The sequence below is a fragment of the Streptomyces sp. EDA2-14 genome (assembly GCF_054963755.1).
This window is the reverse complement of the sequence record NZ_JBUEGE010000001.1, coordinates 1,136,002-1,247,912: the sequence shown is the minus strand read 5'-3', so window position 1 is coordinate 1,247,912 and position 111,911 is coordinate 1,136,002. Positions and strand designations below refer to the sequence as shown.

The window sequence follows — 111,911 nt, the reverse complement described above, 5'->3', positions numbered from 1 at the left end:
CCTCGGACGCGTACGCGGAGCTGTGGGTCACGGTGAAGCCGCACGAGAACCCCACCAGGCGGGGCGGCACCCGCTACGGCTCGTACGAGGACCAGAACAGCGGGCGCCTCCAGATCCAGTCGCTCGGGGCGGTCGCCGACTTCCCCGCGGCCGACGTCGGGGACGTCCTGTCCGGCACCACCGAGGGCCCGCTCGACTTCAACCAGTACGGCGGATACACGCTGGTGGCGCGGGAGTTGGGGGGCCTGAAGCAGTCCGGGGTCAAGCGCGAGACGACGCGGGCGCAGAAGTCGGGCGAGCTGGCCGTGGCGACGTACAACGTCGAGAACCTCGACCCGTCGGACAGCACCTTCGACGCGCACGCGGCCGCGATCGTCGACCACCTGCGCTCGCCCGACATCGTGTCCCTGGAGGAGATCCAGGACAACAACGGCGCGAAGAACGACGGGACGGTCGCCGCCGACGCGACGATGGGCAGGCTGATCGACGCGATCGCAGCCGCGGGCGGGCCGCGCTACGAGTGGCGCTCGATCGACCCGGTGAACAACAAGGACGGCGGCGAGCCGGGCGGCAACATCCGCCAGGTCTTCCTGTTCAACCCGGACCGGGTGTCGTTCACCGACCGGCCCGGCGGCGACGCCACGACGCCCGTGGGCGTGACCGGCGAGCACGGCAAGGCGGCGCTGACCGCGTCCCCCGGCCGCGTCGACCCGGCGAACACGGCCTGGGACAACAGCCGCAAGCCGCTGGCCGGCGAGTTCACGTTCCGCGGCAAGCCCGTCTTCGTGATCGCCAACCACTTCGCGTCCAAGGGCGGCGACCAGGGCCTGACCTCCCAGTACCAGCCGCCCGCGCGCTCCTCGGAGACGCAGCGGCACGCGCAGGCGACGGTGGTGAACACCTTCGTGAAGGACATCCTGAAGGCGCAGCGGGACGCCGATGTCGTCACGCTCGGCGACATCAACGACTTCGAGTTCTCCGGCACGGCGCAGCGCCTGGAGGCCGGCGGCGCGCTCTGGTCGGCGATCAAGTCGCTTCCGAAGAAGGAGCGTTACACGTACGACTACCAGGGCAACAGCCAGGTCCTGGACCAGATCCTGATCAGCCCGTCGATCAGGGCGAAGGGCGCGTTCGCGTACGACAGCGTGCACATCAACAGCGAGTTCCACGACCAGATCAGCGACCACGACCCGCAGGTGCTGCGCTTCAGGCCGTAGCGGGGACCGGCTACGCGAAGATCCGGGCCAGCCAGTCCGCCCACTCGGTCTCGATCCGCCCGGCATCGGCGTCCGGCGCGAAGTCGTGGACGCTGATGCCGACGGGGGCGCCCCAGTGGCCGCGACCGAAGAAGCGGTACAGGGCGTTCTCGGTGCGCAGCCCCAGGAAGTGGGCGTCGCGGTAGTCGAGCACGGTGTCCAGGGCCTGGTGGGCCGGGCCCTGGAGGCGGACGCGCGCGCCGTCCGTCGCGTCGCAGGGCAGTCCGAGCGCGCGGGCGACGGCGGTGAGCGCTTCCCGGTTCGCGGATCTGCCGGGCCCCTCGCACGTGGCGAAGGCGACCGGGAGGCCCGCGAAGTACGTCACGTACTGGCGCAGCGTGTGCAGGTAGAAGTCGGTGTGCTTGTCGGCGGCGTCGTGGAGGGTGTCCCAGTCCGCGGTGAAGATGCCGCTGTGCACGTAGCGGACGCGGGCCCTGCTGCCGCCGTCGCGCGGCTCGATGGTCCAGTCGAGCTGGTTCAGCGGCTGGCCGGGCGGCAGGGCGGTCGGGTCGTCGGAGCGGGCGGTGAGCCGGCGCGGCGGGTCCCACACGGTCAGCACGGAGCGGAAGGGGCCCGTGCCGCCCTCCTTGGGCTGGTACTCCATGGGCCACAGCCAGCCGCCGGACCCCGTGGTGACGGCGTCCCACATCTGCTGGGGACGGGCTCCGACCTCGAACTCGCGGGGGATCTCGAACGGCTTCCCGCCGTCGCGGGACCCGCTCATGACCGCCGACTTCGTCGCATGAACTCACGGTCCCACAGGTCGACCGGACCCGCCCCCGCGCGGCTACTCCTCCCCGCCCTTCGCCCGCCCCAGGCGCGCCAACTGCCCCTGGAACCAGTCGAGTCGGGCCTGCAGCAGGGCCGCCTCCGCCGCCAGTTCGGGCATTCCGGGGTCCGAGCCGTGCGGCTGTGCGCCCGGTGCGGCGCGCACCCGCAGCCCGTCGCCCGCGAGCCGGGCGAACGTCTCCAGGCTCCAGTTCGCCCTCCCGCCCCCGCAGCCCGCGCACGCCGCCTCCAGCACGAACCGGCCCGCGCGGCCCCATCCGGCATCGGTGAGCACTGCGGCCTCGGCGCCGCACGCGCACGGACCGACGGTGGCGCTGCGCACCCGCTGGCGCCCGTAGCGGTATCCGCGCTCGAAGCGGATGTACGGACCGAGGACGGAGACCTCGAGCAGTACCGCCCTGCGGTGGCTCGCCAGCATTCCCTGCGCCCACCGGCGTTCGCCGACGCAGTGGAATCCGCAGTCGCAGCGCCGGTGCGGCGCGCGGTGGCGTCTGCCGTACACGCAGCGCGCCTCGTCGAGCACCTGGTAGGGCGCGGCGGCGCCGAGCGAGACGCCCAGGAAGCCGGCCCGCCCACCGTCCGCGTCGAGCACGGGGTGGGCGATCTTGTAACCGGTGGGCGGCTCCGTCGGACGCTCCTGCGGGAGCCGCAGCCTCATCGCGCGGCCGGGACCCCGACGGGTTCCGCGGCGTCTTCGTCCTGCACGGCGATCTCGGTCGCCAACTCCGCTGCCCGGTCTTCCCCTTCGGGCCGTACGACGTCCTGCGGCGCTTCTTCGGCGATTCCGGTGGCGAGTGCCTTACCGAGCCTCATGGTGCCTCCCCTGGACGGCCTTCGGCGACGCGGTCGCCGGTCACCGGGCTCTCATGGTGACGCATCCCACCGGTTTTGGCACCGGTTCGTTCCGCGCCCTGCATGAGCAGGGCGTGCTCGTCGGCCACGAGCGCCTCGGCCACGGCGACCGCCCGCTCCCCCGCGAGTTGCAGCCCCGCGCGGGACCAGGGTTCGGGTGCCGGATGCCGGCGCCGCCACCACACGGCACACGCGGCGTAGATCCCACTCGCACACATCACCGCGGGCGCGGCAAGCGCCACCACCACGTCTCGCACCACACACACCTCGCGAACGGACCAGCGTCTTCACTGGTGTTCATCGGTTTCCGGCCGTACCAGCTGAAGCGCACATCTCAGCCAAACCGCGCACCGACCGACGCATTCAAGCCGCGTACCCACCATCTCCCGCCACACCGGTCAGCAGCACTTAACAGCACCTCGTAGCAGAATTAAGTGGAGCTACACCACGCACGGCCCGACACTCCAGTCATGACCGACGCGATCCCCCGCCACGCCCCCTTCGGCCGCGCCCTGTGCGCCATGATCACGCCCTTCACCGAGACCGGCTCGCTCGACCTGGACGCCGCCCAGAAGCTGGCCGACCACCTTGTCGCCGAGGGCTGCGAGGGCCTGGTCCTGTCCGGCACCACCGGGGAGTCGCCGACCACGACGGATACGGAGAAGGCGGAGCTCGTACGGGCGGTGCGCGCGGCGGTCGACGGCCGCGCGACGGTCGTCGCCGGCATCGGAACCCCCGACACCGCCCACACGATCGCCCTCGCCGAACAGGCCCAACGGGCTGGCGCGGACGGCCTGTTGGTGGTCGCCCCGTACTACAGTCGCCCGCCCCAGGATGCGGTCGAGGCCCACTTCCGCGCCGTCGCCGACGCCACGGAGCTGCCGCTGATGCTGTACGACATCCCCGGCCGCACCGGCACCCGCATCGAACCGGCCACCATGGTCCGCCTCGCCGACCACCCCCGCGTCGTCGCCGTGAAGGACTGCGCGTACGACCTCCTGGGCACGCAGACGGTCATGTCCGAGACGGACTTGGCGTACTACACCGGCTGCGACGAGTACGTCCTCGCGCTGTACGCCCTGGGCGGCGCGGGCTACGTCTCGACGGTGGCGAACGTGGCCCCGGCGGCGTTCCGCGCCGTCATCGACGCGTACGACGCGGGCGACACGGCGGAGGCGGCCCACCGCCAGCGGCTCACCGTCCCCCTCACGGAGCTGATGATGAACGCGGGCCTGCCGGGAACGGTCACCGCGAAGGCCCTGCTCGGCGGCCCGGTCCGGGCACCGCTGCGCCCCGCCGACGAAGGAGCGGTCGACGCGCTGCGGGCGGCGCACACGGCGCTGCTCAGCGCGCCGCCCCGACGGACTCCCTGCGCTGCCGGGCCACGACACTCATGACGACGGCCACAAGACCGGCGGCCGCCACGCTCCCCACCAGGACGAGCCCGACGCCGACCGCGTAGAGCCCACTGGAGTCGTCCGACCAGTCGTACGCGGCCGCCCCGGTCAGCCCGGCGCCGATGCCGACGACGGCGGGGACGGCCCGCCGCTTCGCCACGGCCAGCCACAGCACCAGGAGCAGCGTCACCACGAGGCCGAGCACCTGCCACGCCTCGTAGGGACCGCTCTCCGTGCCGTCGGCTGCCACGTCCCGCCGCTGGTCCCATCCCAGCCAGGCGGCCCAGGCCCCGGCGGCCACCAACGCCACCACCAGCCCCCACACCACCCGCTCGGCCATGCCTGCAACTCGTCGTTCCATACCTCCAGCGTCCCCCGCACACCACGTCCCCGACCACCGCGCACGTACTCAGACCGAACCGAGTACGACCGCCCGAGTCCCGAACCGGGTACGCGTACTCATGACGCCACCACGGTCCGGCACAACCATGGCGGGAGAGAGCAGCACGACCACTCACGGGGAGACGAGACCCATGAATGCCCGCACCCTCTTACGGCTGACCGTCACCAACCCGGCGTCGGCGGTCTATCTCGGCATCGTCGGCGCGACGGCCCTGTTCGAGACGGCCACCCTGTTCACGTCCGCCGATCCGGGCTTCGTCGGCGTCTGGAGCCTTTTCGCCACGGCCCCCACGTCCCTGCTCGCGATCTCGTTCGTCCACGAGGAGGCCCCGACAGGCGTCTTCCCCGCCGTGGTGGCCGCGAGCGCCCTGCTCCAGTCACTGGCCCTCGGGGCGACCTACGACGGCCTGCGCGGCCGGCGCCGCCCCGGCAGGACGGTCTGACGCGCGCCCGCACAGACGAACGAGCGCCCTCCCGTGTGGCACGGGAGGGCGCTCGTTGTTCCGCTCAGCCTCAGTTGTGGCTGTGCAGGACCTCGTTGAGGCCGCCCCAGACCGCGTTGTTCGGGCGGGCCTCGACGGTGCCGGTCACCGAGTTGCGGCGGAAGAGGATGTTGGAGGCGCCGGAGAGGTCGCGGGCCTTGACGACCTCGCCGTCGGGCATCGTGACGCGGGTGCCGGCCGTGACGTACAGGCCCGCCTCGACGACGCACTCGTCGCCGAGCGCGATGCCGACACCGGCCTCGGCGCCGACGAGGCAGCGCTCGCCGATGACGATGCGGACGTTGCCGCCGCCGGAGAGGGTGCCCATCGTGGAGGCGCCGCCACCGATGTCCGAGCCGTTGCCGACGACGACACCGGCGGAGATGCGGCCCTCGATCATCGACGTGCCGAGCGTGCCGGCGTTGAAGTTCACGAAGCCCTCGTGCATGACCGTGGTGCCCTCGGCGAGGTGCGCACCCAGGCGGACGCGGTCGGCGTCGGCGATGCGGACGCCCTTGGGGGCCACGTAGTCCGTCATGCGCGGGAACTTGTCCACGGACGTCACCTGGAGGTGCAGGCCCTCCGCGCGGGCGTTCAGCCGGGCGGTCTCCAGGTTGTCGACGGCGACGGGGCCGAGCGAGGTCCAGGCGACGTTGGCGAGGAAGCCGAACATGCCGTCGAGGTTCTGGCCGTGCGGCTTCACCAGGCGGTGCGAGAGCAGGTGCAGCCGCAGGTACACGTCGTGCGCGTCGAGCGGCTTGTCGTCGAGGGACGCGATGACCGTGCGGACGGCCACGGTCTCCACGCCGCGGCGGGCGTCGGGACCGATCGCCTTCGCCGCGCCCTCGCCGAGCAGCTCGACGGCCTTCTCGGCGGAGAGCTTCTCGGTCCCGGCCGGGCCGGGCTCGGCGACGAGCTCGGGGGCGGGGAACCAGGTGTCGAGCACGGTGCCGTCGGTCGTGATGGTGGCGAGACCGGCGGCGACGGCGCCGGTGGAGCGGGGAGCAGTGGTGTCGGTCATGGCCCCAAACCTAATCGGCGCGGGCCCGCGGAGGCTAACCGGTGCCCGCTCCCGTCTCACCTGCCGGGCGCCCGCCCCGGCCCCCCGCGCTCACGGGACCAGCCGCGCCAGCATCTCCCGCGTGTACTCGGCGTCGTACTGGCCGCCCGTCAGCAGCACTTGGAGCGAGATCCCGTCCATCAGCGCGACCAGCGCCCGCGCGGTGACGGGATCGGTGCGCCGGGCCACGACCTCGGCCAGCTCCTCGCACCACTCGGCGGCGACGGGCCGCAGCGACGGCCTGCGCAGCGCGGCCAGGTACAGCTCGTACTCCAGCTCCACGCCGTCCCGGTCCCCGGCCAGCCACTCGCCGAGCACCGCGGCCAGCTCGGCGGGCAGGTCGCTGTGCGGGTCCTCGATGGCGTGGTGCGCGGCGAGGACCTTCGCGAACCCCTCGTTGGCCTGCCGCAGCGCGGCCACCATCAGCTCGTCGAGGGTCTTGAAGTGGTACGTGGTCGAGCCCAGCGGCACGTCGGCCTCGCGGGCGACGGAGCGGTGGCTGAGCCCGGCGATGCCCTTCGAACCGACGACCCGGATCGCCGCGTCGATGATCCGCTGGCGGCGCTCGGGGTCGTAGCGACGGGTCGGCATCAGTGCGCCGCCCCGCCCAGATTGAGCAGCACGACCCCGCCGATGACGAGGAGGATCCCCGCGACCTTGGCGGGCGTCAGGCCCTCCCCCAGGAACAGCATGCCGATCGCGGCGATGACGGCGGTGCCGGTGCCCGCCCAGATCGCGTAGGCGGTGCCGATCTGCACGGTCTTCAGCGTCTGCGCGAGCAGCGCGAACGCGACGATGTAGCCGGCGACGGTGAGCAGCGAGGGCCAGAGCCTGCTGAACCCCTCGCTGTACTTCATGGCGGTGGTGGCGCCCACCTCGGCGGCTATGGCGCCGGCCAGCAGCACGTATCCCATGTGTACGAGTGTACACAACGTTGCGTACACCCGTACACAAACGAGGTCGTGAAAAAGCCCCTCCGGCAGTCGTTCACCGGAGGGGCTTGATCGGCTCACACGTTGAAGCCGAGCGCCCTCAGCTGCTCGCGGCCGTCGTCCGTGATCTTGTCCGGGCCCCACGGCGGCATCCAGACCCAGTTGATCCGCAGCTCGTTGACGATGCCGTCGGTGGCGGACTTCGCCTGGTCCTCGATGACGTCGGTGAGCGGGCACGCCGCCGACGTCAGCGTCATGTCGATCGTCGCGATGTTCGCGTCGTCGATGTGGATGCCGTAGATCAGGCCCAGGTTGACGACGTCGATGCCCAGCTCGGGGTCGACGACGTCGTACAGCGCCTCGCGGACCTCGTCCTCGGAGGCCGGCTTCATCTCCACTGCCGTGTTTTCACTCATGCGGTCTTCGCCTCCTCCGCGAAAGCCTGCGCCGTCGCGTCCTTCCACGCCATCCAGCTCAGGAGGGCGCACTTGACTCGGGCCGGGTACTTGGAGACCCCGGCGAACGCGACCGCGTCCTCCAGGAGCTCCTCCATCGAGTCGTCCGGCTCGATCTGCCCCTTCGACTGCATCAGGTCCAGGAAGGTCTCCTGGATCTTCCGCGCGTCGGAGAGTTCCTTGCCGACCAGCAGATCGTTGAGGACGGACGCCGAGGCCTGGCTGATGGAGCAGCCCTGACCCTCGTACGACACGTCCGCGATCTTCTCGCCGTCGTACTTCACGCGCAGCGTGATCTCGTCACCGCACGTCGGGTTGACGTGGTGCACCTCGGCGTCGCCATCCCGCAAGCCCCGACCGTGCGGGTGCTTGTAGTGGTCCAGGATGACTTCCTGGTACATCGAATCCAGCTTCATGCGATTCCTCGCCAACCCCTCAGCCGCTGTGCTGGCATCTAACCGAAAAAGTTCCGTACGTGCTCCAGGCCCTCGACGAGAGCGTCGATCTCGCCGGGCGTGGAGTACAGATAGAACGACGCTCGCGTGGTCGCAGGAATTCCGTACCGGAGGCACACGGGGCGCGCACAGTGGTGGCCGACCCGGACCGCGATGCCCTGCTCGTCGAGAACCTGGCCCACGTCGTGCGGGTGGATGTCGCCGAGCGTGAAGGAGATCGCCGCGCCCCGGTCCTCGGCCGTGGTGGGGCCGATGATCTTCAGGTCGGGGACCTCCTGCAGCCGCTTCACCGCGTACTCGGTGAGCGCCTGCTCGTGCCGGAGGATGTTCTCCATGCCGATCGAGTTCAGGTAGTCGATCGCCGCGCCGAGGGCCACGGCCTCCGCGATCGGCGGCGTACCGGCCTCGAACTTGTGCGGGGCGGGGGCGTACGTCGAGGAGTGCATGGACACCGTCTCGATCATCTCGCCGCCGCCGAGGAAGGGCGGAAGGTCCTCGAGCAGCTCCTGGCGGCCCCACAGGACACCGATGCCGGTCGGGCCGCACATCTTGTGGCCGGTGAAGGCCACGAAGTCGGCCTGCAGCGCCTGCACGTCGACCGGCATGTGCGGCGCGGCCTGCGAGGCGTCGATGCAGACCAGGGCGCCGACCTCCTGGGCGCGGCGCACGATGGCCTCGACCGGGTTGTGGGTGCCGAGGATGTTCGACACGAGCACGAAGGAGACGATCTTCGTCTTCTCCGTGATGACCTCGTCGATGTTGCTGAGGTCGAGACGGCCGTCGTCCGTCAGACCGAACCACTTCAGCTTCGCGCCGGTGCGCTGCGCGAGCAGCTGCCACGGAACGATGTTGGAGTGGTGCTCCATCTCCGTGATCACGATCTCGGTCTCGTGATCGACCTTGTACGGCTCGTCGGCCCAACCGAGCATGTTGGCCACGAGGTTGAGCGACTCCGAGGCGTTCTTCGTGAAGACGACCTCGTCGCGGCTCGGCGCGTTGATGAACGCGGCGACCTTGTCGCGCGCGCCCTCGTACAGCGCCGTGGCCTCCTCGGCCAGCACGTGCACGCCGCGGTGGACGTTGGCGTTGTGCTGCTCGTAGTACTCCGTGATGACGTCGAGAACCTGGCGCGGCGTCTGCGAGGTCGCCGCGTTGTCCAGGTACACGAGCTTCTTGTCGTCGTGCAGCACCCGGTCGAGGATCGGGAAGTCCTTGCGGATCGCCTCGGTGTCGAGGAGGCCCGGCAGCTGTGTCACGCGGATGCGCCACCCTTCACGTACTTGTCGTAGCCCTCGGCCTCGAGCTGGTCGGCGAGCTCGGCGCCGCCGGACTCGACGATGCGGCCGCCCGCGAAGACGTGCACGTGGTCGGGCTTGATGTAGCGCAGGATGCGCGTGTAGTGGGTCACCAGGAGGGTGCCGACCTCGCCGTTCTCACGGACGCGGTTGATGCCCTCGGAGACGATGCGCAGGGCGTCGACGTCGAGGCCGGAGTCGGTCTCGTCGAGCACCGCGATCTTCGGCTTGAGGAGCTCCAGCTGGAGGATCTCGTGGCGCTTCTTCTCACCGCCGGAGAAGCCCTCGTTCACGTTGCGCTCGGCGAAGGACGGGTCCATGGAGAGCTTCTCCATGGCCTCCTTGACCTCCTTCACCCAGGTGCGCAGCTTGGGGGCCTCGCCGCGCACGGCCGTGGCCGAGGTGCGCAGGAAGTTCGACACGGAGACACCCGGAACCTCGACCGGGTACTGCATGGCGAGGAAGAGGCCGGCGCGGGCGCGCTCGTCGACGGACATCTCCAGGACGTCCTCGCCGTCGAGCGTGACGGTGCCGCTGGTGATCGTGTACTTGGGGTGACCCGCGAGGGAGTAGGCGAGGGTCGACTTGCCGGAGCCGTTCGGACCCATGATCGCGTGGGTCTCGCCCTGCTTCACGGTCAGGTCGACGCCCTTGAGGATCTCCTTCGTGGCGTTGTCCGCCTCGACGGTGACGTGCAGGTCCTTGATTTCAAGCGTTGCCATGGGGACTTCAGTTCTCCTGGGTGAGGGAGACGAGAACGTCGTCCCCTTCGATCTTCACGGGGTATACGGGCACGGGGCGGGTGGCCGGGAGGCCGGAGGGCTTGCCGGTGCGCAGGTCGAACGCGGAGCCGTGCAGCCAGCACTCGATCTGGCAGTCCTCGACTTCGCCCTCGGAGAGCGAGACGTTCGCGTGCGAGCAGATGTCGTTGATCGCGAACACCTCGCCCTCGGTGCTCACGATGGACACGGGCGTGCCGTCGATCTCCACCCGCTTCGGGGTGTCGGTCTCCAGCTCGGCGAGTCCACAGGCACGGACGAATGCGGGGGTCATCAGACCGACGCCTCCAGCTCGACCTCGATCTTCTCGAGCAGGCGCTCCTCGATGTCCGGGACACCGATCTGCTGGACCAGCTCGGCGAAGAAGCCGCGCACGACGAGGCGGCGGGCCTCCTCGGCGGGGATGCCGCGGGACATCAGGTAGAAGAGCTGCTCGTCGTCGAAGCGGCCGGTGGCGGAGGCGTGACCGGCGCCGACGATCTCGCCGGTCTCGATCTCCAGGTTCGGCACCGAGTCGACGCGGGCACCGTCGGTCAGAACCAGGTTCCGGTTCATCTCGTAGGTGTCCGTGCCCTCGGCCGCGGCCTCGATGAGGACGTCACCGATCCACACGGCGTGCGCGTCGTCGCCCTGGAGCGCGCCCTTGTAGACGACGTTCGACTTGCAGTGCGGGGTGTTGTGGTCGACCAGGAGGCGGTGCTCCTGGTGCTGGCCCGCGTCGGTGAAGTACAGGCCGAACAGCTCGGCCTCGCCGCCGGTGCCCGCGTAGTTGACGCGCGGGTTGAGGCGGACGACGTCGCCGCCGAAGGTCACCACGACCGACTTGAAGGAGGCGTCGCGGCCGACGAGCGCGTTGTGCTGCGCCACGTGCACGGCCTTGTCGTCCCAGTCCTGCACGGAGACGACGGTCAGCTTCGCGCCGTCGCCCAGCAGGTAGTCGACGTTGGCGGCGAGCACCGCGTCGCCGGTGTGGTCGATGACGACGACGGCCTCGGCGAAGGCACCCAGCTCGATGACCTGGTGGCCGTAGGCGACGCCGCCCTCGCCGTGCACGGCGATCCGGATCGGCTCGGTGAGCACCGTCTCCTTGGGCACGGAGACGACGGACGCCTTCTCGAACGCCGAGTACGCCTGCGCGGCGATCCGGTCGACGGGCTTGCCGGCCTTGCCGACGCGGGCGTCGTCGCGGCCGACGAGCTCGACGTTGACGCCCTCGGGGGCCTCGACGTCGACCTTCACGCCGTCACCGGTCGCGGTGGCGGTGCCGTCGTGCAGACCGCGCAGCCGCTCCAGCGGCGTGAACCGCCACTCCTCCTCACGGCCGTGCGGGACCGGGAAGTCCTGCACGTCGTAGGACGGGGGCGCGCTCATGCGGGTGGCGACGGTCGACTCGGCGGCGACCGCGATGGTTCCGGCGGTCGTCGACCCGGCCGGGATGTTCTGAGCCTCAGCCATGGCTGTCGTAGTGCTCGCTTTCGTTACGTGAGTGACTTGATGGAAGACCGCAGGGCGTCAGCCCACGGCCCCTTCCATCTGGAGCTCGATCAGCCGGTTGAGCTCGAGCGCGTACTCCATGGGCAGCTCCTTGGCGATCGGCTCGACGAAGCCGCGCACGATCATCGCCATGGCCTCGTCCTCGGAGAGGCCGCGGCTCATGAGGTAGAAGAGCTGGTCCTCGGAGACCTTGGAGACGGTCGCCTCGTGGCCCATGGACACGTCGTCCTCGCGGACGTCCACGTACGGGTACGTGTCGGAGCGCGAGATCTGGTCGACGAGCAGGGCGTCGCAGAGCACGTTCGACTTGGCGCCTGGGGCGCCCTCGCCGATCTCGATGAGGCCGCGGTAGGAGGTGCGGCCACCGCCGCGCGCCACGGACTTCGAGACGATGTTGGACGACGTGTTCGGCGCCATGTGGACCATCTTCGCGCCGGCGTCCTGGTGCTGGCCCTCGCCCGCGAAGGCGATGGACAGCGTCTCGCCCTTGGCGTGCTCGCCCATCAGGTAGACGGCGGGGTACTTCATGGTCACCTTGGAGCCGATGTTGCCGTCGACCCACTCCATGGTCGCGCCCTCGTAGGCGACGGCGCGCTTGGTGACCAGGTTGTAGACGTTGTTCGACCAGTTCTGGATGGTCGTGTAGCGGCAGCGCGCGCCCTTCTTGACGATGATCTCGACGACGGCGCTGTGCAGGGAGTCCGACTTGTAGATCGGGGCGGTGCAGCCCTCGACGTAGTGGACGTAGGCGTCCTCGTCGACGATGATCAGCGTCCGCTCGAACTGGCCCATGTTCTCCGTGTTGATACGGAAGTAGGCCTGGAGCGGGATCTCGACGTGCACGCCCTTCGGCACGTAGATGAAGGAGCCACCGGACCACACGGCGGTGTTCAGCGCGGCGAACTTGTTGTCGCCGGCCGGGATGACCGTGCCGAAGTACTCCTTGAAGAGCTCCGGGTGCTCCTTCAGGGCCGTGTCGGTGTCCATGAAGATGACACCCTGCTCCTCCAGGTCCTCACGGATCTGGTGGTAGACGACCTCGGACTCGTACTGGGCCGCGACACCCGCGACGAGGCGCTGCTTCTCCGCCTCCGGGATGCCGAGCTTGTCGTACGTGGCCTTGATGTCCTCGGGCAGGTCCTCCCAGGACTCCGCCTGCTTCTCCGTGGAGCGCACGAAGTACTTGATGTTGTCGAAGTCGATGCCCGACAGGTCCGAGCCCCAGTTCGGCATGGGCTTCTTGCCGAACAGCTTCAGACCCTTGAGACGAAGCTTGGTCATCCACTCCGGTTCGGACTTCTTGGAGGAGATGTCCTTGACGACGTCCTCGTTGATGCCGCGCTTGGCAGAGGCACCGGCCTCGTCGGAGTCCGCCCAGCCGTATTCGTACTTGCCCAGGCCCTCGAGCTCAGGGTGGGCAGTCTCCTCGATGGGGAGAGTCATGCGGGGTTCCTCCCGGCCGTGCTTGCAGATGCGTTGGTGGTCGTGTTGGGGGTGTTCTTGGGGATGAACGTCGTGCAGACCCCGTCGCCGTGGGCGATGGTGGCCAGCCGCTGTACATGGGTGCCGAGCAACTGCGAGAACATCTCTGTCTCGGCTTCGCACAGCTGCGGGAACTGCTCGGCCACGTGGGCGACTGGGCAGTGGTGCTGGCAGAGCTGCTCACCGACCGGTGCGCTACGCGCCGTAGCAGCGTACCCGTCCGCGCTCAAGGCCCTTGCCAGGGCCTGAGCCCGCTCCTCGGGGGCCGCGGCCTCGATCGCCTCCTTGTAGGGCCCGGCCTGCGCGGCGATGCGCGCACGGGCGAAGGAGACGAGCGCCTCGTCGCCACCGGCCTGCTCCTTGATCCAGCGGAGCGCCTCGGCGGCGAGCTTGTCGTAGGACTGGTCGAAGGCGTCCCTGCCGCAGTCCGTCAGCGCGAACACCTTGGCGGGGCGGCCGCGGGTGCGGGCCCCGTAGACGCGCTGATCCCTGGGCTCCACGACATTGTCGGCGACCAGAGCGTCGAGGTGGCGGCGGACGGCGGCCTGGGTGAGGCCGAGGCGGCCGGCGAGCTCGGCGACGGTGGACGGGCCGTGGTCCAGGATGGAGCGCGCGACCCGGTTGCGGGTGGACCGCTCTCCGGTCGTGAGCTCCTCAGGGGCCTCGCCAACGTTTTTCACAACGCCATTGTTGCGTAATTCCTCAGAGCCTGACAAGCGCGGCGGTGATCACCCCTCGGTGCGCTACATCACTTAGGGGAACCTAAGTAGCTACCCGCCGTGACCTGCGGAAACGATCTTTGATCGATCAGAATTCGGATTCCGCGACGGCCGGGTCCGAGGCGAATTCCGTGGCGCCCGAATGCTTCTGCGAGGACACTCGCGACCATGTCCGCACCCCTTCCGACCGGCCCACTCGTCACGCGCGACTCCCTCGCGTCCGACCTCCGCGCCCTCGGCGTCCGCCCCGGCGACACCCTCCTCGTACACACCTCCCTCAGCAGCCTCGGATGGGTGAACGGTGGAGCGGTCGCGGTCGTCCAGGGCCTCCTCGACGCGCTCGGCCCGGAGGGCACCCTCGTCGTTCCGACGCAGTCCGCCGATCTCTCGGACCCGGCCCGGTGGAGCCGCCCGCCGGTCCCCCGCGAGTGGTGGGACACGATCCGGGCGACCATGCCCGCCTACGACCCGGCGACGACGCCCACGCGCGGCGTCGGCGTCCTCCCCGAGACCGTGCGTACATGGCCGGGCGCCCTGCGCAGCGCGCACCCGCAGACGTCCTTCGCGGCGCTCGGCCCGCTGGCCGCCGCGGTGACCGAGGGGCACGCGGTCGACTGCCGGCTCGGCGAGCACAGCCCGCTGGCCCGCCTGGAGGAGCTGCACGCGCGCGTACTGCTGCTCGGCGCCGGATACGAGGCGTGCACAAGCTTCCACCTGGCCGAGTACCGTCTGCCGGCCGCCACGGAGGAGGACGGGCGGCCGGGCCCCGACGGCTGGGAGCGGGTGACCGAGGTGGCGATCGACGCCGACCGGTTCGACGAGCTGGGCGGCGCCTTCGAGCGCGACACCACGGTCCTGCGCGGCCGCGTCGGCGCCGCCGCGTCCCGCCTCTTCGCGGTCGCGGACGCGGTGGAGTACGCGCAGAAGTGGCTGCCGGTGCACCGGCCCGCCGCCGTCTGAGGGGTCCCCGTCGTTGTCCTGCCCCGGAGGTCCGGGAGCCGCGCCGCGTCCCTAGACTTGGCCACCATGCGAAGCGAGCCAGCCGCCCACCCGTCACCCGACCACCGCCCCTCATCGGGACGCTTCGCGTCGCAGAATTTGATCGAAATCACCGGTCTGGTGAAGCGGTACGGATCCAAGACCGCGGTCGACGGCCTCGACCTCACGGCGGCCCCCGGCATCACGGCCGTGCTCGGCCCCAACGGCGCGGGCAAGACCAGCACCATCGAGACCTGCGAGGGCTATCGCAAGCCGGACGCCGGCACCGTCCGCGTCCTCGGCCTCGACCCGGTCAAGCAGGCCGCCGCGCTGCGCCCCCGGATCGGTGTGATGCTGCAGTCCGGCGGCGTCTACTCGGGCGCCCGCGCCGACGAAATGCTCCGCCACATCGCCAAGCTGCACGCCCACCCGCTCGACGTGGACGCCCTCATCGAGCGGCTCGGCCTCGGCAGCTGCGGCCGCACCACCTACCGGCGGCTGTCCGGCGGCCAGCAGCAGCGGCTCGCGCTCGCGCTGGCCGTCGTCGGCCGGCCCGAACTCGTCTTCCTGGACGAGCCGACCGCGGGCCTCGACCCGCAGGCCCGGCACGCCACCTGGGACCTGGTGCGGGACCTGCGCGCCGACGGCGTCTCCGTCATCCTCACCACGCACTACATGGACGAGGCGGAGCAGCTCGCCGACGACGTGGCGATCGTCGACGCCGGCCGGGTGATCAAGCAGGGCTCCCCCGAGCAGCTGTGCCGGGGCGGCGCGGAGAACACGCTCCGCTTCACCGGGCGGCCGGGGCTCGACGTGGGCTCGCTCCTCAAGGCCCTGCCCTCCGACGCGGCGGCCGCCGAACTGACCCCCGGCTCCTACCGCGTCAGCGGCACGGTCGACCCCCAGCTCCTCGCGACGGTCACCTCCTGGTGCGCCCAGCACGGCGTGATGCCGGAAAAGATCTCCGTCGAGCGCCACACCCTCGAAGACGTGTTTCTGGAACTGACCGGCAAGGAGCTGCGCGGATGAGCGCCACCGACACGCACCGCGGCACCGGTACGTACGCCCCGAACCCCGGAGCCGCACCGCTCCCCCGCATGATCGCGACGCAGGCCGCGCTCGAGACGAAGATGCTGCTGCGCAACGGCGAGCAGCTGCTGCTCACGGTCGTGATCCCGACGCTGCTGCTCGTGCTGTTCTCGGCGGTCGACATCGTCGACACCGGCTCCGGCAAGGCCGTCGACTTCCTCGCCCCCGGCATCCTGGCGCTCGCCGTGATGTCCACCGCCTTCACCGGGCAGGCCATCGCCACCGGCTTCGAGCGGCGCTACGGCGTCCTCAAGCGGCTCGGCGTCTCGCCGCTGCCGCGCTGGGCGCTGATGACCGCGAAGACGCTGTCCGTGCTGGTCACCGAGGTGCTCCAGGTGGTCCTCCTCACGGTCATCGCGTTCGCGCTCGGCTGGTCCCCGCACGGGAACCCGTTCGCCGTGCTCCTCCTGCTGGTGCTCGGCACGGCGGCGTTCTCCGGGCTCGGCCTCCTCATGGCGGGCACGCTCAAGGCGGAGGCCACGCTGGCCGCGGCGAATCTGGTCTTTCTGCTCCTGCTGGTCGGCGGCGGTGTCATCGTGCCGCTGGACAAGTTCCCCGACGCGGCGCAGTCGGTGCTCGGCCTGCTGCCCATCTCGGCGCTCTCCGACGGCCTGCGGGACGTGCTCCAGCACGGCGCGGCGATGCCCTGGGGCGACCTGGGGATCCTGGCCGTGTGGGCGGTCGTGGGGCTGGGCGCGGCGGGGCGCTTCTTCCGCTGGGAGTGACGTACCGAGAGTGACGTACGGGATGGGCCGGGGGACGTAACCCCCGTCACAGTTGGCCCAGTTACGTCCCCCTCGTGAAGCCGTGCACAAGCGGCGTCCTACGATGGGGCCGTGCCAAAGCTGACCCCCACCGACGCCGCGCGGGCGCTGCGCAACCCGCTCGCCTTCATCGCCGAGTACTGGACTCCCACTCAGCGGACCGTCCAGCGCGCGGCCATGTCCGCCGTCGTCATGACGGTGATCATCGTCTGCACCGGCGGCGCGGTGCGCCTGACCGGCTCGGGCCTCGGCTGCCCGACCTGGCCCAAGTGCACCGAACAGTCGCTGACCTCGACGAGCGAGATGGGCTTCCACGGAGCCATCGAGTTCGGCAACCGCATGCTCACCTACGTGCTGTGCGCCGCGGTCGGCTGGGCGATCATCGCCGCCCGCTCCCAGAAGCCGTGGCGCCGCACGCTGACCCGGCTGGGCTGGGCCCAGTTCTGGGTCGTGATGGGCAACGCGGTCCTCGGCGGCATCGTCGTCCTGGTCGGCCTCAACCCGTACACGGTGGCGGCCCACTTCGTCCTGACCACCGCCCTGCTCACGATCGCCGTCCTGATGTGGCAGCGCACCCGTGAGGGCGACGCCGAGCCGCGCCCGCTGGTCGGGGGCGCCATCAAGCAGCTGGTGTGGTTCCTGGTGGTGGCGGCCGCGCTGCTGATCGTCGTCGGCACGGTGGTGACCGGCGCGGGCCCGCACGCGGGCGACTCCAGCGAGGTCCACCGGATGCCGCTCGACTGGGAGACGGTCGCCAAGGGGCACGCGGTCCTGGCCTGGATCGTGGTGACGCTGACCTTCGCCCTGTGGTTCGTCCTGAAGGCGGTCGACGCCCCCAAGGGCCCGCTGCACCGCACGCGCGACCTGTTCCTGATCCTTCTGGCGCAGGGTGTCATCGGCTACGTCCAGTACTTCACGGACCTGCCCGAGCTTCTGGTCGGCCTGCACATGCTGGGCTCGGCCCTGGTGTGGATCGGGGTGCTGCGCGTGGTGCTCTCGCTGCGCGAGCGTCCGGTGGTGGAGCCCGACCTGCCGTCCCAGTCGGGCCAGGAGCTCTCGGCGGTCTGACGGCCGCCCGTACGGGGCTCGGCGTCGCTCAGGCGGCCCCGAGCCCGTACACCCGCCGCGCCGTCCCCGACGCGATCATCGTGGCCACCCGCTGCGCGTCGCTCAGCGACCACGCCCCGTCGGCGACCCACTCGCCCAGCACGCGCCCGAGCGCCTGCCGGAACAGCAGGGCGCCCACCACGTGCAGCTCCGGCAGCCCCCGCGCGCCCGTGGAGAACAGCAGCTTCCCGAACGGCGCCAGCTCCAGGAACTCCGCGAGCAGCCCCGCGGACCGGGCCCCCGTGCGGGCGAGCGCGGGCCCCAGGTCCGCGTAGACGTGCGGGAAGACGCCCGCCAGATGCGCCGCGTGCCGGTGGTACGGGTAGCCGTGCAGCAGCACCACGTCCGTGCCGAGCCCCGCCGTGGCGCGCGCGAACTCGGCGAGCGCCACCGGGTCGGTGTGGTCGAGGTGTCCCCAGCGCAGTTGCAGCGGGCGCCCCGTGGCGACCGCGATCCACAGCAGGTGCCGCAGCAGCACGGGGTCCCTGAGGGCGCCGCCGACCTGCCGCCCCGCCAGCCAGCGCGCCGCCGCGCCGCGCACCTCGCCGGGCCCCGGCGGCTGCGGGTCGAGCGCGAGCCCGTGGCGCACGCCGGCGACCGAGGTGAAGGCGACCGCGCCGGAGGCCGCGCCGTGCACCGATTCGGCGAGGTTGGCGAGGAAGGACTCGACGGTTCCCGAGGTGTCCGCGACCTGCTCGGCGAGGAGTTCGAGGCGGACGATCTCGTGGGCCTCGCTGCGGGCCGCGGAGGCCAGCTCGGCGGGCCCGGTCAGGTCGTCGGTCTGCCCCGTGTCCACGAGATACGTGGTGATGCCGCTGCCGCGCAGCAGCCTGCGGCCCGCCTCGACGACGCCGAGCTCGCGGCGTCTGGCCAGGTAGCGGGCGGGCGGGCAGTGCGGTTCCAGACCGAGCAGGGGCGGGCACCAGCGGCGCACCGCGAACCCGGTCTGGGTGTCGAAGAAGGTCGTGCCGGGGGCCGGCGGCCCCTCGCCACGGCCGAGGTGGGCCTCGAAGGTGCCGAGGCCCAGCTCCGTACGCAGCACCCCGTGGCAGTACTGATCCACGAGGGACGGCGTTTCGATCATCCGGGCTCCCGTATGTGGACCGCGCTTCTACAGTCCTAACGGGTGAACGGGCGCCTGGTGTTGCTCGAAATCGAACCGGGGAGTTCAGCCGCCGAGCTGAATGCCCGCCATGCGCTTCCATTCGTACGGGCCCGTCTCGACCTTGGCGGCGAAGTCGCCGTCGAAGTCCTCGTGGACGGTGATGCCCGCCTTCTCGACGGCCTTCTGCGCGATCTCGTAGGTGCGGGCCACGAGGTCGCCCCAGCCGCCGTCCTCGCCGACGAGCACGATGCGCGTGCCGTGCTCGCCGATGTACGCCAGCTGCCCCTCGGCGCCGCCGTGGGCCTTGGCGAACACGCCGATCTCCTTGGCCAGCTTGGCCGCGCGGCGCTCGTCCTTGGCCGCCCCGCGGGGCGCCTCAACCGTTTGAGTCTCTGCCATGGACAGGATGCTACCGACGAGTAGCCAAACAAGCGACAAGTGGGGTACGTGGCCTGGGCCACGTACCCCACTTGTCGAGGACTCAGGTGTGGATCAGCGCAGGAACGGGTCCACGGCGATCGCCACGAAGAGCAGCGACACATAGGTGATGGACCAGTGGAACAGGCGCATCTCCTTGAGCTTCGCGCCCGTGACCTCGGCCTTGGCGCGGCTCTGCAGACCGTGCGCCTCCCACAGCCAGAACCCGCCGGCGAGCAGCGCGACCGCCGTGTAGAACCAGCCCGTGTAGCCGAGCGGCTGGAGCAGCAGCGACACCGCCACCATCACCCAGCTGTAGGCGACGATCTGCTTGGCCACGACCTTGTTGGAGGCGAGGACCGGAAGCATCGGAACGCCCGCGCGCGCGTAGTCGTCCTTCACCTTCATGGAGAGCGGCCAGTAGTGCGGCGGCGTCCAGAAGAACATGACCCCGAAGAGGATGATCGGCGCCCACGACATCGAGTTCGTGACCGAGGACCAGCCGATGAGGACGGGCAGACAGCCCGCGATGCCGCCCCACACGATGTTCTGCGCGGTGCGCCGCTTCAGGATCATCGTGTAGACGACCACGTAGAAGAGCAGGGCGCCCAGGGACAGCCAGGCCGACAGCCAGTTCACCGCGAAGCCGAACAGCAGCGTCGAGATGACCGCGAGGGAGATGCCGAAGACCAGGCACTCGGTGGGGCTGACCATGCCGGTGACCAGCGGACGCTGCGACGTGCGCTCCATGAGCGCGTCGATGTCGCGGTCGTACCACATGTTCAGGGCGTTTGCCCCGCCCGCGGACAGGTACCCGCCGAGGCAGGTGATGAGCACGAGCCAGAGGTCGGGCACTCCCTGTTCGGCAAGGAACATCACCGGAACCGTGGTGATGAGAAGCAGCTCGATGATTCGCGGCTTGGTCAGCGCCACGAACGCCTTGATGCGGGCCCCGAACGGCCGCTGGCCCCGACTATTGCTCGTCAGCGCTCCCGCTGGACGGGATTCGACGGCCGTCACGCACACCCCTGACAGAGACTCCAGCGAGCCCCCGTTGCGGACCACTTGATGTGAAGTCCCGGTAAAGGCTCGCGCGTACCACGCCACTCTAGACGTTGCCCATACCCAGCCCTTCGTGGGGGTGGGTCGTGTTGGTCCGCATGCCGTAACGCCTCTTCGCGGGCCTCTTCCGGGGCCGCCGCGGATGAGCATTTCCGGACACGGATGAGCCCCCATCTGAGCGGCTGCGTATTCACGTGTCGAAAGCGCGCGGATCCGCGTCAGGAGGCGGATCCGACTGACTCCCGGCAGTCTGGAATGACTCGAAAAAAAGCACGTTCCAGCGAGGGTAGGCTCGACAACGGCTGGTGACAGACGTCACCGGCATGAGACATGTGGAGAGGAGCCCTGACCCAGGGTGAGCACCAAGCCGACCACCACAGACTTCGAGTGGACCGATGTGGACCAGCGGGCCGTTGACACCGCTCGCGTCCTGGCCGCCGACGCCGTACAGAAGGTCGGCAACGGCCATCCCGGTACGGCGATGAGCCTGGCCCCGGCCGCGTACACCCTCTTTCAGAAGGTGATGCGGCACGACCCGGCGGACGCCGACTGGGTCGGACGGGACCGTTTCGTCCTGTCCGCGGGGCACTCGTCCCTGACCCTTTACATCCAGCTGTACCTGGCCGGTTTCGGCCTGGAGCTGGACGACCTGAAGGCGTTCCGTACCTGGGGCTCCAAGACGCCGGGCCACCCCGAGTACGGGCACACCACCGGCGTGGAGACCACCACCGGCCCGCTGGGCCAGGGCGTCGCCAACGCGGTGGGCATGGCGATGGCCGCCCGCTACGAGCGCGGTCTGTTCGACCCGGAGGCCGCCGAGGGCACCTCCCCGTTCGACCACTTCGTCTACGCCATCGCCGGTGACGGCTGCCTCCAGGAGGGCATCTCCGCCGAGGCGTCCTCCATGGCGGGGCACCAGCAGCTCGGCAACCTGGTCCTGCTGTGGGACGACAACCACATCTCGATCGAGGGCGACACCGAGACCGCCGTCTCCGAGGACACCTGCAAGCGCTACGAGGCGTACGGCTGGCACGTCCAGCGCGTGGCCCCGAAGCCGGACGGCGACCTGGACCACGAGGCGATCCACCTCGCCATCGAGGCCGCCAAGCAGGTCACGGACAAGCCGTCCTTCATCGCGATGCGCTCGATCATCGCCTGGCCCGCCCCGAACGCGCAGAACACCGAGGCCGCGCACGGCTCGGCGCTCGGCGACGACGAGGTGGCCGCCACCAAGCGCGTCCTCGGCTTCGACCCGGAGAAGTCCTTCGACGTCTCCGACGAGGTCATCGGCCACACCCGCAAGGCGCTGGAGCGCGGCGCGCAGGCCAAGGCCGAGTGGGAGAAGTCGTTCCAGGAGTGGCGCTCCGCCAACCCGGAGCGCGCCGCCGAGTTCGACCGCATCAACGCGGGCGAGCTGCCGGCCGGCTGGGAGGAGAAGCTCCCCGTCTTCGAGACCGGCAAGGGTGTCGCCACCCGCGCCGCCTCCGGCAAGGTCCTCCAGGCGCTCGGCGGTGTGATCCCCGAGCTGTGGGGCGGCTCCGCCGACCTCGCGGGCTCGAACAACACGACGATCGACAAGACGTCGTCGTTCCTGCCCAAGGGCAACCCGCTGCCGGAGGCCGACCCGTACGGCCGCACGATCCACTTCGGTATCCGCGAGCACTCCATGGCCGCGGAGATGAACGGGATCGCGCTGCACGGCCACACCCGCATCTACGGCGGCACCTTCCTGGTGTTCTCCGACTACATGCGCAACGCCGTGCGCCTCTCCGCACTGATGTCGCTGCCCGTCACCTACGTGTGGACGCACGACTCCATCGGTCTCGGTGAGGACGGCCCGACGCACCAGCCGGTCGAGCACCTCGCCTCGCTGCGCGCCATCCCCGGCCTCAACGTCGTCCGCCCCGCGGACGCCAACGAGACGGCGATCGCCTGGCGCGAAATCCTCAGGCGCGGCAAGAAGGAGTACGGCGTCTCGCACCCGCACGGCCTGTCGCTGACCCGCCAGGGCGTGCCGACGTACGACGCCAACGAGGACACGGCCAAGGGCGGCTACGTCCTGGCCGAGGCCTCCAAGGAGACGCCGGACCTGATCCTGATCGCCACCGGTTCCGAGGTGCACCTGGCCGTCGAGGCCCGTGAGCAGCTGGAGGCCGAGGGTGTCGCCACCCGCGTCGTCTCGATGCCGTGCGTCGAGTGGTTCGAGGGCCAGGACCAGGGGTACCGGGACAGCGTCCTGCCGCCGTCGGTGAAGGCGCGCGTCGCCGTCGAGGCCGGGATCGGTCTGACCTGGCACCGCTTCGTCGGGGACGCCGGTCGCATCGTTTCGCTGGAGCACTTCGGTGCGTCCGCCGACGGCAAGGTGCTCTTCAAGGAGTTCGGCTTCACTGCCGAGAACGTGGTCGCCAAGGCGAAGGAATCCCTCGCCGCGGCGCAGCGCTGACGCCCGTACACGACTTAGGAGATGCAATTTCCATGACAGACGCACTCAAGCGCCTCTCCGAGGAAGGCGTCGCGATCTGGCTGGACGACCTGTCGCGCAAGCGGATCACGTCCGGCAACCTCGCCGAGCTGATCGACGAGCAGCACGTCGTGGGCGTCACCACCAACCCGTCGATCTTCCAGAAGGCGATCTCCCAGGGCGACGGTTACGACCAGCAGCTCGCCGACCTCGCCGCCCGCAAGGTCACCGTCGAAGAAGCCATCCGCATGATCACGACGGCGGACGTCCGCGACGCCGCCGACATCCTGCGCCCGGTCTTCGACGCGACGGGTGGTCAGGACGGCCGCGTGTCGATCGAGGTCGACCCGCGCCTGGCGCACAACACCAGGGCGACGGTCGCCGAGGCCCGGCAGCTTGCCTGGCTGGTGGACCGGCCGAACACGCTGATCAAGATCCCGGCGACCAAGGCGGGCCTGCCCGCGATCACCGAGACGATCGGCAACGGCATCAAGGTGAACGTCACGCTGATCTTCTCGCTCGAGCGCTACCGCGAGGTCATGGACGCCTACCTCGCGGGCCTGGAGAAGGCCAAGGCCAAGGGCCTCGACCTGTCGACGATCCACTCGGTCGCCTCGTTCTTCGTGTCCCGCGTGGACGCCGAGATCGACAAGCGGATCGACGCCCTCGGCACGGACGACGCCAAGGCGGCGCGCGGCAAGGCCGCTCTCGCCAACGCGCGGCTCGCCTACGAGGCGTACGAGGAAGTCTTCTCCTCCGACCGCTGGGCCGCGCTCGACAAGGCGCAGGCCAACAAGCAGCGTCCGCTGTGGGCCTCGACCGGCGTGAAGGACAAGGCGTACAAGGACACGCTGTACGTCGACGACCTGGTCGCTCCCGGCACGGTGAACACCATGCCGGAGGCCACTCTTGAGGCGACGGCCGACCACGGCCAGATCTCCGGCAACACCATCGCGGGCACGTACGACCAGTCCCGCAAGGAGATCGAGGCCGTCGAGAAGCTGGGGATCTCGTACGACGAGGTCGTGCAGCTTCTGGAGGACGAGGGCGTCGAGAAGTTCGAGGCGTCCTGGAACGACCTGCTGAAGTCGACCGAGGCGGAGCTCAAGCGCCTCGCCCCCTCGGAGGGCTGATCCCTTGACCGCACACGGAGCGAACAGCAATCCGCTCCGTGACGCCGCCGACCGACGGCTCCCGCGCATCGCGGGGCCGTCGGGTCTGGTGATTTTCGGCGTTACGGGCGATTTGTCACGTAAGAAGCTGATGCCTGCCGTTTATGACCTCGCGAACCGGGGTCTGCTCCCGCCCGGCTTCTCGCTCATCGGGTTCGCCCGCCGCGAATGGCAGGACGAGGACTTCGCGCAGGAAGTGCACGACGCGGTCAAGCAGCACGCGCGCACGCCGTTCCGCGAGGAGGTCTGGCAGCAGCTCATCCAGGGGATGCGCTTCGTCCAGGGCAACTTCGACGACGACGACGCGTTCGAGCAGCTCAAGGCGACGATCAACGATCTGGACAAGTCGCAGGGCACGGGCGGCAACTTCGCGTTCTACCTCTCCGTCCCGCCCAAGTTCTTCCCCCAGGTCGTGCAGCAGCTCAAGAAGCACGGCCTGGCGGACGGCACGAACGGCTCGTGGCGGCGCGCCGTCATCGAGAAGCCCTTCGGCCACGATCTCGCCTCCGCCCAGGAGCTGAACGCGATCGTGCACGAGGTGTTCGACCCGGACCAGGTGTTCCGGATCGACCACTACCTCGGCAAGGAGACCGTCCAGAACATCCTGGCGCTGCGCTTCGCCAACCAGATGTTCGAGCCGATCTGGAACCGGTCGTACGTGGACCACGTGCAGATCACGATGGCCGAGGACATCGGCATCGGTGGCCGCGCCGGCTACTACGACGGCATCGGCGCCGCGCGTGACGTGATCCAGAACCACCTGCTCCAGCTGATGGCGCTGACCGCGATGGAGGAGCCCGCCTCCTTCGACGCGGACGCGCTCGTCGCCGAGAAGGCCAAGGTGCTCGGCGCGGTGAAGCTGCCGAAGGACATCGGCAAGGACACGGTGTTCGCGCAGTACGCGGCCGGGTGGCAGGGCGGCGAGAAGGCCGTCGGCTACCTCCAGGAAGACGGCATCGACCCGAAGTCGAAGACCGACACGTACGCCGCCGTCAAGCTGGAGGTGGACAACCGCCGTTGGGCGGGCGTCCCGTTCTACCTGCGCACCGGCAAGCGCCTCGGCCGCCGCGTCACCGAGATCGCGGTCGTCTTCCAGCGCGCCCCGCACTCCCCCTTCGACCACACGGCGACGGAGGAGCTGGGCCAGAACGCGATCGTGATCCGCGTCCAGCCGGACGAGGGCATCACGGTCCGCTTCGGCTCGAAGGTGCCGGGCACGTCGATGGAGATCCGGGACGTGTCGATGGACTTCGCCTATGGCGAGTCCTTCACGGAGTCGAGCCCGGAGGCGTACGAACGGCTCATCCTGGACGTCCTGTTGGGCGACGCCAACCTCTTCCCGCGCACGGAGGAGGTCGAGCTGTCCTGGAACATCCTCGACCCGATCGAGATCTACTGGGACAAGCACGGCAAGCCCGCGCAGTACCCGTCCGGCACGTGGGGGCCCGCCGAGGCGGACGAAATGCTCGCACGAGACGGACGGAGCTGGCGGCGGCCATGAAGATCGATCTCACGGACACCACGTCCAGCAAGGTCAACAAGGCGCTCGTACAGGGGCGCCGGTCCATCGGCACGCCTGCCGTCGGCATGGTGCTGACCCTCGTCATCGTCACCGACGAGGAGAACGCCTACGACGCGCTGAAGGCGGCCAACGAGGCCTCGCGCGAGCACCCCTCGCGCACCCTCGTGGTCATCAAGCGCGTCTCGCGCTCCCCCCGCGACCGCACCAAGTCGCGGCTCGACGCCGAGGTGCGGGTGGGCGCGGAGGCGGGCACCGGCGAGACGGTCGTCCTGCGCCTGTACGGCGAGGTCGTCAACCACGCCCAGTCGGTCGTCCTGCCGCTGCTGCTCCCCGACGCCCCGACGGTCGTCTGGTGGCCCGTGGACGCCCCGCTGGACCCCGCGAACGACCCGCTGGGCGCGCTGGCCCAGCGCCGCGTCACGGACACGTACGCGGCCGAGCAGCCGGTGCACGAGCTGGAGGCCAGGGCCGAGTCCTACGCCCCCGGTGACACGGATCTGTCGTGGACCCGGATCACGCCGTGGCGCTCGATGCTGGCCGCCGCGCTCGATCAGGTGACCTGCGAGGTCACCTCGGTCGAGGTCGAGGGCGAGGAGTTCAACCCGAGCTGCGAGCTGCTCGCGATGTGGCTCGCGGACCGGCTCGACGTCCCGGTCCGGCGCAGCCTGTCGGCGGGCCCCGGCCTGACCGGCGTGCGCCTGGACTCCACCTGCGGCCCGATCGTGCTCGACCGGGCCGACGGCACCCTCGCCACGCTCTCCATCCAGGGCCAGCCGGACCGCGCGGTCGCGCTCAAGCGCCGCGAGACGTCCGAGCTGATCGCGGAGGAGCTGCGCCGGCTCGACCCGGACGACACGTACGCGGCCGCGCTGCGGTTCGGCGTGGACCGGCTCGGGGAACCCGAGGACCAGAAGACGGTGCCGGAGTCGGTGTCGTCGTCGGCCTCGGCCGCTCCCACGGCGGCGCCCGCCCAGAAGACGGCCGCCAAGAAGGCCCCGGCCAAGAAAACAGCGGCCAAGAAGGCCTCCACCAAGAAGGCCCCGGCCAAGAAGGCAACCACGAAGTGAGCGCAGACAAATGAGCGCAGCACCCCAACTCGTCGTCCACCGCGACAAGGAGCTGATGGCGCAGGCGGCCGCGGCCCGGCTGATCACCAAGATCGTCGACGCCCAGTCCGCCCGCGGCTCCGCCTCCGTCGTCCTGACTGGCGGCCGCAACGGCAACGGGCTGCTGGCGGCGCTGCACGCCGCGCCGGCCCGTGACGCGATCGACTGGGGCCGCCTCGACCTGTGGTGGGGCGACGAACGGTTCCTGCCGGACGGCGACCCCGAGCGCAACTACACGCAGGCCAAGGAGGCGCTGCTCGACTCGGTGCCGCTGGACCCCGCGCGCGTGCACCCCATGCCCGCGTCGGACGGCCCGTACGAGGCGGACGCCGCGGCCGAGGTGTACGCGGCCGAACTCGCGAACGCCGCGGGGCCCGAGGACCACGGCCCCGTGCCGACCTTCGACGTCCTGATGCTCGGCGTCGGCCCGGACACGCACGTCGCGTCGCTCTTCCCGGAGCTTCCGGCGGTCCGTGAGACGGAGCGCACGGTCGTCGGCGTGCACGGCGCCCCCAAGCCCCCGCCCACCCGCACCACGCTCACGCTCCCGGCGATCCGGGCCGCGCGCGAGGTGTGGCTGCTCGCCGCGGGCGAGGACAAGGCGAAGGCCGCCGCGATCGCCCTGTCCGGCGCGGGCGAGATCCAGGCCCCGGCGGCGGGCGCGTACGGCCGCTCGCGCACGCTGTGGCTGCTGGACGCGGCCGCCGCGTCGCAACTGCCGCCGGAGCTGTACCCGCCGGCCGTCGCCTGACGGCGGCATACGGACAGGCGCAACGCGTAGGGCCCCACTTCTTTAAGAAGTGGGGCCCTACGCGTGCTGCGGCACCCGGTAGTCGGAGCCGTCCTTCTCGCGTACGAGGAGGCCGTCGATGACGCAGTAGCGGCGCAGCGCCGCCGTGTCGTCGTGGACCGTGCGCAGCGCCTCATTGACCTCGCGCTCGCTGTACGTGCGCCGGGTGTCGAAGAGGGTTCCCGTGAGGTGCACGAGCAGTTCGTGGCGGACGGCCGGGCGAACCGGTATGGCCGTCAGCCGGCCCCGCGAGAAGAACCCCGTGAGGTGGCGCGGGACCCCGGTGCTGGACTCGGCCGTCCGGTGGTGGCGGAAGATCTCGGGTCCGGCCCGCAGCGAGCCGTCGTCACGGCGCTCGACGAGCCCCGCGGCGATCAGCTTGCCGAGGTGCTTGCGGGCCACCGGGCTGTCGGCCTCGCGGGGAGGCAGGTCCTCCAGGACGATGCGCGCGTACAGCTTGAGTCGTTCGGGGTCGGCGAGTGCCGACATGAGCTGGTCCACGGGGTGCCTCCGAGTGGGGTCTCCCCTGCTCGAACGTAGCTGAGAGCTTGGGGAAGGGTCACGAACCGGCAGTCTCACCCGCCGGGCGGCCCGGCCGCACCCGATTATCGTTTCTGGCGCAAAGCCTCGGCGGCGCAAGGACCTTGACGTCCCGTCTCCCGCACGCGGGGCTCGTCGTTCTCCAGGAACGGCGCCAGCAGACCGGGCACCGCCTCGTCCGCGAACGCGAGCCCCTCGCCCTCGCCGATGTCACGGGCCGCGTACGCCCCGGCTCCGGCGGCCGTCGTCGCCAACACGGTCACCAGCCCGGCCCGCCGCTGGAACGGCGTCCGCCGCACCGTCCAGCCGATCACCCCGGTCCGCTGCAACGCCACCGTGGACCGCCGCACCGAACCGGAGCGCACGACCAGGTACCGCCCGCTGATCCCGTGCCCCAGGCCGCGGTACGCGTCCCGCCCGTACAGCACCGCGCACGGCACTCCGAGCAGCGCGCACCCGGCCGCGATCCACAGCAGTACGTCGGTGAGCCACGCCCCGAGGAGCGTCAGCACGAGCACCGGGACCAGCACGGCGGCCGACGCCCACCCGAGCCGTCGGCGCCGGGCCGCGGGCGGGTGCGGGGTCAGCGGGATGCCGGTCGGCGGGGCGGGCTCGCGCAGGACCTCGGCGGTGACCCGGTCGGCGAGCTCGCGCGGGGCGGCGGGCAGCAGGGTGTTGTTGTCCGCGGTGCGGTCCTCGTTGCGGGTGAGGCCGGTGGCGACGGCGTCCACCCGGGCGGCGCCGGCCAGCCGCGCCCCCAGTGGTTCGACGAGGTCGATGCCGCGCAGCCGGGCCTCCTCCAGCGAGACGGAGCGGGCGGTGAGCAGACCGCGGCGTACCCGGAGGGCGCCGTCGGGGGTCCGGTCGAGCCGGTGGTTCCACCACATCTCGGTCCACAGCGCGAGCGCGCCGATCGCGCCGGCCACCAGCGCGATCCCCGTCAGGCAGAGCACCGTCCAGACGACGGCCACGCCCTCGAAGCGGTCCCCGATCCAGTCGATCACGTCGTGTTGCAGCCCGAACCACTCGCTGACCTGCATCACCGCCCCGCCCGCCGCTCCGGCAAGCAGCGGGGTGACGAAGGAGACGGGCGCGTAGCGGATCCAGCGCGGGTCGAAGGCGGCGAGCCGGGCCTCCGCCACGGAGCCGTCGGACACCTCCGGCCGGTGCGGCAGCTCCCGCCTGAGGCGTTCGCCCTCGGCCCGGGTCAGCGGGTTGAGGACGAGCGTGGAGCCGGCGCCCGCGCCCTGCTCCCCGGTGCCGATCCGCACGGTCACGAGGCCGAGGGCCCGTTGCAGCGGGTGGGCGGTGAGGTCGACGACGCGGATGCGGGCGCGCGGCAGCGAACGTCGCCGGGTGAAGAACACCCCGTGGTGCAGCACCGCTCGTTCGGACCCGATCCTGTACGTCGTGTGCCGTACCCGGAGGGCCTCGACGACGAGTCCACCGCCGATCAGCAGCGCCGCCCCGCCGATCACGCACAGCAGGAGCGGCGCCAGGGGGACGACGGAGATCAGCCCGACGGTCACCGGCACGGCGGCGCCGACGGCGACCCCCGCGAGCATCTCCCCTGCCACGATCAGGGCCCTGCGGTCGAGCCGCCGCAAGTCGCCCTCGTGGGCACGCTCTTCGGGCGCGTCGGGCGCCCCTGTCATGTCGCGTCGCCGGGCGTCGCGAGGGTGTCCCGGGCCAGCTGGTGCGCCAGGTCGACGGCCGTCTCCTCGGCGAGGCCGGGGATCCGCAGCGCGCCCTTGGCGGAGGCGGTGGTCACGGTCAGCGTCGCGAGGCCGAAGAGCCGCTGTACCGGCCCACGCTCCGTGTCGACCGTCTGGATCCGGGAGAGCGGAGCGATCCGCGCCTCGGTCCACAGCCAACTGGTCCGCACGTACACCGCCTCGTCGGTGACCTCCCACCGGTGCATGCGGTACCACCAGGGCGGCAGCAGAGCCGCCGCGATGAGGCCGGGAACCGCGATCACCACGGCCGGCAGCAGCAGCCAGAAGCGGGCCGGTGCGATCAGCCAGCCGAGCAGACCGAGCACCGCGACCGGAGCCGCGGTGGCCAGCAGCCATTGGGTCCGCCACCAGGCGACCGAGCGCCGGTCCACCGCCTGGCGGGGCGGTCGCAGACGCAGACCGACCCCGCCTCTTTCGCTCAGCTCGTCATGAACGCCCACGCAGCGCACGGTACTTGGCGACGAGCGCCTTGGTCGACTCGTCGAGCCCCGGCACCTCGGTGCCCTCGGTGAGCGCCGGTTCGACGCGCTTGGCGAGCACCTTGCCGAGTTCGACGCCCCACTGGTCGAAGGAGTCGATGTTCCAGATGGCGCCCTGCACGAACACCTTGTGCTCGTAGAGGGCGACCAGCTGCCCGAGCACGGACGGCGTGAGGTTCTTCGCGAGGATCGTCGTCGTCGGGTGGTTGCCCTTGAACGTCTTGTGCGGCACCAGCTCCTCGGGCACCCCCTCGGCGCGCACCTCGTCGGGCGTCTTGCCGAACGCCAGGGCCTGGGTCTGCGCGAAGAAGTTGGCCATGAGGAGGTCGTGCTGGGCGACGAGCCCCGGCAGCAGATCGGCGACGGGCGCGGCGAAGCCGATGAAGTCCGCCGGGATCAACTTCGTCCCCTGGTGGATGAGTTGGTAGTAGGCGTGCTGCCCGTTCGTACCGGGCGTGCCCCAGACCACGGGGCCGGTCTGCCAGCCGACCTCCTCGCCGTCGCGCTGCACGTACTTGCCGTTCGACTCCATGTCGAGCTGCTGGAGGTACGCCGTGAACTTGGAGAGGTAGTGCGAGTACGGCAGCACGGCGTGCGACTGCGCGCCGTGGAAGTTCCCGTACCAGATCCCCAACAGGCCCATCAGCAGCGGGACGTTGGACTCCGCGGGCGCCGTGCGGAAGTGCTCGTCGACGAGACGGAACCCGTCGAGCATCTCGCGGAAGGCGGCCGGGCCGATGGCGATCATCAGCGCCAGACCGATCGCCGAGTCATACGAATAACGTCCGCCGACCCAGTCCCAGAACTCGAACATGTTGTCCGTGTCGATGCCGAACTCCGAGACCTTCTCGGCGTTCGTCGACAGCGCCACGAAGTGCTTGGCGACGGCTTCCTGACCGACCCTCAGCTCGGTCTGCAGCCAGTCGCGCGCGGACGTCGCGTTGGTGATCGTCTCGATGGTGGTGAAGGTCTTCGAGGCGATGACGAAGAGCGTCTCGGCCGGGTCGAGGTCCCGTACGGCCTCGTGGAGGTCGGCCCCGTCGACGTTCGACACGAAGCGGACGATGAGCTCGCGGTCGGCGAAGGAGCGCAGCACCTCGTACGCCATCGCGGGACCGAGGTCGGAGCCGCCGATGCCGATGTTGACGACGTTCTTGATGCGCTTTCCGGTGTGCCCGGTCCACTCCCCCGACCTGACGCGGTCGGCGAAGGCGGCCATCTTGTCGAGCACGGCGTGCACGCCCGGCACCACGTTCTCACCGTCGACCTCGATCACCGCGTCGCGCGGGGCGCGCAGCGCGGTGTGCAGCACGGCGCGGTCCTCGGTCGTGTTGATCTTCTCGCCGCGGAACATGGCGTCGCGCAGACCGAACACGTCGGTCGCCGCGGCCAGCTCGCGCAAGCGTCCCAGCGTCTCGCCGGTGACCAGGTGCTTGGAGTAGTCGACGTGCAGGTCACCGACCTGCAGCGCCCAGCCGGCCCCGCGCGCGGGATCGGCCTCGAACAACTCCCGCAGCTGTACGTCGCCCAGCTGCTCCCGGTGCTTGACGAGCGCCTGCCATTCGGGCCTCTGGGTGAGTGCTGTCTGCTTGTCGGACGCGTTCATCTCGAACTTCAGCCTTCTCTCGTACCTGCGCACGTACGGTGCCCCGCTGGTCCCGTCCAACCTAATTGATCAGGGTGAATCGGGCCTTTCGATGGCCACACGAAAGGGGGACGGGAAGGGTGACGAGAAACAGGGGCGAGAACGACCGGAACGACGAGAAAAAGCCGGGCACCTTGTTCGGTGCCCGGCCCTTTCACCGGTCAGATCTCGCCCCGCAGTTTCGCGAGCGCCTCGGCGAGGATCGCCTCGCCGTCCGCGTCGCTGCGCCGCTCGCGCACATAGGCCAGATGCGTCTTGTACGGCTCCGTACGCGGCGGGTCCGGCGGGTTGTCCCGGTCCTGCCCGGCCGGGAAGCCGCAGCGCGGACAGTCCCAGGTCTCCGGCACCTGCGCGTCGGAGGCGAAGCTCGGCTGCGTCTCGTGCCCGTTCGAGCACCAGAAGGAGATGCGCAGGCGTGGCGCGGACTCGCCGCGCTCTGCCTCACCCATCGGCCCCGCCCCGACCCGACTTCCTCGGATCGCGTTGCCACTTGCCACGGTCGTAACTCCCTGCGTGATGGTGCCGCGAAGCGTGTCGGCGTGTCAGCTTCGCCGCGGAGCGCCTCAGTCTACGTAAGGCCCAACGCGCGTCCAGTGCTTGGAGTTACATCGCTCCCCAGACGCAAGCCCCATGATAGGCCGCGCTGTTGAGCGCGTACCGAACATGGGGCTTTACGTGAGCGATATGCGGTTGTGGCGGGCCGGTCCGCGGGACCGGGGCCCGGAAGTCAGTTGTTGATCTTCATCAGGATGCCCAGCACCACGATGCACGCGAACCACAGCAGACCGACCACGATCGTGATCCGGTCGAGGTTCCGCTCGGCGACCGAGGAGCCGCCGACGGAGGACTGCATGCCGCCACCGAACATGTCGGAGAGGCCGCCACCCTTTCCCTTGTGCATCAGCACCAGGAGCATCAGCAGCAGGCTGAAGACGATCAGGGCGATCGAGAACCCCATAACCACGGCTGGACCAACTTCCTCGGAACTTTTCGGACGACGGGGCCGAAGCTCGGAAAGAGAGCCTCGGCCCCGCAAGGGTACGACGTATGGCGCCTAGCGCCTACTCGCTGCTCGTGTCACTGCTCGTGGAAGCGAACGATCTTGACGAACTCGTCCGCGTCCAGCGAGGCGCCGCCGATCAGCGCGCCGTCGATGTCGGGCTTGGACATGATCTCCGCGACGTTGCCGGACTTCACCGAGCCGCCGTACTGGATGCGGATCTTGTCGGCGACGTCCTGCGAGTACAGCTCGGCGAGCTTGCCGCGGATCGCCCCGCAGACCTCCTGCGCGTCGTCGGCGCCGCACACCTTGCCGGTGCCGATGGCCCACACCGGCTCGTACGCGATGACGATGGTCTCGGCCTGCTCGGCCGGAAGGTCCTTGAGGCCGCCCTCGACCTGGGCGAGCGTGTGGGAGACGTGGTCGCCCGCCTCGCGGACGTCCAGCTCCTCGCCGACGCAGAGGATCGGCGTGAGGCCGTGCTTGTACGCGGCCTTCACCTTGCCGTTGACGACCTCGTCGGTCTCGTTGTGGTACTGGCGGCGCTCGGAGTGGCCGATCGCGACGAAGGTGCACTTCAGCTTGGCCAGCATCGGGCCCGAGATCTCGCCGGTGTACGCGCCGGAGTCGTGCGCCGAGAGGTCCTGGGCGCCGTACTTGATCTTGAGCTTGTCGCCGTCGACCAGCGTCTGCACGGAGCGCAGGTCGGTGAACGGCGGCAGGACGGCGACCTCGACGGCGTCGTAGTCCTTGTCCGCGAGAGCGAAAGCGAGCTTCTGGACGTGCGCGATGGCCTCGAGGTGGTTGAGGTTCATCTTCCAGTTGCCCGCCATCAGCGGCGTGCGGCCCTGTACGGGAGCAGTCATGCGGGGTCAGTCCTCCAGTGCGGCGAGACCGGGCAGCGTCTTGCCCTCGAGGTATTCGAGGGAGGCGCCACCGCCGGTCGAGATGTGGCCGAATGCCTTCTCGTCGAAGCCCAGGGTACGGACCGCCGCGGCGGAGTCTCCGCCACCCACCACGGTGAAGCCGGGAGCGTCGATGAGGGCCTGGGCGACCGCCTTGGTGCCCTCGGCGTAGTCGGGGTGCTCGAAGACGCCCATCGGGCCGTTCCAGAAGACGGTCTCGGCGTCGGCGAGCTTCGAGGCGTACAGCTTGCGGGTCTCCGGGCCGATGTCCAGGCCCTCCTGGTCGGCCGGGATGGCGTCCGCGGCGACGGTCGAGGGGTTGGCCGGGGTCTTGCCCTTGAGGTCCGGGAACTCGGACGAGACCAGGACGTCGACCGGGAGCACGATCTCCACGCCGTTCTTCTCGGCGCGCTCCATGTACTCCGTGACGGTCGGGATCTGGTCCTCCTGGAGGAGCGAGATGCCGACCTCGTAGCCCTTGGCCTTGAGGAAGGTGTACGCCATGCCGCCGCCGATGAGGAGGCGGTCGGCCTTGCCGAGCAGCTGGTCGATGACGGCCAGCTTGTCGGAGACCTTGGCGCCGCCGAGCGCGACCACGTAGGGGCGCTTGACGTCGTCGGTGAGCTTCTTCAGGACGCCGACCTCGGTGGCGATGAGGTAGCCGGCGTAGTGCGGAAGGCGCTTCGGCAGGTCGTACACGGAGGCGTGCTTGCGGTGCACGGCGCCGAAACCGTCGCCCACGTAGACATCGGCAAGGTTCGCGAGCTGCTCGGCGAAGTCGCCGCGCTCAGCGTCGTCCTTGCTGGTCTCGCCCGCGTTGAAGCGCAGGTTCTCGATGACGGCGACCTGGCCGGGCTCGAGGCCGTCCACGGCCTCGTTGGCGGCGGGGCCGACCGTGTCCTGGGCGAACGCGACCGGCTTGCCCAGCAGCTCGGCGAGGCGCTCGGCGGCGGGCAGCAGCGAGAACTGCGGGTCCGGGGCGCCCTTGGGGCGGCCCAGGTGGGAGGCGACGATCACCTTGGCGCCCGCGCCGGCCAGGGCCTGCACGGTGGGCAGCACGGCGCGGATGCGGCCGTCGTCGGTGATGAGTCCGTCGGCCAGCGGCACGTTGAGGTCGGCGCGGACGAACACCCGCTTCCCGTCGACCCCTTCGGCGAGAAGTTCCTCAATCGTCTTCATGGATGGGCTCCTTGAGAGGGCTGGTCGTGCACGTTCTTGAGAAGGGCGGGCCGTGAAGGCTGAGCCGTGGCGGCTGACGCGCGAAGGGTCCGGACTGTCGCGCGGCGTCGCGCGGGTCCGGACCCTTCGCTCACATCTTTTTGCCTTGCTGCTCTAGAACCTTAGAGCCTCAGAGCTGGCCGCCGACGAAGACCGTGAGGTCGACGAGGCGGTTGGAGTAGCCCCACTCGTTGTCGTACCAGCCGAGGATCTTCACCGTCTTGCCCTCCTGGACCATGGTCAGGGAGGAGTCGAAGGTGCAGGAGGCCGGGTCGCTGACGATGTCGGACGACACGATCGGGTCCTCGGTGTAGAAGAGGATGCCCTTGAGGGCGCCGTCGTCGGCGGCCTTCTTGAACGCGGCGTTGACCTCGTCCTTGGTGACCTCGCGCTGCAGGTCGACGACCAGGTCGGTGGCCGAGCCGGTCGGGACCGGGACGCGCATCGCGATGCCGTCGAGCTTGCCCTTGAGCTGCGGGAGGACCAGGGCGGTGGCCTTGGCGGCGCCCGTCGTGGTCGGAATGATGTTCTCCGCGGCGGCGCGGGCGCGGCGCAGGTCGCTGTGCGGGAAGTCCAGGATGCGCTGGTCGTTCGTGTACGCGTGAACCGTCGTCATCAGGCCCTTGACGATGCCGAAGTTCTCGTCGAGAACCTTCGCCATCGGCGCCACACAGTTGGTGGTGCAGGACGCGTTCGAGATGACGTGGTGGTTCGCCGGGTCGTACTGGTCCTGGTTGACGCCCATCACGATGGTGATGTCCTCTTCCTTGGCCGGAGCCGAGATGAGGACCTTCTTCGCGCCACCGGCGATGTGCTTCTCGGCGTCGGCCTTCTTGGTGAAGATGCCGGTCGACTCGACCACGATGTCGACGCCCAGCTGGCCCCACGGGATGTCGGCGGGGTTGCGCTCGGACAGCACCTTGATGGTGTGGCCGTCGACCGTGATGGTGTCCTCGGTGTGCGACACCTCGGCCTTGAGACGGCCCAGGATGGTGTCGTACTTCAGGAGGTGCGCGGTGGTCGCGGTGTCACCCAGGTCGTTGACAGCCACGATCTCGATGTCCGCACCCTGCTCCAGCAGCGCGCGGAAGTAGTTACGACCGATGCGGCCAAAGCCGTTGATGCCTACGCGGATCGTCACGAACCGATCTCCTCGTTGGTACGCCGGAGTATCGACGCCGGCGAGATTTATTTGGGATGTCCCCGACCGCCTCCGACCCTACCCCCCATAAGCGCTTGGGGTGACATCGAGCGACTCTATGCAGGACACAGCGACCCGTACTCGTCAGTAACGTACGGGTCGCTGTGTATTTCGCGGGTAATTCAGACCCCATCAGTCGCTAATTGAGCGCAGGGCCTTTCTGATGAGCGCATTTCGATCGGCTGCCGAGGTGACATGTTCCAGACCGAATCCGAGCAGCACCGTGTCCGGAGTCCTGATCGCGCCGTACGTCGTGAACAGGTCCTTGGCGAGTGCCCAGTCCTTCACGGCGGGCGGGCTGCCCTCGGGCGGTCCGGGGACGCTCCAGGCGCCAAGGGACGTCTCGAAGTCCTCGGTCTGGGTGGCCTGCCCCCCGATGACGACGGAGGCGTTGTCCGCGCGCACGCCCTCGCCGCCGGTGCCGGGGTCGCTCACGTAACTCAGTGACACCTCGACGGACTTGCCGGCGTAGGCGCTCAGGTCGTACGTGACCGTCTTCCAGTCGTCCGATGAGCCGGTGAGGCTGTTCCACTGGCCGGAGGTGCCGGTGTTGCCGCACGCGGCGCCGTCCGGCGTCAGGTAGCGCTTGAGCGCCGGGTGGTCCTGGACGAAGAACCCCGCCTCGCACTCGGTGGGCACCTTGTTCGAGGTCAGCCCGTCCCTGTCGGGCAGCGTCGTCCAGTCCTCCGCGCCGGTCGTGTGCGCCTCCAGGAGTACGTGGTCGTAGCCCGGCTCGGTGTCCCACAGGAGCTGCATCCGCAGGGACGGCTGCTGGGCCGCGGTGACCCCGGTGAGGTCGATCGTGCGGGTCAGGCGCTTGTACGCGTCGTCCGTGTGGACGGCGGCCGCCATGCCCGCGCCGTCGTACTGGCCCGCTCCCGCGCTGGTGAACCGCGGCAGCGTGGCGGAGGTCGCCTCGTACAGGCCCGCGCTGTTCAGCGGGTTGCCGGGGGCGTCGCCGAGGGACGCGGCGATCCCGTCCAGCGCGCCGGAACCGTCGAAGCGGGTCGCCACCGGGGCGGCCGTGCGGGAGTAGGCGCCCAGGTAGTACTGGCTGAAGTCGTTCGTCGTGGTGTCGCCGATGTCGACGGAACCACCCGCCTTCTCGCCCGCCTCGACGAGCTTGCCGCCCTCGTTCAGGTAGTCGCGTACGGCAAGTTGGGTGGCGAGGCCCGGCCGGTCGGCGCTCGTGTAGTGGACGACCTCCTTGAAGTGGCCGAGGACGGCGAGGGGGTCGGGAGCGCCCTGCTTCGCGACGTTCCAGACGACCGGGGAACGGCCCGCCGCCTTGAGCGCGGCTACGTAGGCGGCCGTTTGCACCCCCGCGGAGTCGTTCTCCGCGACGACAAGAGTGTTGCCCTTGTCGCGTGCGGCGACGGTGTAGGTGAAGTGCTCGCTACTTGTGCGCTTTCCGGATTTCGTCCGCCCCGTGAACCACACCTCTACCTTGTCGCCGACATCGGCGTCCTCGACCTTCGCCCGATAGGCGTCGAAGTGCAGATTGTCTTCGCCTCCGTAGGTCTCACCGCCCTTCCATGCGCGCAATTCCTCGTCGTGCGAACGGCCGCCATTGATCCGGTAGTTCAGCTTCTTGTCGCGAACGGACTTCCGCGCGGTCACGGAGACTTCCTGGTCACCACCGCGCGCGTACGAAGTCGTGAACTTCGCCGGGGTGAAGTCGGGCGCCTCCAGGCCGACCGACGACGAGGGCTGGTCCGGGTGCGCGGCCGTCTCGGCGACCGAGAGCGCGAAGGGGACGTTCTTCTCGAACTCCTGCTGGATGAGCTTCTCGTCGTCCGGGAACGTGAAGACCGAGGCGCAGTCGCCGGGCTTCCACGCGTCGTCGGGGTCGACGTTCGACGCGGTCTGGCAGGTGCTCATCTCGGGAGTGAACATCGAGATGCCGTTGACGTTGGCGGCGTGCCCGTCGGCCTCGCCGTTCGTCGTGTACAGCTCCGAGGAGACCTGCGGGTGGTAGCCGGGGATCGCGGAGTTCTCCGGGGTGCCGGCGAGCGCCTTGTAGAGCACGTCGTCCGGGGTCGGCGTGGCGACCTGCCAGCCCACTCCGTAGAGCAGCAGTTCGGCGGCGGAGTGGTAGTTGATGGCGTAGTCGAAGCCGACGCGCTTCTCGAAGGCGTCGATCGCCTTCGTCTCCGGCTCGGAGTTCGCGCTCGGGCCGCGGTAGGTCTGGTTGGCGGGTTCGGGCGAGGAACCCTCGTCGTCGTAGCCCCACTTGTAGGCGAAGTTGCGGTTGAGGTCGACGCCGTCGCCGGTGGTGTACTTGCCGTCGCCGTTGTTGTCGCGCATGTTCTTGCGCCACTGGCGGTTGGCCGCGTCCTTGAACGTCCAGTCGTAGCCGTCGGGGTTGGCGGAGAGGACGAACCACATCTCCGTGGAGTCGACGAGCTTCTTGATGCGCGCGTCCTTGGAGTAGTTGTCCACGTAGTGGTGCATCAGGCGGCGGGTCATCTCCGGGGTGATCCACTCGCGCGCGTGCTGGTTCGACATGTAGAGCACGGACGGTTTCGTGCCGTCCTTGGCCTTCTTGGCGTCCTTGCTGAGCTTGAGCGCGAGGATGTCCTGGCCCTGGACCGTCTTGCCGATGGAGACGACCTTGGTGAGGCCGGGGTGCTCCTGACCGGTGCGGAGCATCTCCTCCTGGAGGCCGCCCTTGCCGCTGTACGGGCGGAAGACGCCGTCACCGGCGGCCTTCACGCGGGCCGCGGCCCCGGCGGTCAGCTTGCGCTCGGTGAGCTCGACGCCCTTCTTGCGCAGGCCCTCGGCCTGCTTGTCGGTGAGGTAGACCTCGACCTTCGCGGTGCCCTTGTCGGGTGCCTGCTCACTGAGTTCGTGGCCGTCCTGGCCCGCCTGGAGGAGCAGCGGTATCTGCTCCTTCGACACGTCGGCGCGGAACACCTTGATGGCGTCCGCGCCGGAGTTGCCTTTCGCCGGACCGTCCTCCGCGTGGGCGACGGGCGCCAGTGCGGCGCCTCCCACCCCCAGAACCAACGCCCCGACGGCGACGACCGATCTCGCCCTTCGTCCCGCTATCCGTTCCGCTCCACGTACCGTTCTTCGGCGCATGAGCCCCCCTTGCAGGTGTCTGCCACAGATGTGGCGCGATGCCGCAGAAGCGAACGAACGCCAGACTCATGACCGTTCATGGTCAAGTCAAGGGGGCCTCAACTCCCGCTCACAGAAGCGGAAAAGCCGGTGGCGGCGCCCGCGATCGGGCTCCGCCACCGGCCTGTCGAGATGCGTGCGGGGATCAGCCGGCCAGATTCTCCGCCATCTCCTGGGCCATCTCGTCCGTCATGTCCTCCGTGATGTTGGTCTCCGTGCCGGGGATGCCGAGGTCCTGCGCCCGCTTGTCCGCCATCGCCAGCAGGCGGCGGATGCGGCCCGCGACGGCGTCCTTGGTCAGCGGCGGGTCCGCGAGCGCGCCCAGCTCCTCCAGGGAGGCCTGCTTGTGCTCCATGCGCAGACGCCCCGCCGCGGCGAGGTGCTCGGGCACGTCGTCGGCGAGGATCTCGAGGGCGCGCTGCACGCGGGCCCCGGCCGCGACGGCCGCGCGGGCCGAGCGCCGCAGGTTCGCGTCGTCGAAGTTCGCCAGGCGGTTCGCCGTGGCGCGCACCTCGCGGCGCATCCGCCGCTCCTCCCAGGCCAGCACCGACTCGTGCGCACCCATCCGGGTGAGCAGCGCGCCGATCGCGTCGCCGTCCCGCACCACCACGCGGTCCACGCCGCGCACCTCACGGGCCTTGCTCGCGATCTGCAGCCTGCGGGCGGCGCCGACCAGCGCGAGCGCCGCCTCGGGCCCCGGGCAGGTCACCTCCAGCGAGCTGGAGCGCCCCGGCTCGGTGAGCGAGCCGTGCGCCAGGAACGCGCCGCGCCAGGCCGCCTCGGCGTCGCAGGTGGCCCCCGAGACCACCTGCGGCGGAAGACCCCGGATGGGCCGGCCGCGGCCGTCCACCAGGCCCGTCTGGCGGGCCAGCTGGTCGCCGCCCGCCACCACTCGTACAACGAACCGCGAGCCGCGGCGCAGCCCGCCGGGCGCCATCACGATCAGCTCCGAGCTGTGCCCGAAGATCTCGAGAATGTCCCGCTTGAGCCGCCGTGCGGCCATCGCGGTGTCCAGCTCCGCCTCGATCACGATGCGGCCGCTCACCAGGTGAAGGCCGCCCGCGAACCGCAGGATCGCCGAAACCTCGGCCTTCCTGCAGCAGGTCCGGGTGACGGGAAGCCGGGAGATCTCGTCCTTCACCGCTGCCGTCATCGCCATGGGCCGATCCTTCCATGCATCCGAAAAATACGGTCGTACGCGGCGGCCAACAGCTCCGGATCGTGCCTCGGAGTTCCGTCGGGCCTGGCCACCGGCGCCAGCTCGACCGCGGCACCGAAACGCTCACGCGCGGTTTCGGTCAGGGATTCGCGATCGGGCACGGCGGCCTCGTCGGCCAGCACCACGTCCAGGGCGAGTTTAGGTGCGTGTCGTCCCAAAACTTCCAAATGACGCTGCGGTGAGAACCCCTCAGTTTCTCCGGGTTGCGGCGCGAGGTTCAGCGAGAGGACCCGGCGGGCCTTCGTCTCGACCAGCGCGTCGAGCAACTCGGGGACCAGCAGATGCGGAATCACGGAGGAGAACCAGGAGCCGGGGCCCAGCACCACCCAGTCCGCGTCGAGCACCGCGGCGACCGCCTCCGGGACGGCCGGCGGATCGTGCGGCACCACGTGCACCGACTGGACCTCGCCGCGGGTCAGCGCGACCGTGGCCTGACCTCGTACGGTCTCGATGTCGTCCGGGCGTGTCGCGTCGTGTCCCTTCACCTCCGCCTGGAGCTCCAACGGGACGGCGGACATGGGCAGCACACGCCCCTGCGCGCCGAGCAGCTTGCCGACCAGGTCGAGGGCCTGCACATGGTCACCGAGCTGCTCCCACAGGGCGACGATCAGCAGATTGCCGACCGCGTGCTCGTGCAGGTCGCCCTTGGACTGGAAGCGGTGCTGGATGACGCGGGACCAGGTCTGGCCCCAGTCGTCGTCCCCGCACAGGGCGGCGAGGGCCTTGCGCAGGTCGCCGGGCGGCAGCACGCCCAGCTCGTCGCGGAGGCGACCGCTGGAGCCGCCGTCGTCGGCGACCGTGACGACGGCTGTGAGGTTGTTGGTTATGCGGCGCAGCGCGGCCAGGGACGCCGACAGGCCCATGCCGCCGCCGAGGGCGACGACCTTCGGGGTGGCGCCCTTGCCCGGCTTCACCGGTGAGCTTCTGCGGCGGATCCTGCTGGTGAGCCGCAGGGTACGTCCCGTCATTCCCGTCCCATGTCGCGGTGGACGACCACGGTCTCCACGCCCTGCGAGGCGAGGCGGGCGGCGAGCTTCTCCGACGTCGCGACGGAGCGGTGCTTGCCGCCCGTGCAGCCGACGGCGATCGTCACGTAGCGCTTGCCCTCACGGCGGTAGCCGGCGGCGATCAGCTGGAGCAGCTCGGTGTAGCGGTCGAGGAACTCCTTGGCGCTGGGCTGGGAGAAGACGTAGTTCGACACCTCCTCGTTCAGGCCGGTGAAGGGGCGCAGCTCGGGAACCCAGTGCGGGTTCGGCAGGAAGCGCATGTCGACCACGAGGTCGGCGTCGACGGGCAGCCCGTACTTGAAGCCGAACGACATGACGGTGGCCCGCAGCTCGGGCTCCTCCTCGCCGGCGAACTGGGCGTCCATCTTGGCGCGCAGCTCGTGCACGTTCAGGCTGGAGGTGTCGATGACCAGGTCGGCGTCGCCGCGCAGCTCGCGCAGCAGTTCGCGCTCGGCGGCGATGCCGTCGACGATGCGGCCGTCGCCCTGGAGGGGGTGCGGGCGGCGCACCGACTCGAAGCGGCGCACCAGGGCCTCGTCGGAGGACTCCAGGAAGACGATGCGCCGCGTGACGTGCTTGGCCTCCAGGTCGGCGAGGGACTGCCGGAGGTTGTCGAAGAAGCGCCGGCCCCGCACGTCGACGACGACCGCGATCCGCGCGACGTTGCCCTGCGAGCGGGCGCCGAGCTCCACCATGGTGGGGATCAGCGCGGGCGGCAGGTTGTCGACGACGAACCAGCCGAGGTCCTCCAGGCACTTCGCCGCCGTGGAGCGGCCGGCGCCGGACATCCCGGAGATGATCACCAGCTCGGGGATGGCGGCGTCGGGGACGCCCGGCGCCTCGGCGGCCTTGGCGGCACCCGCGCCCGGCCCGGTGTCCGCGTCCGTGCCCGGTCCCGTGCCTGGTGCCTCGCCCGGTCCTGTTCCTGATCCCGTGCCCGTACCCGTGCTCACTTGTGCTCCGTGCTGTGGTTGCGGCTCTTCGTGTGCTGCGGGGCCCTGTGGCGCGCCGCTCGTGTCACCGGTGTCGCTGCTTTCGTTGTCCTGCTCGTCCTGCTCGCCCTGCTCGCTCATGGCTCCTGCCCCCGTCGTTCCTCCGAGGCTCCCGCACTGACGGGCTCCCCGCCGGTCGGTACGTCCGTCGTACCGTCCTCGTCTTCAATGATCTCTCCGGTGGCCGTGTTCACGGCGGGTGCCGCGGGGGCGGCCTTGGCGAAGGCCACCACGATGGCCTCGGCCGTCTTGCGGCCTATGCCGGGCACCTCGCAGATCTGGTCGATGGTGGCGGCCCGCAGCCGCTTCACCGAACCGAAGTGCTTGAGCAGTGCCTGCTTGCGCGAGTCCCCGAGGCCCTGCACGTCGTCCAGCGGGCCCGCTCTGAAGCGCTTGGCCCGCTTGGAGCGCTGGTAGGTGATCGCGAAGCGGTGCGCCTCGTCGCGCACGCGCTGGAGCAGATAGAGCCCTTCGCTGGTGCGGGGCAGGACCACCGGGTCCTCCTCGTCCGGCACCCAGACCTCTTCGAGACGCTTGGCGAGGCCGCACACGGCGATGTCGTCGATACCCAGCTCGTCCAGGGCCCGCTTGGCCGCCGCGACCTGCGGCTGGCCGCCGTCCACCACCACGAGCTGCGGCGGGTAGGCGAACTTCTTGGGGCGGCCGTCGTCCTCCGTGAGACGCGACTCCTCGGGTTCCGTGTCCTCGGGGTTCCCGGGGTTCTCGGAGTTCCCGGCGTTCTCGGGGTTCCCGGGGTTCTCGGCGTTCTCGGGATTCCCGGGGCCGGTGCCCTCGGCTCCTGCGGACCCTTCGGCCGTGTCGGCCGAGTCCGGTCCCTCGTCCGACCACTCGCGCGACTTCTCCTGGGCGGCGAGGTAGCGCTTGAAGCGGCGGGTGATGACCTCGTGCATGGACCGGACGTCGTCCTGGCCCTCGAAGCTCTTGATCTCGAAACGGCGGTACTCGCTCTTGCGGGCCAGACCGTCCTCGAAGACGACCATGGAGGCCACGACGTCGTCACCCTGGAGGTGCGAGATGTCGTAGCACTCGATGCGCAGCGGCGCGCTGTCCAGGTCGAGGGCCGCGGCGATCTCCTCCAGCGCGCGCGAGCGCGTGGTGAGGTCGGAGGCGCGCTTCGTCTTGTGCAGGACGAGCGCCTGCTGCGCGTTCCGGTGGACCGTCTCCATGAGGGCCTTCTTGTCGCCGCGCTGCGGGATGCGCAGCGACACGTTCGACCCGCGGCGCTCGGTGAGCCAGGCCTGGACGGGCTCCAGGGGCTCGGGCAGCGCGGGGACGAGGACCTCCTTGGGGACGGCGTCCCCGGTCTCCTCCCCGTAGAGCTGCTGGAGCGCATGCTCGACGAGGTCGCCGCTGGTGACCGCCTCGACCTTGTCGGTGACCCAGCCGCGCTGGCCGCGCACGCGCCCGCCGCGCACGTGGAAGATCTGGACCGCCGCCTCCAGCTCGTCCTCCGCGAGGGCGACGAGATCGGCGTCGGTGGCGTCGGTGAGGACGACGGCGCTCTTCTCCATGGCCTTCTTCAGGGCCTCGATGTCGTCGCGCAGGCGGGCCGCCCGCTCGTACTCCATCTCGTCGGCCGCCGCCGCCATGTCCTTCTCCAGGCGCCGGATGTACGTCCCCGTACGCCCCGCCATGAAGTCGCAGAATTCCTCGGCCAGTTCGCGGTGCTCCTCGGGAGTGACGCGGGCCACGCAGGGCGCCGAGCACTTGCCGATGTAGCCGAGGAGACAGGGGCGGCCGGTGCGCTCCGCGTTGTTGAACACACCCTTGGAGCACGTGCGTACGGGGAAGACGCGCAGGAGCAGGTCCACGGTGTCGCGGATCGCCCACGCGTGCGTGTAGGGGCCGAAGTAGCGCACGCCCTTCTTCTTCTGGCCGCGCATCACCTGGACCCGCGGGAAGTCCTCGTTCATCGTCACCGCGAGGTACGGATAGCTCTTGTCGTCGCGGTACTTGACGTTGAACCGGGGGTCGTACTCCTTGATCCAGGAGTACTCCAGCTGCAGCGCCTCGACCTCCGTGGACACCACCGTCCACTCCACGGACGCGGCCGTGGTGACCATCGTGCGGGTACGGGGGTGCAGATGCGCCAGGTCCTGGAAGTAGTTCGCCAAGCGCTGGCGCAGGCTTTTCGCCTTCCCGACGTAGATCACCCGGCGGTGCTCGTCGCGGAACCTGTACACCCCTGGGGAGTCGGGGATCTGTCCCGGCTTGGGGCGGTAGCTGGAGGGGTCGGCCATGTCAGACACCCTACTGGCGGTGTGTGACAGTTCGGGGCGCGCTGGGGTGGTGGCGCCGCGCTCTCGGCCGTACGCGGCCGTCCGCGACGTCCGGTGTCTGTGCGTGGTCGGACGGTGGCGGTGAGTGCGGTGCACCATGAGGCTTGTCGGGGGCAAGTCAACACGCTTCAATGCCGGGTGACTTGAGGCGGTGAGATGCGGCTCGACGAACGACGGACAGAGACGGCCCCGGCGTCGGACTTAGAGGCGGCGCTGCGCGCCGGCCCGTTCCACAGCGCCCTGCGGGCCGCGATAGCCGCCCGGCGGCTGCCCCTGCACCGGGTGCGCCACCACCTGGCCCGCAAGGGCATCAATATCGGCGTCACCAGCCTGAGTTACTGGCAGCAGGGTGCACGGCGGCCGCAGCGCCCCGAGTCGATGCGGGCCGTGCGCGCCCTGGAGGAGATCCTCGAACTGCCCGAGGAGTCGCTGATCCGGCTGCTCGGCCCGATGCCCGACAGGGCCGCGCCACGGCGGCCCGCGGCCCGTTCCTACCGTTCGCTCATCGAGGCGTCCGGATCCGTCGAGCGGCTGCTCGCGGAGCTGGAGGCCCCGCTGGACAGCGGGCTGCACACCGTCGGGCACCACGAGCGGGTGCGGATCGGCGCGCGTCGGCAGCTGCTCGGCAGGGACTCGCAGCAGATCGTCCGGGCGCACCAGGACGGCGTGGATCGCTATGTGGCCGTCCACCATGGCGATCCGGGGTGTTCCCCGGCGAATGTGGCGGTGTGCGCCATGGAGAACTGTCGTACGGGTCGGATCCGCTGGGACGAGGGGACGGGGGTCCTGATCGCTGAGCTGCTCTTCGACGCGCGCCTTCGGGCCGGCGAGACCCATCTGTTCCACTACGGCTTCGAGGACGGGACGGCCGGTTCCGCCACCGAGTACGTCCGCGGTTTCCACTTCGCCGGTGGGCAGTACGCGCTCCAGGTCCGGTTCGCGGACGACGCGCTGCCGGTGCGCTGCCACCGCTTCGACCAGCGGTCGGCCGCGGACCCGCGCGGCGGCCGGCACGAGCTGCCGCTGAGCGGCCGGCACCGGTCGGTGCATCTGGTGGAGCCGCAGGTGCGGGCGGGGCTGATGGGGATCGGCTGGGACTGGGAGTGAGCCGCGCGCGGCTCCCCTGCGCACCTGGCCGCCTCCGCGGTGCGACTGGCTGCCTCCGCGGGGTGCCCGGCCGCCTCCGCGGTGCGCCCGGCTGCCTTCCCGGCGCGCCTGATCGACTCCGCGGCGGACGTGCCCGGTTCCCGGGTCTGCGTGCCCGGCTCCACCGCGTACGTGACCGGTTCGGGGGAGGTGGGTGCCGTGCCCGGCCGGAGGCTCTAGCGTCGGCGTCGGGTGATCGCGGGCCGGGCCGCCGGTCGCCCGCCGCGACGGATCCGCGTCCGTCCGACGACTGCCCGCCCGAGCGTCCGTCCGCCCCGCCAGTCCCGCCCGTCCCGTCCGTCCCGTCCGAGAGGAAGCACCGTGATTGTCGTCGCCGGAGAGGCCCTGATCGACCTCGTACCGCAGGGCGTGCCCGCTGACGGCGGCCCCGTCCCCGAGCTGCCCGACCTCGCCCCGCGACTCGGCGGCGGCCCGTACAACACGGCGGTGGCGCTCGGCCGCCTCGGCTCGTCCGTGGCGTTCTGCTCGCGGGTGTCGCGGGACGCCTTCGGGGAGGCCCTGCTCGGCGGGTTGCGGGCGGCCGGGGTGGACGTGTCCCCGGTGCAGCGGGGACACGAGCCGACGACGCTCGCCGTGGCCTCGATCGGCGCCGACGGCTCCGCCGGGTACTCCTTCTACGTGGAGGGGACCGCGGACCGGCTCTTCGAGGTGCCCGACGCGCTTCCGGCAGGTACGCGCGCGGTGTCGTTCGGCACCTGCTCGCTGGCGCTCGAACCGGGCGCCACGGCGTACGAGGACATGATGCGTTCGGCCGCCGCGCAGGGCCTGTGCACGGCACTCGACCCGAACATCCGGGCCGGTCTGATCCCGGACGCGGACGCCTACCGGGCCCGCTTCAAGAGCTGGCTCCCGTCGACGACGCTGCTGAAGCTCTCCGAGGACGACGCCGAGTGGCTGGGCGGCACTCCCCAGGAGTGGCTGGCCGCGGGGCCGGCCGCCGTGGTTCTCACGCGCGGCGGGGACGGGCTCACCGTCTTCACGCGCGACGGGGGCGAGCACGCGGTGCCGGGCGAGCGGGTCGACGTGGTGGACACGATCGGCGCCGGTGACACCGTCAACGCCGCGCTGCTGCACGGTCTTGCGCGCCTCGACGCCCTCTCCCCCGCCGGGGTCGCCGGGCTCGACGGCGAGGACTGGCCCCGGCTGCTGCGGTTCGCCGCGCGGGCGGCGGCGGTCACATGCTCACGAGCGGGTGCGGAGCCGCCGTACGCGACGGAATTGGTGGGCCCTGCCTGGTGAGGACCGCCGGGGCCGACCGGCCGGGCGACCGGCCAGGCGACCGGCCGGGCGACCGGCCAGGCGACCGGCCGGGCACTGAACGCGCGGCGCCCCGTGGGAGTTTTCCCACGGGGCGCCGTCTGTTGCCTGCGAGCCGGTCCTGACGTCGGTCAGGCCTTGCTCGCCCGGCCCGTCGTCTTCTTGGCGGCGGACTTCTTCGCCGTCGACTTCGCGGCCGTCGACTTCGTAGCCGTCGACTTGGTGGCGGCCTTCTTGGCGGTGGTCGACTTGGCTGCCGTCGACTTCGCCGTGGCCGTCTTCTTGGCCGGGGCCTTCGTCGCCGCCACGGTCTTCTTCGCCGTCTTGCGGGCGCGCGTGGCGGGCACGGCCGCGTCGCTGACCCGGTCGGCGCCGAGGACGTCGCGCAGGAACTTGCCCGTGTGGCTGGTCGGCACGGCCGCGACCTGCTCCGGGGTGCCCTCGGCGACGACGAGACCGCCGCCGCTGCCGCCCTCGGGGCCCATGTCGACGATCCAGTCGGCCGTCTTGATGACGTCGAGGTTGTGCTCGATGACGATGACCGAGTTGCCCTTGTCGACGAGGCCCGAGAGCACCGAGATCAGCTTGCTGATGTCCTCGAAGTGCAGACCCGTGGTCGGCTCGTCGAGCACGTACACCGTGCGGCCCGTGGAACGCTTCTGCAGCTCACTGGCGAGCTTCACGCGCTGCGCCTCACCACCGGAGAGCGTCGGCGCGGGCTGCCCGAGCCGGACGTAGCCGAGGCCCACGTCGTTGAGCGTCCTGAGGTGGCGGGAGATCGCCGGGACGGCCTCGAAGAAGCTGAGCGCCTCCTCGATCGGCATGTCCAGGACCTCGGCGATGGACTTGCCCTTGTAGTGGACCTCCAGCGTCTCCCGGTTGTAGCGCGCACCGTGGCAGACCTCGCACGGGACGTACACGTCCGGCAGGAAGTTCATCTCGATCTTGATGGTGCCGTCGCCGGAGCAGTTCTCGCAGCGGCCGCCCTTGACGTTGAAGGAGAAGCGCCCGGGCAGGTAGCCGCGGACCTTCGCCTCGGTCGTCTCGGCGAACAGCTTGCGGACGTTGTCGAAGACTCCGGTGTACGTCGCCGGGTTCGACCGCGGGGTGCGGCCGATGGGCGACTGGTCGACGTGCACGACCTTGTCGACGAGGTCGTCGCCGTCCACGCGCGTGTGCCGGCCGGGGACGGAGCGCGCCCCGTTCAGCTCCCTGGCCAGGTGCGTGTACAGGATGTCGTTGACCAGCGTCGACTTGCCGGAGCCCGAGACGCCGGTGACGGCCGTGAGGACGCCCAGCGGGAACGAGACGTCGATGTCCTGGAGGTTGTTCTCCTTCGCGCCGTGCACCGTGAGGCGGCGGGCCGGGTCCACGGGACGCCGGATGTCCGGGATGTCGATGGCCCTCTTGCCCGCCAGGTACTGGCCGGTCATGGACTCGGGGTTCGCCAGCAGCTCCTTCAACGGGCCGCTGTGCACGACCTTGCCGCCGTGCTCGCCCGCGCCGGGGCCGATGTCGACGATCCAGTCGGCCACCTTGATGGTGTCCTCGTCGTGCTCGACCACGATGAGCGTGTTGCCCATGTCGCGGAGCCGGACGAGGGTCTCGATGAGCCGGTGGTTGTCGCGCTGGTGCAGGCCGATGGACGGCTCGTCGAGCACGTACAGGACACCGACGAGCCCTGAACCGATCTGGGTGGCGAGCCGGATGCGCTGGGCCTCGCCGCCGGACAGGGTGCCCGCCGCGCGGTTGAGCGACAGGTAGTCGAGGCCCACGTCGACGAGGAAGCGCAGCCGCTCGTTGACCTCCTTGAGGACCCGCTCGGCGATCTTCTTGTCGCGTGCGTTGAGCTTCAGCTCGCTCAGGAAGTCGGCGCAGTCGCTGATGGACATGGCCGAGACCTCGGCGATCGACCTGCCCATGACCGTGACGGACAGGATGAGGGGCTTCAGTCGCGTGCCCTCACAGGTCGGGCAGGGCACCTCGCGCATGTAGCCCTCGAAGCGCTCGCGGCTCGCGTCCGACTCGGCCTCGCTGTGGCGGCGCTTCACGAACGGGACGGCGCCCTCGAAGGGCGTCGTGTAGCGGCGCTCGCGCCCGTACCGGTTGCGGTACCGGACCTCGATCTGCGTCTTGTGGCCGTTCAGGAGCGCCTTCTTGGCGCGCTGCGGGAGGCCCGCGAAGGGGATGTCCGTCCGGAATCCGAGCGCGTCGGCGAGGGCGCCGATGAGGCGGCCGAAGTAGTCCTTCGTGTGTCCGTGCGACCACGGGTGGATGGCGCCCTCGTCGAGCGACTTCTCCTCGTCGGGGACGATCAGCTCGGGGTCGACCTCCATGCGCGTGCCGATGCCGGTGCAGTCGGGGCAGGCGCCGAAGGGCGAGTTGAAGGAGAAGGAGCGCGGCTCCAGCTCTTCGAAGGACAGGTCGTCGTGCGGGCAGTACAGGTGCTCCGAGTACATCCGCTCGCGCTCCGGGTCGTCCTCGGGGAGGTCGACGAAGTCGAGCACGACCATGCCGCCGGAGAGGCCGAGCGCGGTCTCCACGGAGTCGGTCAGGCGGCGCTTGGCGGTGCTCTTCACGGTGAGGCGGTCGACGACCACCTCGATCGTGTGCTTCTCCTGCTTCTTCAGCGTCGGCGGCTCGGACAGCTGGATGGTCTGCCCGTCCACGCGTGCGCGGGAGTAGCCCTTGGTCTGCAGGTCGCTGAAGAGGTCGACGAACTCGCCCTTGCGCTCGCGCACCAGCGGCGACAGGACCTGGAAGCGGCTGCCCTCGGGCAGCTCGAGGACCTTGTCGACGATGGCCTGCGGCGACTGGCGGGCGATGGGCCGGCCGCACTCCGGGCAGTGCGGCTTGCCCACGCGCGCGAAGAGCAGGCGCAGATAGTCGTAGACCTCGGTGATGGTGCCGACCGTGGAGCGCGGGTTGCGCGACGTCGACTTCTGGTCGATCGAGACGGCCGGGGAGAGGCCCTCGATGAAGTCGACGTCCGGCTTGTCCATCTGGCCGAGGAACTGGCGGGCGTACGAGGACAGCGACTCGACGTACCGGCGCTGACCCTCGGCGAAGATCGTGTCGAACGCGAGGGAGGACTTACCGGAGCCGGACAGACCGGTGAAGACGATGAGGGAGTCACGCGGGAGGTCGAGCGAGACATTCCGAAGATTGTGCTCGCGCGCGCCACGGACGATGAGACGGTCGGCCACGCCGGTCCGCACCTTTCTTGAGATAAGTGACAGGGGCGGGCCCCCGTCTCTCGAGGTCTGACTTTCGCCGGCGCTCACGCCCGGTCATCGGGACGGAGCGGCCGTGAGAAGGCTGTCCTTCGAAGAGTAGAGGGAGCCACTGACAACGCCGGTCGGATTCCCTGGTTGGTAACAAACCGACCCGCCCAGAACTTCCAGCATGCCCGACGCCGCTCTCGACCATATAGCACGTACATTCGATTCATGCGGACTGTCGGCCACCTTCACCCGAACGTGTGGCGGAGCTATCGTCGGCGCCATGAGTGATCATGTGCGCGACCTGGCGTCAGTACGCGAAGCGACCGACCGGCTGCTCGCCGCGGTCGGCACCCTGGACAACGCCGCCGTGGCCTCGCCGTCACGGCTTCCGGGGTGGAGTCGTGGGCATGTCCTCGCCCACCTCGCCCGCAACGCGGACGCACTCGTCAATGTCCTCGAGGGCCGCCCCATGTACGAGAGCGCCGAGGCGCGCGACGCCGACATCGAGCGGGACGCCCCGCGCGGCCCCGCCGAGCAGCTCGCCGACGTACGGGAGAGCGCCGGGCGCTTCGGGCGTCTCGGGGTCGAGGAGGCCGACTGGGCGCGCACGGTGGAGCTGCGCAACGGCGTGAAGGACCTCGCCTCGAACGTGCCGTTCCGGCGCTGGATCGAGGTCGAGCTGCACCACGTGGACCTCGGGATCGGCTACGAACTGGAGGACCTCTCGGCCGAGTTCACCCAGCGGGAGATCAACTTCCTCGCGAAGCGGTTCCGCGACCACCCCGGCCTGCCGCCGCTGCTGATCAAGCAGGACGACGGCCGGATGGTTTCCACGGGCGACGTGCAGAAGTTCTCCCTGGAGGAGATCAAGGCGGGCGCGCGGCCCAACCCCGAACTCGGCATCGTCGTCAAGGGCCGTCAGGCCGACCTCCTGGGCTGGCTCGCGGGCCGCAGGGACGGCAGCGCCCTCACCGTCGACCGCGGCTCCCTGCCGGCCCTGCCCCCGCTATAGGCTGAATCCATGACGTACAGCGGAGCGGTGAAGGTCGGCGGCCCGGCGGACGTGCACGAGTTGCAGGACCTGATGATCTCCAAGGTCGCGGTCGGCCCGATGGACAACAACGCCTACTTGTTGCGCTGCCGCGCGACCGATCAGCAGCTTCTGATCGACGCGGCGAACGAGCCGGGGACGTTGCGGAACCTCATCGGCCAGGACGGCATCGCGGCCGTCGTCACCACCCACCGGCACGGCGACCACTGGCAGGCCCTCCAGGAGGTCGTGGAGGCGACCGGCGCGCGCACGTACGCGGGGCGCGAGGACGTCGAGGGCATCCCGGTGGCGACGGACGTGGCCGTCGCCGACGGGGACACGATCGAGTTCGGCCGGATCACGCTCACGGCCCGCCATCTGGTCGGCCACACGCCCGGCTCCATCGCCCTGATCTACGACGACCCGCACGGCCACCCGCACGTCTTCACCGGCGACTGCCTGTTCCCCGGCGGCGTGGGGAACACGTGGAAGGACCCCGAGGCCTTCGCGAGCCTCATCGAGGACGTGGAGACGAAGATCTTCGGCACGCTGCCGGACGAGACGTGGGTCTACCCGGGCCACGGGGGCGACACGTCGCTGGGCGCCGAGCGCCCCCACCTCAAGGAGTGGCGCGAGCGGGGTTGGTGACCTCTTGGTGGGCCGTTTCGTTTCGGCCCACCTATAGGCGTCGTTTTTACGCCTGCGCCACTCCCGGCGCGGCGAGCGCCGCGACCCGCTCCACGCCGAACGCGTAGCCCTGCACGCCGCATCCGGCGATCACGCCGTCGGCGCGCAGCGACACGTAGGAGTGGTGCCGGAACTCCTCGCGCTGGTGGATGTTGGAGATGTGGACCTCCACCACCGGCATGCCGTCGCAGGTGTTGAGCGCGTCCAGGATCGCCACGGAGGTGTGCGAGTAGGCGGCCGGGTTGATGACGATGCCGACGTGGTTCTCGCGCGCCTCGTGGATCCAGTCGACCAGCTCGCCCTCGTGGTTGGACTGCCGGAAGTCCACGGTGGCGCCCTGCGCGGCGGCCGCTTTCACGCACAGCGCCTCGACGTCGGCGAGGGTGTCCCGGCCGTAGATCTCTGGCTGGCGCTTGCCGAGCAGGTTCAGGTTCGGGCCGTTGAGAACCATGATCGGGGCGTTGGCGAGCGTGCGCGGCACGAGTGACCTCCGTAGAAGAGCGTTTGCTCCTTGAGGGTCTATCACGGCGCCACTGCCGCCCGAAGAGCGGTGGGTTCAGGGGTGGTCAGGGCGTGACGGCGAGTTCGATGTACGCGGCCAGGATCACCAGATGGACGCCGCCCTGCAGCGGTGTGGCCCGGCCCGGCACGATCGTGAGGGTCGCGACCACCATGGTCAGCGCGAGCAGCACCATGTGCGTGGCGCCGAGCCCGAGGACGAGCGGACCGGTCAGCCAGTACGAGGCGATGGCGACGGCGGGCACCGTGAGACCGATGCTCGCCATGGACGAGCCGAGCGCGAGGTTGAGGCTGGTCTGCACGCGGTCGCGGCGGGCCGCGCGCAGGGCCGCGATGGTCTCGGGCAGCAGCACGAGCAGCGCGATGATCACGCCGACCACCGCCTGCGGCATGCCGGCGGCCTCCACGCCGTGCTCGATCGTCTTCGAGACGCCCTTGGTGAGGCCGACGACGGCGACCAGGGCGAGCGCGAGCAGGCCGAGGCTGAGCAGGGCGGTCCGGGTGCTCGGCACGTCGGCGTGGTCGTCGGCGTCGATGACCTCGCCGTGCCGGGTGATCGGCAGGAAGTAGTCGCGGTGGCGCACGGTCTGCGTCGCGACGAAGAGCCCGTACAGGACGAGCGCGGAGACGGCCGAGAAGACCAGCTGGGACGTGGAGAACTCCGGGCCGACCTTGCTGGTGGTGAAGGTCGGCAGCACCAGGCAGAGCGTCGCGAGGGTGGCCACGGTGGCGAGGGCTCCGCCGGTGCCCTCGGACTGGAAGATCGCCACCCGGTGCCGCAGCGCGCCCGCGAGGAGGCTGACGCCGACGATGCCGTTGCAGGTGATCATGACGGCGGCGAACACGGTGTCGCGGGCGAGCGTGGAGCTCTTGGCCCCGCCGTCGGCCATCAGTGTGACGATCAGGGCGACCTCGATGATCGTCACGGCCACGGCGAGCACGAGCGAGCCGAAGGGTTCACCGACCCGGTGGGCGACGACTTCCGCGTGGTGCACGGCGGAGAGCACGGAGACCGCGAGGACCACCGCGACGACGGCGACGACGACTCCCGGCAGGTCGCGCCCCCAGGTGAACGCGAGCAACACGACCGCGACCAGTGGCACCACCACGGTCCACTGCGTACTGAGCGCCCGGACTCTGGTGATCATTCATCGATGGTGCCCGTGGCGGGGCGGGGGCGCGACTTCAAAAGTGGGTGCGGCTTCAAAGGCGGGTGCGGCTTTACGAGCGGCGCCCGGCGGGTGCAGGGCGCCGCGCGCGTACGTCACTTGAGCTCGCGGGCATCCATCAGGTCGCAGTTGACGAAGACCGGCGGTCGGCTGCACAGGGCCGACATCCGCTGGTTGAGCTCGACGACCTCGGGGTGTTCGTTGCTGCGCATCGCGTCCTCGTGGGACTCGAACTCGACGATCGCGAGATAGCGGCCCGCGGTGTCGCGGTCCTTGAGCATCATCCGGTGCGTGGGGCCGCCCGGTGTGCCCTGCATCCGCTGCTCGAAGGACTCGAGCAGCTCCCGCATCTCGTCGAAGCGCTGGGACTCGAAGTCGATGATCTGGACGAACTTCATGGGGTCCTCCCCCGTCGTGCCCTCGCGCCCCCGCGGGACGCGCTCAGGGCACAACGAAGCACCGGGAGCGGTGCGCGACAATCCGCCGCGCACCGCTCCCGGTGCTGGTAATTCCTACGCTCGACGCCGTCAGGCCTCGATGCTGTCCTTCTGAGCCGATTCGGCCGCGTCCTTCTCCGCCTGCTTCTTCGAGGCGATGAGGCTGGTGATCGTCGTGATGATCAGGACGCCGCAGATGACGGAGAGCGAGACCGGGATGGAGATCTCCGGTACGTGCACCCCGGACTCGTGCAGCGCGTGCAGGATCAGCTTCACGCCGATGAAGCCGAGGATCACCGACAGGCCGTAGCTGAGGTGCACCAGCTTCTTGAGCAGGCCGCCGATGAGGAAGTACAGCTGCCGCAGACCCATCAGCGCGAACGCGTTGGCGGTGAAGACGATGTACGGGTCCTGGGTCAGGCCGAAGATCGCCGGGATCGAGTCCATCGCGAACAGCACGTCGGTCATGCCGATGGCGAGCATGACGACCAGGAGGGGCGTCATGACCTTCTTGCCGTGCTGCTGGATGAAGAGCTTCGTGCCGTGGTACCGGTCCGCGACGCCGAACTTCTTCTCGATCGACTTGAGGATGCGGTTCTCCTCGAACTCCTCCTCTTCCTCGTCCGCCATGGCCTCCTTGATGAGCTTCCAGGCGGTGTACAGGAGGAAGGCGCCGAAGATGTAGAAGACCCACGAGAAGCTGGAGATGATCGCCGCGCCCGCCGCGATGAAGATCGCCCGGAGCACGAGCGCGATCAGCACACCGAACAGCAGCACGCGCTGCTGCAGCTGGGTGGGGACCGAGAACTTCGCCATGATCAGGATGAAGACGAAGAGGTTGTCCACGCTGAGCGACTTCTCGGTGATGAAGCCCGCGAAGAACTCGCCGCCGGCCTGGCTGCTGCCCCAGAGCATCACGCCGACGCCGAACAGCGCGGCGAGCACGATCCAGACAACGGTCCAGATGCCCGCTTCCTTGATCGATACGTCGTGGGGCTTTCGCCCGATGAAGAAGTCGACCGCGATGAGGGCACACAGACCGAGAACGGTCAGCACCCACACAGTCATCGATACGTCCACTGTTGCGCCTCCGGCGTCGTACGGCTACTGATCAGCGTCGTCGCTGCCGGAGGTCTCTTCCACCCGAGCGCCTTCCAGCGCCTCGGGCCGACGCCCCGGGATCGATGCCTTCTGGCCTTCGTCCGTACTGACGGGAACGTCGCGTTGGAGTACTCCCCTCCGCGTCAAGGAGCGTACTGGAAACACCCATGAAAGGTAAAGGGAAAGGTAAAAAAGTCACCAAGTCCGCAGGTCAAAGGCCTCTCTTCCGACGGGCTTCGGTCACCTCCGCGAGCACCTGACGCAGGATCCCGCTGCCGTGCGGGACCAGCGACGGCTCGTACGTCCACGCGTGCCCCACCCAGGGGTCGGCGAATGGGGTCTCCCCTGCTCGAACGGAGTTGAGAGCTTGGGGACGATCGTCGGGCACGGGTGTCAGACGCAGCAGCGCGCGCCACAGCGGGTCGAGCAGCGGCCCGTACTCCGCCGCGTCGGCCCGGTCGGCCACGAGCATCAGGTGCACGCCGACCTGCGGCCCCTCGTCCGCGAGGTAGCGGAGCCGGGTGATGGACCGGTCGTCGAAGCCGTGCGGGAAGTCGTGCACGACCAGGAGCTGCTCGGCGACGTCCAGGCCCGCGGGCAGCGCGTCGGCCGCGCCCGCCCTGACCGCCATCTGCACGAGGTCCACGCGCTCGGTCAGCCGGGTCAGCGTGTCCGCGACGCCCGCCGCTCCCCTGGCCGGCGGTCCGGCGAGCACGCCCGCGTCCACGAGCGGGGCGAGCGCGCCCGCCGCGGTGCCCGCCGGGTCGACGACGTGCACGCTGAACCCGCCCGCCGGATGGGCCGCGAGCAGCCGTGTCGCATGGAGGACGGCGGTGTGGGCGGCTCGCGCGCGCAGTGCGTCGGCATCGATGAGGCTGTCGGCCGCGGAGGCCCCTGCGTCGATCCACAGCCCGCGCTCCAGCGGCAGCCGTACGAGCATCGGGATGCGCAGCCCGACGCTGTCGCTCTCGGGCAGGCTCAGCTCCCCGACACGGACGGCCATGGGCGCCTGTGTGGGGCTGCGGTAGGCGTGCCAGCAAGGGCTGTCCCAGCCCGCGTACGCCGCCGGGAGCGCGGGCTCGACGACCTCGGCCTCGGCCACCAGCTGCGCCAGGTCCCGGTCCAGCACCGCCCTGGCCCTGTCGACCAGGGCGCCGTGCTTGGCGCGGGCGGCCTCGCGCGCGGCGTCGCCCGCGCCACCGAGCCGGCCGCGCGGGTCGGAGAGGGCCCGGTCGAGCTCCTGCTCCATGCGGGAGTCCGCGAAGTCGACGGCGCTGCGGTACGCGGCCGTGGTGCGGGCCAGGTCCTCGAACATGCCCCACACCTGGTTGTAGAGCCGCTCCTCCAGGGTCCAGCCTGCCGCGTCCCCGGCGACCGGTGTCGGGGGCTGTCGCGCCGGGGCCGGCGGTGCGGCGCCCCGGCGGCCGGGGTGCGTGTAGTCGATGGGCCCGCCCTGTGCCGCGGCGGGTGCGGGGGCGGCCGCGGGCAGGGCGCCCGAGGCGTGGCCCGCCGTGGCCGCCGCGCGGACGTGGGACTCGTCGGACTCGTCGGTGGACTCCGGGGCACGCAGCGGGGGCGCGGGCGCGCGGTCGCGGCCCCGGGCGACGGCGTCGTGGATGGCGCCCGCGAGGGCGTGCGCGTCCGGCAGGCCCTGGTCGGCGAGGAGCGCGGCGAGGCCCTCGGCGTAGCCCTGGCCGACGGCGCGCACCTTCCAGGCGCTGTGCCTGCGGTACAGCTCCAGGGCGACGACGGCCGACTCCGCGTCGAGGTCGGTGATCGTGTAGCTGGCCTCCTCCGCTCCGTCCGGTCCCGTCACGGCGAGGAACGGGGCGGCCGCGGCGCCGAACCGGGCAGGGCCGCCGCCCCCGACGGGCAGCGCGAGCAGCACGGTGACGCGGTGCACGTCCTGCGGCATCGCGTCGAGGTCGACGGCCAGGCGGTGGTCGGCCGCGGCCTGGCGCGGGACTTCGAGGCCCGGCAGCGCGGGCGCGCCGGGGTGGGCGATCCGGTCCGTGCCCCGCACGGCGCCCCGGTCGTCGGCGAGCGTGGCGCCCGCGACGACCGGGTGGCCGGCCGACACCCGGATCTCCAGACGGGTCTGGGCGAGGGGGTGGTTCTGCCCCCTCACCAGTTCGGCCGCCATCGTGGGTCCGCTACAGGCCGGGCATGATCGCGGGCATCAGGTCCTGGAACGTGCGGCCCTCGGAGGGTGTGCCCAGGGCCGTCATCTGCCAGCCGCTGCCCGCGCGGTGCACCTTGGCCATGATCTGCGCCGTGTACTGACCGCCCCCGTCGAGCGTGTACCGCGCGAGCTCCTCGCCCGTCGTCTCGTCGACCAGACGGCAGAACGCGTTCTTCACTTCCTGGAAGGTCTGTCCCGTGAAGGAGTTGACCGTGAAGACGATCTGGTCGACGTGGACCGGGACGCGCTCCAGGTCCACGAGGATCGACTCGTCGTCGCCGCCCTGTCCTGCGCCGCCGACGAGATTGTCACCGGTGTGCCGCACCGAGCCGTCGTCACTGACGAGGTGGCGGAAGAACACGACGTCGACGGGCTTCTTGTCGGCGAAGAGGACCGCCGACGCGTCGAGGTCGATCTCGCGGGTGCGGGTGCCGAACAGGCCGCGCCGAGGGGCAGCCTGCCAGCCGAGACCCATCCGTACGGCGGTGAGGGTGCCCCCGCCCTGCTTCTCCAGGCTGATGGCCTGACCCTTGGTCAAGTCGATGCCCACGTGCTGTCCCCTCTCGGACCGTCCCCTGTTGCCGCGATAAGTGCGCGGTTGGGCCAAACCCTAGAGGGAGGCACTGACAACGCCGCCACCTCGGGCGGGGTTTTGTGGCGGTCTTGCAACACGCCCCCGGCGCCCCGCCCGTCGTGGCAGGTCAGGCGATACCTGCCTCCCTCATCTGCCGCAGTTCCTTCTTCATCTCCGACACCTCGTCGCGCAGCCGTGCCGCGACCTCGAACTGCAGGTCCGCGGCGGCCGCCCGCATCCGCTCGGTCAGCTCCTCGATCTGCTCGGACAGCTCGGCCGCGGGACGGTCGGTCGGAACCGTCTCCTCCCCCTTGCCGCGCTTCTTCTTGGCAGGAGCCTTCTCCGCCTTGCCGGCCGAGGGCACGGGGGCCTTGGCACCCTTTCCGTCCTTGCCGCCCTTGCGGTATCCGGTGCCGAGCAGCGCCTCGGTGTCGACGTCCTCGCGCGCGATGGACGCCACGATGTCGTTGATCTTCTTGCGCAGGGGCTGGGGGTCGATCCCGTTCGCCTCGTTGTACGCGATCTGCTTCTCGCGGCGGCGGTTGGTCTCCTCGATGGCCTTCTCCATCGCCGGGGTGATCTTGTCGGCGTACATGTGGACCTGGCCCGAGACGTTTCGCGCAGCACGGCCGATCGTCTGGATCAGGGACGTACCGGAGCGCAGGAAGCCCTCCTTGTCCGCGTCGAGGATCGCGACCAGGGAGACCTCGGGCAGGTCGAGGCCCTCACGCAGCAGGTTGATGCCGACCAGTACGTCGAACTCACCCGCGCGCAGCTCGCGCAGCAGCTCGATGCGGCGCAGCGTGTCGACGTCGCTGTGCAGGTAGCGGACCTGGATGCCGAGCTCCACGAAGTAGTCCGTGAGGTCCTCGGCCATCTTCTTGGTGAGCGTGGTGACCAGGACGCGCTCGTCCTTCTCGGTGCGCGTACGGATCTCGTGCACCAGGTCGTCGATCTGCCCCTCGGTGGGCTTCACGACGACTTCCGGGTCGACGAGGCCGGTGGGGCGGATGATCTGCTCGACGTGGCCGTCCGCGCGCGAGAGCTCGTAGTTGCCGGGGGTCGCCGACAGATACACGGTCTGGCCGATGCGCTCCTGGAACTCCTCCCACTTCAGGGGGCGGTTGTCGAGCGCGGACGGCAGCCGGAAGCCGTGGTCCACGAGGGTGCGCTTACGGGAGGCGTCGCCCTCGTACATGGCGCCGATCTGCGGCACGGTGACGTGCGACTCGTCGATGACGAGCAGGAAGTCGTCCGGGAAGTAGTCCAGCAGCGTGTTCGGCGGGGAGCCGGGCTCGCGGCCGTCGAAGTGCATCGAGTAGTTCTCCACGCCGGAGCAGGAGCCGATCTGGCGGAGCATCTCCAGGTCGTACGTGGTGCGCATGCGCAGGCGCTGGGCCTCGAGCATCTTGCCCTGCTTCTCCAGCTCGGCAAGGCGCTCCTCCAGCTCCTTCTCGATGTCGTTGGCCGCGCGCTCCAGGCGCTCGGGGCCCGCCACGTAGTGGGTCGCCGGGAAGATGTACAGCGACTCGTCGTCGCTGATGACCTCGCCGGTGAGGGGGTGGAGGGTGGAGAGCGATTCGATCTCGTCGCCGAACATCTCGATGCGGACCGCGAGCTCTTCGTAGACGGGGAAGATCTCGATGGTGTCGCCGCGCACCCGGAAGGTGCCGCGGGTGAACGCCATGTCGTTGCGCGTGTACTGGATGTCGACGAAGCGGCGCAGCAGCTCGTCCCGGTCGATCTCCTCCCCGACCTTCAGGGGGACCATGCGGTCCACGTACTCCTGCGGAGTACCGAGGCCGTAGATGCAGGAGACGGAGGCGACCACGACGACGTCGCGCCGGGTCAGCAGCGAGTTCGTCGCGGAGTGGCGCAGGCGCTCCACCTCCTCGTTGATCGAGGAGTCCTTCTCGATGTACGTGTCCGACTGCGGAACGTACGCCTCGGGTTGGTAGTAGTCGTAGTACGAGACGAAGTACTCGACCGCGTTGTTCGGCAGCAGCTCGCGGAATTCGTTGGCCAGCTGAGCGGCCAGCGTCTTGTTCGGCGCCATCACGAGCGTGGGGCGCTGGAGCTTCTCGATCATCCACGCGGTGGTGGCGGACTTGCCGGTGCCGGTGGCGCCGAGCAGGACGACGTCCTTCTCGCCTGCCGTGACGCGCTTCTCCAGCTCGGCGATGGCCGTGGGCTGGTCACCGCTGGGCTGGTACGGGCTGACGACCTCGAAGGGCGCCACCGTGCGTTCGATCTTGGATACGGGCCGCATGAAACCAACCGTACGACCCACCACTGACAACCGGGCCCGAACCACTGCCGGGCACCGCCTTCAGGGGGTGCGGATCACCAGTCCTGCGGCGTGCGCGACGTCGGCCGGCCCAGTGGGCGGCGCAGCCGCGGGACGCTCGGCGCCGGGGTGCCGAGCCGCTCCTGTGCCGCCCGGGCGTCGCGCCAGTCGGGGCGGCCCGTGACCAGCATCGGGTCGAACATGACGACCAGGCCGGCCAGGAGCAGGAAGCTCAGCGGGCCGATCAGCATGGGCCCCAGGATGGCCGTGGCGGAGTCTCCTCCGGGTGAACCGGCGGCGTGGGCGTGCACGTGGACGCTGACCCCCGCCATCGCCATGTAGTGCATGCCCGAGACGGCGAGCCCCATGACCAGACTCGCGCCGAGGCTCCACCCGATGCCGCGCACCTGGACGGCGGCCCACAGGGCGGCGGTCGACGCCGCCATGGCGATCAGCACGGAAGCGACCACGGTGAACGTGTTGTAACTGATTGTCCCGTGAAGGCGCATTCCAGCCATTCCGAGGTAGTGCATGGACGCCACCCCGAGGCCCGTGATGGTGCCGCCGGTGAACAGGGCGGTGCCGGTCGCGCCCTTGTAGCCGACGATGAAGACGCCGATGCCGACCATGAGGATGGCCACACCGAGGCTCGCGAAGGTCATCAGTGGGTCGTAGTGGATCGCCATGCCGTCCACGCTGAAGCCCATCATCGCTATGAAGTGCATCGTCCATATCCCGGAGCCGATCGCCGCGGAGCCGAGCGCGAGCCAGCCCATCCGCCAGGTATTGGCGACGAGCAGGGATCTGGTGGTGCAGCGCAGCCCGAGGGCACCTCCGAGGCAGGCCATGAGATACGCCACCACCGGGGTGACGAGCCCGTAACTGAAGCCGTCGACCGAGCCCTGCATGCGTGGCAGCCCTTCCGCCTGTGGTTCGTGAGATGTGCAGCTCGTCCCTGTGAGCGCGGCCACCGGGGCAGTCGCCGGTGAGGCAGAGATTAAAGCGCACACGGGAACGTCCGAACGATTTTCCGGCAAAGAAACCAGTGCCCGACACCGGGGGTAACCGCAGTTGAGTGACTCCGTTCAACTCGTGACCATCCTGCGCCTTCTTTTCGTTCGCTCTCTGCTGTCAATCTCGTACAGTCCGTGATCCCACGACGCTTGAGGAGCACACGTGTACGCACGCGCAGCAACCGCCCTGACCTCAGTGGCGGGCTCCGTCGTCATCGGTGTCCTGGTTCTGCCCACCGCCGCACACGCAGCCCCCGCACACAACAGAACCACCGTCGTCGCCCACCGCGGCGCCTCCGCCTACGCGCCCGAGAACACCCTGACCGCCGTCGACACGGCACGGGCGCTGGGGGCCACCTGGGTCGAGAACGACGTGCAGCGCACCAAGGACGGCGCCCTGGTCGTGATCCACGACACCACACTGGCGCGCACCACCAACGTCGAGCAGCTCTATCCCGACCGCTCGCCGTGGAACGTGTCGGACTTCACCAAGGCCGAGATCGAGAAGCTGGACGCGGGCAGCTGGAAGGGCCTCGAGTTCACGGGTACCCGGATCCCGACGCTCCACGAGTACCTGCGGCGCGTCGACCGCAACCACCAGAAGCTGCTCATGGAGATCAAGTCGCCCGAGCTGTACCCGGGCATCGAGGGCCAGATCCTGCGCCAGCTGCGCGCGGACGGCTGGCTGGACTCCTGGCACATCAGGAACCGGCTGGTCATCCAGAGCTTCAGCGCGGACAGCATCCGGAGCCTGCACAAGCAGCGCCCGGACATCAAGACGGGCTTCCTCGGCACCCCCACCGTGTCCGAGCTGCCCTCGTACGCGAAGTTCGCCGACCAGATCAACCCGTCGCACACCACGATCTCGGCGGACTACGTCAAGTCGGTGCACGCGCTCAAGGGCCCGCACGGCAAGCCGCTCGAGTCCTACACGTGGACCGTCAACGACGCGAAGACCGCGCAGAAGGTGGCCGGCTACGGCGTCGACGGCATCATCACCAACGCCCCCGACGTGGTGCGGGCGGCCATCGGCGGCTGATCCGCCCGCCGTTGTCAGTGGTCGGTCGTAGCGTGGTCGGCATGAACGCCACTGGACCAAGCGAGACCACTTCCGCCGCGGCGCGGCAGGCCGTGTGGGCCGTCGTGCCCAGCGACATCGGCCCGCTGCTGCTCGCCGCGACGGACGCCGGTCTGGTGACCGTGGTCTTCCACGCCACCGACGCGGTGCGGGACAAGGCACTCGACCGGCTCGGCTCCCGACTCGGGGCCGAGCCCGTCGAGGCGCCCGACTCACCCCTGCTCGCCGAGCCGATACGGCAGCTCGCGGAGTACTTCGCCGGACGTCGGCGCGCGTTCGACGTACCGCTCGACTGGTCACTGACCACCGGGTTCAACCGGGAGGTGCTGCGCGAGCTCGCCGCCGGGGTGCCGTACGGGGCGGTCGTCGGGTACGGGGATCTGGCGCACCGGGTCGGCCAGCCGGGAGCCTCGCAGGCCGTCGGCCTGGCGATGGGGGCGAACCCGCTGCCCGTCGTGGTGCCGTGCCACCGGGTCGTGGAGCGCGACGGCGGGATCGGCGGCTTCGGGGGCGGCCTCGAGACGAAGCGCAAGCTGCTCGCGCTCGAAGGGGTGTTGCCCGAGCCCCTGTTCTGAGACGGTCCCGGGGCGGAGCGGACGTCCGAGGTCCGCGGGGTCGACCGGGACGGGGGTTGTGCGGTGGCCACGGACGAGGGGGTTGCGCCCGCGTCGCGGGACGGGGACAAGGCCGAGCCGGGCCCGGAGACCGGACCGGGCCCGGAGACCGGACCGGGGGCGACGGTCGGGCCGGGGGGCGACACCGATGCGTTGCAGCGGCGGACCCAGCGGGTGCTGGTTGCTTCGCAGATACTTGGGGGGCTCGGTACCGCCACCGGGATCGCGCTGGCCGCCGTACTCGCCAAGAAGGTCAGCGGGGACGAGGCGCTCTCCGGCCTCGCGTCCACGGCGAGCGTCGCGGGGACCGCGGTCCTCTCGGTGCCGCTGGCCGCGCTGATGAACGCCCGTGGGCGGCGGGCCGGCCTCGTGCTGGCCTATCTGATCGGCACCCTGGGGGCCATTGTCACGGTCGTCGCCGCGGCGATCGGGAGCTTTCCGCTGCTGCTCGTCGGCCTGATGGGGTTCGGTGCGGCGTCCTCCGCCAACCTCCAGGCCCGGTACGCGGCAGCGGACCTCGCCGCGCCCGACCGGCGGGCCCGCGCCATCTCGACCGTCGTATGGGCCACCACGATCGGCGCCGTCCTCGGGCCGAACATCGCGGCGCCCGCGGGCCGCAGCGTCGCCGGGCTCGGCATACCGGCGGAGGCGGGGCCGTTCGTCTGGGCGGCCGGGGTGTTCCTGATATCGGCGGTCGTGGTGCACGTACGGCTGCGCCCCGACCCGCTGCTGACCGCGCGGGCCCTGGCCCCCGCCGAGGAGCAGTCGCCCGCCGCGCGCTCCGTACGGGCGGGCATCGCGGCCGTGTCCGCGTCCCCGCGCGCCCGGCTGGCGCTCGTGACGGTGGCGGTGTCGCACACGGCGATGGTGTCCGTCATGTCGATGACGCCGGTGGACCTCGAACACCACGGCGCGGGCATCGAGTTGATCGGGCTCGTGATCAGCGGGCACATCGCCGGCATGTACGCGTTCTCCCCCGTGATGGGACGCCTCGCCGACCGGTTCGGGAGGCTCACGGTGATCGGGCTCGCGGTGGGCCTCCTCGCGTGCGCGGCGCTGCTCGCCGGAACCGCGGGCGGGAGCCACGGGCAGAGCGCGGCGGCGCTGTTCCTGCTCGGGCTCGGCTGGTCGGCCGGGCTCGTCGCGGGCTCCGCGCTCCTCACCGACTCCGTGCCGCAGGCCGCGCGGGCCGCCGCGCAGGGGCTCTCCGATCTGACGACGAGCCTGTCGGCGGGGATCGGCGGCGCGACGGCGGGCATCGTGGTGGCGACGGCGAGCTACGCGTGGCTGAACCTGGCCGCGGCCTGCCTCCTGCTCCCGCTCGGGGCACTGGCGCTGTTCACGCGGCGCACCTCACACCCGTAGCGGAGAGGGGACGTCCGTACGCGGATCAGTCGAGGGTGATGTGGTACGCCTTGCGCAGGGTCTCGTGCACCGTCCACGTCGTCCGGTCGCCCTCGCGGAGCACGGCGGCCGTGCCGGGGCCGAGTTCCAGGCTCTCGCCGCCCTCGACCGCGACGGTGGCGCGCCCGCTGACGACCACGAACAGCTCGTTCGCCTCGGTGTCGGTGACCACGCCGGGCGTGATCTGCCAGATGCCGCGCAGCTGCTTGCCGTCGGCCGACTCCCACAGCACCTTGCCGGTCACCTCGGGAGTGCCGGAGACGATCTGAGCGGGGTCGAGCGGCTCCGGTTCGAGCTCCGCGTCCGGGACGTGGACGGCGAAGGAGCGGGCGGCGGTTGCGGGTGAGTCGTTCGTGGTCATGGCCAGACACCGTAGATGACCTGCGCCTCTCCTCTCACTGGACGCCCTGTGACGTACCGGCCGCGGCGACTGGACGGCTCGTCGAGACGTCAACGACCGCGCCGGGAAGACTCCTCAGAACGCCGATTCGGTAGCAGACTCCGCCGTGCGCACAGCCGGAGCATCCGCCGTAGACGAGTCACGGAGCCGAAGGGACGGCGATCAGGCATGAGCGGAAACAGGGCAGTCGCATATCTCAAGCCGGGCGCGGTGGAAGTCAGGACCATCGACTACCCGACGCTCGAACTGAAGGACGGGCCCGGAGTGGCCCGGGAGAACGTGGGCCGGGTCTGTCGGCACGGAGTCGTCCTCAAGGTGCTTGCCACCAACATCTGCGGCAGCGACCAGCACATGGTGCGCGGCCGCACCACGGCACCCGAGGGCCTCGTGCTGGGCCACGAGATCACCGGTGAGATCGTGGAGAAGGGCCCGGACGTCGAGTTCCTGAACGTCGGGGACCTCGTCTCCGTACCGTTCAACATCGCCTGCGGGCGGTGCCGCAACTGCAAGGAACGCAAGACGGGCATCTGCCTGAACGTGAACCCCGGGCGCCCCGGAGCCGCTTATGGCTATGTCGACATGGGCGGCTGGGTCGGCGGTCAGGCCGAGTACGTGATGGTCCCGTACGCGGACTTCAACGCGCTGCGCTTCCCCGACGCCGACCAGGCGCGCGAGAAGCTGCTCGACCTGACGATGCTCTCCGACATCTTCCCGACCGGTTTCCACGGCGCGGTGACGGCGGGCACGAAGGTCGGTTCGACGGTCTACGTGGCCGGGGCCGGGCCCGTCGGTCTCGCGGCGGCGGCCTCGGCGCAGCTGCTGGGCGCGGCCGTGGTGATCGTCGGGGACCTGAACGGCGAACGGCTCGCGCAGGCCAGGAGTTTCGGCTGCGAGACGGTCGACCTCACGCGCGGCACCGTGGAGGAGCAGGTCGCCGAGATCCTCGGAGTCCCCGAGGTGGACGCGGCCGTGGACGCGGTCGGCTTCGAGGCCCGCGCGCACGGCCCGGACGCGGCGGAGGCACCCGCCACGGTCCTCAACTCCCTGATGGGACTCACGGCGGCCGGCGGCGCGCTCGGCATCCCCGGCCTGTACGTCACCGACGATCCGGGCGGCGTCGACCAGGACGCGCGCAGCGGGACGCTGAAGGTGCGGCTCGGCCTCGGCTGGGCGAAGAGCCACCGGTTCACGACGGGTCAGTGCCCGGTGATGCAGTACCACCGGGGTCTGATGATGGCGATCCTGCACGAGCGCGTGCACATCGCGAAGGCCGTCAACGCGACTGTCATCGGCATCGAGGACGCGCCCCGCGGCTACGCGGAGTTCGACCAGGGGGCGAGCCGCAAGTACGTGCTCGACCCGCACGGCGCGCTGAACGGCGTCAGCCCGGTCTGAGGCCGGACGAGGTCCGTCGGGGAAGTGGGCTCCACGCGCGCGTGGAGCCCACTTTCCGGTTCGTGTTTCCGGCCCGTGGTGCGTTTGAGCGCACCGGGTGTCCGCCAGGGATGTCAGTGGAGCAGCGGTGTCGACGGTGACAGCCAACCGGCGGGAGGCGCGGGCATGTTGATCGTTTCTGACGAGGTGCGGGACGCGGTCGGAGCGGAGCGCCCTGTGGTGGCTCTCGAGTCGACGATCATCGCGCACGGACTGCCGCGGCCGCGCAATCTGCGGGTCGCCTACGAGCTGGAGAAGGCCGTACGCGACGAGGGCGCGGTGCCCGCGACGATCGCGGTGCTCGACGGGCGGCCGCATGTCGGTCTGGACAAGCGGCAGTTGGAGCGGGTCGCGACCGACGACGCGATCCGCAAGCTCAGCCATCGCGATCTCCCGGTGGCCGTGGCGACGGGCGCGAGCGGGGCGACGACCGTCTCGGCGACGGCGCTGCTCGCGGCGCGGGCCGGGATACGGGTGTTCGCCACGGGTGGGCTCGGCGGGGTGCACCGTGGGTGGACACAGACACAGGACGAGTCGGCGGACCTGGGGCTGCTCGCGCGGACCCGGATCACCGTGGTGTGCGCCGGGGTGAAGTCGATCCTGGACGTGCCCGCGACGTTGCAGCGCCTGGAGACCCTGGGGGTGACCGTGGCGGGCTATCGGACCGCCCGCTTCCCGGGGTTCTATCTCGCCGACTCCGGCGAACCGGTCGACTGGACGCTGCACTCTCCGGGTGACGTGGCGGCGGTGATGCGGGCCCAGGACGAGCTGGCCGCGGGCGATTCGGCGCTGATCGTCGCCAATCCCGTACCGGAGGCGGAGCAGTTGGATCCGGCGCTCCACGCGCGCGTGCTGGAGAGCGGGCTGCGCGCGTGCGAGGAGCGGGGGGTCGTCGGGCAGGCCGTGACGCCCTTCCTGCTGGACTACTTGGCGCGGCAGACGAAGGGCGCGTCCCTGGAGGCCAACCTGGCGGCCGTACGCGGGAACGTACGGCTCGCCGGGCGGATCGCGGCGGCCCGGGCCGCGGTGTGACGGGGGTGGACGGCGGGGCGTTGCTGGTGGTCGGCGACGTCGTGACGGATGTCGTCGCGCGGCATCGCGAGCCGCTCGCGACGGGCACGGACACGGTGGCCGCGATCCGTACGGTGCCGGGTGGCGCGGGGGCCAATGTGGCGAGCTGGGCGGCGTACTGGGGCTGCCGGGAGGTCACGCTGCTCGGGCGGGTCGGCGCGGATTCCGCGCGCTGGCACGAGGAGGAGCTCGTACGGTGCGGGGTGCGGCCGCGGCTCGTGGTGGACGCCGAGGCGCCCACCGGGGCGGTGATCTGCCTTGTGGACGCGGGGGCCGGGGGCGAGCGGACGTTCCTGACGGACAGCGGGGCGTCGCTGCGGGTGGGTCCTGAGGACTGGTCGGCGGAGCTGCTCGACGGGGTCGGCCGGCTCCATCTCTCCGGCTACCTGTGCTTCTCGGCCACGGGACGGGAGTTGGTGTCCGTCGCCGTGGCCGACGCACGCGCGCGTGGTGTGCCGGTGAGTGTGGATCCGGCGTCGACCGGGTTTCTGCGCGGCCTGGGGGTCGAGCGGTTCCTGGAGCTGGTGGACGGGGTGGACGTGCTGGTGCCCAGCCGGGCCGAGGCGGAGCTGCTGAGCGGGGAGCCGGGGGCGGAGGACGCGGCGGCGAAACTGAGCGGGCGGTTTCCCGTGGTGGTGGTCAAGGCGGGGGCGGCGGGGGCGTGCGTCGCGAGCGGCGGGGTGGTGCGGGAGCGCGTGCGCGCCGTGTCGGGGGTGGTGGTGCGCGACTCCACGGGGGCGGGCGACGCGTTCACCGGCGCGGTGCTCGCCGCGCGGCTTCAGGGCGCGGGGTGGCGCGAGGCCGTGAGTGAGGGGTGCCGGGCCGGGGGCATGGCGGTGCAAGGCGTGGGCGGGCGACCGCCCCGGCGCTGACCGGGGGCCGCCTCGCCGACCCAAGCCCCCTCCTACCCCTTCCTCCCCCACGCCGAGATCAGCGGTGCCGTCGCCAGGTCCATCGTGCCTGTGGCGACGTTCGCCAGGTGTTGGTCGATTTCGGTGTTCGTGGCCAGGCCGGCCGTCACCAGTTGATCGCGGATCTGGGCCACCGTCGCCGTCTCCAGTGCCGTGCAGGCCGGTGATGCCAGCGGGAAGTAGGCGTCCGCCTCGACCTGGCGCAGGCCCGCCGCTCGGAGCAGTCCGGGGAGTTTGCGGCCGTAGGACAGGTCGGCGCCGCGCTCGGCGAGCAGGGAGCGGAAGCCGTGCCGCAGGCGGTTGGCCAGCTGCTGTTCGGGGCCAGTCTCGTCCGGGCAGAGCAGGGGTTGAAGCGCGGGGTCGGCGTCCTCGACGAGGAGCCTGCCGCCGGGCCGCAGGGCGCGGATCATCGACGCCAAGGCCCGCTCCCGATCCGGGACATGGACGAGGACGAGCCGGGCGTGCACCAGATCGAAGTTCTCGGCGGGCGGCTCGTCGACGCCGATGTCGTGACGCCGCACCTCGACGGGCGTGCGGGGCATGGCGGCCTGCCAGGACGTGTCGATGTCGGTGGCGAGGACCCGGCCGGTCGGCCCGACCTTCCGCGCGAGCCACGACACCACCGACGTGCCGCCCGCCCCGACCTCCCAGCAGCGCCAGCCGGAACCGATGCCGAGGCCCTCGATGTGCCGGAACGTCGTCGGGTCGAAGAGGACGGAGAAGGCGTCGAAGCGCTGCCCCGCCTCGGGCCGCTGGTTGTCGAGGAGGTACGCGTTTTCACCGGATCGCATCATGAACCGATCATCCCAGCCCAATCGTTGGATACCGGACATTGCGCAGCGGAGCGGAATCCTCCGTTCCCACAGGGGTGGACGCGCTGTCGGTGACCGCTGGCAGACTGGCCCACCAAGTCGTCACCAAGCCATTCACGGGAGGGGCCGAGCATGTCGATGGCGGGCAATCTGCGGAAGGTCGGCGGTCTGCGCGGGGTCGGCAGCCTGCGCAAGGTCGCGCGGCTGGCGCGGCGCACGCCAAAGGTCGACCTGAGTCACCCGGCGCGCTCCCCGCTCGGTTCCGCGGTGGTGAACTGCGTGACCTACCGCGACGGCGTGCGCAAGTCGGGCGACAGCAATCTCGTCGAGTCGCTGCGCGCGGTGCGCAAGTCGGCGGACGGGTTCGTCTGGCTGGGGCTGCACGAGCCGTCGGAGGTGGAGTTCGCGGACATCGCCGAGCTGTTCGACCTGCACCCCCTGGCCGTGGAGGACGCGGTGCACGCGCACCAGCGACCCAAGGTGGAGCGGTACGGGCAGACGCTGTTCGCGGTGCTGAAGACGGTCTGTTACGTCGACCACGCGGAGCTGACCGCGACCAGCGAGGTGGTGGACACCGGCGAGATCATGGTGTTCCTCGGCCAGGACTTCGTGATCACGGTGCGGCACGGTCGGCACGGTTCGCTCGGCCCCGTGCGCGAGCGGCTCGAAGGGGACACGGAGCAGCTCGCCAAGGGCCCGGCGGCGGTGCTGCACGCCATCGCCGACAGCGTCGTCGACGACTACCTGACGGTGATCGACGAGGTGCAGTCGGACATCGACGAGGTCGAGGCGGACGTCTTCGCGCAGAACGGCGCGAAGGTCGACCCCGGCCGGATCTATCAACTCAAGCGCGAGCTGCTCGAGTTGAAGCGGGCCGTGATGCCGCTGTCCCGGCCGATACTCGAGCTGTCGAGCCGCCCCTTCCCCGCCGTGCCGACCGAGATACAGGCGTACTTCCGCGACGTGTCGGACCACTTGCTGCGCGCGGTGGAACAGATAGCGGCCTTCGACGAACTGCTCAACTCGATCCTCCAGGCCCATCTGGCACAGGTGACGGTCGCGCAGAACGAGGACATGCGCAAGATCACGGCGTGGGCCGCGATCGTGGCCGTACCGACGATGGGCTGCGGTGTCTACGGCATGAACTTCGAGAACATGCCGGAGCTGCACTGGCGGTACGGCTATCCGCTGATGATGTCCGTGATAGCGGTGATCTGTTTCGTGGTGTACCGGGGCTTCAAGCGCAACGGCTGGCTGTAACCCACAGCCCCGCAGACGCACAAGGGCCGCGGTCACCCGCTCCACGCCGGATGGCGCGGGTCGTCCGCGCGGATCACGACGTCGGCGTTCGCGGCGGGCGCGGTCTCGGAGTCGTAGCGCTCGAAGGCGGGGAGCGTCCACTGTTCGGAGTCGGGGGTACGGCGCCGCAGCGCGCCCTGCGACAGGCTGACGTGCACGGTCAGGTCGAAGGGGAACCAATGGTTCAGGAGCAGGGGCCCGTGCAGCAACAGCACGCCGCCGGGTGGGAGTTGGACGTAGCCGCTGCGGGTCGCGCGATCCGTGACCGGGTCCCACAGGTCGGGCAGGACACGGCCCGTGCCGTCCGGTTCGAGGGGGCCGAACACCTCGCGCCACAGAGCGCCCGTGTCGAACCAGCCGCTGTAGTACGCCTCCACGTCCCGGTGCCCGTACTCGAACCGCAGCGAGGCGGGCCGCAGAAAGCCCTCGGCGCCGACCGTGAGCGAAGACCGGCCGCGGGTGCGCAGGGCCTCGGAGACGAGCGCCGCGAGCTCGCCGGGGCGGGCGGCCGGTGCCCCGTCGAGGGCGACCTTCGTCCACGGGCCGCCGTCGGCCGGCTTCAGGTCGAGCAGCCACTCGGCGAGGGCGTCGCCGAGCCGTTCCCAGGTGATCGCTTCAAGTCGCACGCACTCCATGATGCCGGGCACGTCAGGGCGGGCATCACGGTCGTATGACCAGAGCGACCAGAGCCGTTCCACCGCAGCGCCCCTCCCCCTCCCCCGGCACCGGCACCGGCACCGGCACCGGCACCGGCACCGACGCCTGCACCGCAACCGACGTCGACACCGCAACCGCGCCCGACACAGCCACAGCCACCGCCACCCCGACGACCCCACGCAGTCCCGTCGCCTTCCAGCCGGTCAAGCGCAAGCGCTGCGGCAGCTGCCACCGAGGGCCGCTCGGGCTCCTGGTCCTGGAGGACGGACTGCCGCGCTGCCTGGACTGCGCCGACCTGGGACACCTCGTGTTCCTGCCGCGCGGCGACACGGCGCTGAGCCGCAGGGCGCGCGAGGAGAGCGGGCTCTCGGTCGTCGTCGTGCGCTTCCATCGGCGGCGCGGGCGGTACGAGCGGCAGGGCGTGCTCGTCGAGGAGGCGGGGCTCGCGCGGGCCGAGGCGCGCTGTCTGGCGGACGCGGAGGCGCGGGCCCGGCGGCGGGCGCGGGACGCGGCGCGGCGGGCGGCGCTGGACGCGGTGTTCGTGGCGGAGTTCGCGGCGCGGATCCGGGAGCTGTTTCCCGGCTGCCCCGCGGACCGGGCGGCGGCGATCGCCGCGCATGCCGGGGCGCGCGGCAGCGGGCGGGTGGGCCGCAGCGCGGCGGGGCGGGCGCTGTCGGAGGGCGCGGTCGTGGCCGCGGTGCGGGCCGCGGTGCGCCATGTCGACACGCCCTACGACCGGCTGCTGATGGCGGGCGTGCCCCGGAGGGAGGCCCGGTCACGGGTGGCCGGCGCGGTGACGGCGGTACTGGAGGAGTGGCAGCGGCCGCCCCTCACCGCCCCCGCCGAACTCCACGAAACCATCACAACCGGCACCGTTCGCTCATTGTAATCGTGAAATCACTGTCCACAACCGACAAACTGCGGCATGATCCCTCTGGATAGGGGGGAGCGAATGATCGAAGGTCCGTTTTTCGCGCTGGTCGTGCTGGGGGCGGTCTGGTGCGGCGTGAGTTCAGGGGTGTTCGTCGCGTTCTCCACGTTCGCGATGCGCGGGCTCGGCGCGCTGCCCGCGGCGCAGGGGATCGCCGCGATGAACGCCATCAACATCGCGGCTCTCACCGCGCCGTTCATGGTCGTCTTCCTCGGCGCCGCGGTGCTGTGCGCGGTGATCGCGGTCGTGACGTTCGTGCTCTGGCCCGAACCGGGCACCGCGGAGCTGTTGCTCGGCTGCGCGCTGTACCTGGCGGGCTCCTTCGGGGTGACGGTCCTGGCCAACGTCCCGCGCAACGCTGCGCTGGCCGGCCTCTCCGGCGACGAGGAGTCCGAGAACAGCGCCGCGCAGTGGCAGGCGTATCTCGTCGAATGGGTGCGCTGGAACCACGTACGGGCGGCGGCGGGAGCCGCCGCTTCGGTGCTGTTCGTGCTCTCGCTGACCTGAGCCGGGGCGGCCCGCGCCCACCCGACGTATCGTGACGAAAAGAGCCACGACGCACGGCGTAGGGAGACGGCCATGGCCGACCCCAAGGGCTTCCTCACCACGCCCCGGCGGGAGGCGCCGCGCCGCCCCGTCGAGGAGCGGGTGCGCGACTGGGACGAGGTGTACACCCCCGGTGGCCTGCTGCCGATCGTCGGCGCGCAGGCCGATCGCTGCATGGACTGCGGGGTCCCGTTCTGCCACGAGGCGTGCCCGCTGGGGAACCTGATTCCCGAGTGGAACGATCTGGTCTCACGCGACGACTGGCTGGCGGCGAGCGAGCGCCTGCACGCCACGAACAACTTCCCCGAGTTCACCGGCCGCCTGTGCCCGGCCCCCTGCGAGGCGGGCTGCGTCCTCGCCATCAACCAGCCCGCCGTCACCATCAAAAACGTGGAAGTGGCCATCGCCGACCGCGCCTGGGACGAGGGGTTCGTCGCCGCGCAGCCGCCCGAGCGGCACAGCGGCCGCACTGTCGCCGTCGTCGGCTCGGGCCCCGCCGGGCTCGCGGCCGCGCAGCAGCTGACGCGGGCCGGGCACACGGTCGCCGTGTACGAGCGGGACGACCGGCCGGGCGGACTGCTGCGCTACGGGATCCCCGCGTTCAAGATGGAGAAGCGCCACCTGGACCGGCGCCTGGACCAGTTGACCAAGGAGGGCGTGCGGTTCCGTACGTCGACGGAGATCGGCCGGGACCTCGACGCCACCGATCTGCGGTCCCGCTACGACGCCGTGGTACTCGCGACCGGAGCCACGGCCTGGCGCGACCTCGACGTTCCGGGGCGGGAGTTGACCGGCATCGAGCAGGCGATGGAGTACCTGCCGTGGGCCAACCGCACGTACGAGAACCCCACGTACGAGCAGCCCGCGCCCCAGAACGGTCGGGAGTCACCGCTCAGTGCCACCGGCAAGCACGTGGTCATCGTCGGCGGCGGCGACACCGGCGCCGACTGCCTGGGCACGGCGGTGCGCGAACAGGCCGCTTCCGTCACCCAGTTGGACATCTACACCCGGCCGGACGAGGCGCGCGACGAGGACGCCGAACCGTGGCCGACGTACCCGAAGCTGTACCGGCTCTCGGCCGCGCACGAGGAAGCCGGTGAACTGCGCACGGCCCCGGCGGCCGACGCGGACGCCCGGCTCTTCGCCGCCTCCACGCTGCGCTTCACCGGGGACACCGCGGGACATGTGCGTGCGCTGCACCTCGTCGAGGTGGACGCGGCGCGCCGGCCGCTGCCGGGGACGGGGCGGACGCTGCCCGCCGATCTGGTGCTGCTCGCGCTCGGCTTCCACGGGCCCGAGCGGCAACCCGGCGGCCTCATCGATCAGTTGGGTCTGGATGTCGACGAGCGGGGGCGGCTCGCGCGGGACGCCGCCTTCGCCACGCAGGTGCCGGGCGTGTTCGTCACGGGGGACGCGGGGCGCGGCGCCTCACTCGTGGTGTGGGCGATCGCCGAGGGCCGGGCGGCGGCCGCCGCGGTCGACCGGTGGCTGACAGGACGGACGGAGCTGCCGGAGCCGATCGCGGCGCACGACCGCCCGATGACCGTCTGACCGGCGGACCGCGGCCCGCCCGACCTCACGGCGGCAGAAAGCCTCACGACAGCAGAAGGCCTCACGGCGACGGAAAGCCTCACGACGGAAAGTCTCACGACAGCAGGAAGTCCGCGACTCCCGACTTCGCGCCCTCGATGAACGCCGTGATCTCACCGACGGTGTAGATGAGCGCGGGCCCGTCCGGATCCGAGGACTGACGTACCGCGACGCGCCCGTCGGCCAGCTTCATGGCTTCGAGGCAGTTGCCTCCGTTGCCGCCGCTCCAGGGCTTGTGCCAGCCCTCGCTGCCGAGTTCGCGCGCCGGCATGCCGTTGTAGATCGGCTCGCCGTCGACGCCCCGTATCCGGTCCTTGATCGAGTCCATTCACAGCTCCTTGCGGAGATCGCGGAGGATCTCCTTTGTGCGTTGCGCCGTCGCGGCATGCGCCGCCATGCGGTCCATGACTTCGAGGTGGGTCGCCACCTCGGGGCGCGCGTCGAGATAGACGGCGCCTGTCAGGTACTCGCTGTAGACCATGTCCGGCAGTTCTGACATGGCAAATCGGAACAGGACGAAGGGTCCGTACGTGCCCGGGTGCGGGCCCGCGGCGAACTCGGCGACCTGAAGCGTCACGTTCGGCAGCTCCATCGATTCGAGCAGCCGGTCGATCTGGGCGCGCATCACGTCCGCGTCGCCGACCGGGCGGCGCAGGGCGGTCTCGTCCATCACGACCCACAGGCGCGGCGCGTCCTCACGGGTGAGCAGCGCCTGGCGGCGCAGGCGGAGCGCGACGTGCCGTTCGACGACGTCGGGGTCGTCGGCGAGCGTGCGCCCTATGGCCCCGGAGGTGAGCACCCCGCGCGCGTAGTCCTCGGTCTGGAGCAGGCCCGGCACGAAGTGCGGGTCGTAGGACCTGATGAGGCGGGCCGCACCCTCCAGGCTCACGTACATGGAGAACCAGTTGGGCAGAATGTCGTGGTAGCGCTGCCACCAGCCCGGCTTGTTCGCGTCCTCCGCGAGCTGCACGAAGGACTCGGTCTCGTCGTCGGCGACGCCGTAGGCCTTCAGGAGCAGCTGGACGTACGGGATGCGCAGCGAGACCTCGGCGGTCTCCATGCGGCGGATCGTCGCGGCGGTCACGCGGAGTACTTTCGCGGCCTCCTCGCGCTTGAGCCCGGCCCCCTCGCGGAGATCCTGCAGCCGACGGCCGAGGACGACCTGACCGACCGTCGGCGCGGACGGCGGTTCACTCACGCCGCCTACCTCCCAGTAGTCCCGGTGTCTGAATCCCGCCACTTCTGACCACGGAAAAAGGGCCGCAAGAGGTCTCTCACCGGCCGTTTCCCTGTGGTTAACCCCCGACGGGGGTTGCGTGGCGTGCTGCTGCGAGCAGTCTGCCATGTCCGCTCCACACGGCATACGCCACTCTGCACTTTTCAGAGTGACCCTTGCCAAGTGTTCTTGACGGGGAGATAGTGGCAAGCGTGACTCCGTCTGCGCCTTTAGGAACAGAAGCCGGCGAAACTACGCTCGGTGATCGTTCGGGTACCCCGACAGGGGCCCACCCGTCGGTTTCCCGCCGCAGCAGTTTCGAATTGGCTCCCCACCCGGGCTCCGCCGCTCAGGCCCGGCGCGTGACGCGTACCCACCTCAGTGCGTGGGGCGCGTGCGAGGACACCTGCGACGCGGCGGCCCTCGTCGTGTCCGAACTGGTCACGAACGCGATCGTGCACACAGCGAGCCGGCGCATCCACTGCGAACTGCGCGAGCTGTGCGACGACTCCGGTGACCGGCTGCGCATAGCGGTCCGCGACGAGGGCTGCATCCCCGGTGACGCCCGCGTGGGCAGAGCGACGCCCGAGGAGGAGCACGGCAGAGGGCTGCTCCTCGTGGCCGCGGTCGCGACCGCGTGGGGCGCCCAGGAGACCGGGCCCGGCCTCCTCGTCTGGGCCGATCTGCCCCGCGACGATCGGGCCCCGAGACAGGCGGGTCCCGAGCCCGGCGCCTCGGACGGCGCCGGTTGGGCCTGGTGAACGCCCGCATCCGCCGAGCGGCGGGCGGCAAGACGAACGTGCGAAACGGGATCGAATGGGCGTGGTGACGACGGGCAAGCGGACAATGCACTTGAACTCGCTGGCCGCACTGGCAAGGAAGCGGGGGGCCCGGCGTCAGCCCGGCGCCCCGCTTCCCGGCCGCACTCCGCCCGTGCGGCTCAGGGTGCCCGCGGGCATGACCGCGCCGCTCGGCTGCGACGCCGTCGCGGTGCCCGAGGAGTTCGGCCGGGCGATGGCGAAGCGCCTGCCGCGGATGGGCTGTGTGTACGCGGACGGGGCGCACTGGTGGTGGCTCGTGCCCTCGGACTCCGACGTGTCCCTGGAGTGGCCCGCACCGGCGTGCTACACGGCGGGCGCGATCGTCCAGGACGCCCCGCGGACGCCCGACCTGGTGCACTGCCCGGACGGTACGGTGCCGTACACGCCGCCGATCCCGCTCTACCTCGCGCTGTGCCGGGTCACCGGGACCACGCCGGTGTGGTCGCGGTCGGTCGGCGCGTCGTAGGTCCCCGTCCGCGCGAGGGCGTCAGCCCACCGGTTCGGCCGCCGACGCCGGCACGATCACCAGGAACGCGTCGGTCACCAGGTCCATGACCACTTCGGCCGGCTGGCCCTCCTGACGGCGCCTGCTCGCGTACTCCTCCGCGGGCCAGGAGCCGCGGGGCCCGCCCGCCGGGAAGCGTTGCAGCACCACTCGTCCATTGATCATCGTCGTCCCTGCCCCCGTGATCGTGCCGATGTGCGGCGCCCGGAGCGTCCGGACACTTCATGAGGGAGAACGCTGACAGGGCCGGTTCCGGCTCGCAACGTGACGTAAATGACACCGAGTTGAGACGAGGCCGGGCCGTACGCGGACGAGCCCTCAGTCGACGTACTCGTCGTGGTACCGCACCCGCGCGCTGCCCGCGGGCGCCCCGAGGGACGACGAGCGACCCGCCGGCTGTTCCCACTCCTCCTGGCGGCCCAGGGCGGTGAGGTCCAGAAGGTTGTTGGTGAACCCGATGTGGTCCATCCCGCGGGCGAACGTCGAGTACGTGTGGAAGACCCGGTCGCCCTCCCGCAGGAAGCAGCTGATCGCGGGCTGCTCCTGGAGGATGCCGTCCTCGCCCACGACGGTCGCTCCGAAGTCCCGGTTGAAATCGCTGAGATGGGACGAGTACCAGGGCACCGTCCAGCCCATCCGCGCCTTGAACGGCAGGATTCTGGTGAACGGCGCGCGGGACACCGCCGCGAACTCCGTGCCGCGGGCCCGCAGATGTGCCAAGTGCCCGATCTGGTCGAGGAATCCGGAGCAGCTGGGGCAGCCGGCGTCCCAGTCCGGGGCGAACATGAAGTGGTAGACGACGAGTTGGTGCCGGCCCTCGAACAGGTCGAGCAGCTCCGACTTCCCGTCAGGGCCCTCGAAGACGTACGACCGGTCGATCTCCACCATGGGCAGCTCGCGCCGCCGTGTGTTCAGTGCGTCCCGTGCGCGGGTCGCCGCCTTCTCCAGGGCGAGCAGTTCCTCGCGCGCGGCGAGCCACTCCTCGCGGGTGACCACCTTCGGCAGCCCCATGGTTCCTCCTCCGGTCGTGTCTCTCGTCAGGGGTGACCGGGGGCCGGTGCGGAACTCATCGCTGCGGCCGAAGTTTTTCCGAAGGAATCCCTCAGGAGTCGTGGAGGAGTCCTGTCCTCCCCGCGCGGCCGCTGGCACGCTGGCCGCCCCGGCCCCGCCAGGGCCGGCCAGCGGACGGAGCACGCCATGCTCGTCGGTACCTGGAACCTGGAGAACCTCTACCGCCCCGGCAGCCCCTACGGCCCGCGCGACAAGGCCACTTACGAGGCGAAGCTCGCCTCGCTCGCCGCCACCCTGAACCGGCTTCGGCCCACCCTGCTCGGCGTGCAGGAGGTCGGTGACCCGGCGGCGCTCGACGATCTGGTGCAGCTGCTCGACGGCCGGTACACGACGACGCTGTCGCAGTACCCGGACGAGCGCGGGATCCGGGTCGGCTTCCTCGCCGACGTCGCCGTGGACGTGGTCGCGGACACGGCCGCGTTCCCGCGGGCCCTGCGCCCGGTGCAGGTCGACGACGGCGGCAGGACCGTGGACCGGGCGGGCCGGGGCATCCTCGCGGTGCACTTCTCGACGCGGGCGGCGTGGCTGACGGCCGCCGTCTGCCACCTCAAGTCGAAGCTGCTCGGCTATCCGGGCGGCCGGTTCGTGCCGCGCGACGAGGGCGAGCGGGCGCGCTACGCGGTGTACGCGCTGGAGCGGCGGGCGGCGGAGGCGGCGACCGTACGCGCCCTCGCGGACACCCTCATCGGGGAGGACGGCCGCCGCACACGCGTCGCGGTCCTGGGCGACTTCAACGACGAGGTGTCGGCGGCGACCACCCAGATCCTCCAGGGCCCGCCCGGCTCCGAGATCGGCACGCCCGGCTTCGACCACGCCGACAAGGGCGACGCGCGGCGGCTGTGGAACGTGGCGCCGCTGATCCCCGAGGAGCAGCGGTACTCGCGGGTGCAGGCGGGACGCCGTGAGCTGATCGACCACGTCTTCGTCTCGCACGAACTGCTCGGCCACGTCGTCCGCGCCGGGACCGGCCCGGCGCGCGATCCGTCCGGCGCCGCGCCCGAACCGCTGCCGTCGGTGGGCACGGATCCGGCGGACCGGCGGGACGCGCCGGGCTCGGACCACGCGCCCGTCTGGATCGACCTGCGGCCCTGAACGGTGCCCGTCAGGCGGCGAGCTCCGCGAGCAGCACGTCGATCCTGCGCGCGTGCTGCTCGGGCACCCGCCCCGTGTCGTCGACCTGCACGGCGCACGCGGTCGTCGCGTCGACGAGCCGCTCCAGAACAACGGTCACCTGCCGCGAGCCGTCCGAGTGCCGTGCGAGGACCGGCAGCTCGGCGGCGGCGAGATCCACCGCGGCCCGCGCCTGCGCGAGCGTCCGGTACGCCTCGCGCCGCAGCGCCCACCGCCCCTGCCGGTCGACGCCCGCCGCACCCTGCCCGGACTCGCTCAGCACATGCCGTACGTAGGCGTGGGCGGCGTCGTGCGCGACGGCGAGCCGCACCCGCACCCCGCCCCCGCGGTGCCCGCCGGGCAGCGGAAGATGTCCGGCGACCAGCACGATCGCGCACGCGAGGAGCGTCTCGGTGATCCGCCCCCAAGAGGCCTGCGGCTCCCCGCCCAGCATCACCAGGGACAGCACGAAGACGGTGACGACGGCGGTCTGCGCGGCGAAGTGCCGGGTGGCGACGGGGATCAGCGCCCCGCAGGCGGCGACGAGCGCGACGAGCCCGAAGGGCTGGGGCAGCACGGCGGCGAGCCCCGCGAAGAGGACGGCGCCCGCGACGGTCCCGGCGGCCCGGCACAGCGCGCGCGAGGCGAGCGGCCCGAGGTCCGGCTTGACCAGGAAGACGGCGGTGGCGGGCAGCCAGTACCAGTGCAGCGGGTGCAGGGCCTGGGCGACGGCGGCGCTGGCCCCAAAGGAGAGCCCGACCCGGACGCCGTACTCACGCCCGGCGGGACCGGTCGCCCGGCGCAGCAGCGCGCCCGCCGACGCGCGCCTGCGGGCCGACGGCTGGTGGAGCCCGGAGCCGTCGAACGCCTCGGCGGCCCGCAGCAGCGCCTCGTCGAGGGCACGCAGCCCCGCGTCGGCGCGGGCGGGGGCGGGCAGCGCGCCGGGCGCATCGCCGGTCCGTACGGCGGCGGCGAGGCGGCGCGGCCCCTCCCCGGCTCGCGCGGGCACCGGTTCCCCGGCCCAGGCGAGCGCGGTGGCGGCCTCGGCGAGCGGCAGGGCGGCGGAGTACTGGCGGCGCAGACGCAGGGTCGCCCGCGAACGGCCGCGCCGCAGGGCGTCCTGCGCCTGGTCGAGCGCGGCGGTCAGCGCGACGCGGCGCGCCTGGGCCTCGGGGCCGCCGACGGCGTCGAGCAGCCGGGCCACGGCTTCGTAGACGGAGGCGACGGCCGCGCGCTCGCCGTCGTACAGGTAGCCGAGGCCCTTCGTGCGGACCGGCGAGGGCAGCAGCAGTCGCAGCAGGATCAGCCACGCGGCGCCCCCGGCGAACAGCAGCGCCCGCTGCCAGCCGGGCTCCGGCAGCGGCATCCCGGCGCCTATGGCGACGGTGACGAGGAACTGGGTGCCCGCGGAGGACGCGACGGGCCCGATGGCGCTGAAGGCGCCGCCCACGAGCCCGAGCACGGCGAAGAGGCAGGCGACGAGCGCCCCGGTCGGCAGCGCTCCCCCGGCAAGGCTGCCGACGGTCATGCCGAGGGCCCCGGCGAGCGCGGGCCCGCCGAGCCGTGTGACGGCGGCGAGCCGGGGACCCGGCCGGTCGTTGACCCCGGCGAGCAGCGTCCCGAGCGCGAGCAGCACGCCGCTGGACGGCCGCCCGGCGGCGACGGCGACGAGCAGCAGCGGCCCACCGGCCAGGGCCCCGCGCACGACGGCGGGCCACGGCACGGGCGCGCGCTGGGCGCGCAGGGCGTGGCTCAGCCAGGGCGGGAGCGAGTGGGGGCGGCGCATGACGGCGGACAGACTCCTGTCGTACGAGCACGGAGGGGTGCCGGACGCCGTCGGCCAGCCTGAACTGGTCTGTCAAGAGTAAGCGGAGTTGTTGGAGGGGAGGAAACAGCGAGGTTTCCGGAATGTGACACTTGACCGTGCCCACGCGACGTACCTCTGAGAACAACGGCGGCTGGCCGGACCTTCCCGGCGACACGGCCCTCACGATCCACGTCCCGGAGGCGGACGCCCTGGTCCGCACGCCGTCGAGGGCGCACATCACCGTGCTCTACCCGTTCCTGCCGCTGGAGCGGATCACGCCGGACACGGACGCGGACCTGCGCGCGCTCTTCGCGTCGACGCCGCCGCTCCCCCTCGCGTTCTCCGGGGTGAGCCGCTGGCCGGGCGTCCTCTATCTGGCCCCGACGCCGGACGACACCCTGCGCACCCTGACGAAGTCGATCCGGGAGCGCTGGCCGGAGGCGGTCCCCTATCGGGGCATCTTCGGCGACGAGGGCCTGGACCCGCACCTCACGCTGGCGAGCGGCGCGGGCACGGACGACGTCCCGGAGACGGAGTTCACGGCGGCGCTGCCGCTGTACGCGCGCGTGGAGTCGGTGAAGCTGATCGTGACGGAGGGCGCGGGCACGGGCTGGCGGGACATCCGCGCGTACCCGCTCGGGCGTCACACCGACTGAGCCTCGGCGACCGCCCGGGCCAGCAGTTCCCGCGCCCGGTCGACGAGTTCACCGAGCGGCAGGTCCGGATCCGCGACGATCCGGTCGATGCCCCGCACCCCGGCCCGCTCCAGCAACCGCTTCTCATTGGTCACCCACTCCCCGCGCGCGGCGAGCACCGCGTGCGCGGCCTGCATGGCGGCGACGGCCACGGCGCCGACGACCTCGGTGCGCCCGCCGAGAGGCGCGTTGTTCCCCTTCGCGTACTCCAGGGTGATGGCGGCCCGCCCCCACCACACCTCGGGCGCGGCCTTGCGCAGGGCGCCGGGGTAGCCGTCGGGCACGGGAGTGTCACCGCGCAGCACGCGATTGACGGCGAGCTCGGCGACGACGAGGTACGACGGAATCCCGGCGAGATGGAACATCAAGGGCTCGACGCGAAACCGCCCTGCCTCGGCCTCGCTCAACTCGTGCTCGACGACGTCGAGATCCCGGTAGTGCACGTCGACGCGCCGCCCGTCGACGGTGAGCCAGGCCCCGCCGTTGAAGACGCCGCCGCCCCAGCCGCCGATCTCGGAGACCTCGCCCTCCCAGCCGACGTCCCGCAGATGCCGGGGCTCGAACAGCCCCTCGCTCCCCCGGTAGTACACGGCGGTGTCCCAGTCGCTCTCTGCGGTGTGGGTCCCTTGCGCACGCGATCCGCCGAGCGTGACGGCGTGCACCCCTGGCAGGGCGTCCAGCCGGGCGGCGAGGCGTTCGAGGAAGATGTCAGCGGTGAACTCGGACATGCGCCCACGCTACGCCCGCGGCGGCCGCCCCTGATCCACTCGGCCCACGGAACCGGCCTGGATGGTGACCTGATGGGTGCCGCCGCTGATGTGGTTGTAGGTGTTGTACGTCACCGAGGGCTCCGCGGGGCCGCCTGAGTCCAACTCGTCGAGGATCCGCCGGAGTTCGGCCGCGGCCTCGGGGTCGGCCCGCAGCGCCTGCTCCATCCGGTACTGCCAGGCGCCCTCGACGCGCCCGACCCGGTGCTCGTCGCCGGCCTCCCGCGCCTCGGCGACATCGACGCGCGACTCCTCCAACTCCCCGGCGACGGCGTCCGCTTCACCGTCCCGCCCGCGCGAGACGACCCGCGAGACCCGGTCCCGCACCCACGTCCAGCCGTCCGTGGTCATCTGCTGGACGAGGGCGGTGGCACCGGCGGTGGCGAGGGCGGTGAGTTCGGGGTCCATGAGCGAACGGTAATCGAGCGGCCACGCCCGCGTCAGTCCTTCATGGCGACGGCCTCCGCCCGCTCCCGCCGGCACACCACCCCGTACAACCCGGCCCCGGCCGCCGTCCCGATGAACCACGAATAGGCCGCCACGGAGCCGAAGTACGGGACGAGCGCGAGGACCACCGCGAGCGCCGCCGACGGGACGAACGCCGCCAGGGCCTTCGGGTTGACGCCCCGGCGGTAGTAGTAGGGGGAGCCCGGGCGCGCGTCGAAGAGGGCCGCCGTGTCGACCCGGCCGCGCTTCACCCAGAAGTAGTCGAGCATCAGGATCCCGAAGAGCGGGCCGAGGAAGGCGCCCAGTCCGCCCAGGAAGTAGTTCACGACATCCGGGTTCGAGTACAGGTTCCACGGCGTGACCAGGAGGGCCAGGACCGTCGAGATCGCCCCGCCGATCTTGAACGTGATCTTCTGCGGCCAGACGTTGGCCAAGTCGTACGCCGGCGAGACGAAGTTGGCGACGATGTTGACGCCCATCGTGGCGACCGCGAAGGTCAGGGCGCCGAAGACCAGGACCCACGTATTGCCGATCTTCGCCACCAGCAGCGCCGGGTCGGTGATCGCCTCGCCGAAGACCTCGACGCTGCCCGCCGTCACCACGACGGACAGCACCACAAAGGCGGTCGAGTTGATCGGCAGACCCCAGAAGTTGCCGCGGCGCACGGTCCGGTAGTCCGGCGCGAAGCGGGAGAAGTCGCAGAAGTTGAGCATCAGGGTGCCGTACGTGGCCAGGATCAGGCCGATCGCGCCGAACCACTGACGGAACTGTTCGCCGGTGGAGACCGGGTGCGGGGTCGAGGTGAGGGAGATCGTCCAGCCCGCCTTCGCCCAGACCCAGACCGCGAGGGCGAGCATCACGACCCAGATCGCGGGGCCGCAGAAGTCCTGGAACTTACGGACCGACTCCATGCCGCGCGTGATGATCAGGGACTGGACCAGCCACAGCACGAGGAAGGACGCCCAGCCCAGCGCGTGCAGGCCGAGGAACGAGTGTTCCGTCCACGACTTCGTGGCGGGGAACGCGGCGAGCACCATCACGTTGACCGCCACGGAGGCCAAGTACGTCTGGATTCCGTACCACATGATGGCGATCACGGCCCGGACGAGCGCCGGGATGTTGGCTCCCCAGACGCCGAAGCCGATCCGGCTGACGACCGGGAACGGGACGCCGTGGCGCTGGCCGATGCGGCCCATCGCGTTGCAGCCGACGTAGATCAGGACGAAGCCGACGAGCAGCGAGGTGAGGACCTGCCAGGCGTTGAGGCCGAGCACCAACAGGCCCGCGGCGAAGGTGTAGTTGCCGAGGTTGTGGACGTCGGACATCCACAAAGCGAAGAGGTCGTAGACCTTCCACTTCCGCTCGCGGGCCGGCGCCAGGTCCTCGTTGGTCAGGCGCGGATCGGGCGGGACGGGCGCGGTGGTCGCGGACCGGGGGTGCACTGGCTCTGCCACGGACATAGGGGTCCTCCGGCGAGAAGACGGGAAGGCGGGGGGAGAGCGGGAAGGTTTGGTATACCAATACCGCGCGATCGTCCCGCTGCCGACCCCGCCCGGCAATGTCCGTGCGGTTACATCTCCGTAAATCCACCCCGCCCCCTCTGTCCCTGCGGCGCATCGACGAAGATGGACCCATGACGACGGCAGGATCGGCGGAGCCCTTGGGCGCGGTGCGCGAGCGCGTGCTCGCGGCGCTGCGCGAGGACATCATCGGCGGGCGCCGCCGGCCCGGCGACCGGCTCGTCGAGCGGGATCTCGCCGACAGGTTCGGGGTCTCCCGGGTCCCCGTCCGTGAGGCGATCCGGGCGCTGCTCGCCGAGGGATTCGTGACGTACGAGACGCCCCGCAGGGCCGTCGTGCGCACCCTGACCCGCACCGACGTCACCGAACTGTACGAACTGCGCGAGGCCCTTGAGGTCTACGCCGCCGGGCTCGCGGCCGAGCGGGCCACCAAGGACGACCTCGCGGACCTGGAGGAGCTGCTGGCGCGCGCCGCACGCGCGACCAGCGAGGGCGACGCCGAGACCAACACCGACGTCAACTCCCGTTTCCACGACCGCCTGTTGGCGATGGCGCGCAACGAGCTCATCGTCTCCGTGATGCAGCCCGTCGGCGGCCGGCTGCGCTGGCTGACCCGGCGCGGCGAGGAGTGGGCGCACCAGCTGGCCGAGCACCGGGAGTTGTACGAGGCGCTGGCGGCCGGTGACGCCGAGCGGGCACGCACGACGGCGCTCACCCACGTACGCACCAACTATCACTCCACCGTGCGCCATCTCTTCGACGACGATCCCACCGCGTAACCGCACACCCGTCACCCCAGGAGCCCCGCCCCCGTGCCCACCCTGATCGGCGCCGCCCGCACCCGTCCCTGCACGCTCGTCGTGTGCCGGGGCTGCTGCTGCGGCGACGCCCGCAAGTACCCCGGCTACGACCACGACTGGCAGCTGGAGCGCTGGCAGGCGGCAGCCCGGTCCTCGCAGGGACGGTTCGCCGTGCGGGTCGTCGACTGCCTCGGCCCGTGCGACCAGGCGAACGTCGTCGTCCTCCAGCCCTCGGCGCAGGGGCGCGCCCGTGGTGGCAAGGCCGCGTGGATCGGCTGGTCGATGGGCGACGACGCGACCGACGAGATCCTGGCCTGGGCGGAAGCCGGCGGGCCCGGCCTCGCGCCCGCGCCCGTCGCCCTGGAGCTGCAGTTCATCGAGGCGCAGGGCGAGCGTGTCAGGCGCCGCCGCCGCTCCCGCTGAACCTGTCCAGCGCGGCGACCAGTTCCTCGGTGATGCCGGGCGCGCCCGCGTTGTGCCCGGCGTCGTCCACGACGATCAGCTCCGCCTCCGGCCAGGCCCGCGCGAGGCGCCACGGGGTGCCGAGCAGATTGCCGAGGTCCACCGTGCCCTGCACCACCACCGCCGGGACCCCCTTCAGCAGGGGCAGGTCGCGCAGCACCGTGTCGGGGCCGTCCAGGAAGTGGTTCCGCGCGAAGTAGTGCGTGACGGTGCGCGCGAATCCGTACCGGAAGTCCGGGTCCTGGTAGCGGGGCACGGAGCGCGGCGGCTGCGAGACGCACGCCGTCTCCCAGTCGGTCCAGGCGAGGGCGGCCCGCTCGCGCACCGCCGGGTCGGGTGACTCCAGGAGCCGGTTGTAGGCGGCCGCGAGGTCGCCGTCCCGCTCCCCCCTCCGGCAGCCCGTCGAGGAACGCGGCGAACGCTTCCGGGAACACCGCGCCGAGGCCCCGCGTCAGCAGGTCGACTTCTTGCCGGCTGCCCGTCGCCAGGCCCGTCAGGACCAGTTCGGAGACGGACTCCCGGTGCGTCTGCGCGTACCGCAGCGCCAGCACGGAGCCGAAGGAGACGCCCCACACCAGCCAGCGATCGATCCCGAGGTGGGCGCGGAGCCGCTCCAGGTCGGACAGCAGCCCGGGCAGCGTGTTGACGCTCATGTCCGTGTCGTACACGCTCGCCGACGGCGTGGAGCGGCCCGCGCCGCGCTGGTCGAGCAGCACGATCCGGTAGCGGTCCGGGTCGAACAGGCGGCGGGTGAAGGGTGTGGCCCCGGACCCCGGCCCGCCGTGCAGCACGACGGCGGGCTTGCCGTCCGGATTGCCGCAGGTCTCCCAGTGGATCCGATTGCCGTCACCGACGTCGAGGAGGCCCTGCTCGTACGGTTCGAGGGGTGGGTACAGAGGCATCCGGCGAACGTACTACCCGCCCGGTACCTCCTGCGCCTTGATGCCGCGCATCCGTCCGTACGCGTAGACACAGCCCGCGAGCGCCAGGTCGGACAGCAGCATGAAGCCGATGGAGTACGAGTTCTGCGAGCTGTAGATCGCGCCCATGACCAGTGGCGGGACGAAGCCGCCGAGGCCGCCGATGGCGCCGACGATGCCGGTGACCGAGCCGACCTGGGACGGTGGGGTGACCTGTGCGACGAGGGCGAAGACGCTGCCGCTCGCGGTGCCGAGGCCCGCGCCCATGACGAGCATGTCGGTCGTGCCGCCGGGCGCCAGATTCGGGTTGAAGGCCTGCACGATCGCGAAGAGCGCGACGACGCCCAGCGCCCACGACGTGACGACCGCCGGGTGGACCCGGTCGGAGAGCCAGCCGCCGAACGGCCGGAAGATCACGGTGACGAGGGCGAAGCCCGCGGCCTTGGTGCCCGCGTCGATGGGGTCGAGGTCGTACCAGGTCTTCAGGTACGTGGGCAGATAGGTGCCGTACGCGACGATGCCGCCGAAGCCGATCGCGTAGAGGGCGGACAGCTCCCACGTCACGCGCAGCTTCCCGGCCTGGCCGAGGCGTTCGCCGAGCGAGGTCGTCGGGATGGTGCGGCCGGGGTGGTCGCTGATGAGGAACCAGGCGACCACCACGTACGCGGCGAGCGCGATGGCCACGATGTAGAACGGGAGGTTCTCGCCGTGCTTGGCGATGCGCGGCGTGAAGTAGCCGGACAGCGCCACACCGCCCATGCCCATGCCGAAGATGCCGACCGCCGCGCCCCGCTTGGCGGGCGGGAACCAGGAGTTCACCAGCGGCACGCCGATGGCGAACGTGGTGCCGCCGAGGCCGAGCAGAAACCCGACGAGGACCATCGCGAGGTACGAGTCCCTGGCCACCGTCACCAGGAGCACAGGGATGATCGTGGCCGCGGTGACCAGCGGGAACATCAGCTTGGCGCCGAACTTGTCGGTCAGGGCGCCGACCGGGATCCGGCCCAGCGAACCGACGATCACCGGCACGGCGACCAGGAAGGACTGCTCGAACGAGCTGAGCTTCAGCGATTCGCCGAAGGCGCTGCCCAGCGGGGCGATGAGGTTCCATGCCCAGAACGTGAGCGCGAAGCCCACGGTCGCCACGATGAGGTTGCGGTAGGCCGCCGCAGGCGGCTTGGACGTCGTCTCCTGCGCTGTCTGTGCTGCCACACGGCCACGCTAGGAAGCGGGAGCGCCGCGGTCCTGCGGAGTTGGGCCGAACGGGTGCAATCCGGCCGACTCCGCCGCGTCCCGCAGGACGCTCCGCAGCATCTCGGGGGTGAGCCTGCCCGTGAACGTGTTGCGCTGGCTCACGTGGAAGCAGCCGAAGATCGCAAGCTCTTCGAGGTCGACGCGGGCGCCGTGCGCGAAGGCGGGGCGCGGGCGCGGCACCTCCCAGCCCGCCTCGGCGAACGCGGGCAGCGCCGCCTGCCAGCCGAACGCGCCGAGCACGACGACCGCGCGCAGGGTGGGCCGCAGCAGGTTCAGCTCCTGGACGAGCCAGGGCCGGCAGGTGTCGCGCTCGGCCGGGGTCGGCTTGTTGGCGGGCGGCGCGCAGTGCACGGGCGAGGTGATCCGCACGCCGTGCAGGGTGAGCCCGTCGTCGGCGCTCACCGCGTCCGGCCGGGAGGCGAGCCCGATGTCGTACAGGGCCCGGTAGAGGACGTCGCCGGACCGGTCGCCGGTGAACATGCGGCCCGTGCGGTTGGCGCCGTGCGCGGCGGGCGCGAGGCCGACGATCAGGAGCGAGGCGTCGTGCGGGCCGAAGCCGGGGACGGGCCTGCCCCAGTACGTCTCGTCGGCGAAGGCCGCGCGCTTGGTGCGCGCGACCTCCTCACGCCACTCGACGAGCCGCGGGCAGGCCCGGCAGTCGCTGATGCGCCCGTCGAGTTCACCGAGACCGTCCATGTCTCCCGACGATAGGGGCTACGTGAACGCGGCCCCCAGCGCGACGAACACGCAGACCAGCACGAACAGGACGGCGAGCAGCGGCCACACGAACCGCAGGTACCGGTCGTAGCCGACCTTGGCGAGGGCGACGCCGCCGATGGTGACGGCGGTCGTCGGCACCCACAGGTTCATCCAGCCGCTGGCCGCCTGCCACGCGGTGACGACGACCGCCCGCGAGACGTCCGCGAAGTCGGCGAGCGGCGCGAGGATCGGCATGGCGAGGGTGGCGTGCCCGGACGTGGACGGGATGAGGAAGGCGAGCGGCAGGTTCACGAGGAAGACGATGATCGCGAAGATGCCGGACGAGGTGCCCTTCACGACGCCCTCGATCGCGTGCAGCACCGTGTCCGTGATCTTCGAGTTGTTCATGATCACGGTGACGCCGCGGGCCAGCAGGATGACGAGCGCGGGCGAGACGAAGTCGGCGGCACCCTGGATGATCGTCGAGCTGAGCTTCTGCTCGCCCATCCGCGCGACGATTCCGACGAGCACGGCCGCGACCAGGAACACCGCCGCCAACTGCGGGAACGACCAGTCGAGTTCGAATCCGTACGGGGTGGCTCCGGCGTCGCCGGTCAGGGCGCTCGCCCAGGGCACCACCGAGAAGATCATGAAGGCGAAGACCAGGGCCGTGACGCCCAGCACGGACTTGTGCAGGGCGGTCAGCTCGGGGACCTCGGCCGATGCGGTGTCCGTCTCGTTCAGGTCCCGGTCCCCCGGCAGGAAGCCGGAGATCGAGCGCTCCGGGTCGCGCCGCACCCGCTTCGCGTAGCGGATGACGTACGCGATGGTGACCCCGGTCAGCACGATCCACATCACGAACCGCAGCGCGATGCCGTCGCCCAGCGAGATCTCGGCGGCCGAGGAGGCGACTCCGGTCGCGAACGGGTTGACCGTCGAGCACAGCACGCCGACGCCCGCGCCGAGGATGATCGCGCCGACCGCCGTCATCCGGTCGTAGCCGAGCGCCAGCATCAGCGGCACGATCAGCCCGTAGAACCCGAGCGTCTCCTCGGCGAAGCCCTCGACCGTGCCGAGGACGGAGAAGACGGCCATGACGCCCGCGATGAGGAGCGCGCCGCGGTCGCGCAGGCGGTGGGCGAGGCGGCCGATGCCGCGGTCGAGGGCGCCGGTCGCGAAGACGACGGTGATGAACGCGCCGATGGCGAGCACGAAGAGGAAGACGCCCGCGCTGCCGTACAGATCACCGGAGTTGTCCGGCGAGACGAGCGAGGTCTTCGGGTCCTGGATGCCGTAGAGGCCGTTGACCGGCGCGAGGAACAGATCGTTGAGCCGGTCGACGAAGCTCTGCCCGGAGTCGACGCGCTGGTACGTGCCCTCGACGGGCGCGCCGTCGCCGTTCCTGTCGTACTCCCCCGACGGGATCAGGAACGCGAGCAGCCAGATCGCGATCGTGACGACGGCGAGGACGGTGAGGGCGCTGGGGAAACTGAACTTCTTCTTCGCCGGGGGCTGTTCGGGAGCCTCGGTCGTGCCGGTCGTGCTCATGAACCGCTCCCGAAGTCGGCCGCGTACTCCCGCACGAACGCGCACATCGCGACGACCGTGGCGTGCAGTTCGGAGAAGAGGACACGCTCGTTGGGGGCGTGCAGATTGCAGAGGTTGTCCTGCGCGCCGAAGAGCAGCACCTCGGCGTTCGGGGCGGCCTGTGCGAGGCCGTTGACCAGCGGGATGGAGCCGCCGGTCGCGACGTACGAGGCGTCGGTGCCCCATGCTTCCTTGAGCGCGGCGCAGGCCGCGCGGTAGGCGGGGCCGCCGGTGTCCGCCTCGTAGCCGGGGCCTGTGTCGCCGGGGGTGACGGTGAGCGCGATGCCGAAGGGCCGCAGCGAGCGCAGATGCCGGACGAGCAGTTCTTGGGCCTCGTTCGGGTCCTGCTGGGGGTGGAAGCGCAGGTTCAGCTTGGCGCGGGCGTGCGGGACGACGGCCGACGCGGCGCCCGCCACGCTGGGCGCGTCGAGGCCGATGACGGTGATCGCGGGTCCGCTCCACAGGCGCTCGCCGAGGGTGCCGCTGCCCAGGAGCGGCAGCCCTTCCTCGATGCCGGCGAGCTCGCGGAACTCGTCGTCGGTGTAGCTCGTGCCGGTCCACTCGTCGCGGCGCAGGCCCTCGACGGCGACGTCGCCGTGCACGTCGTGCAGCGTGGCCAGGGCCTTGAGGAGGACGAGCAGGGCGTCGGGGGCCGCGCCGCCGAACTCGCCGCTGTGGCGGGCCTCTTCGAGCGTGCGGACCTCGACGGTGACCTCGGCGGCGCCGCGCAGGCCCGTGGTGAGGGTGGGGGTGCCAGGGCGGATGTTGCCGAGGTCGGCGATGACCATGGCGTCGCAGGCGAACCGGTCCGGGTCGGTCGGCGGGTACGCGTCGAAGGGGCTGCCGTACTCCTCCTGGCCCTCGAAGACGATCTTCACGCCGACGGGCGGCCGGCCGCCGAAGGCCCGCAGCATGCCGAGGTGGGCGATGACGTTCGACTTGTCGTCGGCGATGCCGCGCGCCCGCAGCCCGCCCTCGATCTCGGTCGGCACGAACGGCGGCGACTTCCACAGGCTCTCGTCGCCGGGTGGCTGCACGTCGTAGTGGGAGTAGAGCAGGACGGTCGGGGCGTCGGGCGTGGGCGGCGGGATCTCGCCGAAGATCACCGGCGCGGTGTCGGGCAGGTCGAGGGTCTCGACGTGCTCCACGCCCGCGTCCCTCAGCAGCCCGACGAGCAGGTCGTGCGCCTCGCGCACCGGCTCCTGCGGGTGGCCGGGGAAGGCGACGGACGGGATGGCGGCGAGCCGCTCCAGGTCGGACCGCAGCCCGTCCATCAGTCGGTCCACCTCCGCCCGCAGGTCCTTGTCCGTGGCTGCCATGACGTACACACCCCTCGCTCGCACCTTGTTGCGTTTTGCCCGGATTATCCGTGCAGAGTGGGGGTGGTTCGTCCGGGGCTCGCCGACGGGGGCGGCAACGGCATTAAGGTCGACGCATGGCATCGGAGACACCGGGAACGTCACAGCCGCCGCAGGACGGCAGCGTGCGGGTCGACAGCTGGATCTGGGCCGTACGCCTGGTCAAGACGCGCTCGGCGGGCGCCGCCGCCTGCAAGGGCGGGCACGTCAAGGTCAACGGGACGAGCGTCAAGCCGGCGTACGCGCTGCACATCGGGGACGAGGTGCGGGTGCGCCAGCCCGGCGGACGCGAGCGCCTGGTCAAGGTCAAGCGCCTGATCCGCAAGCGGGTCGGGGCGCCGGTCGCCGCCGAGGCCTACGTCGACAACTCGCCGCCACCGCCCCCGCGCGCGGTCGTCGCCCCGGTCGGCGTCCGCGACCGCGGCACGGGCCGCCCCACGAAACGGGACCGCAGGGAACTGGAACGCCTGCGCGGCGTCTTCGGCCAGGGGCCGGGAAGCGACTCGAGCCCGTCCGACGATTGAGCGGCACATCAAGCCCCTGCAGGGGGCACCTCCCAGCGGTAGCTGGGGGAGATTGAGCAGCGGGGTCCGGGGCGGAGCCCCGTGGCGTGGGAGCGGCGCCCGAACTCAACGGACGCCGCACACCGTCACGCCGGAACCGCCCGCACCCAACTCCCGTTCTCCGTCAACACCCGGTCGATCTTCAAATCGGCCTGCGCCAGCGCCTGTTCGAACTCCTCCGGGGTGAGCGGGCGGGCCCGGTACGTCTGGGTCCACACCGCGTCCGGGAACACGTACTCGACCTTCACCGAGCGCACCCCGTCGCCGACCGGCTCCGAGTGGAGCTTGCGGATCGTGAAGCCGCCGCCGGGCCCGGTCACCTCACGCGGCAGGTTCTCGTGCGCGCCCTGCGGCTCGCGCTGGATCAACACACAGCCGTCGGCGGCGACATGACGCCGGCACGCGGCGAGCATCCCGGCCCGCACCTCGGCGTCCCCGGTGTGGACGAGGATCGACCCGAGCAGCACCGCGTCGAACGTCTCGCCCAGGTCGAGGTGCTCGATGGCGCCGCGCACGGTGCGCGCTCCCCTGACCCGCTCCAGCATCTCCGGCGACTCGTCCACCGCCGTCACCGTGAAACCGCGCTCGACGAGCGGGTGCGTCACGCGCCCGACCCCGCAGCCGAGCTCCAGCAGCGTCGCGCCCGCGGGCACGGCGCCCGCGACGACGTCCGGCTCGTCCTCGGCCACAAGCCGCGAGTACAGCTCCACGGCGCAACCGTCGGGCGTGATCGCGCCCGGCCCCGTGCCCTCGTATCCCGTACGCATCTCAAGGCTCATGCCCGCCCAACGAACCACCGTGCCGGGCCGTTCCCCGCGCTCCGGCCGCCCGTGGCACCCTGGAAGGGGGAGCAGCACGCCCCCTTGCCCCGTCGCCCGCGCGCCGAGGGGATGGTGACCATGAACCGCGCGCATCCGCGGCACGCACATGTGCCGCACCCGGCGCACTTCGTCCGCACCGGTGACGAGCCGGTCACCGCGCGCAGCCCGCTGCGCCTGAGGCTCGGCCTCGCGCTGTTCGGGCTGGTCTGGACGGTCTTCGGAACCGTCGCGTTCCTCTTGGCGCACCGTCCGTGGTGGGCGCTGGCCTGCGGAGTCCTCTGGCTGATCACGACGGTCGACCTGTTCATGATCCTGCGCCACATCCGCCAGGGCCCGCACTACCAGCCGGGCCGGGACGTCCCGCCGTACCGCAGGGCACCCTGACGCCTCGGCCGTGACCCATCAATCGTGGCCTTTCGGCCGTGGCCTCGCGTCAGTCGTCGAAGCGCGCCGCCGCCAGGTACTCCGGCTGCGGATCGAGCGCGGCGGCGAGCCGGAAGTGCCGCCGGGCCTGCTGCGGCCGCGACCACCGCTCGTACGTCCTGGCCAGCGCGAAGTGCGCGAACGCGTTGTCCGGCTCGCGCTCCAGGACGATCGTGAACTCCAGCTCCGCCGCCCGCAGTTGCGCGGCGGCGAAGAACGCGCGGGCCCGCAGCAGCCGGGCCGCCGTGTGCTCCGGGTAGACCGCGAGCACGTCGTCCAGAAGCTTCACCGCTCCGCGCGGATCGCGCGCGGCCAGGAGCTGCTCGGCGGCGCGATAGTCGATGACGTGTGTCTCCGGGGTGGCCTCGGGCACGACGAACCTCCTCCTGGTGTCGAACAGGTCAACACCGTGGACCGTAAGGGCTATTCCTTCCCGTGGCCCGCCGGGGGAACACGCGCGGCGATCAGCGCGCGCGGCTCAGGGACACCGCGAGCACCATGCCCACGAGCACGAGCACGGCTCCCGCGATCATGAAGGCCCGGTCCACTCCGGGCCGCTCCCCGCCGAGCAGCACGGTCTCGCGCGGGTCCTCGGCGTCGTACGCGACGCTGACGACGCCGCCCGCGGGCAGCGGCCGCCGCTTGCTGGGCGGCACGGGCGAGACGACCTCGACGACCCGCCCGTCGCCCGTCTCGAACTGGAGAAGGGGCCGCTCGGACCCCTGCCGCGGCGGCTTGACCAAAGCCTGCGCGATGTTCCCCGCGCCCCGCACGCGGCGGGTCCTGCGCAGTCCGTACGCGCCCGCGGCCAGCGCCACCAGACCGCCGAGCGCGGTGCAGGCGGCGAGGACGATCACGCGGTGGCGGCGCGCGCCCGGCGCGCCAGCTCCGCCCACACCTCGTCGACGCGCTCTCTCAGCCGCTCGATGGGTACGTCGTTGTCGATGACGATGTCCGCGATCTCCAGGCGCTTCTCGCGGGTGGCCTGCGCGGCCATCCGGGCCCGCGCGTCCTCCTCGCTCATGCCGCGCAGCCGGGTCAGCCGGTCGAGCTGGGTCCCGGTACTGGCGTCGACGACGACCACGAGGTCGTAGAGGGGTGCCAGCCCGTTCTCGGTGAGCAGCGGTACGTCGTGCACGACGACGGAGTCGGGGCCCGCGGCGGACTCCAGCTCGGCGGAGCGGGTGCCGACCAGCGGGTGCACGATTCTGTTGAGCGTGGCCAGCTTGTCGGCGTCGGCGAAGACGATGGTGCCGAGCTTCGGCCGGTCGAGGCTGCCGTCCGGGGCGAGCACCTCGTCGCCGAACGCCTCGACGACGGCCGCGAGCCCCTCGGTCCCGGGCTCGACGACCTCCCGCGCGATCCTGTCGGCGTCGATCAGCACGGCCCCCCGCTCCACGAGCAGCCGTGACACCTCACTCTTGCCGGCGCCGATTCCGCCGGTCAGCCCCACCTTCAACATAAGCGGAAGCTTAGGCCCTGTGATCAGGCATCGCCTTCGCGTTCCGCCAGGAACTTCTCGAACTCCTGGCCGATCTCGTCGGCGGACGGGATGTCCACCGGCTCGGCCAGCATGTTGCCCCGCTGGTCCGCTCCGGCCGCCGCGTCGTACTGGTGCTCAAGGCCCTGGACGAGGGAGACCAGCTCCTCGTCGCCCTCCTGGACCTGGCGGTCGATCTCCGTCTGCGTGCGGTGCGCCTCGGTGCGCAGCCCGTGCGCGACGCCCGGCAGCACCATGCCGGTCGCGGCGGTGATCGCCTCGAGGACGGTCAGCGCGGCGTCCGGGTACGCGGAGCGGGCGATGTAGTGCGGGACGTGCGCGGCGACGCCGAGGACGTCGTGCCCTGCCTCCATGAGGCGGTACTCGACGAGGGACGCGGCGCTGCCCGGCACCTGTGCCTCGTCGAACGGGCTGCGGTGCCCGGGCACCAGATCGGTGCGGTTGCCGTGCGGGGTGAGGCCGACGGGGCGGGTGTGCGGGACGCCCATCGGGATCCCGTGGAAGTTCACCGCGAGGCGCACTCCGAGCCGCTCCGCGATCTGCCGCACGGCGGCCGCGAACCGCTCCCACTCGACGTCCGGCTCGGGCCCGGCGAGCAACAGGAACGGCGCCCCCGTCGCGTCCTGTACGAGCCGTACCTCGAGCACCGGCTCCTCGTACTCGGTCCAGCGGTCGCGCCGGAACGTGAGCAGCGGGCGACGGGCCCGGTAGTCCACCAGCCGGTCGTGATCGAACCTGGCCACCACCTGGTGCGGCAGCGAGTCGAGGAGCCGCTCGACGATCTGGTCGCCGGTCTCACCCGCGTCGATGTAACCGTCGAAGTGGTAGAGCATGACCAATCCGGCCGACTCCTGGGCCAGCGCCATGTCCACGGCGGCGAGCCCCTTCGGCTCCCATGAGTACAAATCCTGCGGATCAAGCACAGTGACCGCTCCTCCTCGTGTTCCCCCCGAACAACGACCGGAGCGGGTACGTACATTCCCGTTGGGGAGCGCCCCAAAGGGGCGCGGGGAACTGCGCGCGCAGCAACATCGCCGGTGGCACGGCCGACGAGCTCACCCTCTGTGGCCCAGGGCACAAAAAAACGGTGGGCCCGCACCGTAAGGTGCGGGCCCACCGCTAACTACCTGCTAGCGCAGAGCGTTTCAGCTCTGGCCACCCGCCAGCTTCTCGCGAAGCGCGGCGAGCGCCTCGTCCGAGGCGAGCGCGCCGGAGTTGTCGGCCGTCTCCGAGGAGTACGAGCCGCCGCCGCCACCGGAGGCGGCCGGAGCCGAGCCACCGGCGGGAGCCGCAGCACCCTCGGCCTCGGCCTGGGCGTCGGCCTCGCGGGACTTGATGACCTGAGCCTGGTGCTGCTCGAAGCGCTGCTGCGCCTCGGCGTACTGGGTCTCCCAGGCCTCGCGCTGGGTGTCGAAGCCCTCGAGCCAGTCGTTGGTCTCGGGGTCGAAGCCCTCGGGGTAGATGTAGTTGCCCTGGTCGTCGTAGGACGCGGCCATGCCGTACAGGGTCGGGTCGAACTCGACGGCCGACGGGTCGGCGCCGAAGGCCTCGTTGGCCTGCTTCAGCGAGAGGCTGATGCGGCGACGCTCGAGGTCGATGTCGATGACCTTGACGAAGATCTCGTCGTTGACCTGGACGACCTGCTCCGGGATCTCCACGTGGCGCTCGGCCAGCTCGGAGATGTGGACCAGGCCCTCGATGCCCTCGTCGACGCGGACGAACGCACCGAACGGAACCAGCTTCGTGACCTTGCCGGGAACGACCTGGCCGATCTGGTGCGTGCGGGCGAACTGCTGCCACGGGTCTTCCTGCGTCGCCTTCAGCGACAGGGAGACACGCTCGCGGTCCATGTCGACGTCGAGGACCTCGACGGTGACTTCCTGGCCGACCTCGACAACCTCGGACGGGTGGTCGATGTGCTTCCAGGAGAGCTCGGAGACGTGGACGAGACCGTCGACGCCACCCAGGTCCACGAAGGCACCGAAGTTGACGATCGAGGAAACGACGCCGGAGCGGACCTGACCCTTCTGCAGGGTGGTGAGGAACGTCTGGCGAACCTCGGACTGGGTCTGCTCGAGCCAGGCACGGCGGGACAGGACCACGTTGTTGCGGTTCTTGTCCAGCTCGATGATCTTCGCCTCGAGCTCCTTGCCCACGTAAGGCTGAAGGTCGCGAACGCGGCGCATCTCGACGAGGGAGGCCGGCAGGAAGCCACGGAGGCCGATGTCGAGGATGAGACCACCCTTGACGACCTCGATGACGGTACCGGTGACGATCCCGTCCTCTTCCTTGATCTTCTCGATCGTGCCCCAGGCACGCTCGTACTGAGCGCGCTTCTTGGACAGGATCAGACGGCCTTCCTTGTCCTCCTTCTGGAGAACCAGGGCCTCGATCTCGTCGCCGACGGCCACGACCTCGTTCGGGTCGACGTCGTGCTTGATCGAGAGCTCGCGGCTCGGGATGACACCTTCGGTCTTGTAACCGATGTCGAGGAGAACCTCGTCCCGGTCAACCTTGACGATGACGCCGTCGACGATGTCGCCGTCGTTGAAGTACTTGATCGTCTCGTCGATGGCGGCGAGGAAAGCTTCCTCGTTACCGATGTCGTTGACCGCAACCTGCGGGGTGGTGGCGGTGGTCTCGGTGCTGCTCGTCATGTGGGAAAGGGCTCCGGCGGACATTGAAAGTCGGTGGGTACTGCTACGCCGGGAGCCCGTTTCGCTCTGATGAAGCCGGACAGCCTTGGAAGCGCCGAATCCGGACTTCCCTGAGGAACCGGTGGCGCCTCGATAACCGAGGGGACATACAACAGATGCGAGCACAGCCTGCTATGTCCGAGGTGCGCAGGCCCGCAGCGCAACTTGTAGCATACGGGGGCAGCCGGACAGGGTCAATGCGCGAACGCGCACACCGGGGGCGGATCGCCGCATACCCGGCACAAAACCTGTCTCACGAGGCCACTCGCACCGCAGGGCCCGCAGATTATTACGAGGGAGCCGATCATCCAAGAGTCCGGACCAATCGAAGCGTACGACCCGCCCTCGTCGGTCGACGACGACTCGACCGCCACCCGGCGCGCCGCGGACACCACCGAGAGCGCCCGCGCCAACCGGGGCTGGTGGGACAGGAACGCCGACGACTATCAGGTCGAGCACGGCACGTTCCTGGGCGACGACCGCTTCGTGTGGTGTCCCGAGGGGCTCGACGAGATGGAGGCCGAACTGCTCGGCCCGCTCGACGAGCTCGCGGACAAGGACGTCCTGGAGATCGGGGCGGGCGCCGCGCAGTGCTCGCGCTGGCTGCTGGCCCAGGGCGCGCGCCCCGTCGCCCTCGACCTCTCGCACCGCCAGCTCCAGCACGCGCTGCGCATCGACGGCGGCAAGGTGCCGCTCGTGGAGGCGGACGCGGGCGTGCTCCCCTTCAAGGACGGCTCCTTCGACCTGGCCTGCTCCGCGTACGGGGCGCTCCCCTTTGTCGCGGACCAGGTGAAGGTGATGCGCGAGGTGCACCGCGTGCTGCGGCCCGGCGGCCGGTTCGTCTTCTCGGTCACGCACCCGATCCGCTGGGCGTTCCCCGACGAGCCGGGCCCGGAGGGGCTGAGCGTCTCCGCCTCCTACTTCGACCGCACCCCTTATGTGGAGCAGGACGACGAGGGGCGGGCCGTCTACGTGGAGCACCACCGCACCGTCGGGGACCGGGTGCGGGACGTGGTGGCGGGCGGCTTCCGGCTCGTCGACCTCGTGGAGCCCGAGTGGCCCGAGTGGAACACGCAGGAGTGGGGCGGCTGGTCGCCGCTGCGCGGGAACCTGATCCCGGGGACGTCGATCTTCGTGTGCGAGCGCGACTGAGGGAGCGAGACTGAGGGGGTGACCCCACCCTCTTCTCCCTCTTCCTCTCCGTCTCCTCGTTCTCCTCGTTACGACGCCCTGCAGGCACTTCCCGTACGGTCCGCGCTGCCCGCGCTGCGCTCCGCGCTCGACGCGGGCGGGGTCGCGGTGCTCGTGGCGCCGCCCGGCACCGGCAAGACGACGCTGGTGCCGCTCGTCCTCGCCGGGCTGCTCGACGAGGACGCCCCCGTACGTCGTGTGGTGGTCGCCGAGCCGCGCCGGATCGCGGCGCGGGCGGCCGCCCGGCGGATGGCGTGGCTGCTCGGCGAGAAGGTCGGGGAGCGGGTCGGTTACACGGTGCGGGGCGACCGCGTCGTCGGGCCGGACACCCGCGTCGAGGTGGTCACCACCGGAGTGCTGCTGCAACGGTTGCAAAGGGACCAGGAGCTGGCCGGCGTCGACGCCGTGCTGCTCGACGAGGTGCACGAGCGGCACCTGGACGCGGACACCGTGGCCGCCTTCCTGTCGGACGTCCGGGAGACGCTGCGGCCCGAGCTCGAACTGGTCGCGGCGTCCGCGACGACGGACGCCGAGGGGTGGGCGGAGCTGCTCGGGGGCGCCCCGGTCGTGACGGCCGAGGGCGTCTCGTATCCGGTGGACACGGTGTGGGCGCCGCCCGCTCGTCCGGTGCGGCCGCCGCACGGGATGCGGGTGGATCCGGCGCTGCTCACGCATGTGGCCTCCGTGGTGCGCCGCGCGCTCGCGGAACGGGACGGCGACGTGCTGTGCTTCCTGCCGGGCGTCGGCGAGATCGCGCGCGTGGCCGGGCAGTTGGGGGATCTCGGTGACGTCGAGGTGCTCCAGGTGCACGGGCGGGCGCCGGCCGCCGTGCAGGACGCGGTGCTGGCGCCGGGGGCGCGGCGGCGGGTCGTGCTCGCCACCGCCGTCGCCGAGTCGTCGTTGACGGTGCCCGGCGTGCGGGTGGTCGTGGACGCGGGGCTCGCGCGCGAGCCGCGGGTGGACCACGCGCGCGGGTTGAGCGCGCTGACGACCGTACGGGCTTCCCGCGCGACCGGGACGCAGCGGGCGGGCCGGGCCGGGCGTGAGGCGCCGGGTGTGGTGTACCGGTGCTGGGACGAGGCGGAGGACGGGCGCCTGCCGCGCTTCCCCTCCCCCGAGATCAAGGTGGCGGACCTGACGGCGTTCGCGCTTCAGGTGGCGTGCTGGGGCGCCCCGGACGCGTCGGGGCTCGCGCTGCTCGACGCCCCTCCGGGCGGGGCGATGGCGGCGGCCAGGGAGGTGCTCGCGGCGGTCGGCGCCGTGCGGGGCGACGGGAAGGTGACGGAGCGCGGCACGCGGCTCGCGCGGCTCGGGCTGCATCCACGGCTCGGCCGGGCGCTCCTGGACGCGGCGCCGCTCGTGTCGGGGAAGCGGGCCGCGGAGGTCGTGGCGCTGCTGAGCGAGGAGCCGCCCCGCGACTACGGGGACGATCTCGGGCAGGCGTTGCGTGCGGCCCGGCGTGGGCGTGACGCGTACTCCGGGCGGTGGCGCACCGAGGTGCGACGTCTTTCGTCGCTGGTGGAGCACGGTGGCGACGGCCGGGGCGGTGGCGGGTCCGACGACCACGCCGCCGGCACCGTCGCCGCCCTCGCCTTCCCCGAGCGCGTCGCCCGCAGGTCGGGCGGCTCGCTGCTGATGGTGTCCGGCACCCGCGCCGACGTCCCCGAGGGCTCCGCGCTGCGGGACGCCGAGTGGGTCGCCGTGGCCGTCGCCGACCGGCCCGTGGGGGCCGGGCACGCGCGCGTACGGCTCGGCGCCGTGGTGGACGAGGAGACCGCCCGCGGGGCCGCGGCGTCGCTGTTCCGGGAGGGGGACGAAGTGGCGTGGGCGGACGGCGGGTTGGTGGCCCGGCATGTCACCCGGCTCGGCGCCGTCGAACTCGCCGTACGGCCGCTCAAGGACCCCGCCCCCGGCCTCGTACGGGACGCCCTGCTCGAAGGGTTGCGGCGCGAGGGGCTCGGGCTGCTGCGGTGGAGCAGGGACGCCGTGGCGCTGCGGGAGCGGCTGGCCTTTCTGCGGCGGCACGTCGGGGAGCCGTGGCCGGACGTGGGCGACGAGGCGCTGCACGCGCGCGTGGACGAGTGGCTGGAGCCGGAGTTGAGCGCGGCGCGGCGCCGTGCGGACCTCGGGCGGATCGACGCCGGGGAGGCGCTGAAGCGGCTGCTGCCGTGGGCGACCGGGGAGGCGGCCCGCCTGGACGAGCTGGCGCCCGAGCGCCTTGCGGTGCCGAGCGGTTCGCGGGTGCGGCTCGACTACTCGGATCCCGGACAGCCCGTCCTTGCGGTGAAGTTGCAGGAGATGTTCGGGCTGCGCGAGACGCCGCGTGTGGCGGGTGTTCCGGTGCTGGTGCATCTGCTCTCGCCCGCCGGGCGGCCCGCCGCCGTCACCGCCGACCTGGCCTCGTTCTGGGGCGACGGCTACCGGTCCGTGCGGGCCGATCTGCGGGGCCGCTACCCCAAGCATCCGTGGCCCGAGGACCCGGCGACGGCCGAGCCCACGCGGCACACGAACGCCCGCCTCAGACGCTGACCGGGTCGGGCTCCGGCTCGGCCACCGGCGTCTCCTCCGGTTCGCCCGGCCGGCGGCTGCGGGCCTCCAGCCACAGCGAGAGCGCGAGCAGCAGCGCGCCGAGGATCAGGAAGCCCCACGGCAGGTAGGACGTCAGCAGCAGCACCAGGACGCGCTGGGACTTGACCAGGTCGACCGTCGACTCGATGAAGTCGGGGCGCATCTTGACGTCGCCGGCGAACGCGGTGACCTTCTTGTCGGGGTCCGCAGCGAGCAGGGTGCCGCCGCGCATCTCCTCCTTGTGCTGCTCCTCGCCGTAGACGGGGGCGCCGGTGGTCGGGTCGACCAGGAAGGTGCGGACGGTCGAGTACCACATCTGCGTGCCCGTCTTGGCGACGGATTCCGGGGTGATGCCCTTCACGGGCAGCTTCTTGGGGAGCGGCACCTTCGTCCACGGGATGGTCTGTTCGAAGCGGTAGATCTCCAGTCCGTGGAAGTTCTCGGTTCCCTTGTACTCGATGGGGCGGGTGACGCGGGCGCGCGCGTCGAAGTACTCGTAGTCGCGCGGCTCCGTCAGGAAGGGCCACTTGAACTCGATGCCCTCGCGCTTGACGGGGTCGCCGTCGACCGATTCGCCCTTGGCGTGCACGGGCGCGGAGCTGTGGGCGTCGAAGATGTAGCGCTCGGGGATCTGGGAGACCATCTTGCCGTCGGGCCCCACGACGTAGGTGAGACCGTCCCAGACGACGACGTCGCGTCCGGCGGACTTCTCCACCTCGTTCGACGCCTCGACGTTGCCCTTGAGGGTCTGCACGATGCTGAGCTTGGGGACCTTCTTCTCCTTCATGGTCCCGTAGTCGACGAGGGTCGCGTTCTTCGCCTCCAGGACCATCGTCTGGTACTGGCTGGGCGGGATCTTCGCGAGGCGCGGGAACGCGTACCAGCGCATCAGCGGGGACAGCGCCGTGAAGAACACGGCGAAGGCGAGCAGGATCAGGCTGGCCTTGCGGCGCATCGCGGCGGCCCTCCTCAGCTACGGGCGTGTCACGGGTGTTTGGGGACCGAGTGCAGCAGCGGTTTCGGGGACGTCTCACCCGGCGGGGCGCCGACGGCGCTCATGGTGAGGACGAGGGCGAGTGCCGCGGCCAGTCCGATGGCGGCGGCGATGAGGGCACGCATGTCCGACCTCCCTACAGCCCTACGACAGACGGAATCTGATGAGGCGTCAGGCCTCTGGGTCGGTGCACCGTAGCAACGCGGAGCGGGAATGAGAACACGTTGTGCGGGACGTAGTTGAGCCCCCGACCGCGTACCGGTCGGGGGCTCAACTGTGCGTCGTGCGGAGCGTGTTACGAGGCGGACGCCGCGGTCACCTTCAGCTCCGTCGTGAACGTCGCGCCGCCCGTCGTGGTGACGCGCAGCACGAACGTGCCGGTCTTGTCGCCCGCGTACAGCTTCGGCAGCGTGAGGCGCCCGGCGACGTCGGTCTTGAGGTCCGCGAACGTGCGGACCGTCCTGCCCTCGGCATCCTTGAAGTAGGGGCCCTCGGTCGCGGCGGTCGCGTCGTCCTCGGACGTGACGAGGGTGGCGGTCGCGGCGACCCCGACGGCGGCGGTGTCCTTGTAGGTCGCCTTCAGTTCGACGGCCTTGTCGAAGGTGCCGCCCGCCTCGCAGCTCAGCGCGTCGTCGCCGACGCGGACCAGCTTGTCGGCGCGTGCGGTGACCTTCGCCGTGAAGCTGTGGCCGACCGTGCTGTGGCCGACGACGGTGGCGCGGACCGTGAACTGCCCAGTCTTCCTGCCCGCCTCGATCGCCGGGGCGGTGGCCTTGCCGGAGCTGCTCGTGGTGACGGTGGCGCTGGTGGCACCGCCGGAGAACCTGGCGTCGGTGACACCGATGATCGCGAAGCGGATCTTCACGGAGCCGACGCCGGAGCCCGCCGCGTTCGTGGCCTTCACCTTGACCCGCTCGCCGAAGGAGTCGTCCTGAAGGGCGCCGAGGCTGCCGGTGCCCGCGTCGGCGAGCTTGGTGACGGACTGGGCGGGAGGGGGCGTCGGGCTCGTCGTGGGCGGCGGGGTGGTCTCGCCGGGGTCCTTCGAGCCGCCCGTACTGCCGCCCGTGTTGCCGCCGGGAGAGGTCGAACCGCCGTTGCCGGAGGGGGGCTTGGGCGGGTTCTTCGACGGGGCCTTCGTGCCCGGCGAGCCCGACCCGGAGGGACGCTCGGACGGCGTCGTCGACGGGCTCGCGCCGCTTCCGCCACCGCTGCTGGGGTGCCGGGGCCGGATGCCGGTGCCGTCGGGGATCGCGTGCGAGTGCTTGCGGAAGTAGTCCAGCCAGGCCAGAACGTGGGCGAGGTACTCCGTGGAGTTGTTGTAGCTGAGGATCGCCTTGTTCAGGTGCGTGGCGTTGGACAGGTCGCGGTCGGCGCGGCACAGGTAGTGGCCCGCGGCGAGGGCGGCGTCGTAGACGTTGTTCGGGTCCTTCTTGCCGTCGCCGTTGCCGTCCCGGCCCGCCCACTCCCAGGTGGAGGGGATGAACTGCATGGGGCCCACGGCCCGGTCGTGCACGGTGTCGCCGTCGTAGGCGCCGCCGTCGGTGTCGGTTATCTTCGCGAAGCCGTTGCCGTCGAGAGGCGGGCCGGTGATCCCGCTGAGCGTGTTGCCGTCCTTGTCGACGTTGCCCCCGTCCGCCTGCCCGGACTCGACCTGGCCGATCGCGGCGAGCAGCTGCCAGTCCAGGTTGCAGCCCGGCTTGCTGCCGCCTATCTCGGCCGCGGCCTTCTTGTACGCGTCGAGGACGGTCGCGGGTATGCCGGAGTAGTCGCCGCCGACCTTCCCGCCCGTGCCCGGCGAGGCCGTCGGGTCGTCGGTGGGGCTGTCCAGCGGGGGCAGCGTGGTGTCGTAGTCCGGACCCGTCGCCGCGTCCGGCGGGTTGTCGTCGGAACGATCCGCCGCGGACCTGCCGCTGTCCGCGTTCGGAGGGCTCACGCCCGGAGCCTGGGACGCGGAAAGGGCCGCCACCGCCGCGGCGGCGACCGCGGCCGTCATGACACCCCTGCGCAGTCGCCTGCCGAATACCGCCGCCATGCCTCGAACCCTCCCCTTGCCGCCTGTACCGATCCGCGACGCTCCCCAGCGCGCGGATCCCGCCGACCCTACGACAACTTCCGCCGCACAGACACCCGTTCGTGCCCGTTATTGACCAAATAGCCAGGTGGCGGTGGCGTACGATTCCTCGCTCGCGCGTAGCGGACAACAGGGGGACACATGCCGTTCACCATCAGCCACGCCGCTGCCGTGCTCCCGTTCCTGCGGCGGGACGGTGCGGGGCGCGGGCCGTTCGTGCCCGCGTTGCTCGTCGCCGGGTCGTTCGCGCCCGATCTCACGTACTACGCGGCGGGGGCGCTGCCGGGGGCGATGGGCTTCGGCTCGTTCACGCACTCGTTCGTCGGCGTGTTCACCGTGGACGTGGGGCTCGCGCTCGCGCTGGTGGCCCTGTGGCGGCTGATCCGGGACCCGGTGCTCGGTCTGGTGCCGGGGCGGGGGCGGGGCCGGGTCGGGGCGGTGGTGCGGCCGCGTACGGGGTGGTGGCCGCTGTGGTGGTACGTGTCGGCGGCGCTCGGCGCCACGACGCACGTGGTGTGGGACGCCTTCACGCATCCCGGCCGCTGGGGCGTGCGTCTCTTCCCCGTCCTCGGCGAGACGTTCGCGGGCTCCCCGCTCTACTGGTATGTCCAGTACGCCGGTTCGGCCGTCGCGCTCGTCGTCCTCTCCGCGTTCGTGTGGTGGACGGTGCGGGGCGCGGTCCCCGTCGACACCGGTCCCGCGCCGTCCACCGGGGAGCGGTGGCTGGCGTGGGGCCTGATCGCGGGCTGCGCCTGCGCCGCCGGGACGCTGCGGGTGACGCGCTGGCTGTCGTACGTCGCCGGGGCGGGCCTCGCCTGGCAGCCGTGGGAAATCGTCCCGGCCCTGTGCTTCGGCGCGGGCGCGGGGATCGTCCTCGGGGTGGTGCTGTACGCAGTGGTGAGCCATTTCAAGCCCAGCCGGCGCTTGAGGCGCGGGGCCCGGGGCGGAGCCCCGTGTCGTGAGCCGGGTGCGGGCCGCGACAACGCGACCCGCACCCGGCAGACCAACCCCTAGTGGGCTGCGGACTCCCAGTCCGTGCCGAGGCCCACCGAGACGTCCAGCGGAGCGCGGAGCGTGACCGCCGAGGCCATCTCGCGGCGGACCAGCTCCTCCACGGTGGCGGCCTCGCCGGGGGCGATCTCCAGGACGATTTCGTCGTGGACCTGGAGCAGCATCCGGGACGTGAGCTTCGCCTCCGTGAGCGCCTTGTCGACGTTCAGCATCGCGATCTTCACGATGTCGGCGGCGGTGCCCTGGATCGGTGCGTTGAGCGCCATCCGCTCGGCCATCTCGCGGCGCTGGCGGTTGTCCGAGTTCAGGTCCGGGAGGTAGCGGCGCCGCCCCAGCATCGTCTCGGTGTACCCGGTGGCGCGCGCCTCGTCGACGACCCGGCGCAGGTAGTCGCGGACGCCGCCGAACCGCTCGAAGTACGTGTCCATCAGGCCGCGGGCCTCGCCCGGGTCGATGTTCAGCTGCCCGGCGAGGCCGAACGCGGAGAGCCCGTAGGCGAGTCCGTACGACATCGCCTTGATCTTGCGGCGCATCTCCGGGTCGACCGCGGACTCGGGGACGCCGAACACCTGGGAGGCGACGGTGGTGTGCAGGTCCTCGCCGGAGGTGATCGCCTCGATGAGGCCCTCGTCCTCCGAGAGGTGGGCCATGACGCGCAGCTCGATCTGGCTGTAGTCCGCCGTCATCAGCGTCTCGAAGCCCTCGCCGACGACGAAGCCGCGGCGGATCGCGCGGCCCTCGTCGGTGCGGACCGGGATGTTCTGCAGGTTCGGGTCCGTGGACGACAGGCGGCCGGTCGCCGCCACCGTCTGGTTGAACGTGGTGTGGATGCGGCCGTCCGCGGCGATCGTCTTGATCAGGCCCTCGACGGTGACGCGGAGCTTGGCCTGCTCACGGTGGCGCAGCATGATCACGGGGAGTTCGTGGTCGGTCTGCGTGGCCAGCCAGGCGAGCGCGTCGGCGTCCGTCGTGTAACCGGTCTTGGTCTTCTTCGTCTTCGGGAGGTCGAGCTTGTTGAAGAAGACTTCCTGGAGCTGCTTCGGGGAGCCGAGGTTGAACTCCTCGTCGACGGAGGCGTGCGCCTCCTTCACCGCCTGCTGCACGGCGCCCGCGAACATCTGCTCCATGGACTCCAGGTGGGCGCGGTCGGCGGCGATGCCGTGCCGCTCCAGGCGGGCGAGGAGCGTCGACGTGGGCAGCTCGATGTCGGCGAGCAGATCGGCCGCGCCGACCTCCTTCAGCCGCTCGCCGAACGCCTCGCCGAGGTCGAGGATCGCGCGGGCCTGCACCATGAGCGCGTCGGCCTCGGCCTGGTCGTCCTCGTCGGTACCGAACGCGAGCTGGCCGTCGGCCGCCCCGGCAGGCGCCAGCTCACGGCCCAGGTACTCCAGGGACAGCGCGTCGAGCGCGAAGGAGCGGCGGCCCGGCTTGACCAGGTAGGCGGCGAGCGCCGTGTCCATGGTGACGCCGTCCACGGTCCAGCCGTGCTCGGCGAAGACCCGCATGACGCTCTTGGCGTTGTGCAGCACCTTGGGCTTCTTCGCGTCGGCGAGCCACGCGGCGAGGGCCTTCTCGTCGGCCTCGTCCAGCGTCGACGGGTCGAACCAGGCGGCCTCTCCCCCGGCGGCGGCCAGCGCGATCTCGGTGACCGAGCCCGTACCGAGCGACCAGGTGTCGACGGTCGCCATGCCGAGGACCGCCTTGCCGTGCTCGGCGAGCCACGGCGCGACCTCGCCCGTCGCGAGGACCTTTCCGTCCAGCTCGACGCCCGGCTCGGCCGGGGTCTCCTCGGCCTCGGCGGCACCGGGGTCGACGGCGAACAGGCGCTCGCGCAGCGACGGGTTCCGGATCTCCAGCGTGTCCAGGATCATCGCGATCGCCGTACGGTCGTACGCCTCGCGCTCCAGGTCGGTGACGGTCTTCGGCAGCTCGACGTCACGCACCATCTCGGTCAGCCGCCGGTTCAGCTTCACGGCCTCGATGTGGTCCCGGAAGTTCTGCCCCGCCTTGCCCTTGACCTCCTCGGCGCGCTCGACCAACTCGGCGAACGAACCGAACTGGTTGATCCACTTCGCGGCCGTCTTCTCGCCGACACCGGGGATGCCCGGCAGGTTGTCCGACGGGTCGCCGCGCAGCGCCGCGAAGTCCGGGTACTGGGCCGGGGTGAGCCCGTACTTCTCCTCGACCTTCTCCGGCGTGTACCGGGTCAGCTCGGAGACGCCCTTGGTGGGGTACAGCACCGTCACGTTCTCCGAGACGAGCTGGAACGAGTCGCGGTCGCCGGTGACGATGAGGACCTCGAAGCCCGCGGCCTCGGCCTGCGTGGCGAGCGTGGCGATCACGTCGTCGGCCTCGAAGCCGTCGACCGCGAAGCGCGGCGTGTGCATCGCGTCGAGCAGCTCGCCGATCAGCTCGACCTGCCCCTTGAACTCGTCCGGGGTCTTCGACCGGTTCGCCTTGTACTCGGTGAACTCCTCGGAGCGCCACGTCTTGCGGGACACGTCGAACGCGACCGCGAAGTGCGTGGGCTCCTCGTCGCGCAGCGTGTTCGCCAGCATCGACGCGAAGCCGTAGATCGCGTTCGTCGGCTGGCCCGTCGCCGTCGTGAAGTTCTCCGCGGGCAGCGCGAAGAATGCCCGGTACGCCAGCGAGTGCCCGTCCATGAGCATCAGGCGGGGGCGCCCGCCGGAGCTGCCGTCTGCTGCCTTCGCCACCGGATCCACCGTCTTCTGCGTCGTCTTTGGCGTATTCGCTGCTGCTTTCTCTGCCACGCCCACGATCCTGCCACGCCCCACTGACAGCGCGGCCCACCCAGGACCGGCACGGGTGTTGTCACACCCACGTGCGAAGATCGGAGACGTAGCTCACAGCGCTGCGCCGCAGCATCGCAGGACCGCTCACAGGGGAGCCGAAGCATGGCAAGCAAGCCGCCCGCATCCGATCCGGTACAGGACGCGCCGCAGGTCGCGGCGCCGCAGCACCATGCCGCCGGGCTCCCCGCCGTGAAGCACTCGCTGAAGATGGCCCGCGAGCAGATGGGCGTGCGGCGCACGGCGCTGACGCTGCTGCGCGTCAACCAGAAGGACGGCTTCGACTGCCCCGGCTGCGCCTGGCCGGAGCCGGAGCACCGGCACGCGGCGGAGTTCTGTGAGAACGGAGCGAAGGCGGTCGCCGAGGAGGCCACCCTGCGCCGGGTGACGCCGGAGTTCTTCGCCGCGCACCCGGTCACGGACCTCGCGACGCGCTCCGGGTACTGGCTGGGCCAGCAGGGCCGGCTCACCCACCCCATGTTCCTGGCCGAGGGGGCGACGCACTACGAGCCGGTGACCTGGGAGCGGGCCTTCGACCTGATCGCCGAGGACCTGGAGGCGCTCGCCTCTCCCGACGAGGCCGTCTTCTACACGTCGGGGCGCACCAGCAACGAGGCGGCGTTCCTCTACCAGTTGTTCGCCCGCGAGTTCGGTACGAACAATCTGCCCGACTGCTCGAACATGTGCCACGAGTCGTCCGGCTCCGCGCTGACCGAGACGATCGGCATCGGCAAGGGCAGCGTCCTGCTCGAAGACCTCTACAAGGCGGACCTGATCATCGTCGCCGGGCAGAACCCGGGCACGAACCATCCGCGCATGCTGTCCGCCCTGGAGAAGGCGAAGGCGGGCGGCGCGAAGATCATCTCGGTGAATCCGCTGCCGGAGGCGGGGCTGGAGAAGTTCAAGAACCCACAGACCCCGAAGGGCCTCACCAAGGGCGCGGCGCTCAACGACCTGTTCCTGCAGATCCGCCTCGGCGGCGACCAGGCCCTCTTCCGCCTCCTCAACAAGCTGATCCTCGACGCGGAGGGCGCCACCGACGACGCCTTCATCGCCGAGCACACCCACGGCTACGAGGAGTTCGCCGCGGCCGCCCGCGCCGCCGACTGGGACGAGACGCTCGCGGCGACCGGCCTGTCCCGCGCCGACATCGAGCGCACCCTGGAGATGGTCCTCGCCTCCAGGCGCACCGTCGTGTGCTGGGCCATGGGCCTCACCCAGCACAAGCACTCCGTGCCGACGATCCGCGAGGTGGTCAACTTCCTGCTGCTGCGCGGCAACATCGGACGGCCCGGCGCCGGCGTGTGCCCCGTGCGCGGCCACTCGAACGTGCAGGGCGACCGCACCATGGGCATCTTCGAGCGCCCCGCCCCCGCGTTCCTCGACGCCCTGGAGAAGGAGTTCGGCTTCGCCCCGCCGCGCGAGCACGGCTTCGACGTGGTGCGCGCCATCCGCGCCCTGCGCGACGGGCAGGCGAAGGTCTTCTTCGCCATGGGCGGCAATTTCGTCTCGGCGTCCCCCGACACGGAGGTCACCGAGTCGGCCATGCGCCGCGCCCGCCTCACCGTGCACGTCTCCACGAAGCTGAACCGCTCGCACACCGTCACCGGCGCCCGCGCGCTGATCCTGCCCACCCTCGGCCGCACCGAGCGCGACCTCCAGGGCAGCGGCGAGCAGTTCGTGACCGTCGAGGACTCGATGGGCATGGTGCACGCCTCGCGCGGCCGCCTGGACCCGGCGAGCCGGCACCTGCTGTCCGAGCCGGCCATCGTGGCCCGCCTCGCCCGCCGTGTCCTCGGCGCCCGGTCCACCACTGGCTGGGAGGAGTTCGAGAAGGACTACGCGACGATCCGGGACCGCATCGGGAACGTGATCCCCGGCTTCGAGGACTTCAACCGGAAGGTCGCCGACCCGAGCGGTTTCGCGCTCCCGCATGCCCCGCGCGACGAGCGCCGCTTCCCCACGACGACCGGAAAGGCCAACTTCACGGCCGCGCCGGTCGAGTACCCGCGCGTGCCCGAGGGCCGCCTGCTCCTGCAGACGCTGCGCTCGCACGACCAGTACAACACCACGATCTACGGCCTGGACGACCGCTACCGCGGGATCAGGAACGGCCGCCGCGTCGTGCTCGTCAACGCGGACGACGCCAAGGACCTGGACCTCGCCGACGGCTCGTACGTGGACCTGGTGAGCGAGTGGGAGGACGGCGTGGAGCGGCGGGCGCCCGGCTTCCGTGTCGTGCACTACCCGACGGCCCGCGGCTGCGCGGCCGCCTACTACCCGGAGACCAACGTGCTGGTGCCGCTGGACGCCACCGCGGACACCAGCAACACACCCGCCAGCAAGTCCGTCGTGGTCCGCCTGGAACAATCCAGGACCGACTGAGCGTTTGCTCAGTCACCTTCAGTCACCTTTCAGTCACCCTTCAGTCCACCAACCGGTCGACTCGGGCAAGCCACGAGGAACGGAGCAGGGCCCCATGGGCGAGCAGAACCAGACGCAGTTCCCGCAAGAGGTCATCGACGAGTACGCCGCGCTCGGCATCGACCTCGTCGCCCTGTTCTCCGCCGGACACCTCGGCAGGCGCATGGGCATCGACGTGAAGGAGGCCTCGGCCGAGCGCGTCGTCGGCACCATGCCCGTCGAGGGCAACACGCAGCCCTACGGGCTGCTGCACGGCGGCGCCTCCGCCGTGCTCGCCGAGACCCTCGGCTCCGTCGGCGCGATGCTGCACGGCGGCAGCGGCAAGATCGCCGTCGGCGTCGACCTGAACTGCACGCACCACCGCGGCGCCCGCTCCGGTCTCGTCACCGGCGTCGCCACGCCGCTGCACCGCGGCCGCTCCACGGCGACGTACGAGATCGTGATCACCGACGAGCAGGACAGGCGGGTCTGCTCGGCCCGCCTGACCTGCATGCTCAAGGAAGTACCGGACGCGCCCACGGCGTAGCGGACGCCCCGGCGCCTATCCCTTGCCGGTGGGCGCCACCGGCAGCGTCAGTGAGCTGTCCCCGGCGCGCACCGTCATTTTCGTGCCCGCCGGGTAGCGCAGCGTGTAGTCGTAGTCGGTGGAGATCAGGACGACGCCGAGCCGGTGCCCGGCCTTGAAGACGTAGTCCTCGGGTTGCATGTCCCACGTCAGCCGGTACTCGCGGCCCTCGACGACCTTGGACTGACGCGCGTACGACGTCCGGTTGCGGGCGTCCAGCCAGCCCCGCGTGACGATCTTGTAGTCGGCGGTCTCGGTGCGGTGCTTCGTGCGGTACGCGCAGCCCGTCTCCCCGGCGAGGCCCGGCACTCCCTCGCCGTAGCAGACCTGCTGCGAGGTGTCGGTGACCGTGCCCGACGTGGCGCGGGTGTCCCGCCCGTAGTCGACGAGCAGCGCCGTCACGTACGGCGACGTACCCGCCAGTGAGGCGCGCACATCGACCTTCGGCACGCCGTTCAGCCGGACGTCCTTGTCGAGCGTCCCCGTCGTGTACGCGAGCCGGTTGGGGTTCGCCTCGTCCGGCGACGTCACCAGCTTCTCCGCGGCGACCGTGCGGCCCGCGTCGGTCAGCGACTGCACCCGCTTGGGCCCGGCCGCGCTCCCCAGCGTGCCGTCGGCCCGCATCCGCAGCGTCGTCGATCGGGTGCCCGGCGCCGGCCAGTCCCGCTGCTGCTTCCAGCTGAAGTCGGCCTGCTCGACGTCGACTTGAGGCTCCTTCGTGACGCCGTTGCCGATGCCGTACAGATAGTGGTCGAACCAGCGGTGGACCTGGCTCAGCCACTCCTCCATGCGCAGCGGCATCGGGTTCGAGTGTCCTGCCTGGTGCAGCCACAGCTTGCGCGGGACGTGGTTCTTCTTGAGCGCCTCCCACAACTGGCCCGCGTTCTTCGTCTTCACGTTCCAGTCGTTGAGGCCGTGCACGACGAACGTCGCCGCCTTGATCCGCCCGGCGTCCTTCAGGTAGTCGCGCTCCTGCCAGTACGGCGACCAGTCCCCCGTCACCCGGTCCTGGTCACGCTCCAGCGCGTCGAGCACCGGCTTGCAGATCTCCCG

Annotated in this window: 107 protein-coding genes and 1 pseudogene (2 of these 108 only partly in view); 39 read left to right on the top strand and 69 right to left on the bottom strand. The window is 71.0% G+C overall.

The window, feature by feature from the left end; translation table 11 throughout:
* On the top strand, positions 1-1,217 hold the 3' portion of the coding sequence (locus ACY34M_RS05605; protein WP_462718805.1) for an endonuclease/exonuclease/phosphatase family protein. Its footprint begins 625 nt before the window's first position; only the last 1,217 of its 1,842 coding nucleotides appear in the window; its start codon lies beyond the left edge, outside the window; the stop codon is at positions 1,215-1,217.
* Positions 1,218-1,227: 10 nt separating this feature from the next.
* Here ACY34M_RS05605 and ACY34M_RS05600 read toward each other — a convergent pair whose 3' ends face one another.
* The 4 genes from ACY34M_RS05600 to ACY34M_RS05585 all read right to left on the bottom strand — a co-directional run bounded on the left by ACY34M_RS05600 (position 1,228) and on the right by ACY34M_RS05585 (position 3,154).
* A complete protein-coding gene (locus ACY34M_RS05600; RefSeq protein WP_462718804.1) occupies positions 1,228-1,980 on the bottom strand; it encodes an SRPBCC family protein in 753 nt (250 codons plus the stop codon).
* Between the two features lie 63 nt (positions 1,981-2,043).
* Positions 2,044-2,703, bottom strand: a complete 660-nt coding sequence (locus ACY34M_RS05595; RefSeq protein ID WP_462718803.1) for a hypothetical protein — start codon at positions 2,701-2,703, stop codon at positions 2,044-2,046.
* A complete protein-coding gene (locus tag ACY34M_RS05590) occupies positions 2,700-2,858 on the bottom strand; it encodes a hypothetical protein (protein WP_462718802.1) in 159 nt (52 codons plus the stop codon). The genes ACY34M_RS05595 and ACY34M_RS05590 overlap by 4 nt, the downstream gene beginning before the upstream one ends.
* Positions 2,855-3,154 (bottom strand): hypothetical protein, encoded by a 300-nt coding sequence (locus ACY34M_RS05585; protein WP_462718801.1) that lies wholly within the window; start codon positions 3,152-3,154, stop codon positions 2,855-2,857. The genes ACY34M_RS05590 and ACY34M_RS05585 overlap by 4 nt, the downstream gene beginning before the upstream one ends.
* A gap of 213 nt (positions 3,155-3,367) precedes the next feature.
* Here ACY34M_RS05585 and dapA point away from each other — a divergent pair, with 213 nt between their 5' ends.
* Positions 3,368-4,294 (top strand): 4-hydroxy-tetrahydrodipicolinate synthase, encoded by a 927-nt coding sequence (dapA, locus tag ACY34M_RS05580; RefSeq protein ID WP_462718800.1) that lies wholly within the window; start codon positions 3,368-3,370, stop codon positions 4,292-4,294.
* Here the strand turns inward: dapA and ACY34M_RS05575 are convergent.
* Positions 4,242-4,655: a hypothetical protein gene (locus ACY34M_RS05575; RefSeq protein ID WP_462718799.1), complete on the bottom strand. Its 414-nt coding sequence runs from the start codon at positions 4,653-4,655 to the stop codon at positions 4,242-4,244. The two genes, dapA and ACY34M_RS05575, sit on opposite strands and share 53 nt — an antisense overlap.
* Before the next feature lie 172 nt (positions 4,656-4,827).
* On the opposite strand from ACY34M_RS05575, the gene ACY34M_RS05570 reads away from it, so the two are divergent.
* The gene (locus ACY34M_RS05570; protein ID WP_462718798.1) at positions 4,828-5,139 is read left to right on the top strand and encodes an SCO4225 family membrane protein; all 312 of its coding nucleotides are present in this window, start codon (positions 4,828-4,830) and stop codon (positions 5,137-5,139) included.
* A gap of 70 nt (positions 5,140-5,209) precedes the next feature.
* Here ACY34M_RS05570 and dapD read toward each other — a convergent pair whose 3' ends face one another.
* From dapD to ACY34M_RS05515, 11 genes are all read right to left on the bottom strand, one after another.
* On the bottom strand, positions 5,210-6,199 hold the full coding sequence (gene dapD, locus ACY34M_RS05565) for a 2,3,4,5-tetrahydropyridine-2,6-dicarboxylate N-succinyltransferase (RefSeq protein ID WP_462718797.1): 990 nt from the start codon (positions 6,197-6,199) through the stop codon (positions 5,210-5,212).
* Between the two features lie 90 nt (positions 6,200-6,289).
* A complete protein-coding gene (locus ACY34M_RS05560) occupies positions 6,290-6,829 on the bottom strand; it encodes a TetR/AcrR family transcriptional regulator (RefSeq protein WP_462718796.1) in 540 nt (179 codons plus the stop codon).
* Positions 6,829-7,152 carry a DMT family transporter gene (locus tag ACY34M_RS05555; RefSeq protein WP_462718795.1) on the bottom strand — a complete coding sequence of 108 codons (324 nt, stop codon included), beginning with the start codon at positions 7,150-7,152 and terminating at the stop codon, positions 6,829-6,831. Before ACY34M_RS05555 ends, ACY34M_RS05560 begins: the two co-directional genes overlap by 1 nt.
* 95 nt (positions 7,153-7,247) lie before the next feature.
* On the bottom strand, positions 7,248-7,586 hold the full coding sequence (locus ACY34M_RS05550; protein ID WP_462718794.1) for a metal-sulfur cluster assembly factor: 339 nt from the start codon (positions 7,584-7,586) through the stop codon (positions 7,248-7,250).
* Entirely contained in the window at positions 7,583-8,041 is a 459-nt protein-coding gene (gene sufU / locus ACY34M_RS05545) for a Fe-S cluster assembly sulfur transfer protein SufU (protein WP_462718793.1), read from the bottom strand. The genes ACY34M_RS05550 and sufU overlap by 4 nt, the downstream gene beginning before the upstream one ends.
* A gap of 38 nt (positions 8,042-8,079) precedes the next feature.
* Positions 8,080-9,336 carry a cysteine desulfurase gene (locus ACY34M_RS05540; RefSeq protein ID WP_462718792.1) on the bottom strand — a complete coding sequence of 419 codons (1,257 nt, stop codon included), beginning with the start codon at positions 9,334-9,336 and terminating at the stop codon, positions 8,080-8,082.
* Positions 9,333-10,097 (bottom strand): Fe-S cluster assembly ATPase SufC, encoded by a 765-nt coding sequence (gene sufC / locus ACY34M_RS05535; protein ID WP_385766119.1) that lies wholly within the window; start codon positions 10,095-10,097, stop codon positions 9,333-9,335. The genes ACY34M_RS05540 and sufC overlap by 4 nt, the downstream gene beginning before the upstream one ends.
* Before the next feature lie 7 nt (positions 10,098-10,104).
* Positions 10,105-10,428 (bottom strand): non-heme iron oxygenase ferredoxin subunit, encoded by a 324-nt coding sequence (locus tag ACY34M_RS05530; protein ID WP_450816417.1) that lies wholly within the window; start codon positions 10,426-10,428, stop codon positions 10,105-10,107.
* On the bottom strand, positions 10,428-11,609 hold the full coding sequence (gene sufD, locus ACY34M_RS05525; RefSeq protein ID WP_462718791.1) for a Fe-S cluster assembly protein SufD: 1,182 nt from the start codon (positions 11,607-11,609) through the stop codon (positions 10,428-10,430). Before sufD ends, ACY34M_RS05530 begins: the two co-directional genes overlap by 1 nt.
* Before the next feature lie 57 nt (positions 11,610-11,666).
* Positions 11,667-13,091 (bottom strand): Fe-S cluster assembly protein SufB, encoded by a 1,425-nt coding sequence (gene sufB / locus ACY34M_RS05520; RefSeq protein WP_462718790.1) that lies wholly within the window; start codon positions 13,089-13,091, stop codon positions 11,667-11,669.
* Complete coding sequence (locus tag ACY34M_RS05515) at positions 13,088-13,810, bottom strand: helix-turn-helix transcriptional regulator (protein ID WP_462718789.1); 723 nt, start codon at positions 13,808-13,810, stop codon at positions 13,088-13,090. Before ACY34M_RS05515 ends, sufB begins: the two co-directional genes overlap by 4 nt.
* Before the next feature lie 207 nt (positions 13,811-14,017).
* On the opposite strand from ACY34M_RS05515, the gene ACY34M_RS05510 reads away from it, so the two are divergent.
* From ACY34M_RS05510 to ACY34M_RS05495, 4 genes are all read left to right on the top strand, one after another.
* Entirely contained in the window at positions 14,018-14,809 is a 792-nt protein-coding gene (locus ACY34M_RS05510; protein WP_462718788.1) for an AAC(3) family N-acetyltransferase, read from the top strand.
* 66 nt (positions 14,810-14,875) lie between these two features.
* Positions 14,876-15,856, top strand: a complete 981-nt coding sequence (locus tag ACY34M_RS05505) for an ABC transporter ATP-binding protein (protein ID WP_462718787.1) — start codon at positions 14,876-14,878, stop codon at positions 15,854-15,856.
* Positions 15,853-16,641 (top strand): ABC transporter permease, encoded by a 789-nt coding sequence (locus ACY34M_RS05500; RefSeq protein ID WP_462718786.1) that lies wholly within the window; start codon positions 15,853-15,855, stop codon positions 16,639-16,641. The genes ACY34M_RS05505 and ACY34M_RS05500 overlap by 4 nt, the downstream gene beginning before the upstream one ends.
* Positions 16,642-16,752: 111 nt before the next feature.
* On the top strand, positions 16,753-17,748 hold the full coding sequence (locus ACY34M_RS05495) for a COX15/CtaA family protein (RefSeq protein ID WP_462718785.1): 996 nt from the start codon (positions 16,753-16,755) through the stop codon (positions 17,746-17,748).
* A 28-nt stretch (positions 17,749-17,776) separates the two neighbouring features.
* Here the strand turns inward: ACY34M_RS05495 and ACY34M_RS05490 are convergent, their stop codons facing one another.
* From ACY34M_RS05490 to ACY34M_RS05480, 3 genes are all read right to left on the bottom strand, one after another.
* Positions 17,777-18,871 (bottom strand): amidohydrolase family protein, encoded by a 1,095-nt coding sequence (locus ACY34M_RS05490; protein ID WP_462718784.1) that lies wholly within the window; start codon positions 18,869-18,871, stop codon positions 17,777-17,779.
* Positions 18,872-18,955: 84 nt separating this feature from the next.
* On the bottom strand, positions 18,956-19,291 hold the full coding sequence (locus ACY34M_RS05485; RefSeq protein WP_462718783.1) for a hypothetical protein: 336 nt from the start codon (positions 19,289-19,291) through the stop codon (positions 18,956-18,958).
* Positions 19,292-19,384: 93 nt separating this feature from the next.
* Positions 19,385-20,335 (bottom strand): heme o synthase, encoded by a 951-nt coding sequence (locus ACY34M_RS05480; protein ID WP_462718782.1) that lies wholly within the window; start codon positions 20,333-20,335, stop codon positions 19,385-19,387.
* A 391-nt stretch (positions 20,336-20,726) separates the two neighbouring features.
* On the opposite strand from ACY34M_RS05480, the gene tkt reads away from it, so the two are divergent.
* From tkt to pgl, 5 genes are read left to right on the top strand one after another with little or no spacing between them, the layout of a single operon-like run.
* On the top strand, positions 20,727-22,814 hold the full coding sequence (gene tkt / locus ACY34M_RS05475) for a transketolase (RefSeq protein WP_462718781.1): 2,088 nt from the start codon (positions 20,727-20,729) through the stop codon (positions 22,812-22,814).
* A 32-nt stretch (positions 22,815-22,846) separates the two neighbouring features.
* A complete protein-coding gene (tal, locus tag ACY34M_RS05470; RefSeq protein ID WP_462718780.1) occupies positions 22,847-23,965 on the top strand; it encodes a transaldolase in 1,119 nt (372 codons plus the stop codon).
* A gap of 4 nt (positions 23,966-23,969) precedes the next feature.
* On the top strand, positions 23,970-25,505 hold the full coding sequence (gene zwf / locus ACY34M_RS05465; protein ID WP_462718779.1) for a glucose-6-phosphate dehydrogenase: 1,536 nt from the start codon (positions 23,970-23,972) through the stop codon (positions 25,503-25,505).
* Complete coding sequence (gene opcA, locus ACY34M_RS05460; protein WP_462718778.1) at positions 25,502-26,593, top strand: glucose-6-phosphate dehydrogenase assembly protein OpcA; 1,092 nt, start codon at positions 25,502-25,504, stop codon at positions 26,591-26,593. The genes zwf and opcA overlap by 4 nt, the downstream gene beginning before the upstream one ends.
* A 10-nt stretch (positions 26,594-26,603) precedes the next feature.
* A complete protein-coding gene (gene pgl, locus ACY34M_RS05455) occupies positions 26,604-27,383 on the top strand; it encodes a 6-phosphogluconolactonase (protein WP_462718777.1) in 780 nt (259 codons plus the stop codon).
* 57 nt (positions 27,384-27,440) lie between these two features.
* Here the strand turns inward: pgl and ACY34M_RS05450 are convergent, their stop codons facing one another.
* The 14 genes from ACY34M_RS05450 to uvrC form a co-directional block, all read right to left on the bottom strand.
* On the bottom strand, positions 27,441-27,923 hold the full coding sequence (locus tag ACY34M_RS05450; protein WP_462718776.1) for a DUF2087 domain-containing protein: 483 nt from the start codon (positions 27,921-27,923) through the stop codon (positions 27,441-27,443).
* Positions 27,924-28,027: 104 nt separating this feature from the next.
* Positions 28,028-29,617 carry a PH domain-containing protein gene (locus tag ACY34M_RS05445; RefSeq protein WP_462718775.1) on the bottom strand — a complete coding sequence of 530 codons (1,590 nt, stop codon included), beginning with the start codon at positions 29,615-29,617 and terminating at the stop codon, positions 28,028-28,030.
* The gene (locus ACY34M_RS05440) at positions 29,614-30,147 is read right to left on the bottom strand and encodes a PH domain-containing protein (RefSeq protein WP_462718774.1); all 534 of its coding nucleotides are present in this window, start codon (positions 30,145-30,147) and stop codon (positions 29,614-29,616) included. The genes ACY34M_RS05445 and ACY34M_RS05440 overlap by 4 nt, the downstream gene beginning before the upstream one ends.
* Positions 30,125-31,783, bottom strand: coding sequence for a glucose-6-phosphate isomerase (gene pgi / locus ACY34M_RS05435; protein ID WP_462718773.1), 1,659 nt, complete (start codon positions 31,781-31,783; stop codon positions 30,125-30,127). Before pgi ends, ACY34M_RS05440 begins: the two co-directional genes overlap by 23 nt.
* Before the next feature lie 200 nt (positions 31,784-31,983).
* Entirely contained in the window at positions 31,984-32,319 is a 336-nt protein-coding gene (locus ACY34M_RS05430) for an RNA polymerase-binding protein RbpA (RefSeq protein ID WP_003976875.1), read from the bottom strand.
* A gap of 230 nt (positions 32,320-32,549) precedes the next feature.
* On the bottom strand, positions 32,550-32,780 hold the full coding sequence (gene secG / locus ACY34M_RS05425; RefSeq protein ID WP_306322637.1) for a preprotein translocase subunit SecG: 231 nt from the start codon (positions 32,778-32,780) through the stop codon (positions 32,550-32,552).
* A 119-nt stretch (positions 32,781-32,899) separates the two neighbouring features.
* Complete coding sequence (tpiA, locus tag ACY34M_RS05420) at positions 32,900-33,688, bottom strand: triose-phosphate isomerase (RefSeq protein WP_462718772.1); 789 nt, start codon at positions 33,686-33,688, stop codon at positions 32,900-32,902.
* A 6-nt stretch (positions 33,689-33,694) separates the two neighbouring features.
* Positions 33,695-34,906, bottom strand: a complete 1,212-nt coding sequence (locus ACY34M_RS05415; RefSeq protein ID WP_462718771.1) for a phosphoglycerate kinase — start codon at positions 34,904-34,906, stop codon at positions 33,695-33,697.
* 169 nt (positions 34,907-35,075) lie between these two features.
* Complete coding sequence (gene gap / locus ACY34M_RS05410; protein ID WP_462718770.1) at positions 35,076-36,086, bottom strand: type I glyceraldehyde-3-phosphate dehydrogenase; 1,011 nt, start codon at positions 36,084-36,086, stop codon at positions 35,076-35,078.
* A gap of 192 nt (positions 36,087-36,278) precedes the next feature.
* Positions 36,279-39,230: a M14 family metallopeptidase gene (locus tag ACY34M_RS05405; RefSeq protein WP_462718769.1), complete on the bottom strand. Its 2,952-nt coding sequence runs from the start codon at positions 39,228-39,230 to the stop codon at positions 36,279-36,281.
* Positions 39,231-39,414: 184 nt separating this feature from the next.
* On the bottom strand, positions 39,415-40,428 hold the full coding sequence (gene whiA, locus ACY34M_RS05400) for a DNA-binding protein WhiA (RefSeq protein ID WP_462718768.1): 1,014 nt from the start codon (positions 40,426-40,428) through the stop codon (positions 39,415-39,417).
* Positions 40,419-41,456, bottom strand: coding sequence for a gluconeogenesis factor YvcK family protein (locus tag ACY34M_RS05395; protein WP_462718767.1), 1,038 nt, complete (start codon positions 41,454-41,456; stop codon positions 40,419-40,421). The genes whiA and ACY34M_RS05395 overlap by 10 nt, the downstream gene beginning before the upstream one ends.
* On the bottom strand, positions 41,453-42,568 hold the full coding sequence (rapZ, locus tag ACY34M_RS05390; RefSeq protein ID WP_462718766.1) for an RNase adapter RapZ: 1,116 nt from the start codon (positions 42,566-42,568) through the stop codon (positions 41,453-41,455). Before rapZ ends, ACY34M_RS05395 begins: the two co-directional genes overlap by 4 nt.
* Positions 42,565-44,778: an excinuclease ABC subunit UvrC gene (gene uvrC / locus ACY34M_RS05385; protein ID WP_462718927.1), complete on the bottom strand. Its 2,214-nt coding sequence runs from the start codon at positions 44,776-44,778 to the stop codon at positions 42,565-42,567. Before uvrC ends, rapZ begins: the two co-directional genes overlap by 4 nt.
* Positions 44,779-44,943: 165 nt before the next feature.
* Here uvrC and ACY34M_RS05380 point away from each other — a divergent pair, with 165 nt between their 5' ends.
* Together ACY34M_RS05380 and ACY34M_RS05375 are read left to right on the top strand one after the other, a co-directional pair.
* Positions 44,944-45,894 carry a hypothetical protein gene (locus ACY34M_RS05380; RefSeq protein WP_462718765.1) on the top strand — a complete coding sequence of 317 codons (951 nt, stop codon included), beginning with the start codon at positions 44,944-44,946 and terminating at the stop codon, positions 45,892-45,894.
* Between the two features lie 360 nt (positions 45,895-46,254).
* Positions 46,255-47,193, top strand: coding sequence for a carbohydrate kinase family protein (locus ACY34M_RS05375; protein WP_462718764.1), 939 nt, complete (start codon positions 46,255-46,257; stop codon positions 47,191-47,193).
* A 149-nt stretch (positions 47,194-47,342) separates the two neighbouring features.
* Here the strand turns inward: ACY34M_RS05375 and uvrA are convergent, their stop codons facing one another.
* The gene (gene uvrA / locus ACY34M_RS05370) at positions 47,343-50,417 is read right to left on the bottom strand and encodes an excinuclease ABC subunit UvrA (RefSeq protein WP_462718763.1); all 3,075 of its coding nucleotides are present in this window, start codon (positions 50,415-50,417) and stop codon (positions 47,343-47,345) included.
* Between the two features lie 298 nt (positions 50,418-50,715).
* On the opposite strand from uvrA, the gene ACY34M_RS05365 reads away from it, so the two are divergent.
* Positions 50,716-51,447 (top strand): maleylpyruvate isomerase family mycothiol-dependent enzyme, encoded by a 732-nt coding sequence (locus tag ACY34M_RS05365; RefSeq protein WP_462718762.1) that lies wholly within the window; start codon positions 50,716-50,718, stop codon positions 51,445-51,447.
* A gap of 9 nt (positions 51,448-51,456) precedes the next feature.
* Complete coding sequence (locus ACY34M_RS05360; protein WP_462718761.1) at positions 51,457-52,113, top strand: MBL fold metallo-hydrolase; 657 nt, start codon at positions 51,457-51,459, stop codon at positions 52,111-52,113.
* A 46-nt stretch (positions 52,114-52,159) separates the two neighbouring features.
* On the opposite strand, the gene aroQ is transcribed toward ACY34M_RS05360, so the two are convergent.
* The 8 genes from aroQ to ACY34M_RS05320 all read right to left on the bottom strand — a co-directional run bounded on the left by aroQ (position 52,160) and on the right by ACY34M_RS05320 (position 61,329).
* Entirely contained in the window at positions 52,160-52,633 is a 474-nt protein-coding gene (gene aroQ, locus ACY34M_RS05355; protein WP_462718760.1) for a type II 3-dehydroquinate dehydratase, read from the bottom strand.
* Positions 52,634-52,718: 85 nt separating this feature from the next.
* Positions 52,719-53,819 carry a calcium:cation antiporter gene (locus ACY34M_RS05350; protein ID WP_462718759.1) on the bottom strand — a complete coding sequence of 367 codons (1,101 nt, stop codon included), beginning with the start codon at positions 53,817-53,819 and terminating at the stop codon, positions 52,719-52,721.
* Positions 53,820-53,935: 116 nt separating this feature from the next.
* Positions 53,936-54,238: a hypothetical protein gene (locus tag ACY34M_RS05345; RefSeq protein WP_462718758.1), complete on the bottom strand. Its 303-nt coding sequence runs from the start codon at positions 54,236-54,238 to the stop codon at positions 53,936-53,938.
* 129 nt (positions 54,239-54,367) lie between these two features.
* A complete protein-coding gene (locus ACY34M_RS05340) occupies positions 54,368-55,357 on the bottom strand; it encodes a TerC family protein (RefSeq protein WP_462718757.1) in 990 nt (329 codons plus the stop codon).
* A 232-nt stretch (positions 55,358-55,589) separates the two neighbouring features.
* Positions 55,590-57,521, bottom strand: a complete 1,932-nt coding sequence (locus ACY34M_RS05335; protein WP_462718756.1) for a TerD family protein — start codon at positions 57,519-57,521, stop codon at positions 55,590-55,592.
* 10 nt (positions 57,522-57,531) lie between these two features.
* A complete protein-coding gene (locus ACY34M_RS05330) occupies positions 57,532-58,110 on the bottom strand; it encodes a TerD family protein (RefSeq protein ID WP_462718755.1) in 579 nt (192 codons plus the stop codon).
* 151 nt (positions 58,111-58,261) lie between these two features.
* Positions 58,262-60,403, bottom strand: a complete 2,142-nt coding sequence (uvrB, locus tag ACY34M_RS05325) for an excinuclease ABC subunit UvrB (RefSeq protein ID WP_462718754.1) — start codon at positions 60,401-60,403, stop codon at positions 58,262-58,264.
* A gap of 74 nt (positions 60,404-60,477) precedes the next feature.
* Positions 60,478-61,329: an MHYT domain-containing protein gene (locus ACY34M_RS05320; protein ID WP_462718753.1), complete on the bottom strand. Its 852-nt coding sequence runs from the start codon at positions 61,327-61,329 to the stop codon at positions 60,478-60,480.
* Positions 61,330-61,597: 268 nt separating this feature from the next.
* Here ACY34M_RS05320 and ACY34M_RS05315 point away from each other — a divergent pair, with 268 nt between their 5' ends.
* From ACY34M_RS05315 to ACY34M_RS05305, 3 genes are all read left to right on the top strand, one after another.
* Positions 61,598-62,473, top strand: coding sequence for a glycerophosphodiester phosphodiesterase (locus ACY34M_RS05315; RefSeq protein WP_462718752.1), 876 nt, complete (start codon positions 61,598-61,600; stop codon positions 62,471-62,473).
* A 41-nt stretch (positions 62,474-62,514) separates the two neighbouring features.
* Positions 62,515-63,087: a methylated-DNA--[protein]-cysteine S-methyltransferase gene (locus tag ACY34M_RS05310; RefSeq protein ID WP_462718751.1), complete on the top strand. Its 573-nt coding sequence runs from the start codon at positions 62,515-62,517 to the stop codon at positions 63,085-63,087.
* 192 nt (positions 63,088-63,279) lie between these two features.
* On the top strand, positions 63,280-64,491 hold the full coding sequence (locus tag ACY34M_RS05305; RefSeq protein ID WP_462718926.1) for an MFS transporter: 1,212 nt from the start codon (positions 63,280-63,282) through the stop codon (positions 64,489-64,491).
* A 25-nt stretch (positions 64,492-64,516) separates the two neighbouring features.
* Here ACY34M_RS05305 and ACY34M_RS05300 read toward each other — a convergent pair whose 3' ends face one another.
* Positions 64,517-64,891, bottom strand: coding sequence for a cupin domain-containing protein (locus ACY34M_RS05300; RefSeq protein ID WP_462718750.1), 375 nt, complete (start codon positions 64,889-64,891; stop codon positions 64,517-64,519).
* A 207-nt stretch (positions 64,892-65,098) separates the two neighbouring features.
* Between ACY34M_RS05300 and fdhA the strand changes: the two genes are divergently transcribed.
* The 3 genes from fdhA (at position 65,099) to ACY34M_RS05285 (ending at position 68,307) form a co-directional block, all read left to right on the top strand.
* Complete coding sequence (fdhA, locus tag ACY34M_RS05295) at positions 65,099-66,325, top strand: formaldehyde dehydrogenase, glutathione-independent (protein WP_462718749.1); 1,227 nt, start codon at positions 65,099-65,101, stop codon at positions 66,323-66,325.
* Between the two features lie 165 nt (positions 66,326-66,490).
* A complete protein-coding gene (locus ACY34M_RS05290; protein ID WP_462718748.1) occupies positions 66,491-67,396 on the top strand; it encodes a pseudouridine-5'-phosphate glycosidase in 906 nt (301 codons plus the stop codon).
* Complete coding sequence (locus ACY34M_RS05285; protein ID WP_462718747.1) at positions 67,393-68,307, top strand: carbohydrate kinase family protein; 915 nt, start codon at positions 67,393-67,395, stop codon at positions 68,305-68,307. Before ACY34M_RS05290 ends, ACY34M_RS05285 begins: the two co-directional genes overlap by 4 nt.
* A gap of 32 nt (positions 68,308-68,339) precedes the next feature.
* Here ACY34M_RS05285 and ACY34M_RS05280 read toward each other — a convergent pair whose 3' ends face one another.
* The gene (locus tag ACY34M_RS05280) at positions 68,340-69,140 is read right to left on the bottom strand and encodes a methyltransferase domain-containing protein (RefSeq protein WP_462718746.1); all 801 of its coding nucleotides are present in this window, start codon (positions 69,138-69,140) and stop codon (positions 68,340-68,342) included.
* A 150-nt stretch (positions 69,141-69,290) separates the two neighbouring features.
* On the opposite strand from ACY34M_RS05280, the gene ACY34M_RS05275 reads away from it, so the two are divergent.
* Positions 69,291-70,418, top strand: a complete 1,128-nt coding sequence (locus ACY34M_RS05275) for a magnesium and cobalt transport protein CorA (RefSeq protein ID WP_462718745.1) — start codon at positions 69,291-69,293, stop codon at positions 70,416-70,418.
* A gap of 32 nt (positions 70,419-70,450) precedes the next feature.
* Here the strand turns inward: ACY34M_RS05275 and ACY34M_RS05270 are convergent, their stop codons facing one another.
* A complete protein-coding gene (locus tag ACY34M_RS05270; protein ID WP_462718744.1) occupies positions 70,451-71,083 on the bottom strand; it encodes a nucleoside/nucleotide kinase family protein in 633 nt (210 codons plus the stop codon).
* Between the two features lie 44 nt (positions 71,084-71,127).
* Here ACY34M_RS05270 and ACY34M_RS05265 point away from each other — a divergent pair, with 44 nt between their 5' ends.
* The 3 genes from ACY34M_RS05265 to ACY34M_RS05255 all read left to right on the top strand — a co-directional run bounded on the left by ACY34M_RS05265 (position 71,128) and on the right by ACY34M_RS05255 (position 74,142).
* Positions 71,128-72,003, top strand: coding sequence for a DUF2293 domain-containing protein (locus ACY34M_RS05265; RefSeq protein ID WP_462718743.1), 876 nt, complete (start codon positions 71,128-71,130; stop codon positions 72,001-72,003).
* 63 nt (positions 72,004-72,066) lie between these two features.
* Positions 72,067-72,552 (top strand): anthrone oxygenase family protein, encoded by a 486-nt coding sequence (locus tag ACY34M_RS05260; protein WP_462718742.1) that lies wholly within the window; start codon positions 72,067-72,069, stop codon positions 72,550-72,552.
* Positions 72,553-72,624: 72 nt separating this feature from the next.
* A complete protein-coding gene (locus ACY34M_RS05255) occupies positions 72,625-74,142 on the top strand; it encodes a glutamate synthase subunit beta (protein ID WP_462718741.1) in 1,518 nt (505 codons plus the stop codon).
* Positions 74,143-74,236: 94 nt separating this feature from the next.
* On the opposite strand, the gene ACY34M_RS05250 is transcribed toward ACY34M_RS05255, so the two are convergent.
* Together ACY34M_RS05250 and ACY34M_RS05245 are read right to left on the bottom strand one after the other, a co-directional pair.
* Positions 74,237-74,509, bottom strand: coding sequence for a DUF397 domain-containing protein (locus ACY34M_RS05250; RefSeq protein ID WP_462718740.1), 273 nt, complete (start codon positions 74,507-74,509; stop codon positions 74,237-74,239).
* Positions 74,510-75,379 carry a helix-turn-helix domain-containing protein gene (locus tag ACY34M_RS05245; RefSeq protein ID WP_462718739.1) on the bottom strand — a complete coding sequence of 290 codons (870 nt, stop codon included), beginning with the start codon at positions 75,377-75,379 and terminating at the stop codon, positions 74,510-74,512. It lies immediately after the preceding gene.
* 380 nt (positions 75,380-75,759) lie between these two features.
* Between ACY34M_RS05245 and ACY34M_RS05240 the strand changes: the two genes are divergently transcribed.
* Positions 75,760-76,158 carry an ATP-binding protein gene (locus ACY34M_RS05240; protein ID WP_462718738.1) on the top strand — a complete coding sequence of 133 codons (399 nt, stop codon included), beginning with the start codon at positions 75,760-75,762 and terminating at the stop codon, positions 76,156-76,158.
* Between the two features lie 55 nt (positions 76,159-76,213).
* Complete coding sequence (locus tag ACY34M_RS05235; protein WP_462718737.1) at positions 76,214-76,684, top strand: hypothetical protein; 471 nt, start codon at positions 76,214-76,216, stop codon at positions 76,682-76,684.
* Positions 76,685-76,705: 21 nt separating this feature from the next.
* Here the strand turns inward: ACY34M_RS05235 and ACY34M_RS05230 are convergent, their stop codons facing one another.
* Both ACY34M_RS05230 and ACY34M_RS05225 read right to left on the bottom strand, forming a co-directional pair.
* Positions 76,706-76,888 (bottom strand): hypothetical protein, encoded by a 183-nt coding sequence (locus ACY34M_RS05230; RefSeq protein WP_462718736.1) that lies wholly within the window; start codon positions 76,886-76,888, stop codon positions 76,706-76,708.
* Positions 76,889-77,041: 153 nt separating this feature from the next.
* Complete coding sequence (locus ACY34M_RS05225; RefSeq protein WP_462718735.1) at positions 77,042-77,734, bottom strand: DUF899 domain-containing protein; 693 nt, start codon at positions 77,732-77,734, stop codon at positions 77,042-77,044.
* Between the two features lie 186 nt (positions 77,735-77,920).
* Between ACY34M_RS05225 and ACY34M_RS05220 the strand changes: the two genes are divergently transcribed.
* Positions 77,921-78,886 carry an endonuclease/exonuclease/phosphatase family protein gene (locus ACY34M_RS05220; protein ID WP_462718734.1) on the top strand — a complete coding sequence of 322 codons (966 nt, stop codon included), beginning with the start codon at positions 77,921-77,923 and terminating at the stop codon, positions 78,884-78,886.
* Between the two features lie 10 nt (positions 78,887-78,896).
* Here ACY34M_RS05220 and ACY34M_RS05215 read toward each other — a convergent pair whose 3' ends face one another.
* Positions 78,897-80,690: an FUSC family protein gene (locus ACY34M_RS05215; protein WP_462718733.1), complete on the bottom strand. Its 1,794-nt coding sequence runs from the start codon at positions 80,688-80,690 to the stop codon at positions 78,897-78,899.
* 137 nt (positions 80,691-80,827) lie between these two features.
* Here ACY34M_RS05215 and ACY34M_RS05210 point away from each other — a divergent pair, with 137 nt between their 5' ends.
* Positions 80,828-81,367 carry a 2'-5' RNA ligase family protein gene (locus ACY34M_RS05210; RefSeq protein WP_462718732.1) on the top strand — a complete coding sequence of 180 codons (540 nt, stop codon included), beginning with the start codon at positions 80,828-80,830 and terminating at the stop codon, positions 81,365-81,367.
* On the opposite strand, the gene ACY34M_RS05205 is transcribed toward ACY34M_RS05210, so the two are convergent.
* The 3 genes from ACY34M_RS05205 to ACY34M_RS05195 are packed head-to-tail and all read right to left on the bottom strand — an operon-like array spanning position 81,355 to position 84,080.
* Positions 81,355-82,134, bottom strand: coding sequence for a nucleotidyltransferase domain-containing protein (locus ACY34M_RS05205; RefSeq protein ID WP_462718731.1), 780 nt, complete (start codon positions 82,132-82,134; stop codon positions 81,355-81,357). The two genes, ACY34M_RS05210 and ACY34M_RS05205, sit on opposite strands and share 13 nt — an antisense overlap.
* 9 nt (positions 82,135-82,143) lie before the next feature.
* Positions 82,144-82,581 carry a hypothetical protein gene (locus ACY34M_RS05200; RefSeq protein ID WP_462718730.1) on the bottom strand — a complete coding sequence of 146 codons (438 nt, stop codon included), beginning with the start codon at positions 82,579-82,581 and terminating at the stop codon, positions 82,144-82,146.
* 32 nt (positions 82,582-82,613) lie between these two features.
* On the bottom strand, positions 82,614-84,080 hold the full coding sequence (locus tag ACY34M_RS05195; RefSeq protein WP_462718729.1) for an NCS1 family nucleobase:cation symporter-1: 1,467 nt from the start codon (positions 84,078-84,080) through the stop codon (positions 82,614-82,616).
* Between the two features lie 173 nt (positions 84,081-84,253).
* On the opposite strand from ACY34M_RS05195, the gene ACY34M_RS05190 reads away from it, so the two are divergent.
* Both ACY34M_RS05190 and ACY34M_RS05185 read left to right on the top strand, forming a co-directional pair.
* Positions 84,254-84,919, top strand: coding sequence for a GntR family transcriptional regulator (locus ACY34M_RS05190; RefSeq protein ID WP_462718728.1), 666 nt, complete (start codon positions 84,254-84,256; stop codon positions 84,917-84,919).
* Between the two features lie 33 nt (positions 84,920-84,952).
* Positions 84,953-85,363 carry a (2Fe-2S) ferredoxin domain-containing protein gene (locus tag ACY34M_RS05185; RefSeq protein WP_462718727.1) on the top strand — a complete coding sequence of 137 codons (411 nt, stop codon included), beginning with the start codon at positions 84,953-84,955 and terminating at the stop codon, positions 85,361-85,363.
* On the opposite strand, the pseudogene pip reads toward ACY34M_RS05185, so the two are convergent.
* From pip to ACY34M_RS05160, 5 genes and pseudogenes are all read right to left on the bottom strand, one after another.
* A pseudogene (pip, locus tag ACY34M_RS05180) lies at positions 85,338-86,304 on the bottom strand (prolyl aminopeptidase). The gene ACY34M_RS05185 and the pseudogene pip overlap by 26 nt on opposite strands.
* A 12-nt stretch (positions 86,305-86,316) precedes the next feature.
* Positions 86,317-87,534 (bottom strand): MFS transporter, encoded by a 1,218-nt coding sequence (locus ACY34M_RS05175; RefSeq protein ID WP_462718726.1) that lies wholly within the window; start codon positions 87,532-87,534, stop codon positions 86,317-86,319.
* Between the two features lie 9 nt (positions 87,535-87,543).
* Complete coding sequence (locus ACY34M_RS05170; protein WP_462718725.1) at positions 87,544-88,272, bottom strand: uracil-DNA glycosylase; 729 nt, start codon at positions 88,270-88,272, stop codon at positions 87,544-87,546.
* Between the two features lie 18 nt (positions 88,273-88,290).
* Positions 88,291-89,823, bottom strand: a complete 1,533-nt coding sequence (locus tag ACY34M_RS05165) for a YfcC family protein (protein WP_462718724.1) — start codon at positions 89,821-89,823, stop codon at positions 88,291-88,293.
* Complete coding sequence (locus ACY34M_RS05160) at positions 89,820-91,181, bottom strand: M20/M25/M40 family metallo-hydrolase (RefSeq protein WP_462718723.1); 1,362 nt, start codon at positions 91,179-91,181, stop codon at positions 89,820-89,822. The genes ACY34M_RS05165 and ACY34M_RS05160 overlap by 4 nt, the downstream gene beginning before the upstream one ends.
* 116 nt (positions 91,182-91,297) lie before the next feature.
* Between ACY34M_RS05160 and ACY34M_RS05155 the strand changes: the two genes are divergently transcribed.
* Positions 91,298-91,744 carry an RNA-binding S4 domain-containing protein gene (locus ACY34M_RS05155; RefSeq protein WP_462718722.1) on the top strand — a complete coding sequence of 149 codons (447 nt, stop codon included), beginning with the start codon at positions 91,298-91,300 and terminating at the stop codon, positions 91,742-91,744.
* A 125-nt stretch (positions 91,745-91,869) separates the two neighbouring features.
* Here ACY34M_RS05155 and ACY34M_RS05150 read toward each other — a convergent pair whose 3' ends face one another.
* Positions 91,870-92,550: a class I SAM-dependent methyltransferase gene (locus tag ACY34M_RS05150; RefSeq protein ID WP_462724104.1), complete on the bottom strand. Its 681-nt coding sequence runs from the start codon at positions 92,548-92,550 to the stop codon at positions 91,870-91,872.
* Positions 92,551-92,682: 132 nt separating this feature from the next.
* Here ACY34M_RS05150 and ACY34M_RS05145 point away from each other — a divergent pair, with 132 nt between their 5' ends.
* Positions 92,683-92,988: a DUF6343 family protein gene (locus ACY34M_RS05145; protein ID WP_462718720.1), complete on the top strand. Its 306-nt coding sequence runs from the start codon at positions 92,683-92,685 to the stop codon at positions 92,986-92,988.
* A 49-nt stretch (positions 92,989-93,037) separates the two neighbouring features.
* Here the strand turns inward: ACY34M_RS05145 and ACY34M_RS05140 are convergent, their stop codons facing one another.
* The 5 genes from ACY34M_RS05140 to rpsA form a co-directional block, all read right to left on the bottom strand.
* Positions 93,038-93,400, bottom strand: a complete 363-nt coding sequence (locus ACY34M_RS05140; RefSeq protein WP_385765588.1) for a tetratricopeptide repeat protein — start codon at positions 93,398-93,400, stop codon at positions 93,038-93,040.
* 91 nt (positions 93,401-93,491) lie between these two features.
* The gene (locus ACY34M_RS05135) at positions 93,492-93,884 is read right to left on the bottom strand and encodes a hypothetical protein (RefSeq protein ID WP_462718719.1); all 393 of its coding nucleotides are present in this window, start codon (positions 93,882-93,884) and stop codon (positions 93,492-93,494) included.
* Positions 93,881-94,489 (bottom strand): dephospho-CoA kinase, encoded by a 609-nt coding sequence (coaE, locus tag ACY34M_RS05130; RefSeq protein WP_462718718.1) that lies wholly within the window; start codon positions 94,487-94,489, stop codon positions 93,881-93,883. The genes ACY34M_RS05135 and coaE overlap by 4 nt, the downstream gene beginning before the upstream one ends.
* Positions 94,490-94,512: 23 nt before the next feature.
* Entirely contained in the window at positions 94,513-95,451 is a 939-nt protein-coding gene (locus ACY34M_RS05125) for a PAC2 family protein (RefSeq protein WP_462718717.1), read from the bottom strand.
* 222 nt (positions 95,452-95,673) lie between these two features.
* Positions 95,674-97,185 carry a 30S ribosomal protein S1 gene (gene rpsA / locus ACY34M_RS05120; RefSeq protein ID WP_462718716.1) on the bottom strand — a complete coding sequence of 504 codons (1,512 nt, stop codon included), beginning with the start codon at positions 97,183-97,185 and terminating at the stop codon, positions 95,674-95,676.
* Positions 97,186-97,548: 363 nt separating this feature from the next.
* Here rpsA and ACY34M_RS05115 point away from each other — a divergent pair, with 363 nt between their 5' ends.
* Together ACY34M_RS05115 and hrpB are read left to right on the top strand one after the other, a co-directional pair.
* The gene (locus ACY34M_RS05115) at positions 97,549-98,376 is read left to right on the top strand and encodes a class I SAM-dependent methyltransferase (RefSeq protein ID WP_462718925.1); all 828 of its coding nucleotides are present in this window, start codon (positions 97,549-97,551) and stop codon (positions 98,374-98,376) included.
* An 18-nt stretch (positions 98,377-98,394) separates the two neighbouring features.
* A complete protein-coding gene (gene hrpB, locus ACY34M_RS05110; RefSeq protein WP_462718715.1) occupies positions 98,395-100,944 on the top strand; it encodes an ATP-dependent helicase HrpB in 2,550 nt (849 codons plus the stop codon).
* Here the strand turns inward: hrpB and ACY34M_RS05105 are convergent.
* The 3 genes from ACY34M_RS05105 to ACY34M_RS05095 all read right to left on the bottom strand — a co-directional run bounded on the left by ACY34M_RS05105 (position 100,934) and on the right by ACY34M_RS05095 (position 104,009).
* Positions 100,934-101,938 carry a PorA family protein gene (locus ACY34M_RS05105; RefSeq protein WP_462718714.1) on the bottom strand — a complete coding sequence of 335 codons (1,005 nt, stop codon included), beginning with the start codon at positions 101,936-101,938 and terminating at the stop codon, positions 100,934-100,936. The genes hrpB and ACY34M_RS05105 overlap by 11 nt on opposite strands.
* A 29-nt stretch (positions 101,939-101,967) precedes the next feature.
* A complete protein-coding gene (locus ACY34M_RS05100; protein WP_462718713.1) occupies positions 101,968-102,102 on the bottom strand; it encodes an SPW_0924 family protein in 135 nt (44 codons plus the stop codon).
* A gap of 170 nt (positions 102,103-102,272) precedes the next feature.
* Complete coding sequence (locus tag ACY34M_RS05095; RefSeq protein ID WP_462718712.1) at positions 102,273-104,009, bottom strand: lytic transglycosylase domain-containing protein; 1,737 nt, start codon at positions 104,007-104,009, stop codon at positions 102,273-102,275.
* A 180-nt stretch (positions 104,010-104,189) separates the two neighbouring features.
* On the opposite strand from ACY34M_RS05095, the gene ACY34M_RS05090 reads away from it, so the two are divergent.
* Entirely contained in the window at positions 104,190-105,062 is an 873-nt protein-coding gene (locus ACY34M_RS05090) for a DUF4184 family protein (RefSeq protein ID WP_462718711.1), read from the top strand.
* On the opposite strand, the gene polA is transcribed toward ACY34M_RS05090, so the two are convergent.
* On the bottom strand, positions 105,059-107,728 hold the full coding sequence (gene polA / locus ACY34M_RS05085) for a DNA polymerase I (protein WP_462718924.1): 2,670 nt from the start codon (positions 107,726-107,728) through the stop codon (positions 105,059-105,061). The genes ACY34M_RS05090 and polA overlap by 4 nt on opposite strands.
* A 246-nt stretch (positions 107,729-107,974) precedes the next feature.
* On the opposite strand from polA, the gene ACY34M_RS05080 reads away from it, so the two are divergent.
* Both ACY34M_RS05080 and ACY34M_RS05075 read left to right on the top strand, forming a co-directional pair.
* Positions 107,975-110,254, top strand: a complete 2,280-nt coding sequence (locus ACY34M_RS05080) for an FdhF/YdeP family oxidoreductase (protein WP_462718710.1) — start codon at positions 107,975-107,977, stop codon at positions 110,252-110,254.
* Positions 110,255-110,348: 94 nt separating this feature from the next.
* A complete protein-coding gene (locus tag ACY34M_RS05075; protein ID WP_462718709.1) occupies positions 110,349-110,819 on the top strand; it encodes a PaaI family thioesterase in 471 nt (156 codons plus the stop codon).
* 15 nt (positions 110,820-110,834) lie between these two features.
* On the opposite strand, the gene ACY34M_RS05070 is transcribed toward ACY34M_RS05075, so the two are convergent.
* On the bottom strand, positions 110,835-111,911 hold the 3' portion of the coding sequence (locus ACY34M_RS05070) for a Xaa-Pro dipeptidyl-peptidase (RefSeq protein WP_462718708.1). Its footprint extends 852 nt past the window's final position; the window shows 1,077 of its 1,929 coding nt (coding positions 853-1,929); its start codon lies off the right edge, out of view; the stop codon is at positions 110,835-110,837.

What these genes read in the sequence shown, in the direction of transcription:
- ACY34M_RS05600 (WP_462718804.1), bottom strand. Translation starts at nt 1,980, where the DNA reads ATGAGCGGGTCCCGCGACGGCGGGAAGCCGTTCGAGATCCCCCGCGAG.
- ACY34M_RS05595 (WP_462718803.1), bottom strand. Translation starts at nt 2,703, where the DNA reads ATGAGGCTGCGGCTCCCGCAGGAGCGTCCGACGGAGCCGCCCACCGGT.
- ACY34M_RS05590 (WP_462718802.1), bottom strand. Translation starts at nt 2,858, where the DNA reads ATGAGGCTCGGTAAGGCACTCGCCACCGGAATCGCCGAAGAAGCGCCG.
- dapA (WP_462718800.1), top strand. Translation starts at nt 3,368, where the DNA reads ATGACCGACGCGATCCCCCGCCACGCCCCCTTCGGCCGCGCCCTGTGC.
- ACY34M_RS05575 (WP_462718799.1), bottom strand. Translation starts at nt 4,655, where the DNA reads ATGGAACGACGAGTTGCAGGCATGGCCGAGCGGGTGGTGTGGGGGCTG.
- ACY34M_RS05570 (WP_462718798.1), top strand. Translation starts at nt 4,828, where the DNA reads ATGAATGCCCGCACCCTCTTACGGCTGACCGTCACCAACCCGGCGTCG.
- dapD (WP_462718797.1), bottom strand. Translation starts at nt 6,199, where the DNA reads ATGACCGACACCACTGCTCCCCGCTCCACCGGCGCCGTCGCCGCCGGT.
- ACY34M_RS05560 (WP_462718796.1), bottom strand. Translation starts at nt 6,829, where the DNA reads ATGCCGACCCGTCGCTACGACCCCGAGCGCCGCCAGCGGATCATCGAC.
- ACY34M_RS05555 (WP_462718795.1), bottom strand. Translation starts at nt 7,152, where the DNA reads ATGGGATACGTGCTGCTGGCCGGCGCCATAGCCGCCGAGGTGGGCGCC.
- ACY34M_RS05550 (WP_462718794.1), bottom strand. Translation starts at nt 7,586, where the DNA reads ATGAGTGAAAACACGGCAGTGGAGATGAAGCCGGCCTCCGAGGACGAG.
- sufU (WP_462718793.1), bottom strand. Translation starts at nt 8,041, where the DNA reads ATGAAGCTGGATTCGATGTACCAGGAAGTCATCCTGGACCACTACAAG.
- sufC (WP_385766119.1), bottom strand. Translation starts at nt 10,097, where the DNA reads ATGGCAACGCTTGAAATCAAGGACCTGCACGTCACCGTCGAGGCGGAC.
- ACY34M_RS05530 (WP_450816417.1), bottom strand. Translation starts at nt 10,428, where the DNA reads ATGACCCCCGCATTCGTCCGTGCCTGTGGACTCGCCGAGCTGGAGACC.
- sufD (WP_462718791.1), bottom strand. Translation starts at nt 11,609, where the DNA reads ATGGCTGAGGCTCAGAACATCCCGGCCGGGTCGACGACCGCCGGAACC.
- sufB (WP_462718790.1), bottom strand. Translation starts at nt 13,091, where the DNA reads ATGACTCTCCCCATCGAGGAGACTGCCCACCCTGAGCTCGAGGGCCTG.
- ACY34M_RS05510 (WP_462718788.1), top strand. Translation starts at nt 14,018, where the DNA reads ATGTCCGCACCCCTTCCGACCGGCCCACTCGTCACGCGCGACTCCCTC.
- ACY34M_RS05505 (WP_462718787.1), top strand. Translation starts at nt 14,876, where the DNA reads ATGCGAAGCGAGCCAGCCGCCCACCCGTCACCCGACCACCGCCCCTCA.
- ACY34M_RS05500 (WP_462718786.1), top strand. Translation starts at nt 15,853, where the DNA reads ATGAGCGCCACCGACACGCACCGCGGCACCGGTACGTACGCCCCGAAC.
- ACY34M_RS05490 (WP_462718784.1), bottom strand. Translation starts at nt 18,871, where the DNA reads ATGATCGAAACGCCGTCCCTCGTGGATCAGTACTGCCACGGGGTGCTG.
- ACY34M_RS05485 (WP_462718783.1), bottom strand. Translation starts at nt 19,291, where the DNA reads ATGGCAGAGACTCAAACGGTTGAGGCGCCCCGCGGGGCGGCCAAGGAC.
- tal (WP_462718780.1), top strand. Translation starts at nt 22,847, where the DNA reads ATGACAGACGCACTCAAGCGCCTCTCCGAGGAAGGCGTCGCGATCTGG.
- opcA (WP_462718778.1), top strand. Translation starts at nt 25,502, where the DNA reads ATGAAGATCGATCTCACGGACACCACGTCCAGCAAGGTCAACAAGGCG.
- pgl (WP_462718777.1), top strand. Translation starts at nt 26,604, where the DNA reads ATGAGCGCAGCACCCCAACTCGTCGTCCACCGCGACAAGGAGCTGATG.
- ACY34M_RS05445 (WP_462718775.1), bottom strand. Translation starts at nt 29,617, where the DNA reads ATGACAGGGGCGCCCGACGCGCCCGAAGAGCGTGCCCACGAGGGCGAC.
- pgi (WP_462718773.1), bottom strand. Translation starts at nt 31,783, where the DNA reads ATGAACGCGTCCGACAAGCAGACAGCACTCACCCAGAGGCCCGAATGG.
- secG (WP_306322637.1), bottom strand. Translation starts at nt 32,780, where the DNA reads ATGGGGTTCTCGATCGCCCTGATCGTCTTCAGCCTGCTGCTGATGCTC.
- tpiA (WP_462718772.1), bottom strand. Translation starts at nt 33,688, where the DNA reads ATGACTGCTCCCGTACAGGGCCGCACGCCGCTGATGGCGGGCAACTGG.
- ACY34M_RS05415 (WP_462718771.1), bottom strand. Translation starts at nt 34,906, where the DNA reads ATGAAGACGATTGAGGAACTTCTCGCCGAAGGGGTCGACGGGAAGCGG.
- ACY34M_RS05405 (WP_462718769.1), bottom strand. Translation starts at nt 39,230, where the DNA reads ATGCGCCGAAGAACGGTACGTGGAGCGGAACGGATAGCGGGACGAAGG.
- whiA (WP_462718768.1), bottom strand. Translation starts at nt 40,428, where the DNA reads ATGGCGATGACGGCAGCGGTGAAGGACGAGATCTCCCGGCTTCCCGTC.
- ACY34M_RS05395 (WP_462718767.1), bottom strand. Translation starts at nt 41,456, where the DNA reads ATGACGGGACGTACCCTGCGGCTCACCAGCAGGATCCGCCGCAGAAGC.
- rapZ (WP_462718766.1), bottom strand. Translation starts at nt 42,568, where the DNA reads ATGAGCGAGCAGGGCGAGCAGGACGAGCAGGACAACGAAAGCAGCGAC.
- ACY34M_RS05380 (WP_462718765.1), top strand. Translation starts at nt 44,944, where the DNA reads ATGCGGCTCGACGAACGACGGACAGAGACGGCCCCGGCGTCGGACTTA.
- ACY34M_RS05365 (WP_462718762.1), top strand. Translation starts at nt 50,716, where the DNA reads ATGAGTGATCATGTGCGCGACCTGGCGTCAGTACGCGAAGCGACCGAC.
- ACY34M_RS05360 (WP_462718761.1), top strand. Translation starts at nt 51,457, where the DNA reads ATGACGTACAGCGGAGCGGTGAAGGTCGGCGGCCCGGCGGACGTGCAC.
- ACY34M_RS05350 (WP_462718759.1), bottom strand. Translation starts at nt 53,819, where the DNA reads ATGATCACCAGAGTCCGGGCGCTCAGTACGCAGTGGACCGTGGTGGTG.
- ACY34M_RS05345 (WP_462718758.1), bottom strand. Translation starts at nt 54,238, where the DNA reads ATGAAGTTCGTCCAGATCATCGACTTCGAGTCCCAGCGCTTCGACGAG.
- ACY34M_RS05335 (WP_462718756.1), bottom strand. Translation starts at nt 57,521, where the DNA reads ATGGCGGCCGAACTGGTGAGGGGGCAGAACCACCCCCTCGCCCAGACC.
- uvrB (WP_462718754.1), bottom strand. Translation starts at nt 60,403, where the DNA reads ATGCGGCCCGTATCCAAGATCGAACGCACGGTGGCGCCCTTCGAGGTC.
- ACY34M_RS05320 (WP_462718753.1), bottom strand. Translation starts at nt 61,329, where the DNA reads ATGCAGGGCTCGGTCGACGGCTTCAGTTACGGGCTCGTCACCCCGGTG.
- ACY34M_RS05310 (WP_462718751.1), top strand. Translation starts at nt 62,515, where the DNA reads ATGAACGCCACTGGACCAAGCGAGACCACTTCCGCCGCGGCGCGGCAG.
- ACY34M_RS05300 (WP_462718750.1), bottom strand. Translation starts at nt 64,891, where the DNA reads ATGACCACGAACGACTCACCCGCAACCGCCGCCCGCTCCTTCGCCGTC.
- fdhA (WP_462718749.1), top strand. Translation starts at nt 65,099, where the DNA reads ATGAGCGGAAACAGGGCAGTCGCATATCTCAAGCCGGGCGCGGTGGAA.
- ACY34M_RS05290 (WP_462718748.1), top strand. Translation starts at nt 66,491, where the DNA reads ATGTTGATCGTTTCTGACGAGGTGCGGGACGCGGTCGGAGCGGAGCGC.
- ACY34M_RS05280 (WP_462718746.1), bottom strand. Translation starts at nt 69,140, where the DNA reads ATGATGCGATCCGGTGAAAACGCGTACCTCCTCGACAACCAGCGGCCC.
- ACY34M_RS05275 (WP_462718745.1), top strand. Translation starts at nt 69,291, where the DNA reads ATGTCGATGGCGGGCAATCTGCGGAAGGTCGGCGGTCTGCGCGGGGTC.
- ACY34M_RS05265 (WP_462718743.1), top strand. Translation starts at nt 71,128, where the DNA reads ATGACCAGAGCGACCAGAGCCGTTCCACCGCAGCGCCCCTCCCCCTCC.
- ACY34M_RS05260 (WP_462718742.1), top strand. Translation starts at nt 72,067, where the DNA reads ATGATCGAAGGTCCGTTTTTCGCGCTGGTCGTGCTGGGGGCGGTCTGG.
- ACY34M_RS05255 (WP_462718741.1), top strand. Translation starts at nt 72,625, where the DNA reads ATGGCCGACCCCAAGGGCTTCCTCACCACGCCCCGGCGGGAGGCGCCG.
- ACY34M_RS05250 (WP_462718740.1), bottom strand. Translation starts at nt 74,509, where the DNA reads ATGGACTCGATCAAGGACCGGATACGGGGCGTCGACGGCGAGCCGATC.
- ACY34M_RS05235 (WP_462718737.1), top strand. Translation starts at nt 76,214, where the DNA reads ATGGGCGTGGTGACGACGGGCAAGCGGACAATGCACTTGAACTCGCTG.
- ACY34M_RS05230 (WP_462718736.1), bottom strand. Translation starts at nt 76,888, where the DNA reads ATGATCAATGGACGAGTGGTGCTGCAACGCTTCCCGGCGGGCGGGCCC.
- ACY34M_RS05225 (WP_462718735.1), bottom strand. Translation starts at nt 77,734, where the DNA reads ATGGGGCTGCCGAAGGTGGTCACCCGCGAGGAGTGGCTCGCCGCGCGC.
- ACY34M_RS05220 (WP_462718734.1), top strand. Translation starts at nt 77,921, where the DNA reads ATGCTCGTCGGTACCTGGAACCTGGAGAACCTCTACCGCCCCGGCAGC.
- ACY34M_RS05215 (WP_462718733.1), bottom strand. Translation starts at nt 80,690, where the DNA reads ATGCGCCGCCCCCACTCGCTCCCGCCCTGGCTGAGCCACGCCCTGCGC.
- ACY34M_RS05205 (WP_462718731.1), bottom strand. Translation starts at nt 82,134, where the DNA reads ATGTCCGAGTTCACCGCTGACATCTTCCTCGAACGCCTCGCCGCCCGG.
- ACY34M_RS05200 (WP_462718730.1), bottom strand. Translation starts at nt 82,581, where the DNA reads ATGGACCCCGAACTCACCGCCCTCGCCACCGCCGGTGCCACCGCCCTC.
- ACY34M_RS05195 (WP_462718729.1), bottom strand. Translation starts at nt 84,080, where the DNA reads ATGTCCGTGGCAGAGCCAGTGCACCCCCGGTCCGCGACCACCGCGCCC.
- ACY34M_RS05190 (WP_462718728.1), top strand. Translation starts at nt 84,254, where the DNA reads ATGACGACGGCAGGATCGGCGGAGCCCTTGGGCGCGGTGCGCGAGCGC.
- ACY34M_RS05170 (WP_462718725.1), bottom strand. Translation starts at nt 88,272, where the DNA reads ATGGACGGTCTCGGTGAACTCGACGGGCGCATCAGCGACTGCCGGGCC.
- ACY34M_RS05165 (WP_462718724.1), bottom strand. Translation starts at nt 89,823, where the DNA reads ATGAGCACGACCGGCACGACCGAGGCTCCCGAACAGCCCCCGGCGAAG.
- ACY34M_RS05160 (WP_462718723.1), bottom strand. Translation starts at nt 91,181, where the DNA reads ATGGCAGCCACGGACAAGGACCTGCGGGCGGAGGTGGACCGACTGATG.
- ACY34M_RS05155 (WP_462718722.1), top strand. Translation starts at nt 91,298, where the DNA reads ATGGCATCGGAGACACCGGGAACGTCACAGCCGCCGCAGGACGGCAGC.
- ACY34M_RS05150 (WP_462724104.1), bottom strand. Translation starts at nt 92,550, where the DNA reads ATGCGTACGGGATACGAGGGCACGGGGCCGGGCGCGATCACGCCCGAC.
- ACY34M_RS05145 (WP_462718720.1), top strand. Translation starts at nt 92,683, where the DNA reads ATGAACCGCGCGCATCCGCGGCACGCACATGTGCCGCACCCGGCGCAC.
- coaE (WP_462718718.1), bottom strand. Translation starts at nt 94,489, where the DNA reads ATGTTGAAGGTGGGGCTGACCGGCGGAATCGGCGCCGGCAAGAGTGAG.
- rpsA (WP_462718716.1), bottom strand. Translation starts at nt 97,185, where the DNA reads ATGACGAGCAGCACCGAGACCACCGCCACCACCCCGCAGGTTGCGGTC.
- ACY34M_RS05105 (WP_462718714.1), bottom strand. Translation starts at nt 101,938, where the DNA reads ATGCGCCGCAAGGCCAGCCTGATCCTGCTCGCCTTCGCCGTGTTCTTC.
- ACY34M_RS05100 (WP_462718713.1), bottom strand. Translation starts at nt 102,102, where the DNA reads ATGCGTGCCCTCATCGCCGCCGCCATCGGACTGGCCGCGGCACTCGCC.
- ACY34M_RS05095 (WP_462718712.1), bottom strand. Translation starts at nt 104,009, where the DNA reads ATGGCGGCGGTATTCGGCAGGCGACTGCGCAGGGGTGTCATGACGGCC.
- ACY34M_RS05090 (WP_462718711.1), top strand. Translation starts at nt 104,190, where the DNA reads ATGCCGTTCACCATCAGCCACGCCGCTGCCGTGCTCCCGTTCCTGCGG.
- polA (WP_462718924.1), bottom strand. Translation starts at nt 107,728, where the DNA reads ATGCTCATGGACGGGCACTCGCTGGCGTACCGGGCATTCTTCGCGCTG.
- ACY34M_RS05080 (WP_462718710.1), top strand. Translation starts at nt 107,975, where the DNA reads ATGGCAAGCAAGCCGCCCGCATCCGATCCGGTACAGGACGCGCCGCAG.
- ACY34M_RS05075 (WP_462718709.1), top strand. Translation starts at nt 110,349, where the DNA reads ATGGGCGAGCAGAACCAGACGCAGTTCCCGCAAGAGGTCATCGACGAG.